The 98,757-nt window shown below is 67.2% G+C and carries 90 protein-coding genes; 43 read left to right on the forward strand and 47 right to left on the reverse strand.

Features of this window, described 5'->3' with window-relative positions:
- The first annotated feature begins 350 nt into the window (after nt 1-350).
- From AC3A3W_RS15625 to AC3A3W_RS15650, 6 genes are all read left to right on the forward strand, one after another.
- Nucleotides 351-599: an SCO4226 family nickel-binding protein gene (locus AC3A3W_RS15625; protein WP_205651466.1), complete on the forward strand. Its 249-nt coding sequence runs from the start codon at nt 351-353 to the stop codon at nt 597-599.
- A 136-nt stretch (nt 600-735) separates the two neighbouring features.
- Entirely contained in the window at nt 736-2,100 is a 1,365-nt protein-coding gene (locus AC3A3W_RS15630; protein ID WP_487443941.1) for an MBL fold metallo-hydrolase, read from the forward strand.
- Between the two features lie 33 nt (nt 2,101-2,133).
- Nucleotides 2,134-2,622, forward strand: coding sequence for a universal stress protein (locus tag AC3A3W_RS15635; protein WP_487443942.1), 489 nt, complete (start codon nt 2,134-2,136; stop codon nt 2,620-2,622).
- A 120-nt stretch (nt 2,623-2,742) separates the two neighbouring features.
- Nucleotides 2,743-4,059, forward strand: coding sequence for an ATP-binding protein (locus AC3A3W_RS15640; RefSeq protein WP_487443943.1), 1,317 nt, complete (start codon nt 2,743-2,745; stop codon nt 4,057-4,059).
- 127 nt (nt 4,060-4,186) lie between these two features.
- Complete coding sequence (locus tag AC3A3W_RS15645; RefSeq protein WP_487443944.1) at nt 4,187-4,822, forward strand: transmembrane-type terpene cyclase; 636 nt, start codon at nt 4,187-4,189, stop codon at nt 4,820-4,822.
- Nucleotides 4,823-4,876: 54 nt separating this feature from the next.
- Nucleotides 4,877-6,157, forward strand: coding sequence for a low temperature requirement protein A (locus AC3A3W_RS15650; RefSeq protein WP_487443945.1), 1,281 nt, complete (start codon nt 4,877-4,879; stop codon nt 6,155-6,157).
- Here AC3A3W_RS15650 and AC3A3W_RS15655 read toward each other — a convergent pair.
- The 3 genes from AC3A3W_RS15655 to gluQRS are packed head-to-tail and all read right to left on the reverse strand — an operon-like array spanning nt 6,132 to nt 8,736.
- Nucleotides 6,132-7,148, reverse strand: a complete 1,017-nt coding sequence (locus AC3A3W_RS15655; protein ID WP_487443946.1) for an NADP-dependent oxidoreductase — start codon at nt 7,146-7,148, stop codon at nt 6,132-6,134. The two genes, AC3A3W_RS15650 and AC3A3W_RS15655, sit on opposite strands and share 26 nt — an antisense overlap.
- A 2-nt stretch (nt 7,149-7,150) precedes the next feature.
- Nucleotides 7,151-7,828, reverse strand: a complete 678-nt coding sequence (locus tag AC3A3W_RS15660; protein ID WP_487443947.1) for an HD domain-containing protein — start codon at nt 7,826-7,828, stop codon at nt 7,151-7,153.
- A gap of 26 nt (nt 7,829-7,854) precedes the next feature.
- Entirely contained in the window at nt 7,855-8,736 is an 882-nt protein-coding gene (gluQRS, locus tag AC3A3W_RS15665; protein WP_487443948.1) for a tRNA glutamyl-Q(34) synthetase GluQRS, read from the reverse strand.
- Between the two features lie 377 nt (nt 8,737-9,113).
- On the opposite strand from gluQRS, the gene AC3A3W_RS15670 reads away from it, so the two are divergent.
- A complete protein-coding gene (locus AC3A3W_RS15670) occupies nt 9,114-9,572 on the forward strand; it encodes an Lrp/AsnC family transcriptional regulator (protein ID WP_487444022.1) in 459 nt (152 codons plus the stop codon).
- Between the two features lie 185 nt (nt 9,573-9,757).
- Complete coding sequence (locus AC3A3W_RS15675; protein WP_487443949.1) at nt 9,758-12,502, forward strand: FG-GAP-like repeat-containing protein; 2,745 nt, start codon at nt 9,758-9,760, stop codon at nt 12,500-12,502.
- A gap of 105 nt (nt 12,503-12,607) precedes the next feature.
- Here AC3A3W_RS15675 and AC3A3W_RS15680 read toward each other — a convergent pair whose 3' ends face one another.
- The gene (locus tag AC3A3W_RS15680) at nt 12,608-13,063 is read right to left on the reverse strand and encodes an Lrp/AsnC family transcriptional regulator (protein ID WP_309993944.1); all 456 of its coding nucleotides are present in this window, start codon (nt 13,061-13,063) and stop codon (nt 12,608-12,610) included.
- Nucleotides 13,064-13,167: 104 nt separating this feature from the next.
- Here AC3A3W_RS15680 and AC3A3W_RS15685 point away from each other — a divergent pair, with 104 nt between their 5' ends.
- Nucleotides 13,168-13,815 (forward strand): LysE family translocator, encoded by a 648-nt coding sequence (locus AC3A3W_RS15685; protein WP_487443950.1) that lies wholly within the window; start codon nt 13,168-13,170, stop codon nt 13,813-13,815.
- Nucleotides 13,816-13,849: 34 nt separating this feature from the next.
- On the opposite strand, the gene AC3A3W_RS15690 is transcribed toward AC3A3W_RS15685, so the two are convergent.
- The 6 genes from AC3A3W_RS15690 to AC3A3W_RS15715 all read right to left on the reverse strand — a co-directional run bounded on the left by AC3A3W_RS15690 (nt 13,850) and on the right by AC3A3W_RS15715 (nt 19,434).
- Nucleotides 13,850-14,209, reverse strand: coding sequence for a nuclear transport factor 2 family protein (locus tag AC3A3W_RS15690; RefSeq protein ID WP_487443951.1), 360 nt, complete (start codon nt 14,207-14,209; stop codon nt 13,850-13,852).
- 71 nt (nt 14,210-14,280) lie between these two features.
- Nucleotides 14,281-15,243, reverse strand: a complete 963-nt coding sequence (locus AC3A3W_RS15695; protein ID WP_487443952.1) for a tetratricopeptide repeat protein — start codon at nt 15,241-15,243, stop codon at nt 14,281-14,283.
- Nucleotides 15,244-15,269: 26 nt separating this feature from the next.
- Nucleotides 15,270-15,773, reverse strand: coding sequence for a DUF456 domain-containing protein (locus tag AC3A3W_RS15700; protein WP_487443953.1), 504 nt, complete (start codon nt 15,771-15,773; stop codon nt 15,270-15,272).
- Between the two features lie 137 nt (nt 15,774-15,910).
- Complete coding sequence (locus AC3A3W_RS15705; protein ID WP_487443954.1) at nt 15,911-17,116, reverse strand: NAD(P)-dependent malic enzyme; 1,206 nt, start codon at nt 17,114-17,116, stop codon at nt 15,911-15,913.
- Nucleotides 17,117-17,395: 279 nt separating this feature from the next.
- A complete protein-coding gene (locus tag AC3A3W_RS15710; protein ID WP_487444023.1) occupies nt 17,396-17,995 on the reverse strand; it encodes a TetR/AcrR family transcriptional regulator in 600 nt (199 codons plus the stop codon).
- A 137-nt stretch (nt 17,996-18,132) separates the two neighbouring features.
- On the reverse strand, nt 18,133-19,434 hold the full coding sequence (locus tag AC3A3W_RS15715) for an MFS transporter (RefSeq protein WP_487443955.1): 1,302 nt from the start codon (nt 19,432-19,434) through the stop codon (nt 18,133-18,135).
- A gap of 158 nt (nt 19,435-19,592) precedes the next feature.
- Between AC3A3W_RS15715 and rraA the strand changes: the two genes are divergently transcribed.
- The 5 genes from rraA to AC3A3W_RS15740 all read left to right on the forward strand — a co-directional run bounded on the left by rraA (nt 19,593) and on the right by AC3A3W_RS15740 (nt 26,275).
- Nucleotides 19,593-20,102, forward strand: coding sequence for a ribonuclease E activity regulator RraA (rraA, locus tag AC3A3W_RS15720; RefSeq protein ID WP_487443956.1), 510 nt, complete (start codon nt 19,593-19,595; stop codon nt 20,100-20,102).
- Between the two features lie 120 nt (nt 20,103-20,222).
- Nucleotides 20,223-21,887 (forward strand): MDR family MFS transporter, encoded by a 1,665-nt coding sequence (locus AC3A3W_RS15725; RefSeq protein ID WP_487443957.1) that lies wholly within the window; start codon nt 20,223-20,225, stop codon nt 21,885-21,887.
- Between the two features lie 189 nt (nt 21,888-22,076).
- Nucleotides 22,077-23,516, forward strand: coding sequence for a sugar porter family MFS transporter (locus tag AC3A3W_RS15730; RefSeq protein ID WP_205651485.1), 1,440 nt, complete (start codon nt 22,077-22,079; stop codon nt 23,514-23,516).
- A gap of 200 nt (nt 23,517-23,716) precedes the next feature.
- Complete coding sequence (locus AC3A3W_RS15735) at nt 23,717-25,177, forward strand: amino acid permease (RefSeq protein WP_487443958.1); 1,461 nt, start codon at nt 23,717-23,719, stop codon at nt 25,175-25,177.
- Nucleotides 25,178-25,282: 105 nt separating this feature from the next.
- A complete protein-coding gene (locus AC3A3W_RS15740; RefSeq protein WP_487443959.1) occupies nt 25,283-26,275 on the forward strand; it encodes a pirin family protein in 993 nt (330 codons plus the stop codon).
- A 310-nt stretch (nt 26,276-26,585) separates the two neighbouring features.
- Here the strand turns inward: AC3A3W_RS15740 and AC3A3W_RS15745 are convergent, their stop codons facing one another.
- From AC3A3W_RS15745 to AC3A3W_RS15755, 3 genes are read right to left on the reverse strand one after another with little or no spacing between them, the layout of a single operon-like run.
- A complete protein-coding gene (locus AC3A3W_RS15745) occupies nt 26,586-27,749 on the reverse strand; it encodes a mannitol-1-phosphate 5-dehydrogenase (protein WP_487443960.1) in 1,164 nt (387 codons plus the stop codon).
- Nucleotides 27,749-29,758, reverse strand: coding sequence for a PTS mannitol transporter subunit IICBA (locus AC3A3W_RS15750; RefSeq protein ID WP_487443961.1), 2,010 nt, complete (start codon nt 29,756-29,758; stop codon nt 27,749-27,751). The genes AC3A3W_RS15745 and AC3A3W_RS15750 overlap by 1 nt, the downstream gene beginning before the upstream one ends.
- A gap of 57 nt (nt 29,759-29,815) precedes the next feature.
- Entirely contained in the window at nt 29,816-30,544 is a 729-nt protein-coding gene (locus tag AC3A3W_RS15755) for a TetR/AcrR family transcriptional regulator (protein ID WP_487443962.1), read from the reverse strand.
- A 161-nt stretch (nt 30,545-30,705) separates the two neighbouring features.
- Between AC3A3W_RS15755 and ptsP the strand changes: the two genes are divergently transcribed.
- On the forward strand, nt 30,706-32,391 hold the full coding sequence (gene ptsP / locus AC3A3W_RS15760) for a phosphoenolpyruvate--protein phosphotransferase (RefSeq protein ID WP_487443963.1): 1,686 nt from the start codon (nt 30,706-30,708) through the stop codon (nt 32,389-32,391).
- 81 nt (nt 32,392-32,472) lie between these two features.
- Here the strand turns inward: ptsP and AC3A3W_RS15765 are convergent, their stop codons facing one another.
- Nucleotides 32,473-33,321: an alpha/beta fold hydrolase gene (locus AC3A3W_RS15765; RefSeq protein ID WP_487443964.1), complete on the reverse strand. Its 849-nt coding sequence runs from the start codon at nt 33,319-33,321 to the stop codon at nt 32,473-32,475.
- A 120-nt stretch (nt 33,322-33,441) separates the two neighbouring features.
- On the opposite strand from AC3A3W_RS15765, the gene AC3A3W_RS15770 reads away from it, so the two are divergent.
- Together AC3A3W_RS15770 and AC3A3W_RS15775 are read left to right on the forward strand one after the other, a co-directional pair.
- The gene (locus tag AC3A3W_RS15770) at nt 33,442-33,876 is read left to right on the forward strand and encodes a helix-turn-helix domain-containing protein (protein WP_487443965.1); all 435 of its coding nucleotides are present in this window, start codon (nt 33,442-33,444) and stop codon (nt 33,874-33,876) included.
- A gap of 94 nt (nt 33,877-33,970) precedes the next feature.
- Nucleotides 33,971-34,270, forward strand: a complete 300-nt coding sequence (locus AC3A3W_RS15775) for a hypothetical protein (RefSeq protein WP_487443966.1) — start codon at nt 33,971-33,973, stop codon at nt 34,268-34,270.
- Between the two features lie 9 nt (nt 34,271-34,279).
- Here the strand turns inward: AC3A3W_RS15775 and AC3A3W_RS15780 are convergent, their stop codons facing one another.
- The gene (locus AC3A3W_RS15780) at nt 34,280-35,497 is read right to left on the reverse strand and encodes a PucR family transcriptional regulator (RefSeq protein ID WP_487443967.1); all 1,218 of its coding nucleotides are present in this window, start codon (nt 35,495-35,497) and stop codon (nt 34,280-34,282) included.
- 235 nt (nt 35,498-35,732) lie between these two features.
- On the opposite strand from AC3A3W_RS15780, the gene ald reads away from it, so the two are divergent.
- On the forward strand, nt 35,733-36,851 hold the full coding sequence (gene ald, locus AC3A3W_RS15785) for an alanine dehydrogenase (protein ID WP_487443968.1): 1,119 nt from the start codon (nt 35,733-35,735) through the stop codon (nt 36,849-36,851).
- Nucleotides 36,852-36,927: 76 nt separating this feature from the next.
- Here the strand turns inward: ald and AC3A3W_RS15790 are convergent, their stop codons facing one another.
- Together AC3A3W_RS15790 and AC3A3W_RS15795 are read right to left on the reverse strand one after the other, a co-directional pair.
- Nucleotides 36,928-38,028: a Gfo/Idh/MocA family protein gene (locus AC3A3W_RS15790; protein ID WP_487443969.1), complete on the reverse strand. Its 1,101-nt coding sequence runs from the start codon at nt 38,026-38,028 to the stop codon at nt 36,928-36,930.
- Between the two features lie 9 nt (nt 38,029-38,037).
- Nucleotides 38,038-38,664, reverse strand: coding sequence for a TetR/AcrR family transcriptional regulator (locus AC3A3W_RS15795; RefSeq protein WP_487443970.1), 627 nt, complete (start codon nt 38,662-38,664; stop codon nt 38,038-38,040).
- Nucleotides 38,665-38,788: 124 nt separating this feature from the next.
- Between AC3A3W_RS15795 and AC3A3W_RS15800 the strand changes: the two genes are divergently transcribed.
- Nucleotides 38,789-39,355, forward strand: a complete 567-nt coding sequence (locus AC3A3W_RS15800; protein ID WP_487443971.1) for an NAD(P)H-dependent oxidoreductase — start codon at nt 38,789-38,791, stop codon at nt 39,353-39,355.
- A 207-nt stretch (nt 39,356-39,562) separates the two neighbouring features.
- Complete coding sequence (locus tag AC3A3W_RS15805; protein WP_487443972.1) at nt 39,563-40,489, forward strand: GerMN domain-containing protein; 927 nt, start codon at nt 39,563-39,565, stop codon at nt 40,487-40,489.
- A gap of 30 nt (nt 40,490-40,519) precedes the next feature.
- Here AC3A3W_RS15805 and AC3A3W_RS15810 read toward each other — a convergent pair whose 3' ends face one another.
- Nucleotides 40,520-41,389, reverse strand: a complete 870-nt coding sequence (locus tag AC3A3W_RS15810) for an isocitrate lyase/PEP mutase family protein (RefSeq protein WP_487443973.1) — start codon at nt 41,387-41,389, stop codon at nt 40,520-40,522.
- A gap of 112 nt (nt 41,390-41,501) precedes the next feature.
- On the opposite strand from AC3A3W_RS15810, the gene AC3A3W_RS15815 reads away from it, so the two are divergent.
- From AC3A3W_RS15815 to AC3A3W_RS15830, 4 genes are all read left to right on the forward strand, one after another.
- Nucleotides 41,502-42,815, forward strand: a complete 1,314-nt coding sequence (locus tag AC3A3W_RS15815) for an aminotransferase-like domain-containing protein (RefSeq protein ID WP_487443974.1) — start codon at nt 41,502-41,504, stop codon at nt 42,813-42,815.
- A 113-nt stretch (nt 42,816-42,928) separates the two neighbouring features.
- Nucleotides 42,929-43,360, forward strand: coding sequence for a universal stress protein (locus AC3A3W_RS15820; RefSeq protein WP_205651515.1), 432 nt, complete (start codon nt 42,929-42,931; stop codon nt 43,358-43,360).
- A 97-nt stretch (nt 43,361-43,457) separates the two neighbouring features.
- Nucleotides 43,458-44,102: a DNA alkylation repair protein gene (locus AC3A3W_RS15825; RefSeq protein WP_487444024.1), complete on the forward strand. Its 645-nt coding sequence runs from the start codon at nt 43,458-43,460 to the stop codon at nt 44,100-44,102.
- 154 nt (nt 44,103-44,256) lie between these two features.
- Nucleotides 44,257-44,595, forward strand: coding sequence for a hypothetical protein (locus AC3A3W_RS15830; RefSeq protein ID WP_487443975.1), 339 nt, complete (start codon nt 44,257-44,259; stop codon nt 44,593-44,595).
- Nucleotides 44,596-44,619: 24 nt separating this feature from the next.
- Here AC3A3W_RS15830 and AC3A3W_RS15835 read toward each other — a convergent pair whose 3' ends face one another.
- The 5 genes from AC3A3W_RS15835 to AC3A3W_RS15855 form a co-directional block, all read right to left on the reverse strand.
- On the reverse strand, nt 44,620-45,243 hold the full coding sequence (locus AC3A3W_RS15835) for a phosphatase PAP2 family protein (RefSeq protein ID WP_487443976.1): 624 nt from the start codon (nt 45,241-45,243) through the stop codon (nt 44,620-44,622).
- Between the two features lie 66 nt (nt 45,244-45,309).
- Nucleotides 45,310-46,872 carry a dihydrolipoamide acetyltransferase family protein gene (locus tag AC3A3W_RS15840; protein ID WP_487443977.1) on the reverse strand — a complete coding sequence of 521 codons (1,563 nt, stop codon included), beginning with the start codon at nt 46,870-46,872 and terminating at the stop codon, nt 45,310-45,312.
- A gap of 76 nt (nt 46,873-46,948) precedes the next feature.
- Nucleotides 46,949-47,929, reverse strand: coding sequence for an alpha-ketoacid dehydrogenase subunit beta (locus AC3A3W_RS15845; protein WP_487443978.1), 981 nt, complete (start codon nt 47,927-47,929; stop codon nt 46,949-46,951).
- Complete coding sequence (pdhA, locus tag AC3A3W_RS15850; protein WP_487443979.1) at nt 47,929-49,161, reverse strand: pyruvate dehydrogenase (acetyl-transferring) E1 component subunit alpha; 1,233 nt, start codon at nt 49,159-49,161, stop codon at nt 47,929-47,931. The genes AC3A3W_RS15845 and pdhA overlap by 1 nt, the downstream gene beginning before the upstream one ends.
- A gap of 148 nt (nt 49,162-49,309) precedes the next feature.
- Entirely contained in the window at nt 49,310-50,428 is a 1,119-nt protein-coding gene (locus AC3A3W_RS15855) for a histidinol-phosphate transaminase (RefSeq protein WP_487443980.1), read from the reverse strand.
- 80 nt (nt 50,429-50,508) lie between these two features.
- Here AC3A3W_RS15855 and AC3A3W_RS15860 point away from each other — a divergent pair, with 80 nt between their 5' ends.
- Complete coding sequence (locus AC3A3W_RS15860; protein ID WP_487443981.1) at nt 50,509-50,937, forward strand: phage holin family protein; 429 nt, start codon at nt 50,509-50,511, stop codon at nt 50,935-50,937.
- Nucleotides 50,938-50,960: 23 nt separating this feature from the next.
- Here AC3A3W_RS15860 and AC3A3W_RS15865 read toward each other — a convergent pair whose 3' ends face one another.
- Together AC3A3W_RS15865 and AC3A3W_RS15870 are read right to left on the reverse strand one after the other, a co-directional pair.
- On the reverse strand, nt 50,961-52,469 hold the full coding sequence (locus tag AC3A3W_RS15865; protein WP_487443982.1) for a hypothetical protein: 1,509 nt from the start codon (nt 52,467-52,469) through the stop codon (nt 50,961-50,963).
- The gene (locus AC3A3W_RS15870; protein ID WP_487443983.1) at nt 52,469-52,774 is read right to left on the reverse strand and encodes a hypothetical protein; all 306 of its coding nucleotides are present in this window, start codon (nt 52,772-52,774) and stop codon (nt 52,469-52,471) included. Before AC3A3W_RS15870 ends, AC3A3W_RS15865 begins: the two co-directional genes overlap by 1 nt.
- A 204-nt stretch (nt 52,775-52,978) precedes the next feature.
- On the opposite strand from AC3A3W_RS15870, the gene purB reads away from it, so the two are divergent.
- From purB to AC3A3W_RS15895, 5 genes are all read left to right on the forward strand, one after another.
- A complete protein-coding gene (gene purB, locus AC3A3W_RS15875) occupies nt 52,979-54,421 on the forward strand; it encodes an adenylosuccinate lyase (protein ID WP_487443984.1) in 1,443 nt (480 codons plus the stop codon).
- A gap of 102 nt (nt 54,422-54,523) precedes the next feature.
- Nucleotides 54,524-55,189, forward strand: a complete 666-nt coding sequence (locus AC3A3W_RS15880; RefSeq protein ID WP_487443985.1) for a histidine phosphatase family protein — start codon at nt 54,524-54,526, stop codon at nt 55,187-55,189.
- A gap of 132 nt (nt 55,190-55,321) precedes the next feature.
- Nucleotides 55,322-60,196: an NAD-glutamate dehydrogenase gene (locus AC3A3W_RS15885; protein WP_487443986.1), complete on the forward strand. Its 4,875-nt coding sequence runs from the start codon at nt 55,322-55,324 to the stop codon at nt 60,194-60,196.
- Nucleotides 60,197-60,327: 131 nt separating this feature from the next.
- Nucleotides 60,328-60,831: a GNAT family N-acetyltransferase gene (locus AC3A3W_RS15890; protein ID WP_205651503.1), complete on the forward strand. Its 504-nt coding sequence runs from the start codon at nt 60,328-60,330 to the stop codon at nt 60,829-60,831.
- 150 nt (nt 60,832-60,981) lie between these two features.
- Nucleotides 60,982-61,416 carry an acyl-CoA thioesterase gene (locus AC3A3W_RS15895; RefSeq protein ID WP_487443987.1) on the forward strand — a complete coding sequence of 145 codons (435 nt, stop codon included), beginning with the start codon at nt 60,982-60,984 and terminating at the stop codon, nt 61,414-61,416.
- Nucleotides 61,417-61,544: 128 nt separating this feature from the next.
- Here the strand turns inward: AC3A3W_RS15895 and AC3A3W_RS15900 are convergent, their stop codons facing one another.
- The gene (locus AC3A3W_RS15900) at nt 61,545-62,576 is read right to left on the reverse strand and encodes an FAD-dependent monooxygenase (protein WP_487443988.1); all 1,032 of its coding nucleotides are present in this window, start codon (nt 62,574-62,576) and stop codon (nt 61,545-61,547) included.
- Between the two features lie 236 nt (nt 62,577-62,812).
- Between AC3A3W_RS15900 and AC3A3W_RS15905 the strand changes: the two genes are divergently transcribed.
- From AC3A3W_RS15905 to AC3A3W_RS15915, 3 genes are read left to right on the forward strand one after another with little or no spacing between them, the layout of a single operon-like run.
- A complete protein-coding gene (locus AC3A3W_RS15905; RefSeq protein ID WP_487443989.1) occupies nt 62,813-63,901 on the forward strand; it encodes an extracellular solute-binding protein in 1,089 nt (362 codons plus the stop codon).
- A gap of 2 nt (nt 63,902-63,903) precedes the next feature.
- Nucleotides 63,904-64,971, forward strand: a complete 1,068-nt coding sequence (locus AC3A3W_RS15910) for an ABC transporter ATP-binding protein (protein WP_487443990.1) — start codon at nt 63,904-63,906, stop codon at nt 64,969-64,971.
- Nucleotides 64,968-66,758: an ABC transporter permease gene (locus AC3A3W_RS15915; RefSeq protein ID WP_487443991.1), complete on the forward strand. Its 1,791-nt coding sequence runs from the start codon at nt 64,968-64,970 to the stop codon at nt 66,756-66,758. The genes AC3A3W_RS15910 and AC3A3W_RS15915 overlap by 4 nt, the downstream gene beginning before the upstream one ends.
- Here the strand turns inward: AC3A3W_RS15915 and AC3A3W_RS15920 are convergent.
- Together AC3A3W_RS15920 and AC3A3W_RS15925 are read right to left on the reverse strand one after the other, a co-directional pair.
- On the reverse strand, nt 66,755-67,942 hold the full coding sequence (locus AC3A3W_RS15920; RefSeq protein WP_487443992.1) for a 4-hydroxybenzoate 3-monooxygenase: 1,188 nt from the start codon (nt 67,940-67,942) through the stop codon (nt 66,755-66,757). The two genes, AC3A3W_RS15915 and AC3A3W_RS15920, sit on opposite strands and share 4 nt — an antisense overlap.
- A gap of 116 nt (nt 67,943-68,058) precedes the next feature.
- Nucleotides 68,059-68,814 carry an IclR family transcriptional regulator gene (locus tag AC3A3W_RS15925; RefSeq protein ID WP_487443993.1) on the reverse strand — a complete coding sequence of 252 codons (756 nt, stop codon included), beginning with the start codon at nt 68,812-68,814 and terminating at the stop codon, nt 68,059-68,061.
- Between the two features lie 124 nt (nt 68,815-68,938).
- On the opposite strand from AC3A3W_RS15925, the gene AC3A3W_RS15930 reads away from it, so the two are divergent.
- Nucleotides 68,939-70,294: an MFS transporter gene (locus tag AC3A3W_RS15930; RefSeq protein WP_487443994.1), complete on the forward strand. Its 1,356-nt coding sequence runs from the start codon at nt 68,939-68,941 to the stop codon at nt 70,292-70,294.
- 44 nt (nt 70,295-70,338) lie between these two features.
- On the opposite strand, the gene AC3A3W_RS15935 is transcribed toward AC3A3W_RS15930, so the two are convergent.
- Both AC3A3W_RS15935 and AC3A3W_RS15940 read right to left on the reverse strand, forming a co-directional pair.
- Nucleotides 70,339-71,403, reverse strand: a complete 1,065-nt coding sequence (locus tag AC3A3W_RS15935; RefSeq protein WP_487443995.1) for an FUSC family protein — start codon at nt 71,401-71,403, stop codon at nt 70,339-70,341.
- A 211-nt stretch (nt 71,404-71,614) separates the two neighbouring features.
- Nucleotides 71,615-72,568: an SMP-30/gluconolactonase/LRE family protein gene (locus AC3A3W_RS15940; RefSeq protein WP_487443996.1), complete on the reverse strand. Its 954-nt coding sequence runs from the start codon at nt 72,566-72,568 to the stop codon at nt 71,615-71,617.
- Nucleotides 72,569-72,771: 203 nt separating this feature from the next.
- Between AC3A3W_RS15940 and AC3A3W_RS15945 the strand changes: the two genes are divergently transcribed.
- The 6 genes from AC3A3W_RS15945 (at nt 72,772) to AC3A3W_RS15970 (ending at nt 78,994) form a co-directional block, all read left to right on the forward strand.
- Nucleotides 72,772-73,653 carry an amino acid-binding protein gene (locus AC3A3W_RS15945; RefSeq protein WP_487443997.1) on the forward strand — a complete coding sequence of 294 codons (882 nt, stop codon included), beginning with the start codon at nt 72,772-72,774 and terminating at the stop codon, nt 73,651-73,653.
- 250 nt (nt 73,654-73,903) lie between these two features.
- On the forward strand, nt 73,904-75,277 hold the full coding sequence (locus AC3A3W_RS15950; protein WP_487443998.1) for an MFS transporter: 1,374 nt from the start codon (nt 73,904-73,906) through the stop codon (nt 75,275-75,277).
- Nucleotides 75,278-75,359: 82 nt separating this feature from the next.
- Complete coding sequence (locus AC3A3W_RS15955) at nt 75,360-76,043, forward strand: GntR family transcriptional regulator (protein WP_487443999.1); 684 nt, start codon at nt 75,360-75,362, stop codon at nt 76,041-76,043.
- A complete protein-coding gene (locus AC3A3W_RS15960; RefSeq protein WP_487444000.1) occupies nt 76,040-76,825 on the forward strand; it encodes an aspartate/glutamate racemase family protein in 786 nt (261 codons plus the stop codon). The genes AC3A3W_RS15955 and AC3A3W_RS15960 overlap by 4 nt, the downstream gene beginning before the upstream one ends.
- Nucleotides 76,826-76,835: 10 nt before the next feature.
- On the forward strand, nt 76,836-78,257 hold the full coding sequence (locus AC3A3W_RS15965; RefSeq protein ID WP_487444001.1) for an amidohydrolase family protein: 1,422 nt from the start codon (nt 76,836-76,838) through the stop codon (nt 78,255-78,257).
- Between the two features lie 8 nt (nt 78,258-78,265).
- Entirely contained in the window at nt 78,266-78,994 is a 729-nt protein-coding gene (locus AC3A3W_RS15970) for a maleate cis-trans isomerase family protein (RefSeq protein ID WP_487444002.1), read from the forward strand.
- Between the two features lie 74 nt (nt 78,995-79,068).
- Here the strand turns inward: AC3A3W_RS15970 and AC3A3W_RS15975 are convergent, their stop codons facing one another.
- The 16 genes from AC3A3W_RS15975 to AC3A3W_RS16050 form a co-directional block, all read right to left on the reverse strand.
- Nucleotides 79,069-79,986, reverse strand: a complete 918-nt coding sequence (locus AC3A3W_RS15975; RefSeq protein ID WP_487444003.1) for a diacylglycerol/lipid kinase family protein — start codon at nt 79,984-79,986, stop codon at nt 79,069-79,071.
- Nucleotides 79,987-80,130: 144 nt separating this feature from the next.
- On the reverse strand, nt 80,131-81,504 hold the full coding sequence (locus AC3A3W_RS15980; RefSeq protein ID WP_487444004.1) for an NAD(P)(+) transhydrogenase (Re/Si-specific) subunit beta: 1,374 nt from the start codon (nt 81,502-81,504) through the stop codon (nt 80,131-80,133).
- The gene (locus AC3A3W_RS15985; protein ID WP_487444005.1) at nt 81,501-81,863 is read right to left on the reverse strand and encodes an NAD(P) transhydrogenase subunit alpha part 2; all 363 of its coding nucleotides are present in this window, start codon (nt 81,861-81,863) and stop codon (nt 81,501-81,503) included. The genes AC3A3W_RS15980 and AC3A3W_RS15985 overlap by 4 nt, the downstream gene beginning before the upstream one ends.
- Nucleotides 81,863-83,047, reverse strand: a complete 1,185-nt coding sequence (locus AC3A3W_RS15990) for a Re/Si-specific NAD(P)(+) transhydrogenase subunit alpha (RefSeq protein ID WP_487444006.1) — start codon at nt 83,045-83,047, stop codon at nt 81,863-81,865. Before AC3A3W_RS15990 ends, AC3A3W_RS15985 begins: the two co-directional genes overlap by 1 nt.
- Nucleotides 83,048-83,210: 163 nt before the next feature.
- Nucleotides 83,211-84,014, reverse strand: coding sequence for an IclR family transcriptional regulator domain-containing protein (locus AC3A3W_RS15995; RefSeq protein ID WP_487444007.1), 804 nt, complete (start codon nt 84,012-84,014; stop codon nt 83,211-83,213).
- 139 nt (nt 84,015-84,153) lie between these two features.
- The gene (locus AC3A3W_RS16000) at nt 84,154-84,837 is read right to left on the reverse strand and encodes a 3-oxoacid CoA-transferase subunit B (protein ID WP_487444008.1); all 684 of its coding nucleotides are present in this window, start codon (nt 84,835-84,837) and stop codon (nt 84,154-84,156) included.
- Between the two features lies 1 nt (nt 84,838).
- A complete protein-coding gene (locus AC3A3W_RS16005) occupies nt 84,839-85,498 on the reverse strand; it encodes a 3-oxoacid CoA-transferase subunit A (protein WP_487444009.1) in 660 nt (219 codons plus the stop codon).
- Between the two features lie 3 nt (nt 85,499-85,501).
- Nucleotides 85,502-86,698: a thiolase family protein gene (locus AC3A3W_RS16010; protein ID WP_487444010.1), complete on the reverse strand. Its 1,197-nt coding sequence runs from the start codon at nt 86,696-86,698 to the stop codon at nt 85,502-85,504.
- Complete coding sequence (pcaC, locus tag AC3A3W_RS16015; RefSeq protein WP_487444011.1) at nt 86,695-87,144, reverse strand: 4-carboxymuconolactone decarboxylase; 450 nt, start codon at nt 87,142-87,144, stop codon at nt 86,695-86,697. The genes AC3A3W_RS16010 and pcaC overlap by 4 nt, the downstream gene beginning before the upstream one ends.
- Nucleotides 87,141-87,959, reverse strand: coding sequence for an alpha/beta fold hydrolase (locus AC3A3W_RS16020; protein WP_487444012.1), 819 nt, complete (start codon nt 87,957-87,959; stop codon nt 87,141-87,143). The genes pcaC and AC3A3W_RS16020 overlap by 4 nt, the downstream gene beginning before the upstream one ends.
- Nucleotides 87,952-89,436 (reverse strand): lyase family protein, encoded by a 1,485-nt coding sequence (locus AC3A3W_RS16025; RefSeq protein ID WP_487444013.1) that lies wholly within the window; start codon nt 89,434-89,436, stop codon nt 87,952-87,954. Before AC3A3W_RS16025 ends, AC3A3W_RS16020 begins: the two co-directional genes overlap by 8 nt.
- Nucleotides 89,433-90,014 (reverse strand): protocatechuate 3,4-dioxygenase subunit alpha, encoded by a 582-nt coding sequence (gene pcaG, locus AC3A3W_RS16030; RefSeq protein WP_487444014.1) that lies wholly within the window; start codon nt 90,012-90,014, stop codon nt 89,433-89,435. The genes AC3A3W_RS16025 and pcaG overlap by 4 nt, the downstream gene beginning before the upstream one ends.
- Nucleotides 90,007-90,846, reverse strand: coding sequence for a protocatechuate 3,4-dioxygenase subunit beta (pcaH, locus tag AC3A3W_RS16035; RefSeq protein ID WP_307869481.1), 840 nt, complete (start codon nt 90,844-90,846; stop codon nt 90,007-90,009). The genes pcaG and pcaH overlap by 8 nt, the downstream gene beginning before the upstream one ends.
- Nucleotides 90,847-90,924: 78 nt before the next feature.
- Nucleotides 90,925-92,874 carry a bifunctional sugar phosphate isomerase/epimerase/4-hydroxyphenylpyruvate dioxygenase family protein gene (locus AC3A3W_RS16040; RefSeq protein ID WP_487444015.1) on the reverse strand — a complete coding sequence of 650 codons (1,950 nt, stop codon included), beginning with the start codon at nt 92,872-92,874 and terminating at the stop codon, nt 90,925-90,927.
- Nucleotides 92,874-93,755 (reverse strand): shikimate dehydrogenase, encoded by an 882-nt coding sequence (locus tag AC3A3W_RS16045; RefSeq protein ID WP_487444016.1) that lies wholly within the window; start codon nt 93,753-93,755, stop codon nt 92,874-92,876. The genes AC3A3W_RS16040 and AC3A3W_RS16045 overlap by 1 nt, the downstream gene beginning before the upstream one ends.
- A 147-nt stretch (nt 93,756-93,902) precedes the next feature.
- Nucleotides 93,903-94,781, reverse strand: a complete 879-nt coding sequence (locus tag AC3A3W_RS16050; protein ID WP_487444017.1) for an IclR family transcriptional regulator — start codon at nt 94,779-94,781, stop codon at nt 93,903-93,905.
- A 226-nt stretch (nt 94,782-95,007) separates the two neighbouring features.
- Here AC3A3W_RS16050 and AC3A3W_RS16055 point away from each other — a divergent pair, with 226 nt between their 5' ends.
- Complete coding sequence (locus tag AC3A3W_RS16055) at nt 95,008-96,327, forward strand: MFS transporter (protein WP_487444018.1); 1,320 nt, start codon at nt 95,008-95,010, stop codon at nt 96,325-96,327.
- 129 nt (nt 96,328-96,456) lie between these two features.
- Here AC3A3W_RS16055 and AC3A3W_RS16060 read toward each other — a convergent pair whose 3' ends face one another.
- Entirely contained in the window at nt 96,457-97,524 is a 1,068-nt protein-coding gene (locus AC3A3W_RS16060) for an ATP-dependent DNA ligase (RefSeq protein ID WP_487444019.1), read from the reverse strand.
- 83 nt (nt 97,525-97,607) lie between these two features.
- Here AC3A3W_RS16060 and AC3A3W_RS16065 point away from each other — a divergent pair, with 83 nt between their 5' ends.
- Together AC3A3W_RS16065 and AC3A3W_RS16070 are read left to right on the forward strand one after the other, a co-directional pair.
- The gene (locus AC3A3W_RS16065; protein WP_487444020.1) at nt 97,608-98,579 is read left to right on the forward strand and encodes a TIGR03885 family FMN-dependent LLM class oxidoreductase; all 972 of its coding nucleotides are present in this window, start codon (nt 97,608-97,610) and stop codon (nt 98,577-98,579) included.
- On the forward strand, nt 98,576-98,757 hold a 182-nt coding region (locus AC3A3W_RS16070; RefSeq protein ID WP_487444021.1), incomplete at its 3' end, for an alpha-amylase family glycosyl hydrolase. The genes AC3A3W_RS16065 and AC3A3W_RS16070, both read left to right, overlap by 4 nt.

Here is a 98,757-nt window from a genome sequence, read left to right on the forward strand (position 1 = left end):
CTTCATCGAATCCCCCCTCACCCTGCTCGTGACCCTCGTCGCCTGTGGCTTGATGGTGGGCGGCTGGTACGCCTGCCGGAAGCAGATCCACGAGATCGCCGAAACCCGCGACGGCTTCACCGGCATGTCCCCCGTCATCGCCAACCGCCCCGGCCCCGGCGCCGCCGACCGCATCTAACCCCCACCACCCAGCTCGTTGACCACGACGGCGGCGCGTGCGGTTCTGTTTTCACGGAACCGCACGTGCCGCCGTCGTTCTGCCATTAATCCTCTTGACGGGCGCAGGGCACGGGTCTACCGTCAGCTCCATCCCGGGTATTCATCGTCGAATCAATGTAGGGAGCGTCATCATGCCGGAATTCATGGATGTCCACCACAACATGAAGGGTCTGACCAGGGAGGACCTTAAGGCTGCCCACGAGGCCGACCTTGCCATTCAGAATGAGGAAAACGTCAATTTTAAGAGTGCGTGGGCCGATCCTGACGCTGGAGTGGTCTACTGCCTGTCGGAGGCTCCTTCGGCGGACGCGGTGAGGCGCATCCACGAACGTACAGGCCATCCCGCAGACGAGGTCCATCCCGTTCCCCTGAAGGTCTGAAACCGCCGGGACGGGCATTTCTGCACCACTTTGGGCGGCCCCGAGAGGCACCGGCCCCGCCGTACCGGGCCGGTGCGTCCGCGCATGCCGGGAAAGTGGAGCAGAACTCCAAGGGGTTCGCACGAAGGACCGGCTTATGGACGTCATTGTCATCGAGACCCCGCAGCTCGGGGACCGCAGCTACCTGGTCCACGACGGCCACGTGGCCCTGGTGATCGATGCCCAGCGCGACACGGACCGCGTCGAGGAAGCCGCCCGCGCCGCCGGGGTGCGCATCACACACGTCGCCGAAACCCACATCCACAACGACTACCTCACCGGCGGCCTGATCCTTGCCCGCGCCCACGGTGCCACATACCTGGTCAACGCAGCCGACGCCGTCGGCTTCGAGCGGCAACCGATCTCGGACGGCCAGACCCTGCCGATCGGCCGCCTCACCCTGCGGGCCGTGGCCACCCCCGGGCACACGCACACCCACCTGTCCTACATCGTCACATCCGACGACGGGCAGCAGGCCGTGTTCTCGGGCGGCAGCCTGCTGTACGGCTCCGTGGGGCGGACCGATCTGCTCGGCCCCGCAGATACCGATGGCCTGACGAGGGACCAGTACGCCTCCGTCCGCCGGCTGGTTGATGAGGCGGGACCCGCGGCGGCCCTGTACCCCACACACGGCTTCGGATCGTTTTGCTCGGTGGGGCCGTCCAGCTCCGCCAAGGCATCGACCATCGGCGAGCAGCTCGCCACGAACCACGCACTCACCGATCCTGATCCCGAGCACTTCATCGCCGAACTCCTGGACAACCTTGCGGCCTACCCCTCGTACTACGCGCACATGGCCCCCATTAACCTCACCGGCCCGCAGCCAGCCGACCTGGGCTTGCCGGACCCGCCCGGCGCCGACGAGCTGGCCGCCCGGCTGGCCAACGGCGAATGGGTGGTGGATCTGCGCCGCCGCGTGGCCTTCGCCAGCAATCACCTGAAAGGCGCCGTGAGCTTCGAATACGGCTCAGGATCCAGGTTCAGCTCCTACCTGGGCTGGGTCATTCCCTGGGGCGAAAAGCTGACGCTGGTGGGCAGCCGGGATGACCTGCAAAACGCCGTCCGCGACCTCTCCCGGATCGGCATCGACCGGCCGGACGCCGCCGTCGGAACAGATCCCGCAGCCCTGGCGCCGAACGCCCCGGTGGCCTCCTACCCGCGGACCGGCTGGGCCGCCGTCGTGCATGAGAAGCCGCCCGAGGACGCGGTGCTCGACGTGCGGCGGGCGGATGAATTCGCCGAATCCCACGTGGCAGGTGCCGTGAACGTGCCGCTGCACGAACTGCTGGCCCGGCTCGGGGAGCTTCCGGAGGGCCGGATCTGGGTGCACTGCGCCTCCGGATACCGTGCGGGCGTGGCCGCCAGCCTCCTGCAGCGCGCCGGCCGGGACGTGATGCAGATCGATGCCCGGTTCCGCGAGGCCGCACCCGCAGGGGTGCTGCTGGAAGGGCCGTCAAGCTAGCGGCGCAGGAGTACCGGCATTTCGAAGGAGAACATGATGGACACGGCAGGCAAGGTAGTCGTCGGCGTCGACGGCTCGGAATCATCGGTCCAGGCGCTGCGGCTCGCGGCCCGGCTGGCGCCCGCCCTGGACGCCCGGATCCACGCCGTCGCCTGCTGGGACTTCCCGCAGATGTATGCCGGCTACGTTCCCCCGGACTTTGCGGCGTTCGAGGAGTCGGCTGCCAAGACCCTGGCCGAGGCCATCGCCAAAGCCTTTGGTCCGGATGCGCCGGAGGGCATGAGCCAGGAGCTGGTCCGCGGACCGGCGCCTGCCAAGCTCGTGGACGCCGGAGCCGGTGCGGCGATGCTGGTGGTGGGGCGCCGCGGCCATGGCGGGTTCCTCGGCATGCACCTGGGATCCGTGAGCTCGGCCTGCGTCTCGCACGCTGACTGCCCGGTCCTGGTGGTCCACACGGACGGCAGCCACCGCACGCATCATCTCTGGAAGGGCGCCAAGGGCCAGGACCCGTCCCAGCCGTAGTTCCGGGGCCTGTCCTGCGTAACGCAACGCACCTGCAACCCCGTGCGCGGGCGCGATCACCTATGCTCAGCAGAGCACCTGAGCCCAGGCTCAACGACGAACCCACACAGGAGCAACTTCATGACCAACTGGCGGATCAGGGACTTTCACTCGGCTGACATGGACGGCATCCTGCATCTGTGGGAGTCCCTCAAGGCCACTAATGTTGAGCCCGTTTACGCGCTCTCCGAAGTGCTGGCGTCGTGCGAAAAGGACCATGCAGTCGTGGCCGTGCAGGGCGATCAGGTGGTGGGGGCCGCCGTCGGCCGGGCCGCCCATGACCAGGGCTGGATCGTTTTCCTGGCCACCCTGCCCGAGTACCGGGGCCGCGGGATCGGCACGTCGCTGCTGGCCGCCGTCGAAAACCGCATGGCGCCGCACGGCCTGAACAAGCTTTCAGCGCTCATGCCGGAGGCCGAAACCCGGGTGGAGGCCTTTCTGAGCCGCGGCTTCCTGCTGAAGAAGAACCTGCGCTACTTCGAGCGAACCATTCCCGTCCAGCGCCAGGAGCTTGAGCCGCTGAGCCTGCTGGGCGGCCGCGTCCTCGCCCGCGACCTGTGGGAGAACGTGGCCGGCATGCGCCGCGAGAAGGAGCTGCTGGAGCGCCGGCTGGTCCTCCCCCTGGCCGAGGCCGACCTCGCCGATGAATACGGTGTGGTGCCGCCTCGCGCCGTCGTGCTGTTCGGTCCCCCGGGAACGGGCAAGACCACCTTCGCCAAGGCGATTGCCTCCCGCCTGGAGTGGCCGTTCGTGGTGGTGTTCCCGTCCCGGCTGGCCTCGGACCCCAAAGGCCTGGCCGGTGCGCTGCGCGAGACGTTCCTGGAGATCGCCGAGCTGGAGCACGCCGTGGTGTTCATCGACGAGGTGGAGGAGATCGCGTCACAGCGCTCGGGCGAGCCGCCGTCGCCGCTGCAGGGCGTCACCAACGAACTCCTCAAGATCATTCCGGCCTTCCGCGAGCAGCCGGGCCGCCTGCTGGTCTGTGCCACCAACTTCATCCGCGCCCTGGACTCGGCGTTCCTGCGCCACGGCCGGTTCGACTACGTCATTCCCATCGGCCTGCCCGACCGCCAGGCCCGCGAAGCCATGTGGCAGCGCTTCATCCCCGCCGCCGTGGTGGACGACGTCGACGTCGAGCTGCTCGTGGACCGCACCGAGGGCTTCTCCCCCGCCGATATCGAGTTCGCGGCGCGCAGCGCCTCCCAGCGGGCCCTGGAAAAGGCAGTGTACGACGACGGCGGGCTGGCCTCCGGGGGCTCCGTTTCCGTCCGCGAGGCAGTCCGGAAGGGCCCCGCCACGGAGGACTACCTCGACGCCATCGCCGAAACCCGGACGACGGTGAGCAAGGAGGCCCACGAGCAGTTCCTTGAGGACATCGACGCCCTGGGCCGCGTGTAGGTTTCGCGGGCCGGTTCGGCGCGTTCACGGGCCGGAGTCGCCGGAAACCTGCGGGGTCGCCGTAAGTTTCCGGCGATCCCGCTCCATTCCGGCGAGCTCGGCGGCGAATTGGGGAAGGAGGAGAGCCGTGATCCTGTTCCTGACGATTGTGAGCGGACTGGCCTGGTCCTTGGTGTACATCGAGGCCATACGGATCGGATTCAGGGACCGGAGTTATGCCATTCCGGCGGCGGCGCTGGCACTGAACTTCGCCTGGGAGGTCATCTACGCCTCACGGTCCGCCGTTACCGGGCTTTCTGCGCAGGGCGTCTTCAACATCGTGTGGGCCCTGGCTGACGTCCTGGTCCTGTATACCTTTTTCAGGTTCGGCAGGTCCGAACTCCCGGCGTGGGTCACGCGGAAGCTCTTCGTGGGCTGGGGCGTCCTGCTGGGCATTGCGGCCTTCGCGGTGCAGCTGCTGTTCGTGGTGGAGTTCGGCTGGGACGACGCCGCCCGCTATGCGGCGTTCCTGCAGAACCTGCTGATGTCCGGCCTGTTCATCGCGATGTTCGTGGCCCGCGGCGGTGCCAGGGGGCAGTCCCTTGTCATCGCCGTGGCGAAGTGGATCGGCACGCTGGCGCCCACCGTCGTCTTCGGCTGGTACGGGAACTCCCCCTTGGTCCTTGGGGTGGGTGCGCTCTGCAGCATCTTCGACTTGGCCTACATCGGCCTGCTGTGGCGGGCACGGGCTGCCTCGGCCGTTGCTGGTCCTGTCCCCTCCTGAGCGGCTCCGGGCGGCAGTGGAGCGCGCCCTGCCCCCGGCGGTACTCTTTGAGCCATGTCCAACAATCCCCTCCGGCATGCCATGGCTCGCATGGGCGGCCGCGACCCACATGAGCAACACCGGGCAGCCACGCCGCTGGAGCTATTCTTCGACCTGACGTTTGTCATTGCCTTCGGAGTGGCCGGAAGCCAGTTTGCCCACGAGATTTCCGAAGCCCACTTCGGTGCCGGGCTGCTGGGCTTCTCCTTCGCGATGTTCGCCGTGATCTGGGCCTGGATCAATTTCACCTGGTTCGCCAGCGCCTACGACACCGACGACTGGGTGTTCCGCGTGGTTACTATGGTCCAGCTTCTCGGCGTGCTGATCCTGGCCATGGGACTTGAGCCGATGTTCCACTCGCTGGTGGACGGTGACCATGTAGACAACGCCGTCATGGTGGGCGGCTACGTGATCATGCGCCTGGCCCTGGTGTTCCAGTGGCTGCGCGCGGCACGGCAGGATCCCGCGCGCCGGCAGACCTGCCAGCGCTACGCTACGTACCTTGGCGTGGTGCAGCTCGGCTGGATCGCGGTGCTCATCATTGAGGCGGACATCCTGACCACTTTCCTCATGACTGCGCCCCTGTTCATCTTGGAAATGGCCACGCCATACGTCGCCGAGCGCTCCATGCGGACCCCGTGGCACGCGCACCATATCGCCGAGCGCTACGGGCTGCTCGCCATCATTGCCCTGGGTGAATGCCTGATCGGGGCCATCGAGACCCTCCGGGCCATCGTGGCCAACCACGGTTGGACCCTGGACGCTGCACTCGTTGGCTTCGGCGGAACGGCCCTCGCGTTCGCCATGTGGTGGATCTACTTCATACTGCCCGCCGGCCCCGCCCTGCACCTCCAGCGGCACCGCTCATTCTTCTTTGGTTACGGGCACATGCCCGTCTTCGCTGCGATCGCCGCAACTGGCGCCGGACTGCACGTGGCTGCCTACTACATCGACCATCAGGCCCACATCAGTGCCGCTGTGGCCGTGGCCAGCATTGCGGTACCCGTGGCGCTGTTCAAACTCTCCCTGACGTGGCTGTTCAGCGTCATGATCTGCGTGGACCGCACCGTCATTGCCGTGGCTGTCGGCGTCGTGGTCGCGCTGGTGGCCAGCGTTGGACTTGCTGCCGCCGGGGTCTCGGTGCCCGTCTGCTTGCTTGTGATTGTGCTGGCCCTGGGGGTGTCGATTGTGATTGACGAGAAGCGCGGCACAGCGAAAATGAGCGCAGCGCTGGAGCAACTGGAACGCGGGGCTACCGGGGCCACAGGGGCTACCGGGGCGCGGCCGGCAGAGTAACCACGATTTTGCCCTTGGCATGCCCCTGCTCCAGGGCGGCGAAGGCCTCGGCGATGCTGCCGAACGGATACTCGCTGTCCACGACAGGCTGAAGCGCCCCCTCATCCACCAGCGTGGCGAGAAAGCGCAGGTCGTCAGCGCTGGGATGCATGAAAAGGTAGCGGTAGCGTGCGCCCGCCCGCCTTGCCCGCAGCCGGACCGGAAGGCTGATGGCCCAGAAGAGCGCCGCGACCCAGCCGGGGGCGGCCAGGTCCTTCCGCGCAGTCAGCGGCTCGGGGACTCCGGCGATCGACACCGCCATGCCTCCGGGCTTGAGGATCCGGAAAGACTGCTTCAGCGTTTGGCCGCCCACCAGGTCCAGCACGGCGTCATAGATCCGAGGTTCGTCGCCAATCCGCTCCCGGGTGTAGTCGATCACCCGGTCCGCGCCCAGTCTCCGCACCAGTTCGTCGCCGCGCGGAGACGCCGTGGTGGTCACCTCGGCACCAAAGTGCTTAGCCAGCTGGATCGCCAGCGTTCCCACTCCACCCGCGCCACCGGAGATAAGGAGCCTGGTGCCCTTCCGGACGGAGAGTTCGTCGCGCAGGGCCTGCAGCGCCGTCAAGCCTGCCAGCGGCAGTCCCGCCGCTTCGGCGAACCCCAGCGAGACCGGCATGGCGGCGACGTGCCCCTGCTGCACGCACACAAGCTCAGCAAAAGCGCCGAGGGTGGCCTTGTCCACGCGCGCATATACGCGGTCCCCTGTTTTGAATCCGCTCGTTCCGGCGCCCACGGCGTCCACCGTTCCGGCCACCTCGCAGCCGGCGATGATGGGAAGCCGGTGGCCGCTGATGACCCGCAGCTTTCCCTGGCGCATCTTGTAGTCGACCGGGTTGAGCCCCGCTGCAGCCACCCGGATCCGCACCTCACCGGGTCCGGGACGCGGTTCGGGGACGTCCCGGAACTCCATGGCCCCTGCGCCGCCATACCGGGTGAGGACGTAGGCGAGCATGACTAGTCCTTGGGTGCGCCGCCCGGCTCGCCCGGCTCGGCGTTCTCGACGGGCTCGACCAGCGGAGCGGTCTCGACAGGCTCGTCCTGCGGCGCTTCGTAGGAGAGATTCTCGTAGTCGGTGTCGTCCGCCTCGTCCAGGCGGTCGTCCAGTTCCTCGAGAAGCCACGGGTTCACTCTCGCCAGGATTCTCCGGACTTCCTCCTCGGGAACGGCGGCGTACAGCACGGGCCGGGCATCGGCGTACCGGGTGACCGGCGGCCTGTCCGGCCATTTCTCGGCCAAGGCCTGTACCCGCTCGGGCAGGGAGTTGTGCGCATTGTCGGCGATTTTCACCAGTGTGGCGTCATGGTCCTGGGCAATGAAGCGGATGCCGGCCTGGTAGTCGTCCGGGTTGTCGTGCAGCCGCTTCGTGACGCGCTCGATGATCCCCACGGCGCGCTCAGAGACGCCCATGTCGAGCAGCGCCTGCCTGGTCATGGGGGTGTCCTCCGCGATGTCGTGGAGGTACCCGGCGATCCGGATGTCGTCGTCGAAGTCCTCCAGGGCGTCCCCCACGGCCAGCACATGCTCGCGGTACGGGCGCTTGAGCTTGTCCTTCTGGCGGTTGTGCGCCACTTCGGCCAGCACCTTGGCCGTCTCTACGGTGAATCGTGCTTCCGGCATTCCTTGTTCTGGCATACCCTCAGCGTACCCACCGCCTCCAACTACACGCCCGGCCAGACCCAGGGCCCCCGCGGCAGGGCAGCGGGATCGAACGCGCCGAGAGCGGACTCCAGGGAATCCGACGGCAGATCCAGCGAGTCCAGGATCATGCGGCGGACCGCGTCCGCAGCGATCCCGACGGCGGCAAGGTCGCCCAGCGTGACCGCGCCGTCCCGCTTGGCCAGCCGTGCGCCGTCGGCGTTGACCACGAGCGGCACATGGGCATATTCCGGAACAGGCATATTCAGCAGCGAGGCGAGGTATGCCTGCCGAGGCGTCGAGGGCAGCAGGTCATCGCCCCTCACCACCTGATCTATGCCCTGTTCGGCATCATCGACCACCACCGCCAGGTTGTACGCGGTCACACCGTCGTTGCGGCGGAGCACAAAGTCGTCCACCACCCCGGTAAAAGTGCCGTGCATGGCATCCTGCACCGTCCACTCCGTGACGGACGAGCGCAGCCGGACGGCAGCAGGCCGCACCGACCTTCTGAACGCGGCTTCCGCCGTCGTGAGCCTCCGGCAGGTCCCCGGGTAGGCGCCCTGGGGCGCATGCGGCGCGGACGGCGCCTCCTGGATCTCCCGCCGTGTGCAGAAACACTCGTAGGTCAGGCCCGCGGCCGCCAGCCGGCCGATCGCTGCCGCGTACAGCGGTCCGCGGTCGGTTTGCCGCACGGGGTCGCCGTCCCACGAAACGCCGATGGCCGCGAGGTCGCGGAGCTGCTGCGCCTCCGCCCCGGCACGGGCCCGGTCCAGGTCCTCGACGCGCAGCAGGAACCGCCTGCCGGTTGACCGTGCGAACAGCCACGCGAGCATCGCCGTCCGCAGGTTGCCCACATGGAGTTCACCGGACGGGCTGGGGGCGAAACGGCCGGCACGTGTCATGTGGTCCAGCCTAAGCCGAACAGCACAAGAGCCCCTCAGCTACCGCGCGGTCCCGGCGTATGCGGGGCTCGGTGGCTCAGGGGCTCTTGCCGTGCCGGTTCCTGGCGGAAGTGCGGCACTGCTTTGCGGAAATCTGCGGAAATTTGCGGAAAGACGATGCGTGAACAAGTGTCAATCAGCGGCGGCTTCCTTGCGGGAAGCGTCGTCCAGGGACCGGGTGGTGTGCCGGAGGCCCTGTAAGCCTGCGGGGCTTGGCGGTGGCCGCGCCCGTTGTTGCCACTATTTGAGCAGAAGTCCTACAGTTAGCGCAAAGGGCGCATCCTAGACTGGTCAGATTGATCAATAGTTATGCGCCGAACCGGCAGGGAGTGATCAGATTGCAGCAGCTGGACGCCACCGACCGGAGGATCCTCGCGGCGCTCGACGACGATCCCCGGCTCCCCATCATGGTGCTCGCCCAGCGCCTTGGCCTGGCCCGCGGGACCGTGCAGACGCGGCTGGAACGGATGACGGAGTCGGGCGCGCTCCGTCCGAACAGCAGCCGCGTGCTTCCTGCTGCGCTGGGCCGTGGAGTGGCGGCGGCAGTCAGCGCCGAGCTGGACCAGAGCCACCTCAACGAGGCCATCGCCGCCCTCCGGAAAATCCCGGAAGTGCTCGAGTGCCATGCGCCGGCCGGGGACACCGATCTGCTGATCCGCGTGGTGGCCACCAGCCCGGACGACCTGTACCGGGTGTCTGAAGAAATCCGGCTCTGCCCGGGGATCGTCCGGACGTCCACGAGCATGTTCCTGAGAGAGGTCATTCCCTACCGGACCACGGGGCTTCTCGGCGGCTGACGGCGCGCCTCACCCGCCACGCCGGTCCTGCGCAAATCATTGCTTAAAACTGCGGATAACCTGACGGCGGTCCTGCGGTGCCGACTGTAGCCTGATTCAGCATCTGCCGCCGGGATCCTTTCCGGCGGCAGATGCGCCCTCCATCCCAAGGTCTCAGCCAGGGTTCGGTCTCACTAAGGAACTCCATGCGCTCATTTTCCCGTTCAATAGCCGCAGCGACCGGGCTGCTGGTCTTCGCCGCCGGCCTTATATCCCTGCCGGTGAGCCCCACGTTCGCGGCATCCACAGATAACGCGACTGATCACGCCGCCGATGCGCCCGCCACGCAGCTGGTGCCGGGCACCCCGCACGGGGAGCACATGTACGAATCGGCGCCGGGCGTCCCCATGGACACTCCGCCGACCGGGTCCGCCCTCCAGGCAGAGGCCGGGGTCCTGGCTTCCGCGCCGATGAAGATCAAGCTGGTGACGGCCAAGCTCGCGGACAACAAGAACGCGGTCTCCATGACGGCGGCGGACCAGGCGATCGTGGCCACCAGCAACTACTGGAAGGCGATGTCCAACGGCCGCATCTCGATGACCGTCACGAGCCGGCTCGCGGGGCACCAGTCTGCCGCCACCTCCTCGATGTCCTACTACGACCTCATCAACAAGATCACCAGTGAGCTGAAGTGGACCTACAGCACCAATACCGCGCTCGTGGTGTTCATCCCCACGTCGACGCTCTCCTACGGTGCGCTGGGCGCCGGGTTCAGCAGCAACGGCAACAGCGGCCGCGTCCTGATGCCGCAGATCAACACCACCTTCACCAAAAGCGTCCTCACGCATGAGTTCGGCCACGTGCTGGGGGCCATGCACGCGGACGCCCTGCAGTGCGGCAGCGGCGTCAACGACGTAGGGACCACCAGCACCGGCCAGTTCAAGGACTCCAGCTGCTACATCCGTGAATACGGCGACACCACCGACCTGATGGGTGCTTCGCGGTACAGCATGCCCGTCGTCAGCTCCCCCTTCTGGGACTCCCGGGGACTCGGCCGGGGCGATGAAGTCCGCGACCTGGGGATTGCGACAGGCATCAAGAGCTACACGCTGCGGCCCTGGGGCGGCACACTCGCGAACCGGGCGCTCAAGTTCACCGACCCCGTCAGCCGGGAGACCTACTACCTCGAGCTGCGCCAGCCCGTGGGCTACGACAGCTACCTGAGCAGCGACTTCGCCGGCAACCGCGGCGTGAAGATCGTGCAGCGCGGCGGCGCGACTCCCGTCTCCTCCCTGACGCTCATGCCGTCCACCATTCCCTTCAGCGGCTACTACAGCGCGAACCACGCCTGGCAGGCCGGACGCACGTTCACCACGCATGCCGGAACCACGGTGACGATCAACGCTGTCACCGCCGACTACGCCACCGTGACCATCAACGCCGATCCCGCGCTGCGGGCAAAGATCCAGTTCTCGGCCGGCGACTTCAACGGCGACGGGCGCGCGGACGTGCTCTCCCGCGAATCCGACGGTTCCCTCATGCTGCTCGCCGGCCAGGCCGGCAACAAGCTCGGGGCACCCGTCCGGTTCGCCGGCGGCTGGAACATCTTCAACACGGTGGTCGGCGACGTCGACTTCACCGGCGACGGGATCCCGGACATCTTCGGCCGCACCTCGGCGGGTGAGTTTTGGCTGTACCCCGGCAACGGCAAGGGCGGCTTCCTTCCCCGCATCCGCATCGGAGGCGGCTGGCAGATTTTCCAGCGCATCGTCACTCCCGGCGATCTGACCGGAGACGGCAAGGCAGATCTGGCCGGCATCAAATTCGACGGGACACTCTGGGTGTACCCCGGCAACGGCAAGGACGGCCTCCTGCCTCCGAGCAACGCGGGCTCCGGCTGGGCTGCCTTCAGCGCTGTCGCTCCGGCCAGCGGTTTCAGCGCCGCCTCACGCGGCGGACTGTTCGCGCGGAGCCAGGCCGGATCGCTCTACTACTATTCGGGAAACGGGGCCGGCGGATTCCTCGCACCCACGAACCTGGGTGGCGGCTGGGGTGCGTTCAAGGACCTCATCGGCGGACAGGACTTCACTGGAGACGGGCAAAAAGACCTGCTGGCCACCACCGCAACGGGTCCGGCGGCGCTGTACCCCGGAAACGAGACTGGCCGCTTCGCCACCCGCGTCGCGGTCCCGGGCACGGACTGGGACGATTTCCGCCAGGTCTGGGAAGCCGGGGACGCCACGGGCGACGGCCGCGCGGACATCTTCGCTCTCACACCGCAGGGAACGCTGTGGCTCCACCCCGGGAACGGCTCCGGCGGTTTCCAGGCCGCCCGGCAGCTCAACTCCGGATGGCAGACCTACGACCAGATCTTCAGCGCGGGCAACTTTGACGGAACCGGCGGACTGGACCTGATAGCACGGGATGCAGCTGGCGTGCTGTGGGTCTACCCGACCGACGGCAGGGGCACCATGCTGCCCAGGAAGCTCCTGGGCAGGTCCCTGACCGGCTTCAGCCGCTTCCTGTCACCGGGGGACTTCACCGGCGACGGAAAGAGTGACCTCCTCGCCCAGTCAGAGGACGGGCAGCTCTGGCTCTACCCCGGCAACGGCGTCGGCGGCCTGCAGACCCGCAAGCCGCTCGGCTACGGATGGAACGCGTTCAACCAGATTGTCAGCGCTGACGACTTCACCGGAGACGGCAGGAACGACCTGATGGCCCGTACCACGGAGGGCGCGCTGTGGCTCTACCCAGGAAACGGCGGCGGAGGGTTCCTTGCGAGGAAGCAGCTGGGCAGCGCCTGGAACATCTACAAGTCGATAGCCAACGTGGGCCGGTTCGCCGGAACCGCCAGCCCCGGCCTGATCGCGACGGCTCCGGACGGCAAACTGTGGCTTTACGCGGGCAACAGGCAGGGCGGCTTCCAGGCATCCGTCCTGAACCCCCGCTAAGCCGGGCGCGCTAAGCCGGCAGGCCGCGGAAGATCCCCTTCCGCGGCCTGCTCATTTAAGCCTGGTCACTGTTAATCCGGGCGTCGTCCGCGGGGCTGGCGGCCGCTATACCGGCGGGCCGGCGTTGGACTTGAGGTTCTTCATTACCAGCGTTGAGGTGAGCCGTTCGACGCCGGGCAGTACCGTCAGTTCGCTGTCGTAGAACCGCTGGTAGGACGGCAGGTCTTCCGCTATCACCTTGAGCAGGTAGTCCGGCGAGCCGAACAGCCGCTGCGCCTCCACGATGTTGGGGTTGTCGGCAACGCGGTTCTCGAAGATCTCCATGGTGGGCTGGTCCACCTGCCGCAGTGTCACGAAGACGATCGCCTCAAAGCCCAGCCCGACGGCGGCCGGGTCAATGTCCGCCTTGTATCCGCGGATCACCCCCGACGCCTCCAGGTCACGGAGCCGGCGGTGGCACGGCGCCACGGTGAGCCCCACCTTTGCAGCGAGTGCCGTGGCGGTCATCCGCCCGTCCTCCTTGAGGTGGCGCAAAATATTTCTATCGATGTGGTCTAGCACGCAAAGATCTTACCCCGGGGCCCGGAGTCTGCGCGAAATCAGGGAACACTTATGGCGCCAAATTTCCTAGGCTTTTCACATAGCCGTCAATGAGGAGCCCCGCCATGAATCCCGAGCTTTTCCTAGCCTTCGTGGTGGTCGCCGCCGCCTTGGCCTGCACCCCCGGCGTGGACTGGGCCTACACCATCACCGCGGGGCTCGGCCGCCGCAGCTTCGTGCCGGCGGTGGCGGGCCTGTGCAGCGGCTATGTGCTTCACACCGTGCTGATGGTGGCCGGGCTGGCGGCCCTGCTTGCGGCCCTGCCCGGGCTTCTCCGATGGATCACGGTCGCGGGCGCTGCTTACCTGCTGTGGCTGGGAGCCGCCACCATGCGGTCCTGGCGGGGAGCGAGCTTCACCGCCGCGGACGCCGCGGAGAATCCCGGCCGGAACCAGCTCCGGGCCTTCTTCCGGGGGATGGGGACCAGCGGCATCAACCCCAAAGGCCTGCTGTTCTTCGTGGCCCTTGTGCCGCAGTTCGTCAGTGCCGAGGCGCCGCTGCCCGTGCCGGTGCAGTCAGGGCTGCTGGGCCTGACCTTCGTGCTGCTGGCCGCCGTCGTGTACACGGCCGTGGCGCTGCTGTCCCGGCGGCTGCTTCAGTCCCGGCCGGGGGCTGCCCGCCGGGTAACGCTGGCCAGCGGCATCATCATGGTGTGCCTCGGCACCGCGCTGCTCGCCGAGCAGCTGCTGCCCCTCCTCCCCGGTCACAGCTAAGCGGCACGGCTAGCCGTCGCTCCCCGGGGAGGAATCAGGTCTTGCGCTCCATGAACCACTCGGTGAAGGCAGATGCACGCCCGTCCGGCGCCAACCGGATGACCCAGAGGTTCTCATAGCTGGGCCGGTCATCCAGGTAGGTGGTGCGCCCCTGCACGAACGCGAGGTCGCCGTCCGATCCCAGCACGGACCACTCGAACCTCCAGTCCTCGGGCTCGTCGGCGGAGGCAATCCACCGGTCCACGATCTGCTCGCGGCCACGCCAGGCGTCCGGATCATACGGCCGCGTGGCGTAGACGGCGTCCTCGGTAAAGAGCGCCCGGATATCGTCTGGGGCATTCGTTTCCCACGCCGCGATGTACTTTTCCATCCACTGCCTGATTGCGTCGGTCATTTGTCCGGTATACCCCTGCGGTACCCCGGCAGCAAGGGCCCGCACGGCGAAAACGGGCTGCACCACGGCCGTCAGTCGCCCTCCAGCTTCTTCCACTCCTGCTCCCACAACCTGCGCGCCTCCACATCCTTGCGGATGACCTCGAAGGTCTCGAGTTCGGCGCGCCGGCGCCGCCAGTCCCGGGGGTTCAAGGATTTCCGGCCGTTGTCCAGCACCAGCAGGGCGCGGTCAGTGATGGCGTCGTTGCGCAGGGCCATGCTGGTTTTCCGCCGCCGCAGGACCTCCCTCAGCGCCCGCTGCGCATGCTCATGGGCGCCGAGGCGGCGGAGGGAGCGCCCGCGGACCAGCAGCAGGGCGGCGGAGAGGTCGTCGGCGTTGAGCAGCCCTTCGGTCCAGACAACCACCTCCTGGTCCCGCCCGAGGGTGTAGGCCAGCGCGCACCTCGCCAGCGCCGTGGGCAGCGACGGCGGGAGCATGGTCAGCGCTTCAAGCGCGGCTTCCGTCTGGCCTGTCTCCCGCAGGGACTGCGACAGCGCGAGAAACACGGACTCCTCACTGAACAGCACCGGAACCTCGATGCGCTCGGCGACCTCCACGCGGGTGACCACGCGCGTAAGGTAGCTGGCCGCGAATTGGTTTGCTTCGTCGTCGTTCCTGATGCTGAGGCCGCGCTGCAGCAGCTCGACGGCGCGCAGGTGCCCGCCCTGCTGGTGCGCGAGCAGCCCGGCCATGACGTAGCAGAGGCCCGCCCAGCCGGGGTATTCCCGGCCCACGGCGATCAGCCGGTTCGGGTCGGTGCTGTTGAAGATGGCGTCGTAGACCGCCTTGGAGGCTTTGCCGGGGAGGAGCTTGAGCCTGGGGACGCTGCCATCCACGCTGATCAGGGCGGCGTCCCGGCCGCCCAGCACCCCGTGGATCAATCCGCCGACGCCCTCGGCGATGTCCCGCACGGGCGTCCGGACCTGGCCGGCGCCAAACGGAGTGAGGTCACGGGTGTCGCGGTAGATCGGTCCTGGAATCTGCCCGGCGCTCATTCCTCCATGCTAGTGGCCGCGCGAATCTAGCCGGACGCCGCGCCCACCCACACGCCGATCACCCACGTGCTGGCGGCCAGGCAGGCCAGGCCGAACTCCACGAGGATACCCAGGCCGGTGGCTTTGAGGGCCGCCCAGCTGGTGGTCAGGGCGGTTCCGAGGTTGCGCGTCCGGTGAAGCTCGCTGAGCAGCAGCCCGGCGGCGAAGCCCACAAAGAGGCCCACCACGGGGATGAGGAACATGCCCGCGATGCCCAGCACGATGCCGGCCGCGACGCTCCGGTTGGGAATTCTGTGCTGCTTGAGCTTGCGCCCGGCCAGCACGGCACTCGCCGCCATGCCTGCCAGCACGAAAATCATGCCGATGCCGAACACCACCCAGCCGATCGTTCCTTCGCCTCCCCAGATGGCCCAGGCCAGCAGGCTCAGGCCGATCAGGAAGCTCCCGGGCAGCACGGGGATGACGGTGCCGGCCACGCCCACGACGATGGCCAGGCCACACAGGATGGTCACTACGGTCTGGGCGTTCATGCCCCCCAGTCTAGGGTCCGGCGGCGGGCGGCTTCGGACGCGCTCCCTTTTGCCAGGCGCTCCCCCAAGAACGACGACGGCGGCGCCTCCCAGCAAGGGGAGGCACCGCCGTCGTGATTTCAGTCAGCTCCGCCGGTTCAGACGGCGCCTTCCGCTGCCGCAGCGGCGACGGCCGCCGTCACGGCCGGTGCTACGCGCGGGTCCAGCGGGCTGGGCACGATGTAGTCGGCGGACAGGTTGTCCTCGGCCAGTTCAGCGATGGCCCGGGCTGCGGCCAGCTTCATGGCCGGGGTGATGCGGCGGGCGCCGGCGTCGAGCGCACCGCGGAAGATTCCGGGGAACGCCAGGACGTTGTTGATCTGGTTCGGGAAATCGCTGCGGCCGGTGGCCACGACGGCCGCGTACCTGGCGGCCACGTCCGGCAGCACTTCGGGGTCGGGGTTGGACAGCGCGAACACGATGGAGCTGTGGTTCATCAGCTTCAGGTGCTCCTCGTCCAGCTTGGAGGACGAAACGCCGATGAAGACGTCTGCGCCGAGGAGGGCCTCGCCGGGACCGCCGGTGATGCCGCGCGGGTTGCTGCGCTGCGCCATCTGGGCCTTCTTGCTGGCGGGATCGGCGGCGATGTCGGCGCGCTCCGCGCTGATGGCTCCGCGGGAGTCCAGCAGCACAACATCCTTGATGCCGGCCGTGAGAAGGATCTCCGCGACGGCGATGCCTGCGGCTCCGGCGCCGGACACCACCACGCGCAGGCTTTCGAGTTCGCGGCCGGTGACCTTGGCGGCTCCTGTCAGCGCGGCAAGGACCACGACTGCAGTGCCGTGCTGGTCATCGTGCATCACGGGGCAGTCGAGGGCTTCAATGAGCTTTTCTTCCAGCTCGAAGCAGCGCGGGGCGGAGACGTCTTCGAGGTTGACGGCGCCGAAGCTGGGGCGCAGCCGGACGAGCGTTTCCACGATCTCGTCCACGTCCGTGGTGTTGAGGACCAGCGGGATGGAGTCCAACTCGCCGAAGGCCTTGAAGAGGGCGGACTTGCCCTCCATGACCGGCAGGGAGGCGCTGGCGCCGATGTTCCCGAGGCCCAGAACGGCGGTGCCGTCGCTGACCACAGCCACCAGGCGCTGGGCCCAGGTGTGGGTCTTGGCAAGTTCCGGATCAGCGTGGATGGCACGGCTGACCTGGGCGACGCCGGGCGTGTAGGCGATGGAAAGGTCGCGTTTGTTGGCGAGCGGGACGGTGCTGGTGATGGAGAGCTTGCCGCCCTCGTGGGAAGCAAAGATTTCCTGCTCCGTCAGCGCTTCGGCCGCGGTGTTGTCGATGGGGGCAATCGTTTCAATGGACACGACGTTGTCTCCTGGCTAGCCGTGGGCGCACGGCACAGTATGGCTCAAGCGTGGGAGGCTCAAGATGGTCAGGTGCGCGCTTCGCTGACGGGCCCACAGGGTGGCGGGGCCCGTCCGGAAGCCCGCGTGGTACGGGTTGCTAGCCACTCCGGTCCTGCAATGGTAAACAGGGCGGCGCCCCGCTATTTGCCATTTGGCGGCTGGCGGCCGGGATTAGGCGGTTCCTGTGGCCGAATTCACCGGATATGGCGGAAAAAGCGGGCCAATGGTCTAGACCGGTTACGCAGTATGGCGCATGGAGCGCGGCCGGGGGACCAGCAGAGAACACGCGTTCTTCAGGCCTTCCTCCGCCTCGAACAGCGACAGGCGCCGGCAGCGGACCGACTGGACTAGACCGGTCACGGTCAGCAGCAGCACCCGCGAGATGGCGGCGTCGCCGCTGGCAGAGGTCACGGCCCGCTCGGACAGGGCGTCAATCTCATGAAGCAGTGCCGTGGTGTCACGGTCTTTGACGTAGACGCCCTTGCTCAGGCAATGCTCCACGGCTGGCTGCATCACGCGCATGTGGAAAATTTCCATCACCACGCCGGACAGGGCGTGGATCCGCACTGTGCCGGCGCCCGGCCAGGTGCTCACCTTGAGTTCGCTCAGCTGATGCCGGTAAAGGGCAAGCATGAGGTGCGTGGCGGAGGGGAAGTAGCGGTAGAGGGTGCTGAGCGGAACATCCGCCTTGGCGGCAACCTCGGGCAGGGTCACGGACTTGATTCCCTTGCGCGCGAAGCCCGCCGCGACGTCCAGGATACGGGCATAGCGCGCCTGCTGCCGGGGCAGGGAGGGAGGTGCGGCCATGGGCGGAAGATCTGGATTAAATTCAAGCATCATCAGTCCGGAGGGTTGAGATTCCTGGCAGCCAGGAGAGTCCCCATCCCGTTCCTGCCCGCAATTCGCAGTCAACTATACGGCACTGCTTTCCGGCCGCAGGCCGCTGCCCGGCCGAGGCGGACGGGCAGCGGATCTCAGTCGACGCCCTTGATCTTCACCACGAACACTGCGCCCAGCAGGCCGATCACTGCGGCGGCGACGTAGAGCGAAACGTAGCCTCCCCAGAGAGTCACGAAGGGCCAGGCAAGGGCCGGAGCAATCACCTGCGGCAGCGAGTTGGCGATGTTGATGACGCCGAGGTCCTTGCCGCGGTCCCCGGCGCTGGGCAGGACCTGCGTGATCAGGGCGAAGTCCACGGCGAGGTAGGCGCCGAACCCGATGCCCAGGACGCTCGCGCCCACGATGCCCCCGATCCACGTCGGCGCGAACGCCAGGATCAGTGAAGCGAGGGCAATGATCACAGAGGAGGCTATGACCAGCGGCTTGCGCTTGCCCATCCGGTCGCTGAGCCGGCCGCCGATCACGCTGGTGATGATGACGAACACGGCGTACAGCCCGGTCAGCACCAGCACGCCGAACGCAGGCTCGAGCCCGGTGGTTTCCTTCAGGTGCACGGCGTCCGCGAGGAAGAAGAGCAGGTACAGCGTGACCATGTGGTTGCCGATGTTGACGAGCAGCCGGGTGATCCACGCCCATGCGAAGTCAGGGTGGCGCAGCGGCCGGATGAAGCTGAGCAGGAAGTCGGCCCAGTTCAGCGCGGGTCGTGCTGCCGCCGGGAGCGGCGCGTCGTCGCTCTTGAACAGATACATGACGACGCCGGCCACCAGGGCCGCGGCGCACGCCACGTAGCCCAGCGCGAAATTCCCGCTGACGACGGCGGCAATCACCGCACCGAGCAGGATGCCCACCGTCTGGCCCATTGCGGCCAGCCCTCCCACGGTGGCGCGCTGGGGCACGGGCACCCGGTCGGGGACGGCAGCGGTGATGGCCGCGTAGGCGCCGTTGCAGCCTGCCTGCACCAGGCACCACAGCAGTGTCATGACGGCCACGTTCGGCGCCCCGGCCAGACCAATCAGCGCGGCGGCGCCCAGGATCGCTCCCGCGAGCACCCAGGGCACGCGCCGGCCGAAGCGGGAAGTGGTCCGGTCACTGAACGCGCCGAAGAGGGGGTTCGCCACCAGCGACACCGCCGCCCCGGCACCGGTCACGAGCGCGAGGATCGCTTCCTTCTGGCCGGGGTCGAAGTGCTCTGCCTGCTGGCCAAGCAACACCTGGATGGGACCGAAGAATGCGGCGTTGATGCCGAGGTTGACCAACACCACGCCGGTGGTCCACAGCGGCCTGACGCGGGCCGTCGGCTCGACGAGCGCAGTGCTCTGCCGCGGGCCCACCAGCCCAGGCTCGGGAACTGCACCCGGAATGTCCGACAGACTCATGGCAGGCTCCCCCTGAACGGTATTAATCGTGTGAAATCAGACTATCGTGGGAGCCCAGAGCAGCGGGGGTCCCAGGGAGACCGTTTTCGTCGCAGTAACGGAGCGCTGAAGGATTCCGCTGCCTCGGAAAGAACCAGCCAACACGCCTAGGAGAACCAATGACCGCTTCCCCTGCCGACAATTCCACGGCTCGCCCGACGGCTGCCATCAGCACCGCCGACCTTTACGACGAACGGGGCGAGGAACTGGCATCCATCGCCCTGCAGTTCCAGTCCCTCGGCGGCCACTCCCATTTCAGCGGCCCGGTCCGGACCATCCGCTGCCTCGAGGACAACGCGCTGGTCAAGTCCACCCTTGGCTCACCGGGCAACGGTGCCGTGCTGGTGGTCGACGGCAACGGCTCGCTGCGCACCGCCCTGATGGGGGACTTGATCGCGGCGAGCGCCGTGGCAAACGGCTGGGCCGGCGTCGTCATTCACGGGGCCATCCGCGATCGCGAGGCGATCGCGGAGCTGCCGCTCGGCGTCAAGGCGCTGGGCAGCAACCCGCGCAAGAGCGCCAAGGCGGGCGCCGGGGAGACCGACATTGACCTCCTGATCGACGGCGTGACCATCCGCCCCGGTGCCACCATCTGGTGCGACCCGGACGGCATCCTCGTCGAGCGGTAAAACCCGGCGGGCTATAAAACTGGGGGATAAAACTCCGGCCAGCGGGAACAAAGCGGAAAGTAATATAGTTACTGAAAGCAACTATCAATTGCGCGCCCCCTTTCTTCCCTTGGAGCACCCATGTCCAAAACGACCGCCGGACCCGCACCCGGAGAGGTCCTGACCAAGCGGCAAACCATCACCGTCATGGTGGGGCTCATGCTCGGCATGTTCCTCTCGTCGCTGGACCAGACCATCGTCTCCACGTCCATCTACACCATCGCCAACGACCTGGACGGCCTCTCGCTGCAGGCCTGGGCCACCACCGCCTACCTCATCACCTCCACCGTCACCACCCCGCTGTACGGCAAGCTGAGCGACATCTTCGGCCGCCGCCCGCTGTACCTGGCCGCGATCGTGATCTTCCTAGCCGGCTCCCTGTACGCGGGCTCGGTGCACTCCATGACCGAGCTGGCCATTGCCCGCGGCATCCAGGGCATGGGCGCCGGCGGCCTGCTGGCCCTCGCCCTGACCATCATCGGTGACATCGTCTCGCTCAAGGACCGGTCCAAGTTCCAGGGCTACTTCATGTCCGTCTTCGGCATTTCCTCGGTGCTCGGCCCGGTAGTGGGCGGCGCCTTTGCCGGTTCCGCCAACATCCTGGGCTTTGACGGCTGGCGTTGGGTGTTCTTCATCAACCTGCCAATCGGCCTGGCCGCACTGGTGGTGGTGTTCCTGTACCTGCACCTTCCCGCCAAGCACGCGAAGCAGAAGATCGATTATTGGGGTGCGGCCGCCATCACCCTGGCCATCGTGCCGCTGCTGCTCGTCGCCGAACAGGGCCGCAGCTGGGGCTGGACGTCGCCGGCCTCCCTGCTCTGCATCGGCCTGGGCGTCATCGGCGTTGCGGCCTTCCTGGCGGCCGAAAAGCGCGCCGGGGACTACGCGCTCATCCCGCTGCGCCTCTTCCGGAACGTCACCTTCGGCCTGTCCTCGCTGCTGAATTTCATCATCGGCATCGGCATGTTCGGCGCCATCGCCATGCTCCCCATGTACCTGCAGCTCGTGAAGGGCCTCACCCCCACCGAGGCCGGGCTGATGATGATCACCTTCACCGTGGGCATCCTCTCGGGCTCCATCACCGCGGGCCGCACCATCTCGGCATCCGGCACCTACCGGATCTTCCCGATCCTGGGCACCTCCATCCTGACAGCGGCCGCCGTCGCCATGGGCCTGTCCCTCGGCGTGGACACCGGCCTCTGGGTCCCGGGCCTGATCGCTGTGTTCTTCGGCCTGGGCCTGGGCTTCTGCATGCAGCCTCTCACGCTCGCCATGCAGGTCTCCGTCCCGCCGAAGGACATGGGTGTGGGCACTTCGTCCGCCGCGTTCTTCCGCTCCATGGGCGGCGCCGTGGGAACGGCGGTGTTCATCTCCATGCTGTTCAGCCTCGCCGCGGACAAAATCGGCAACGGCATGAGGGACGCCATGCAGAGCGCGGAGTTCCTCAAGGTCCTCAAGGACCCCGCCGTGGCCGCCGACCCCGCGAACGCCAAGCTCTACGAGTTCTTCAAGAACGGCGCCACCAACGATTCCCTGAACGACACCAGCTGGCTCCACTCCGCCAACCCCGTGCTGACCCGGCCCATCACCGAGGGCTTCGCGCAGTCGATCGACGCGGTGATGCTCACCGCCGCGGTCCTCACCGGCGTCGCCTTCCTGATCAGCCTCGCCCTGCCGAACAAGAAGCTCACGGACCCCAAAGCCGCTGCGCAGGACGCGGGATCCGAGCCGGTCGCCACGCACTGACCACCGGGACAGCGCAGCGAAGCACGACGACGGCGGGACGTCCCGCCGTCGTCGTCTTCTGTCCCGAAGTGGAACAGCGGGCCGTGACGTGCCACACTGTTAGGCGCGTGTGCGCCGGCCGTCTGGGCCGGTACCGCAGCCGACGACGTCCGCACCGCAGAAACCAACCCCCAAATCCAAGGGAGAACCATGTCCACCGCCAACGAGCAAACTACCGCCAAGATCCCGAAACGGGTCATTTGGCTGGCGCTTGCCGGCGCCGTGGGAGGCTTCCTGTTCGGCTTTGACTCCTCCGTGGTCAACGGCGCCGTCGACGCCATGAAGGACGAATTCGCACTGAGTGAAGCCGTGACCGGCTTCGCCGTGGCCGTTGCCCTGCTGGGATGCGCTGCCGGCGCCTACATGGCCGGCAAGGTCGCCGACCGCTACGGCCGCATCCCCGCCATGAAGCTCGGCGCCCTGCTGTTCCTGGTCAGCGCTGTCGGCACCGGCTTCGCCTTCGGCGTCTGGGACCTCATCTTCTGGCGCCTCGTCGGCGGCCTGGGCATTGGCCTGGCCTCCGTGATCGCGCCCGCTTACATCTCCGAGATCTCCCCGCGGCACGTCCGCGGCCGCCTCGCCTCCCTGCAGCAGCTCGCGATCACCACGGGTATCTTCGCCGCACTGCTGTCCGATGCGCTCTTCGCCACGTCCGCCGGCGGCGCCGACCAGCCGTTCTGGCTGGGAATCGAGGCCTGGCGCTGGATGTTCCTGGGGGCCGCCCTGCCCGCCGTGGTCTACGGCTGGATCTCCTACACGCTGCCTGAATCCCCGCGCTTCCTCGTCATCCAGGGCAAGGAAGCCGAAGCACGCAAGGTCTTCGACTCCATCGCACCCCAGGAGGACACCGACCGCCACCTGCGCGAAATCCGCGAGGCCATCGAGGAGGACCAGCTCGCGGGCAAGAAGGGCTCGCTCCGCGGCAAGACCTTTGGTCTCCAGGCCGTCGTCTGGATCGGCATCACGCTCTCCGTGCTGCAGCAGTTCGTGGGCATCAACGTGATCTTCTACTACTCCACCACGCTGTGGAAGGCCGTGGGCTTCCAGGAGAAGGACTCGCTCACCATCTCCGTGGCCACCTCCGTCACCAACATCCTGGTGACACTCGTGGCCATCGCCCTCGTCGACCGGATCGGACGCCGGCCCATCCTGCTGGCCGGCTCCATCGGCATGGCCGTCTCACTGGGTGCCATGGCTGTGGCCTTCGCCTCGGCGCGGGGCACGGGGTCCGAGATCTCCCTTCCCGGCGCTTGGGGGCCCGTTGCCCTCGTTGCGGCGAACGTCTTCGTGATCAGCTTCGGCGCCTCCTGGGGCCCGCTCGTCTGGGTGCTGCTCGGTGAGATCTTCCCGTCCCGGATCCGCGCCCGCGCCCTGGGTTTGGCCGCCGCCGCGCAGTGGATCGCCAACTTCGCCATCACACTGAGCTTCCCTGTGATGGCCGCCGCGTCGCTGCCGCTGACGTACGCCATGTACGCACTCTTCGCCGCGGCCTCATTCTTCTTCGTCATGTACAAGGTGCCGGAGACGAACGGCATGTCGCTGGAACAGGCTGAAACCCTGTTTGTTCCAAAGGGGTCCGTTAAGGTCTGACCGGCTCTTAGCCCCCCGGACATGTGGAGGCGCCAGCGTTCCGATGGAATGCTGGCGCCTTCTGCCGTCTGTGGCGGGCTTCCGTGGCGGGCTTTCGCCGGCCCGCCAATACGGCCTCCTCCACGGCACCGTGTAGGTTGGAAAGGCTGATTTTGTAACCGCCGCCACCCTCGCGGCGGTCCTTTCAAAGGATTGTGCACATGTCTGAGCAGACAACCACCGGGCAGAGAACTGCCTCCAGCCAGGACAGCGAGCCCCACCTTTCACGCTCGCTGAGCAACCGGCATATCCAGCTGCTGGCCATCGGCGGCGCCATCGGCACCGGCCTCTTCATGGGCTCCGGCAAGACCATTTCGGTGGCCGGGCCGTCCGTGATCTTCGTGTACATGATCATCGGCTTCATGCTGTTCTTCGTGATGCGGGCGATGGGCCAGCTCCTGCTGTCCAACCTGAGCTACAAGTCCTTCAGCGACTTCGCCGGCGACCTCCTGGGTCCGTGGGCCGGCTTCTTCACCGGCTGGACCTACTGGTTCTGCTGGGTGGTCACGGGCGTGGCCGACGTGATCGCGATTGCCGGCTACGCCAACGAGCTGTGGCCCGGCATCCAGCTGTGGATTCCTGGGCTCGCCACCATCGTCATCCTGCTGCTGCTGAACCTGCCGACGGTCAAGGCCTTCGGTGAGACCGAGTTCTGGTTCGCGCTCATCAAGATCGTGGCCATCGTGGCACTGATCGCTGTGGGCCTGGTCATGATCCTTACCGGGTTCCAGTCCGACGCCGGCACGGCCAGCTTCACGAACCTCTGGAACCACGGGGGCTTCTTCCCCCGGGAGTTCATGGGCTTCGTGGCGGGTTTCCAGATTGCCGTCTTCGCTTTCGTGGGCATTGAACTCGTAGGTACGGCAGCGGCCGAAACCAAGAACCCGGAGCACAACCTGCCCCGCGCCATCAATGCCATTCCGCTGCGCGTCATGCTCTTCTACGTGGGCGCGCTGATCATCCTGATGTCCGTGACCCCGTGGACCGAGTTCCAGGCAGGCCACAGCCCGTTCATCGGCATGTTCTCCCTCGCGGGACTGGGCATGGCGGCCATGGTGGTGAACCTCGTCGTGCTGACCTCAGCCATGTCCTCGGCCAACTCCGGCATATATTCCACTTCGCGCATGGTCTTCGGCCTCGCGAACGACGGCGACGCCCCGAAGCTGTTCGGCCGCCTCTCCAGCCGGAAGGTCCCGCAAAACGCGCTGTTCCTTTCGTGCGTCCTGCTGCTCGCCGGCGTGGCACTCCTGTACGCGGGCAAGGATGTCGGAGTGGCGTTCGACATGGTCACCACCGTCTCCGCCGTCTGCTTCATGTTCGTCTGGTCCATCATCCTGGCCAGCTACCTGGTGTTCCGGAAGCGCCGCCCCGAACTGCACAAGTCCTCACCGTTCAAGATGCCCGGCGGCATCCCCATGGTCTGGGTGGTGTTCGCCTTCTTCGCGTTCCTCGTCTGGGCTCTCACCACCCAGCCGGACACGCTGGCGGCGCTGCTCGTCACCCCGCTCTGGTTCGCAGTCCTCGGTACCGTCTACGCGGTGGTCCGCCGCTCACCGCTGCACCAGGCACGCGTGGCTGAGTGGAAGGCCATGGCCGACGCCGAGACGGCGTCAGCACGCTAACCGGAGCCTTTTCACCCGGCTCATGCCCGGTCTTCAGGCAGACCCGGACGGCAGTGTCGCCACCTGCCGTTCGGGTCCGGGCGGAGCAGGGCTAGGCTTGTCCCCATGAGCAACACCGAAGCCGTTCCCCGGGAAATGCTTTGCGAGGCGGCGGGAGCACCTGCCGATATCGAAATCCTCGCCCCCCGCGCAGTGCCGCTGGGCGGGCCCAGAGCCATGGACGTGCGCCGCACCCTGCCCCAACGCCAGCGCAGCCTCATCGGCGCCTGGTGCTTCCTGGACCATTACGGTCCCGACCGTGTCGGGGCGACCGGCGGAATGCGGGTCCCCCGCCACCCCCACACCGGCCTTCAGACTGTCAGCTGGCTCTTCACCGGCGAGGTCGAGCACCGGGACTCCGCCGGGTTCCACGCCATGGTTCGGCCCGGCGAGATCAACCTGATGACAGCAGGCAGGGGCATCAGCCACTCGGAATTCTCCACACCGGACACGGACGTGCTGCACGGCGCCCAGCTCTGGGTGGCCCTCCCGGACACCGCCCGCCACATGGAGCCCACCTTCGAGAGCTACCGCCCGGAACCCGTCACGGGAGAGGGCTGGACCCTGCGCGTCTTCCTGGGCTCCCTCTCCGGAAGCACCTCCCCGGTCACGACGCACAGCCCGCTCCTCGGGGCGGAGATCCTGCTCGAACCCGGCGCCTCGCTGGAACTTGCCACCGACCCCGCCTTTGAGCACGGAGTGCTGCTGGACGCAGGCTCCCTGCACCTGGACGGCCATCCGGTTGCCGCGGACCATCTGGCGTTCCTGCCCGTTGGCCGGCCGTCCATGACCCTCACCGCCGGCGCCGATCCCGTGCGGGTGCTCCTCATCGGGGGCGAGCCGCTCGGCGAGAAGATCCTCATGTGGTGGAACTTCGTGGGCCGCAGCCACGAGGAGATCGTCAGCTACCGGGAGCAGTGGCAGGCAGAGATCGGTGCGGAGCAGCCGGCCGAACCAGACACAGGAGGGACGCCACGCTTCGGCACGTTCCCCGCCGGCGAGCCCCCTGCCCTCCCCGCCCCCGCGATGCCCACCACCCGCCTGCGGCCCCGGAGCTAAGCGAGCCACCCGCGCCGCCAACCCTCCCGCACCTTCCGCCGCCAAACCACCAACCCTCCCGCAGCTTCCGCCGCCAAACCACCAACCCACCCGCACCTTTTGTTGCCGGCGGCAGCCAGCCTGAACAGGAAGTGCGGGAGCGTTGGGGAAAACGTCGCAAGACGTGAGGGAGCGTCGGGAGAAAGGCTGCAGGATATGAGGGAGGGTCGGGCGGGGCGGGGGTTAAACGCGCGACGCCGGACCTCACCTTCTTGAGTTCCGGCGTCGTGCGTTTTGAGTTCCTGCCATGCGGGAAGGGTTGCGGCGGTGCCTAGACGGTGGCGGTGACGCCTTCCGCTTTGCGCTCCTCGACCAGGCCGCAGACGGCCACGAACAGCGGGTGGTCGGACGTGAGTCCGGTGATCCGTTCGGTTGCGTCGGCCGGCTCGGAGGTCGCCAGGATCTGCCCCAGCTCCACTGCTTCGGCGTCTGCGGGGTCGTTGAACCGCAGGGCCGCCGCGATCGCCCCGAGCAGCGCTTCCGGCACGATGCCCCGCTCGGCGAGCTCAGCGGCAGGCCCGATGAACCGCTCGTGCCTGCTGAGCTTGCGCAGCGGGGCCCGGCCTACGCGGTTCACGGTGTCGGGCAGGTGGGGGTTGGTGAAGCGGCCCAGGATCTTCTGGACGTAGGCTTCCTGCTCGTCGTGGTTGAACCCGTGTTTGGCCACCAGCAGCTGCTTGGTTTCGTCGAGCACGGCACGCACGTCCGCCGCCACATCCTGATCGGCCATGGCCTCGGAGATCTTCTCCAGCCCGGCTTCGAAGCCAAAATACGCTGCTGAGGCGTGCCCTGTGTTGACCGTGAACAGTTTCCGCTCGATGTAGGGCCCCAGTTCGTCCACGAACGTGGCGCCGGGGATGACGGGCGCGGCATCGCCGAAGGGCGTGCGGTCGATGACCCACTCGTAGAACGTCTCCACCGTGACATCCAGACCCTGGCCCGGTTCCTGGTTGGGCACGATTCTGTCCACTGCGGTGTTGGCAAACACTGCCGCCTCGTCCAGGGGCCCCGCGGCGTCGTCCCAGCACGACACGATCGCCTCGCGCAGGATGTCCGTGGCGTTGATGGCGTTCTCACAGGCCATCACCTGCAGCGGCGCCTTGCCTGCCTCCCGGACGGCAATGCCCTTCGCAATCGCGGGGGCCACGAACTTCAGGATGTGCGGCCCCACTGCGGTGGTGACGATGTCCGCCGTCGCGATCTCCTCGATCAGCTGCGCCTCCTGCGTGCTGGAGTTGATCGCCCGGAAGTTGTCCACGGTGCTCACGGCCGGGTTCTCCCCTACCTCGTGCACCTGATAGCTGTCCGCGGCGGCCAGCTGGGCAATCAGGGCCTCCGCAACATCAGCGAAAACCACCTCGTACCCGGCCTGATGCAGCAGCAGCCCCACAAACCCGCGGCCGATGTTTCCGGCTCCGAAATGTACTGCCTTCACTATGCGTTGACCTTTCCGAAGAGTTCCAGGACCTCGTCCACCGATGTTGCGGCCTCCAGCTGCGCCACCTGCGACTTGTTCGTGAAGACCTTCGCGATCGAGGACAGGATGTGGAGGTGCTCGTTGTTGACACCGGCCACGCCCACGACGAACTTGACCTGCTTGCCGTTCCAGTCAATGCCTTCCGGGTACCGGATCACGGACACGGCGGACTTCATGATGTGGTCCTTCGCGGCGTTGGTGCCGTGCGGGATCGCCAGGAAGCTGCCCATGTACGTGGACACGGATTCCTCGCGCTCGTGCATTGCGAGGATGTAGTCGTTGTCCACGGCTCCCCGTGCCAGCAGGAGCTGGCCCGCTTCGTCGATGGCAGCGTCACGGGTGGTGGCGGAGCCGTTGAGGACCACGCTCTCTGCCACCAGAATGTCCGACGGCGGGGTGCTGGCTTTGGCGGGAGCCTCCGCGGCAGGTGCCGCAGCAGCGGCGGGAGCGCCTGCATCAGCAGCGGGAGCGGCCGCGTTGCTTCGCTGCACCAGTTCCACGATCTCCTCATAGCGCGGGCTGTTCATGAAGTTGTCCACGGAGACGTGCACGGCGCTGGAGGTGGTGGGCTTGGCGCGTTCGGTGAGGTCCTGGTGGGTGACCACGACGTCGTAGGTGTCGCTGAGGTTCGCGATGGAGGCGTTGGTGACCTTGACGTCCGGGAAGCCGGCGGCCTTGATCTTGTTCCGCAGCACCGAGGCGCCCATGGCACTGGAGCCCATGCCGGCGTCGCAGGCGAAGACGATGTTCTTGATGGGGCCGGCCATCACGGCAACGCCGCCGGCACCCGCACCGGCACCGGCGCCGGTCAGGGCGGAGGACACGGAGCTCTTCTTGCCCTTCATGGCTTCCATCTTCGAGGTCGCGGCGCTGATGTCGCCCTCGTCGCTGTGGCGCGTGGTCTTCAGGATCACCGAGGCGACCAGGAAGGAAGCGGTGGCCGCGAGCAGCACCGCGAGGATCACGCCGAGGTAGCTGTCACGGGAGGTCTGGGCGATCACCGCGAGGATCGACCCCGGGGCCGCAGGGGCAACGAGCCCGGCACCGGTGACGGCGAGCGTCGCGATCCCCGTCATGCCGCCCGCGATGGCTGCCAGGATCAGCATCGGGCGCATCAGCACGTACGGGAAGTAGATTTCGTGGATGCCGCCGAGGAAGTGGATGATCGCGGCGCCGGGGGCCGACGCCTTTGCAGCGCCTCGGCCAAAGAACATGTAGGCGAGCAGAATGCCGAGGCCCGGGCCGGGGTTGGCTTCGAGCAGGAACAGGATGGACTTGCCCTGCTCCAGCGACTGCTGGATTCCCAACGGGGTCAGCACGCCGTGGTTGATGGCGTTGTTCAGGAAGAGCACCTTGGCCGGTTCAATGAAAATGCTGGTCAGGGGCAGGAGGCCGTTGTTGACCAGGAACTGGACCACGTTGCCCGCACCCGTGCTGAAGGCCGTGACCAGCGGCGAGATGCCGTAGAAGCCGAGCATGGCCAGCAGGGCGCCCCAGATACCGGCGGAGAAGTTGTTCACCAGCATCTCGAAGCCGGGCCGGATCTTTCCCTCCCAGATGGAGTCGATCTTCTTCATGGTCCAGCCGCCCAGCGGGCCCATGATCATGGCGCCGATGAACATCGGGATGCCGGCGCCGACGATCACGCCCATGGTGCCGATGGCCCCAACAACGCCACCGCGGACGTCGTAAACCATCCGGCCGCCGGTGTAGGCGATCAGGAGCGGCAGCAGGTAGGTGATCATGGGACCCACAAGGCCCGTGTTCGGCACGCCCTCTGCGTTGGTGCCGAAGCCGCCAAGCTGCGGTACGGGGATCCAGCCCTTTTCAATAAAGAGCGCCGTGATGAGGCCCCAGGCGATGAATGCCCCGATATTGGGCATGATCATGCCGGACAGGAACGTCCCGAACTTCTGGACGTGCACCCGCGCACTGGTCTTGGGTTTTGCAACTGTCTCTGTTGCCATGTGATTTCCTAACCGTGATTCCTGCTGCTCCGCAGGATGGTCCGATATTTTCAACGACTAGCTGTTGGGACTCGTGGAGATCCGGTGGAGCCATTCGAGAAAGAGCTTGAGTTCCGAGCTGGAGAGCTGGTCCGAGTGTGATGCCTGCAACGCCGCGTTCAGGGCGATGGCAGCCACCACCACTGAGGACTTTCCGGATTCGTCCTGCCCGGTTTTCCTTGCCTGGTCCGCGGACACCGCGAAGATCATGGCGTCCCGGGTCATGGTGGACAGTTCGAGGTTCCGGTCTGTGGCCGGTTCCGCGATCAGCATGAGCGTGACGCCCACGTTGGCCGCCAGGATGCTTCTGGCGGCTTCCCGCGGCTGGACGTTCAGCTGCCCTGCCGCGGCGGCCTTGTTCAGCATTTCCTCCATCAGCGCCTCGGCATCGGCAACGATGGCGGGGCGACTTTCCGGGCGGATGTTACCGAACATGACCAGATAGAGTTCCGGCTGATTGAGCCCGAACTGCACGTGGTTGTCCCACATTCGCCGGATGTCTTCCAGCGGCTGCCCGGACGGGGCGAAGTCCCGTTCGCCCGCCACATACTCTTCAAATCCCGCGGCAACAACGGCGTCAAACAGGCCTTCCTTGTCACCGAAGTGGTGGTACAGGGTTGGCGCAGTCACCCCCGCCAGCTGGGTGATCTGACGGGTGGAGACGGGTGCCCCCGCGGAGTTGGCCAGCAATTCGGCTGCCGCACGCAGCAGCCTCATTTTGGGCGGCAACTGGCCATCGAAACTCATAACCGCTACCCTATCACCTATAGCAACGCTATATGAACTGCATCACATACAATTTTTTCAGGCACCGCAAAACACCGTCGGACGCAGCTGTTCCGACCGGCCCGGATCCATCCGGGCAGAGACCGGCGGGCCTGGCTACCGGCAGAGAACGAGGACCTTCAGTGCAGAACTTCCCAGGAGTTGGCGTCAGCCCAGGCCGCATCATCGGCACCATCCGCCAAATGCCCAAGCCCATCAGCGAACCCCCGGCAGGCGAGCAGCTGCCGGCAGGCACCACCGCGGAGGAGGCGACGGCGGCACTCAAGGCGGCGGCCACCGCCGTCCACGATGAACTGAAGGCCCGCGCCGACCACGCCACCGGCGATGGCAAGGCCGTCCTGGAAGCGACGGCGCTCATGGCCAAGGACACCATGCTGATCAAGGGCGCGGCCAAGCTCGTCGCCCGCGGCACCTCGGCCCAGCGTGCCATCTGGGAGTCCGGCTCGTCGGTTGCCGAAATGCTGCACAACCTCGGCGGCTACATGGCGGAGCGTGCCACCGACATCCTGGACGTCCGCGCCCGCATCGTGGCTGAACTCCGGGGCGTGCCTGCCCCCGGCATTCCCACGTCCGAGACCCCCTTCATCCTCGTGGCCGAAGACCTGGCACCGGCCGACACCGCAACCCTGGACCCGAATAAGGTCCTCGCGCTGGTGACCGCTGGCGGCGGACCGCAGTCGCACACCGCCATCATCGCCCGCTCCCTCGGCCTGCCGGCAGTAGTGGCCGCCGTGGGCGTTGACGAACTGACGGACGGCACCGAGGTCTATGTCGACGGCGCCGCCGGCTCCATCACCGCAAATCCGGACGAGTCGCTGCGCGCCGCGGCCGAGGCATGGGCGGCCACGGCATCCCTCCTCGCCGAGTTCAGCGGCGAAGGCGCGACGGCGGACGGCCACCTGGTCCCGCTCCTCGCCAACGTAGGCGGGGCCAAGGACGCCGAAGCCGCAGCGAAGCTCGGGGCGCAGGGCGTGGGTCTGTTCCGCACGGAGTTCTGCTTCCTGGAGCGCGACACCGAACCTAGCGTCGAAGAGCAGGCCGCCGCGTACAAGGGCGTCTTCGATGCCTTCCCCGGCAAGAAGGTGGTCCTGCGGACCCTGGACGCGGGCGCCGACAAGCCGCTTCCCTTCCTGACAGATTCCACCGAGCCCAACCCCGCCCTCGGCGTCCGGGGCTACCGCACTGACTTCACCACGCCGGGCGTGCTGGACCGCCAGCTCGAGGCCATCGCCCTTGCCGAAAAGCAGTCCGAGGCCGATGTCTGGGTCATGGCACCGATGATTTCCACCGCCGAGGAAGCTGCGCGGTTCGCCTCGATGTGCGCCGACGCCGGCATCAAGACGCCTGGCGTGATGGTGGAGGTCCCGTCCGCCGCCCTCACCGCGGACACCATCCTCCGCGAGGTTGGCTTCGCCAGCCTGGGCACCAACGACCTGACGCAGTACGCGATGGCCGCCGACCGCCAGCTCGGCCCCCTCGCCGGCCTGAACACGCCCTGGCAGCCGGCCGTGCTGCGCCTCGTGGGACTCACGGTCGAAGGCGCAGCCGCGGAGGGCCACAACAAGCCGGTGGGCGTCTGTGGTGAGGCAGCAGCCGACCCCGCCCTCGCCGTCGTGCTCACCGGGCTCGGAGTGAACACCCTGTCCATGACGGCCCGTTCCCTGGCCGCGGTGGCCGCCGTCCTCAAGACCGTCACGCTCGCCGAAGCCCAGGAACTGGCCAAGCTGGCCCTCTCCGCACCCAGCGCCACCGAGGCGCGGGCATGGGTCCGGGAGAAGCTTCCCGTCCTCGAGGAGCTCGGCCTGTAATCAGGCTTTACACCTCTGAGGACGGCGGAGGCCGGCGCCCGGACATTCGGGTGCCGGCCCCGGCCGCCGAGGCGGCTTTGCCTAGGCCGTGACGTCGCCCGCCGTCGTGCTCGCCCAGTGCACAATGGCTTGGGCCACGGCCTCAGGGGCGGTGTCCTGGACTACGTGGCCGCGCCCCAGCACGTCCACGAAGGTGCCGTGCTGCGCCTGGGAAACGAGGAACTCGCACCACGGGCGGCGGGCGATCGGGTCCCTGCCGCCCCGGAGCACCAGCACAGGCTGGGCCACGCCGCAGACCCGCGTCTCCAGCGGATAGCCCAACATCACGGGCAATTGCGTCAGGTACCAGCGGAGCCCAGTCTTGAAATAGTCGCTGAACACCACCACGTTGGTGGCCGGACTTTCGCTGAACAGCGCGTCCTTCGTCAAAGCCAGCGAGTGCCACGCCGCGCTCCTCCGGGCAGGGTCCACCACGGGGCCCATGAGCACCACCCGGCTGACCAGCCCCGGCTGCTGAAGGGCGAGCTCCACGGCGAACTGCGCCCCCATGGAATGGCCCACCACCACGCAGGAGCGGACCCCGGCATCGGCGAGGACAGCCGCGACGAAGGCGGCATATTCGCCCACCGACACCTGGCTGCCGGGTCGCGGGGTGCCGCCGAATCCGGGCAGATCAAAGGAATAGACGACGGCGTCCCGCGCCTGCCTGCCGCTCGCCAGCTCACGGTGGAGCCGCGCAAAGTAACGGTGCGAAACCCCGATGCCGTGCAGCAGCACGAAAACCTGCTGGTCTGCTGCCGTGTGCTGCCGCGCAGCGGAAGGCCGGGCCTCGCCGGACGCACCGGCACCCTGCCCCGGGGCCGTCGCCGAGGTGTACACGCGGCCCGTCAGGCCGTTTGCCGCCACATCCACTCCGCCGCTAAGTTTCATCCGCCGAGCATACCCGCCGCACGAGCGGCCGTGCCCCGCAGGACCGGCCTTGGTCCGGGCCGGTCCTGCGGCGCCGGGCCGCTCATGGGGAAGCCGCAGCGCAGCAGCTAGGCTTCTGCCATGGCATTGATAGCTCCCAGGGTGGCGGGCGCACTTCCCGCCGAAGACGCGCAGAAGCTGCGGCAGGCGCTCGACGGCGGCACGGACATCACCGTGTTCGTGGACGGCACGGTCCACCGGCTGCCTCCCCAGGCGCGGGACGCCGTCGTCGACCTGCTCGCCCGGTTCAGTCGCGGCGAGGCCGTGACGGTGAGCAGCGTGGAGGAAATGCTGACCACTTCGCAGGCGGCAGAGCTGGCAGGGATCTCGCACACGTACTTGCGGAACATGACGGACCGGGGCGAAATCCCGGTCGAGTACCGCGGCACGCACCGCCGGATCCGGCTGGCTGCGATCATGGCCTGGCTGGATGGGCAAAAGAAGAAGCAGGCGGCGGCCGACCGCGCCGGCAATGCCGCGGAGGATGGACCGGAGCCGGGCACCGGACGAAAATGACACGGCGCCTGCCCTCAATGACGGCGGGGTAAGGATCAAGCAACGATCCCGCCAAAGAGGAGAATGCGGCGCGGACCGGGGTTACTCTTTATTCGTGTTGAGATTCCGGGGGTTGCACATTGTGGCGGGTATCGCCGCCATGGGTGTTGCTGCTGTCCTCGGAATGGTCATGGACCTGAACAATACGGCCATCTTCACGTCCAGCTGCGTGGTGTACGTGGCCGTTTCCATGTGGACGGAAAGCAGGATTGCCCGGCACCGGAACCGGGAACAGCCCCTTAGCGAACAGCCCCTCGGTGAACAGCTGGTGGGCGAACAGCGCCCGCCCGAACGCCGCGGCGGGGACCAGCCCAGCGGTGAACACCGTCCGCACCGCGAAGGCAATGCCGCCTGACGTTCGCCGCTAGATCCGCGGCCGCCCGGCCCACCGCCGGGCCTTAAGCGCGGCATGCAGCTCCAGCCGGACCATGCCCTTCAGCGGATCCACGCCCAGCAGCTGCCGGATCCGGCCCAGCCGGTTGTAGATGCTGCTGCGGTGGAGGTGCAGTTTCTCGGCGACGTCCTGGACCGAGCCGTCGTTGTCGTAAAGCAACTCCAGGACGGGCAGCAGTTCGCCGTTGCGGTCATGGTCTTCCAGGACCCGGAAGTTCACCGACCCGGCGTCCCCCCAGACGCCTGCGCCACCGTCGGCCGAGGCCAGCAGCTGGTAGACGCCCGTGGCCCGGCAATCCACGAGTTCGCCCAGTTGCGCGTCCACCGCGGCGGCCTGGGCCGCCACCCGGGACTGCCGGTACGCCTCGGCCAGCTCCTTGGTGCGGGTGAAGCCCTCGCTGATGCCGAGAATGATGCGGTCAACCGGGCGCCCCGACCGTTTGGCGAGTTCCAGCTGGTAGTGCACCAGCACCTGGGCGTGGCTGGCCCTGCCTGTCGATTCCCGAAACAGCACCACGGCGTGCGTTTCGGTGCCGGCGCTGAAGAGGGTGGCATCGACGCCGATGGTCGCCTGGAGTGCCGCAGACCGGTGGATCAGCGTCGATGCAAGGGGGTCCGGGCCGGCCGCCCAGCCGTCGGCATCGAGCACCGTGACCAGCTGCCACGGCCCGCGGTCCTGCACTTCCTTCCAGCCCGCCACGGCAGCCACCGCGTTGGCCTCACCCGCACAGGCCGCCAGGAACTCGCGTTCGCGGCTGCGGCGGAATTCGGATTCGGCGGTGTTGGAGTCCAGCAGCAGGCCGGAAAGCAGCTCAAGCTCGCCCCGGACGTCCGGCAGCTGGGCGAGAATCGCCGTCGCGCTTTCCTCCTCGAGGTCCTGCTGCACCCAGAGGTAGCCGACGCGGAAGCCGCGCACCATCAGCGGGACGCAGACACGCCCCAGCATGCCCAGTTCCTCGTTGGCTGGAACGACGACGGGCCGCACCGCGGTGGCGATCCCATGGGAGAGCTGCCACGCCTTGACGTCCACGGGTACGCGCTTGCTGAGCAGGAAGTTCACCCTGACCCGGTCGGCATGCGACTGATTGGAGCTGTAGGCGAGCAGGAGTCCGTCCAGGTCCTCGAGCGAGAGCCCCCGGCCCAGCTTCTGCGCCACCTGCTCCACGAGCTGCTCCACATCCTGCTGCATGCAGCAAGACTACGTCCCGGAGGGCATTCCGGGCGAACGGACAGCAGGCGACACTTGACGCTTCCAGCCTCGACAAATGTCTAGCTCACGCTGCCAAAAACCGCGGAATCATGCGGCTTCTGTCATGCCCTGCTGGCCCCGGTCCTGTCGCCTGCCTCACAGCCGGATCTATTCTGGAAGCACAACTCCCCCGCCCCTTCCGGCGCACACAGCCACCGAACCTGGAGCCCAAAAAATGATCATCGGTATCCCCAAAGAGATCAAGAACAACGAATTCCGCGTCGCCATCACCGCCGCCGGCGTTCACGAGTTCCGCACCCACGGCCACACGGTCCTGGTGGAGCGCGGCGCAGGCCTGGGCTCGGGCATCACCGACGAGGAGTACGCCATCGCCGGCGCCGAGATCGTCGCCGACGCCGATGACGTCTGGGCCCGCGCTGACATGGTCATGAAGGTCAAGGAACCCATCGCCGCGGAATACCACCGCTTCCGCAAGGGCCTGATCCTCTTCACCTACCTCCACCTCGCCGCCGAGCCCGAACTGACCCGCGAGCTCATCAACTCCGGCGTCACCGCGATCGCCTACGAAACCGTCCAGGAAGGCCGCACGCTGCCCCTGCTGGCCCCGATGTCCGAGGTCGCCGGCCGCCTCTCCGTCCAGGTCGGAGCCACCTCCCTCATGGCTCCAGCCGGCGGCAAGGGCGTGCTCCTCGGCGGAGTTCCCGGAGTCCGCCCCGCCAAGGTCGTGGTCCTGGGCGCCGGCGTGGCCGGCACCAACGCCGCCGCCATGGCCCTGGGCCTCGGCGCGGACGTCACCATCCTGGACATCAACATCAACCGCCTGCGCGAGCTCGACGCCCAGTACCAGGGCCGCCTCAAGACCGTGGCGTCCAACAAGTACGAGATCGAAAAGTCGGTGGTGGACGCCGACCTGGTGATCGGATCCGTGCTGATCCCGGGCGCCAAGGCCCCCAAGCTCGTCACCAACGAACTCGTGGCCCGCATGAAGCCCGGCTCGGTACTCGTCGACATCGCCGTGGACCAGGGCGGCTGCTTCGAAGACACCCACCCCACCACGCACCAGGAACCCACCTACAAGGTCCACAACACGATCTTCTACTGCGTGGCCAACATGCCCGGCGCCGTCCCGAACACCTCCACGTACGCACTGACCAACGTCACCCTGCGCTACGGTGTGGCCCTGGCCAACCTGGGCGTCAAAGCCGCATTCGAAAAGGACCCCGCCCTCGCCGCCGGCCTCAACATCGCAGCAGGCCACGTGGCACACCACTCCGTCTCCGAAGCGCACAACCTGCCCCTCGTAGCGGACTGGCACGAACTGGTCTCCGCCTAACACCGGCGAGACCGCCGCTGGTTGAGCTTGTCGAAACCGCACCTTGGTTTCGACAAGCTCAACCAGCGGTTTCTTTTTAGGCGAGCGTCCGGGCCTGCTCGATGAGTTTGAGGACTTCCACCGGGCCCGCCGGATCGACGGGGAGGGGCAGTGCGGAAGCGGCCCCGCCGCCGGAAATCTTGTCCGCGAGTATGCGGTAGAACTCCGGGTAGGCACCGCGTTCGGTGGACACCCGGTCAAGGTGGCCGTCGCGGCCCAGCTGCCCGGCCCACTCGGCGTCCTCCACACCGTACTCCTCGTCCAGCGGGCTGCCGCCCGCCACAATGTACGGTTCCTGCGGATCCACGCCGTGCTTGGTGAAGGCGCCCTCGGACCCGAGCACGCGGTAGCGCGGACCCTGCTGCGCGCACAGCATGTTCATCCAGAGGTGGCTGAGCACGCCCGACCCGTGGCGCACCACCAGGAAGCAGTCATCATCCACCTTTTCACCGGGACGCCGCGCCTCAAGTTCCGCGTGGACCACCTCGCCCGGCCCAAAGAGCTCCAGCGCCTGATCCAGCAGGTGAGTGCCCAGGTCGAACAGGACGCCCCCTCCGGTCGCCGCCGTGGCCTCCGCTTTCCAGGCTTTGGACACTTCCGGGGACCAGCGCTCGAAGCGTGACTCGAAGCGCGTCACCTGTCCGAGAGCGCCAGCCTCCAGCAGCCCCTTGACGGTCAGGAAGTCGCCGTCCCAGCGCCGGTTCTGGAACACCGTGAGGACCCTGCCCAGGCTGGCGGCCAGCCCGATCAGCTCGGCCCCCTCGGCGCTGGTCACTGCGAACGGCTTGTCCACGACGACGTCCAGGCCCGCCTCAAGCGCAGCCTTCGCCAGGGGGTAATGCGTCGCCGGCGGCGTCCCCAGGACCACAAGGTCAAGGTCCGCGGCCAGCGCCAGGACGGTGTCGCCGTCGGGAACTGTCCTGACATCCGGATAATGCCCGACGGCGGCCGCCTGGCGGCCGGCATCCGACGTCGCGATGACATCGAGCGAGTAGCGCGGATCGGCAGCGATCAGCGGGGCGTGAAAGACGCTTCCGGAGAGGCCATAGCCCACCACTGCGGTCCGGATTGCCCGGCGATCATCGGGCGTCTGGTTCCCTGGCGCGGAAAGGGGCGAGGAGGAGGATTCGGTGCTCATGGGGCAACGCTACTCCGGGATCCCGCCCTCCGCAGAGCCCACGACGCGCGTTACCAGCTGGCGCCATGACGCCTCGAGCCGCTCGGGGGAAACACCGTGCACCCGGACGGCGTGGAGCAGCCGCTCCGGATCCAGCGTGGCGCTCAGTGACATGGCCATCAGCCACGGATCCGCGTCGAACCCGGCGGCGCGGAGCAGATGCTCGATATGCCTGTGCCACAGCACAGCGGCGGGGACCTCGAACCGGTTGTACACCGAATGGTCGGCAGCCCGCGCGAGGTCGCCGTATTCCAGGACATAGCCGATGCGCCCGGCACCGAAAGCTATGAGCCGCTCCAGCGGAGGCGCCCCGGGACCCAGCGGCGGGGGGCCGAACATGAAGCGGCCCTGGAACTCTGCCTCGGAGTCGCTCAGCAGGGTCATCATGAGCCCTGCCCGGCTTCCGAAGCGGCGGAAGACCGTTCCCTTGCCCACTCCGGCCCGTTCGGCCAGCTTGTCCATGGTGAGCCCGTCCGCGCCACATTCCTCAATCAGCTGCCGGGCAGCACACAGCAGCAGTTCCCGGTTCCGGGCGGCGTCCCTGCGTTCCGGTCCGGGACCGGACGCCGATCCGGGGCGGATTGGGATGAGGCTCACAAGAAACATTCTAGTCCGGGGAATAATATCCGGACCGCAGTCCGTTTAGTATCGATGAAGGCATCACACGCCTCCACAACCAGCAGCCGGCGGACCGTTCCGCGGCCTGACACAAGGAGTTCACATGTCCAAGAGCACCGTACTGACCCTGGTCGGCAGCCTTCGCGCCGATTCCACCAACCGCAAGCTGGCAGAGGCCATCCAGCTGAACGCTCCCGCGGATCTCGACATCGTGATTTACGAGACCCTCGGCAACCTCCCGTTCTACAACGAGGACATCGACATCGAGGGCCAGGTCCCCGCGGCCGCCGCAGCCCTCCGCGCCGCAGCAAATGAGGCCGACGCCCTGCTCCTGGTCACCCCCGAGCACAACGGAACCATGCCTGCGTCACTCAAGAACGCTGTTGACTGGCTGTCCCGCCCGTACGGCGCCGGCGCCCTGACCGGCAAGCCCACCGCCGTCGTCGGCACCGCCTTCGGCCAGTTCGGCGGCGTCTGGGCCCAGGACGAGGCCCGCAAGGCCGTCGGCATCGCCGGCGCGCGCGTCCTGGAGGACGTCAAGCTCGCCGTCCCGGGCTCCATGGTCCGCTTCGCCGAGACCCACCCGAAGGACGACGCCGAGGTTGTCGAGCAGATCAAGGGCATTTTCAGCGCCCTCGCCGCAGCCGAGAAGGCAGAGGCTGCAGCCTAACCCCACGCCACCCCCCCGAACGCCCCCGGCAACTCCCCCCTGTTGCCCGGGGCGTTGGCGTTCCGGGGGCCGGCCGGCGCCGCGCGGCGCAACCATTCCGTAACTGAGCTGCGGCCGAACTGACACCGGCACTCCGTTCCGCGCCGACTTCCGCCGCACTACCGTTGATATACGGGACGCGCGAGCGGGAAGTACGGTGCAGCAGCCATGAAGACCAGCCTGGGCGGCAGGGTGCGGACGACGGCGGCCGCCGCGTTCTGCCTGCTGCTTCCGTTGTGGCTGGGGTCCTGCGTGTCCGTGCCGGAGTCCCCGGGCGGCACCGCTGCCGAAAAGGCTCCTGCCGCCGCGCCGGGCCCGGCGGCCCCGGACCCCCGGCCCGTTCCCGCCCCGACGCCGCCCGAGGGAGCCGGGGCTGCCACGCCGCCTGCAGCGACCGCGGGTGAAGGACTTGTCCAGGCATCCGGCGCAGGGCCTGGCATCGGGTCCGGCGCGGGGTCCAACCCCAACTCCGGCACGAATTCCGTCCCCCAGGCAGCTGCGACTCCTCCCCCGCCGGCACCGCCTGCGGAGTCGGAGTCCGTTGACGGAACCGCCGGCGGGCCGGCCCTGCCGGAGCAGGATGTCGCCGGAGCTCCGGCTCCTTCGGCCGCGGGCACGGGGACCGGCGGGGCTGCAGCCGGACCCGCAGCCGGTTTTGGAACGGGTGCCGCTGGCGGCTCAGGCGGGGGGTCGGGCATCGTGGCCGGCACGGCGGTGTACTACGTGGCAGTGGACGACGGCGGCAGTTCCGGCGTGCGCTTCGGCTGCAATGACAGCCTCGTCGCTGTGCGCCACGCCGACCCCGCGATCCGCGAGCCGCTTCAGGCGGCCATGGGCCATCTGCTGTCCGGGAGTGGCACGCCTGCCGGACTGTACAACGCCCTGGCATCATCCGCGCTGAAGTATGTTTCCGGATACCTGGACGGGGAGACGGTGGTGGTGAACCTGACCGGCGCGGTTCAGCCCGGCGGTGTGTGCGACATCCCCCGGATTGACGCCCAGCTCACCCACACTGCCGTGACGGCGGTCGGCGCCGTCCGTGCCGAGATCTACGTCGACGGCGTGAGGCTGGCAGACGTCCTGAGCCTGCGGTAGGCGCGGTCCGCTGGGTTCAACACGCGCGCGTCATTCGCGTGTCTGCGCCCGGGTGAAGAGGGCGTCCATCTCGGCGTGGCTGCGGGCTCCGGCCAGCTTGGACCAGTTGCCGTCGCCCAGGATTTCAGCAGCCACCCTGGACACCGTCGCATAGGCTGCCTTCGCCGTATTGCCGCCGATACTGATCCGCCGCACACCGGCGTCGTGCAGTTCCCCGACGGAGGGCGCACCCACTCCGGCGAGTGCGTTCAACGGTGCCGGAATCCGGCGGGAGAGCTCGTGAAGGATATGCAGATCCGTCACGCCCGGCACGAAGATGCCGTCCGCCCCGGCGGCCAGATATGCCGGGACCCGCAGCAGCGTTTCCTCGAAGGCCGATTCCGGAAACCGCCCCGAAAGGTAGGTGTCCGTCCGGGCGTTGATGAAAAGCCGCACCCCGGCCTCCTCCGCCAGCCTCCGGACGGTCCCGATTCTGCGTGCCTGCTCCGCAACGTCGGTCAGCGGCTCATCTCCGGAATCCTCGATGTTCACGCCCACGGCCCCCGCCGCCAGCACCGCCATGATGGTCTGCTCCAGCAAGGCGTCGTCGAAGGCACCGCCCCTGCTGGCGTACCCCGTTTCGATGTCGGCCGTCACCGGAAGGTCCGTCGCCGCCGCAATCCTGCCGAGCGCCGCCATGGCGAGGGCAACCGGCAGGTGGTTGCCGTCCGGAAAGCCCAGGCTCCAGGAGATGGCCGAGCTGGATGTGGCCAGGGCGTGCGCTCCGGCCTGCTCCACAAGCCTTGCCGACGCCGCATCCCAGACATTCACCAGCACCAGCGGGGACGGTCCTTCCGCATGGAGTTCTCGGAAGGCTGCGGCCTTGTCCGACTGGGCACGAAAGGACTGGGACGTGGTCATGGCTCCATTCCATGCCCTCGGCATGCCCGCGTAAAGGACCTGCCGCCCAAATCCCTGCACCCCGTCAACAACTGTTGCCTTCTTGGCAACACTTGGCTGTATCCTAGGGACTGTGACCCACGAGACACTTGACGCCGCTGCAGCCGTCCTGCCCGCCGAAGCCATTGACGCGATCGAACGGGCGGCAACGTCCTCGCACCGCCACGAAGGACTCTTCTCGGAGCGCGCCGCCAACATCAAACAATCGGCCGTCCGCGACGTCTTCGACATCTCGCTGCGCCCGGGGCTCGTCTCCCTTGCCGGCGGCAGCCCCTACCTCCAGTCGCTCCCCCTGGAGAAGCTGGGCCAGACCGCCGCGGGGATCATCGCCGAACAGGGCCTGACCGCCCTGCAGTACGGCGGCGGGCAGGGCACGGCGGAGCTTCGCGCCCAGATCTGCGAGGTCATGGCCGCCGAGGGCATCCTGGACGCCACGCCCGAGAACGTGGTGATCACCGCCGGCTCCCAGTCGGCCCAGGACGTGGCCACCAAGGTTTTCTGCAACCCCGGGGACGTCGTCCTCGTGGAGGAACCCACCTACGTGGGCGCCCTGAACACCTTCGAGGCGTACCAGGTCCAGGTTGAGGCGGCGGCCATGGACGACGACGGCCTGGTGCCTGAGCTTCTCGAGGCCAGGATCGCCGAGCTCCAGGGTGCCGGGAAAAACGTCAAGTTCCTCTACACGATCCCCAACTTCAACAATCCGTCCGGCATCACCCTGGCGCAGGAGCGGCGCCAGCGGATAGTGGACATCTGCCGCCGGGCCAACATCCTGGTGCTCGAGGACAACCCCTACGGCCTTCTCCGTTTTGACGGCAAGCCACTGGAACCGCTGCGGGCTGCCAACCCGGACGATGTCATCTACATGGGGTCGTTTTCCAAGATCTTCGCCCCCGGACTGCGCATCGGCTGGGCCCTCGTCCCCGCCCACCTGCAGCGCCGCTACTACCTGGCATCCGAGGCCGTAACGCTGTGCCCGCCCACGCTGAACCAGATGCTGGTCTCGGCCTACCTCCGGGACTACGACTGGAAGGGCCAGATCGAGACGTACCGGGGGCTGTACGCGGAGCGCTGCCACGCCATGCTGGCGGCACTGGAGGAGTACATGCCGGACGGGCTTACGTGGACACGGCCGGAGGGCGGCTTCTTCGTGTGGGTAACCCTTCCGGACGGCGTGGATACCTACCCTCTGCTGCGCAAGGCGATCGACGCCGGCGTCGTCTTTATCCCGGGAGCGGCCTTCAGTCCCTCGGATGAGCCGTCCAATAAGCTGCGCCTGGCCTTCAGCGCCGTACCTCCGGACAGCATCGCCGAGGGTGTGCGGCGGCTTGCTCCGGTGCTGAAGGAAGCCATCGATGCGCGGGCTGCGGGGCACGCGGGAAGCTGATCCGCGCTGCGGTCAGTGCGGCACTGTAGCCTGATGATGGCCCCGGACGGGGAGGTGCGGAATGCGACGATGCAGCCCGCACCCGGATGCGGCGAACGAAAGAGGAGCGGATCATGAGCGGAATCATTGTTGTGGGCGTGGACGGCAGCGCAACCGCACGCAAGGCCGCGGAGGCGGCCCGGGACCTCGCCGTGGCGCTGGGTGCAACGCTGCACGTCGTGTCGGCTTTCGATACGGACCGGACCGAGGTGTACGGCAGCGGCAGTGACAAGTGGATCGTCTCAGACGCCGGTGAAGCGGAGAAAGTGGCCCGGGATGTTGCCGCGGGCCTCGCCGTCGCGGGGCTCACCGTGACCTATTCCGCGGCACGCGGCAAGCCGGCCGACGCCCTCATTAAAGAAGCCGACCGCTCCAGCGCGCGGATGATCGTGGTGGGCAACCGCCGCATGCACGGCCTCGGGCGCGTGCTGGGCAGCGTCGCCAACAGCGTTGCCCACAATGCCTCCTGCGACGTGTACATCGCCAACACCTACGGCGCCGACTAGGCCTGTATCGAATCCCGCACGTGATGGACTGGAGGCCGGCGTGGCTGAGACGACACTGACTGAGGGAACACTGACCGGGGCGACGGTGGGCGAGGTGATGGCCGAGCTGGGCGAGCTCGAGGACCCGAAGGCCCGCGCGGTGAACGATAAACACGGCGACGATCACGGCGTGAACCTGAGCAAGCTGCGCGCACTCGCGAAGCGGCTCAAGACCCAGCAGGAACTCGCGTGCCGGCTCTGGGAGACGGCAGACACCGCGGCAAGACTGCTGGCGATCCTGATCTGCCGACCGAAGTCGTTCGAGCGTGACGAGTTGGACACCATGCTGCGGGAGGCGCGCACGCCCAAGGTGCACGACTGGCTCGTGAACTACGTGGTCAAGAAGAGCGCGCACTCCGAGGCGCTGCGCCTGGCCTGGTCCGCCGATCCGGATCCAGTGGTCGCCAGTGCGGGCTGGGCGCTGACCACCGAACGCGTCGCGAAGAAGCCCGAGGGCCTCGACCTTGCAGGACTGCTTGATGTCATCGAGGCGGAGATGAAGGACGCCCCGGACCGTCTGCAGTGGGCGATGAACCACTGCCTGGCCCAGATCGGGATCGAGCACTCCGGGCACCGCGCCCGTGCAATCGGCATCGGTGAGCGCCTGGAGGTGCTCAAGGACTATCCGACGCCCCCGAACTGCACGTCTCCGTTCGCGCCCATCTGGATCAACGAGATGGTGCGCCGGCAGCAAGGTCAGTAAGGGCACTCGACAGCCGGGGACTTGACGGGCGTCACCCCTCCTGGTGGGCAGTCTCACCCGGTGTTCCGGGGATTGGGGGGTGGCCCAAAGGTAAAATTGATGGTGCCCCCGATGGTGCGGACAGACCAGCACCTACCAGCGCCAGGATCCTAAAATGCTTACGCTTCAGCGACGCCACCTCGTCGGCCACGACATCCTCCTTGCCCGCCACGGCAACCACATCTGCTCGATGCGGCTGGACCGCAGCGCGGGACGGGTTATCGCCTTGCTGGACGACGGTTCCGTGGACAGCGCGCCCAACCTCATTTCCCCGAACCTGCAGCTCCCCGACACCATGCAGAGCGTGCTGCGGAACGACTGGAAGTTCCTGGCCACCGTGTCCGCCTGCGTGGCGGGCCTCGCCGCTGCCATGATCGGTGCCGCGATCAGCCTCGCCGGCCTCTCGGCCGATCCCGCGCTGGCGCAACTGATGACCACGTATCCGGCGTACTAGGCAGCCCCGCGAGACCCGCGGCGTTCAGCCGGCGCGGACCATCGCTTCCCGCAGCAGCAGCCACAAACCAGCCGCGACACCCCCGCCGACCAGCGCGCCCATCACCACCTGAGCCGCTGTGTGCGCGCGCAGCACCACGCGCGACCAGCCGACGGCGGGGATCAGCAGCATCAGCGGAATCCACGTCGCGCCCAGCATGAGGACGGCGATGGCCGTCGACAGCGCGACCGCTCCCGCGTGCCCGCTGATTTTCCAGACGACGCTGATCGCGCCAAGCACCACCACGCTCCCGACGATCGCCAGAACCATGACAATCACGCTGGCGGGGGCGTCGACCGCCGTGAGCAGGCCCAGGCCCGCGAGCAGCGAGAGCAGGGCCATGGCCATCACCGGCGCCCGCTGGCGGCTGTCACTGACGTGATGATCCGTGATCTTGCCCAGCCGCACCAGGAGCAACACGGCGGCGAAGGGCAGCACGCAGACAAACAGTACGGCCAGGGCACCGAACCAGGCAGTTCCCGGGTAACCAGGTTCAATCACCGGGCTGAGCAGCAGCAGCACTGCCACGGTGACCGGCGGCTGGAAGACCGCCGAGAGGAACAGCGCCGCCCGGTTCCGGATGACTGTGTTCCTTTGCTCTCGCGGCACGCGCGGACCCCCCGTCATCCCGCGAACTGACGCCGTGAGGCGGGCACTCCGCTGGCCGTGACTCTGTCAGTCCAGCAGGAGGGCAGGCTCCTCGAGAATGGCGGCGACGTCGGCCATGAAGCGCGCGGACAGGTCGCCGTCCACGACGCGGTGGTCGAAGGACCCGCCGAGCGTGGTGATCCAGCGCGGAATGACCTCGCCGTCCAGCACCCAGGGTTTCTGCTTGATGGTGCCGAATGCCACGATGGCCACCTCGCCCGGATTGATGATGGGGGTGCCGGTGTCGATGCCCAGGGCGCCGATGTTCGTGATGGTCAAAGTGCCGCCCTGCATCTGGGCCGGCTGGGTCTTGCCGGCCCGCGCCGTCGTGGCGAGATCGTTCAGGGCCAGCGCCAGCTCCTTGAGGGAGAGATCCTGGGCATTCTTGATATTCGGAACCATCAGACCCCGCGGGGTAGCCGCGGCAATGCCCAGGTTCATGAAGTGCTTGACCTGGATCTCGGCAGAGTCGCCGCCCGGGTTGTCCACCCAGGTGGCGTTGACGCTGGGGTTCCGGGCCGCAGCCCAGATGACAGCCTTGGCCAGGATCAGGAGCGGGGAGACCCTGATGCCCTCGAAGTCGCGCGAAGCCTTCAGCCGCTTGACGAACTCCATGGTACGGCTGGCGTCAACGTCCACGAAGATGCTGACGTGCGGCGCGGAGAAGGCGGAATCCACCATCGCCTTGGCGGTGGCCTTGCGGACGCCCTTCACCGGGATGCGTTCGATCCGCTGCTCCTGGGGCCGGTCCGACTTGCCCCAGAACGTGTCTGCCTTGTCCAGCTCCGCGTCACGCTGGGCCTGGTAGCTGACCAGGTCCTCGCGGGTCACCTCGCCACGGGCGCCGGTGGGAGTCACATCGGCCAGATCGATCCCCAGGTCCCGGGCGATCTTGCGCACCGGCGGCTTGGCCAGCACTTTGTTGACCAGCCCGGTGATGGCACCGCCCAACGTGGGCTTCTCCAGGCCGCCGATTGAGGCAGCCGAAACCCCGGGCCCGCCCTGACCGGTGATTGAGCCTGCCGGCATCCCGGCCTCGCCCCCACCAGGGATTGAGCCTGCCGACACCCCGGCCTCGCCCCCACCAGGGATTGAGCCTACCGACACCCCGGCCTCGCCCTGACCGCCCGCCGCCGTGGAGGCCTTCCGCGGACGGCGTGTGACGGGGTCGGCTTTCGGGCCGGAACCCACCAGCGGACCGCCGGCCAGCCCCCCGGCCGCTGCTCCGCCGTCGGACGCCGTTGGACCTGTGTGCTGGTGCTGGTGCAGTTTGCCGTACAACAGAGGCTCTGGCTCGCTTTCCTGCAAGGCGGGCAGCGGAACGTCGGCCGGAGTGGGGTCCCCCGAAACGGCGTCGGAAACACTGATGATGGCCGTTCCGACGTCGACCGTCACGCCTTCGGGAACCAGCAGTTCCGTGACGGTGCCGGCGAACGGAGAGGGGAGTTCCACGAGCGACTTGGCGGTCTCGATCTCGCAGAGGACATCGTTGATGGCCACCGTGTCGCCCGGTTTGACCTTCCAGGAGACGATCTCGGCCTCGGTCAGGCCTTCGCCCACGTCGGGAAGGTTGAACTTGTTAAGCGTCATGGGGTCCTCGGGTTTCGAAAGCTCAGGCTGGCCGGCGCCCGGAGGCGGCCGCAGGCGGAAACGTCAGTGGGAAGCGTCAGTAGCTAAAAGCCCGGTCCAGCGCCTCAAGGATGCGGTCAATGTCCGGAAGGTAGTCCTCTTCCACCTTGGCCACGGGGTAGGGCATGTGGAAGCCGCCCACACGAATGACGGGGGCTTCGAGGGAATGGAAGGCCCGCTCACCGATCCGGGCCGCGATTTCGCCTCCAATGCCGCCGAAGGTGGGGGCCTCATGGGAGACGATGAGCCGGCCGGTCTTCTTTACCGAGGCTTCGATGGTGTCGAAGTCGATCGGCGAGATGGAGCGGAGGTCGATGACCTCGATGCTGCGCCCGTCTTCTGCGGCGGCATTCGCCGCTGCGAGTGCCACCGGAACGAGGGGTCCGTAGACCACAACCGTGGCATCGCTGCCCTCCCGGACCACGTGGGCCTTGAAGGGGTCCTCGGCCAGTCCCGCCGTCGCGGTGTCCACCTCGCCCTTGAGCCAGTAGCGGCGCTTGGGTTCGAAGACGATGACGGGGTCCTGGCATTCGACGGCCTGTTGGATCATCCAGTAGGCATCGTGCGGATTGGACGGAGTGATGATGCGGAGACCGGCGGTGTGCGCGAACAGTGCCTCGGGCGATTCCGAGTGGTGCTCGATGGAACCGATGCCGCCGCCGTACGGGATGCGGATCACGACGGGGACGGTCAGATTCCCGTTGCTGCGCGAGTGCATTTTGGCGAGCTGGGTGGTGATCTGGTTGAACCCGGGAAACACGAAACCGTCGAACTGGATCTCACAGACCGGCAGGTAGCCCCGCAGCGCCAGGCCGATGGCGGTGCCGACGATGCCGGATTCCGCCAGCGGCGTGTCCACGACGCGGTCCGCTCCGAACTCGCCGATCAGGCCGTCCGTCACGCGGTATACGCCGCCGAGGGGTCCGATGTCCTCGCCCATCAGCAGTGTCTTGGGGTTGTTGCTGAGGGTGGCGCGCAGGCCCTCGTTGATGGCCTTGGCAATGGTCATGGTGGTCATCAGTGGCCAGCTCCTTCTGCGGTGTCCTCGCCGGCAAAACCAGCGGTGTACTCCTCGAACCAGGCCAGTTCCTCGGCCACAAGCGGGTGGGCCTCAACGTACGTGTTGGCGAAGGCCGTCCGGATGTCCGGGGTATCCGAATCGTAGGTGGACTTGCGGATATAGGCGGCAAGTTCGTCACCGTCCGCCGCGACCTGCTTGAAGAAGGCATCATCGGCCATGTCCTCGGAGCGGAGGTACTTCTCCAGCCGCTCCAGCGGGTCCTTGGCCCGCCACATCGCCTCTTCGGAGGATGCCCGGTACTTCGTGGGGTCGTCCGCGGTGGTGTGGGCGCCTACGCGGTAGGTGAAGGCCTCGATCAGCACCGGGCCGTTGCCCTGCCGGGCGTGCTCCAGCGCCCACTCAGTGACGGCATGCACGGCGATGACATCGTTGCCGTCCACCCGGATGCCCGGGAACCCGTAGCCCTTGGCCCGGTTTGAGAGCGGGACGCGGGTCTGCACGGCAGTCGGCACGGAGATGGCCCAGTGATTGTTCTGGCAGAAGAAGACCACCGGCGCCTTGTAGGACGAGGCAAACACCATGGATTCGTGGACGTCGCCCTCAGAGCTGGCGCCGTCACCGAAATAGACCATGACGGCAGCCTTCGGCTCGGCTGCTCCGGACTCCGCCATGCCGTTGGCCTCAGCGAGCCGCTGATCGCGCTGGATGCCCATGGCGTAGCCGACAGCGTGCGGCGTCTGGGCAGCGAGGACCAGTGTGTACAGATGGAAGTTGGTGTCCTTGGGGTTCCAGCCGCCGTTGGAGATGCCGCGGAACTGCCGGAGGAGCTCGGCGAGGTCAACGTTCCGGGTGAGGGCAACACCGTGTTCACGGTAGGTGGGGAAGATGTAGTCCTGGGGCTGGCTGGCCCGCCCGGAGCCAATCTGCGCAGCCTCCTGGCCGGTCAGCGGAACCCAGAGCGCCAGCTGGCCCTGGCGCTGGAGCGCAGTGGCCTCCTGGTCGAACCGCCGGATCGCGGCCATATCGGCATAAAAGCCGCGCAGCTTTTCCGCATCGAGCCGATCGGCATACTCCGAAAACATGGCGTCCGTGCCGAGCTTGCCGTCCGGGCCAAGCAGCTGGACCATCTCGACCGGCGGCTCGCCCAGGGCAGCCTCGGCCTCGGCCTCTAGCTGGTCATCCACGTCTGTTCCGTCGAACTCGGTGGAGGGCAGATGTGTGGCGCCCATACCGTCTCCTTGCTTGCCGCATCCGGATGCGTTGCAATGTCGCTGGGATATATGCCGCATACGGAATGCATTCCATCCGCGGCATATATTTCTGGCTTACTGTTCCTTACTTTATCCGGCGTAACTACCGCGGGGCATTCGTTAACCGCTAGGAACCCCGCGGGGGTTTTGTATAGACCGCACAGAGGTCGAGGAATCGCGTGTTGGCCTCCACCTCGCCGATGCTGACCCGGACGCCCTCGTTTCCGAAGGCACGCACGGACAGCGCCCGCTCCCCCGCCAGCTGTGCGAACTCGGCGCTGTCTTCGCCCAAGTTCAGCCAGACGAAGTTCCCCTGCGCCTCTGGAACGAACCAGCCGAGGTCACGGAGACCGGCCGTCACGCGGTCCCGCTCATCCACCAGGCTTTGTACCCTTTCTACAACCTGATCAAAATTCTGGAGGGACACCACGGCGGCCTGTTCCGCGATCTGGGACACCGCAAAGGGTGTGGCGGCTACGCGAAGGTGCTGTGTGAGTTCCGGCTGGGAGATGCTGTAGCCCACGCGCAACCCAGCGAGGCCGTGTGCCTTGGAGAAGGTCCGGAGCGCCACCACGTTGGGGTATTTCCGGTACATTCGAATGCCGTCGACGGCGTCTTCCGCCCGGACGAACTCCTGGTAGGCCTCGTCGATGACCACGACCACGTCGGAAGGAACGGTCTTGATAAACCGTTCGGTTTCCTCGGCCGTCAGGATGGGACCGGTGGGGTTGTTCGGCGTGCAGAGAAGAATGACCTTGGTGCGCATGGTCACGGCTGCCGCCATGGCCTCCAGATTGTGGCGGCCGTCCGGCGTGACGGGAATACGCACACTCTCGGCACCGGCCAAGCCAACACAGATGGGATAGGCCTCGAAGGAGCGCCATGCGTAGATCACTTCGTCGGCTTTGCCGTCGTCGTTCTGGCCGGCGAAGGCTGCCAGAATCTGGTTGAGCGCCCCCAGGCTGCCCGCGCCCGTGACGATGTCCTCAGCCGGCACATCCAGGAAGTCGGCGAGCGCGGTCCGGAGCTTGGTGCTCAGCGGATCCGGGTAACGGTTAAAGTCGGTCTGCGCCGCGATGGCCTCGGCAACGGCCGGAATCGGCGGGAGCGGGTTCTCGTTGGACGACAGCTTATAGCTGGCCAGGCCGTCGACGGCGACGGGCGGCTTGCCTGCGGCGTAGCGGGGCAGCCGGTCAACCACCGGTCGCGGCCTGACACCGCCCGCCATGGTCTCTGATGAACTCATGCCAACTAGCCTACTTCGCCCGCCTCCCGCGGTTGTGCCCGCGCTCCGCGGTGTCCCGCGAGATGTGACAGCATGGGCGCATGCGATCTTTCATCGTCCGCGTGCTCATCAATGGTCTGGCGCTGTGGATTGCCAGCTGGATTCTTCCCGGACTAAACATCACCACCTCGGCCGCCAAAGCGGCCGTAGAGAATACCGGCGTCAGCCAGGGGACCGATGTGGCCGGCATCGTCCTCGCCTACCTGTTCATCGGGCTGATTTTCGGGCTGGTCAATGCCTTCGTGCGTCCGATCGTCAGCTTCCTCTCGCTGCCCATCACCATCCTCACCCTGGGTCTGTTCACGATCGTCATCAACGCTGCCATGCTGTACCTGACCTCGTGGATCAGCAGCTATACACCGGTGGACTTCACGATTGACTCTTTCTTCTGGACCGCCGTACTGGCAGCCATCATCATCACCATCGTCTCCCTGGTGGCCGACAGGATCCCTGGGGCACGCCACCGGTAGGGCCACTGCCCTGCTGGACGGCCTCACCGCCGCCGGCCATTTCCTTCCGGAGCCTTGCCCGCCGCCGGCTTTCCTTCGACAGTCCGGATATCCGCTTCGAATCCGGGACTGAGGCCGGCAAAGTACTGTTGCGGCTTCGGAGTGCGGACCAGCTGGAACCGCGTGGCCATGGCTGCTCCCCCGGCACCCACGGTCCCGGCCAGCACGTCCGTTGACGCCACGAGGGACGGGTCGCTGCTCGCGGAAACTGCCCGGGCGCCGGCTTCATAGTTGGTGAGCCTGTGGCCGGGACCGAGCCCCGGAGCCTCGCCCAAGGGCGTCAGCACGCGGTTCTCGAGCGTGACGGTGACCCGGTCCCTGGTGTCCGGGTTGACCGCCCCTTCACTCCCCGGAACCCAGTCCTGCCGGTGTTCCAGGTGCAGGCTGCTGATCCCCGGTTCCGGGGTGATGCCGCCCACCGGGGATCCAGCCGTGAGCACGTATTTGAGGTCGTACTCGGCGAGGAAAGCCTTGTCCTGGCTCAGGTTCATGGCATGGATGCCGCCCTGGCTGTAGCCAACGGCCACCACCTGGGCGCCGGCCTCCGCCCCGGCCTGCTGCAGCGCTTCCCGGATGGCGGCACTCGTATGCTCAGAGCCGTATCCGAGCGCTTCGACGATTCCGGCCTCATCGAACGGGTTGGGACCGCCCGCGTCTCCGGGCTGCGTGCCGGGAACGATGACGATGAACGCCTCATGGTCCCCGCCGGATGCCCTGAGGATTTCGATCTTGCCTTTGCCGTCCTCATCCACGGACCGTGCTCTGGACAGGAGCCCGGCAGGGGAGGCATCAAGGAGGACACTCGAGCTGGGACCTCCGATCGCCTTGACCTCACGGGGCTTGAGGTGGGGCATCAGCCCGTCAACCAGCATGCGGACAACAATGGGGATGCCGGGCCCCTGCATCTCTGATGTCACCGCCAGGCTCGCCGCCTCGAGTGCACGCTCGGGATTTGCGCCCACGAGGGCCATGATGAACGGATAATGGCCTGCGAGCGCCTCTGTGCTGTCCCTGTTCAGCAGCCGGCTAAGGTCAGGGTTGTCCGGGGTAGGGAACCCGCCGAGGTGCATATCCACCAACTGCGGCAGCACCAGCCTCAGCGAGTCCGTGCCGAAGCGGAGGTGGGACAGGGTCCGCTGTTCGGCCTCCTCGTACTCCCGCCGGCAGGCCTGTATCTGGTTGCCAATGTCCTGCAGTTCCTCCCGCACCGTGGCAACGGCACGCCGCCCTTCCCCCACGGCGGTGAGCGCTTCAGTCCCACTTGACGGCGGATCGTTTTGGTACGGAACCAGCTCCGTCCAGATCCTGTGGGCGGACACTTCCACGGCGGCGAGGTCCCGGGCCAGGCCTTCCAGCCCGCGCGCACCTGCCGCCAGCTCCTCCAGCTGGAAAGCAATTCCGGCCACCCCGCCCCGGACGGAGAAGTGGCCGCCCGGCGCCGTTTCCAGAGGCCGCAGCGGGCCACCGCTCCCCGACGGCGTCACCTCGGCCATTAGTAGCCCCCTGCCGCAGTCCGCATGGACGAGACGGAAACATTCCGGGCATGCCCTCGGATGGCGTGCGCCGCCAGGTCCATGCGTTCCTTGGCCCGACGCAGGGCGGCCGCCTGCAGCCCGACGCTCATCCGGTAGGCCGCTCCGGCGGGCGACTGCCAGTCAGACAGCTGCAGTTGCGAAAGCCGGAACAGAACACCATCGAGCTGCTCCGCACAGGCCTCCGCCCTCCCTGCCAGGAGCTGCACCTCAAACTGGCGCGACGAGCACGCCGATGCATCGTCCGCGGTAAAGCTGGCGCTCATGCTGTTCCCCCCAGTCCTTCCGGCCGGCGCTGCCGGCGCCCACCGCTTTCTCCCGTCCTGCCGACAACGCTAAGGCGCCCTGCCCTGCTCCGGAACAGCCGCCGTCGGCTATGTGGATAGGCTCCCCGGACGCAGGCTGGGGAGGAGAAGTCACAAGCAACCGCGTGCTTCAGCGGCCGCCGGAGTTCATGAAAGAATCAGGTCATGCCTGAAACTGCCGCCACAGCTGATACCCGTACGCCCTCCGGACGCCTGGCCCTCGCCGCCTCGCCGGAACAGATTGCGCTCGGCCCGCTGGACGGCCGATACCAGTCCGCCGTCGCACCCCTCGTTGACTACCTGTCCGAGGCGGCCCTCAACCGCGACCGCGTCGCCGTCGAGGTGGAGTGGCTCATCCACCTGACCAGCAACAACGTCCTTCCCGGCGCTGGCCCGCTGACGGCCGACCAGCAGGAGCAGCTCCGCGCGATCGTCACCGAATTCGACGCCGCCTCCGTCGCTGAACTGGCCGAAATCGAGGCCGTCACGGTTCACGACGTGAAGGCCGTGGAGTACTACATCGGCCGCCGCCTGCCCTCCATCGGCATCGAAAACCTGACCGCCATGGTGCATTTCGGCTGCACCTCCGAGGACATCAACAACCTCTCCTACGCGCTCGGCGTGAAGGGTGCTGTGGAGGACGTGTGGCTCCCGGCCGCACGTGCCCTGGTGGCCCAGATCAGCAGGATGGCGGAGGACAACCGCGCCGTGCCCATGCTGTCCCGCACGCACGGACAGCCTGCAACGCCCACCACCCTGGGCAAGGAACTTGCCGTCATCGCGCACCGCCTCACCCGCCAGCTCGACCGCATCGCCAACACCGAATACCTCGGCAAGATCAACGGCGCCACCGGAACCTACGCCGCGCATGTGGCCTCCGTCCCGGGCGCCGACTGGCAGCACGTCTCCAAGTCATTCGTCGAGGGCCTGGGCCTTACCTGGAACCCGCTGACCACCCAGATCGAGAGCCACGACTGGCAGGCCGAGCTGTACGCCGACGTCGCCCGCTTCAACCGCATCCTGCACAACGTCTGCACGGACATCTGGAGCTACATCTCAATCGGCTACTTCGCGCAGATCCCGGTGGCAGGTGCCACGGGCTCCTCCACGATGCCGCACAAGGTCAACCCGATCCGCTTTGAAAACGCCGAGGCCAACCTGGAGATCTCGTCCGGGCTCCTGGATGTGCTGGGATCCACGCTGGTCACCTCCCGCTGGCAGCGGGACCTTACGGATTCCTCCAGCCAGCGCAACATCGGCGTGGCGTTTGGCCACTCGCTGCTGGCCATCTCCAACGTGGCCAAGGGCCTGGAACGGCTCGACGTCGCGGAAAGCGTGCTCGCCGCAGACCTGGACACCAACTGGGAAGTCCTGGGCGAGGCGATCCAGATGGTCATGCGCGCCGAGGCGATCGCCGGCGTCGAAGGCATGGAAAACCCGTACGAGCGGCTTAAGGACCTCACCCGCGGGCAGCGCGTTGACGCCGCCCGGATGCAGGAATTCGTGCAGAGCCTCGGCCTTTCTCCCGAAGCCGAAGCGCGGCTGCTGGCACTGACTCCGGGCAAGTACACCGGCATCGCGGCCCAGCTGGTGGATCATTTGAAATAAGAGAACGACGGCGGTGCCGGGCTTCACTGTCCGGCGCCGCTTCCGTTTCCCCCGCTTTTGCAGCGTGTCCCCACTTCACAACGACGACAAGGAACGAGAACCATGAGGCTCCTGCTCATCCGCCACGGGGAGACCCCCGGGAACGTGCTGGGGCAGCTGGACACCGCCCACCCCGGCCCCGGGCTGACCGAGCTCGGAGAACGCCAGGCGGAAGCGCTCCCAAGGGCGCTGGCGAATGAGCCAATCAGCGCCCTGTACGCGTCAACGTTGCTGCGCACCCAGGTCACCGCGGCGCCGCTCGGACGTGAGCTCGGGCTGGACGTGAAGGTGTTGGACGGGATCCACGAGATCGAGGCCGGCGCCCTGGAGAAGCTGACTGACCACGAGGCGCACCGGCGGTACATGACCACGGTCTTCGCCTGGAGCGATGGTGATTTCGACCGCCGGATGCCCGCCGGACCCGACGGGCACGCGTTCTTTGAACGCTACGACGCGGCCATCGCCAAGGTGGCCGCCGCGGCTGACGATGCGGGCGCCGTCGCCGTCGTGAGCCACGGCGCCGCCATCCGCGTCTGGGCGGGCCTGCGGGCGGACAACATCGACATGGAATTCGCGGCGAGGCATGTGCTCGCAAACACCGGCATCGTGGCCTTGGAAGGGGACCCCGACGGCGGGTGGACCCTCATCCACTGGGACGCCAGCCCGGTGGGCGGCCTGGCCCTGGCCGATCCCACCGCCGAGGATCCAATGGGCCGTTCCGCCGGATAGCGTCCTGCCGGCGGATGGGCTGTTTGGCACTGGACGGGATTCCGGCCGGCGGCCATGATGAAACCAGGTGCGGTGACGGAATGACCAGCCGCAGATGGCGGCAGCTGCGCCGCGCCGTGGAGGCGTAGTGGCATGTCACGCATGTCTGGGGTCCCGGAATCCGCCTCCGGGACCGGCTCTTTTGAGCCCGATCGGCACTTCCTCGCAGACTATTACGCACACGTAGCGGCTGAGGACCTCCAGGGCTACAGCGCCGAGACCCTCCGCACCAGGGCCCTGCATCATCTTGAGGTGGGGATGTACCGGCCTCCCGGCCAGGCGGCCGTGGGCATCCTGAATGAACCGGACGCCAGCATCGTCGCAGTGGTTGCCGAGGACCTGCCCTACCTGCTTCATTCCGTGACAGCAGAGCTCACCCGCGGGGACGGAACAATCCATTTGCTCGTGCATCCAACCTTTCGGGTCCTGCGGGATCCTGATTCCCACGTGCTGCTGGGCCTCAGTCCAGGTCCCTCCAGAGAAGGCCTGACCGACCTATCCGCCAGGGAGTCGGGCGACGGGCCGGGCGGCCGCGGAACCGTCGAGATCTGGGCAGCGATGGAAATCGGCAGGATGGCGGACGAGGGCGCCACCAGCGGGCTCGGGGAACGGCTGCAGCGCGTCCTGGAAGATGTGCGGACTGTCGCCGGGGACGCCGGTGCCATCGATGCCAGAGTGTCTGACGCCGTCGCCGCGTTGGACGGCTTTCCCACCGGTGCGGTTCCACCGGTGGACCAAGTGCGCGAGCTGCTCCTCTGGCTCGCCGACGGCAACTTCGTCTTCCTGGGCTGCCGCGACTACGACATCGCGAGGGTCGACGGACGGGAGCAACTCACCGAAGGCCGGGGGTCGGCGCTGGGATTGCTGAGGCGGTCCCCGGAGGACAGCGACAGTGGGCCAGACGCCGGTGATCGCGTCCCCGCGGAAAAAGTGCTGACGTTGGCCACGTCCGCTGTCCGGTCAACCGTGCTCAGACGGTCGTACCTGGACGAAGTGCGCCTGGCGGTGCTTGGCCCGGCGGGGGAAGTGGCCGGGGAAAGACGGTTTGTCGGGCTGTTCACCCCTGGTGCGGAGCATCAGTCCGTCCGCCGGATTCCCGTCATCCGCGAAAAGGTCCGCGCCGTGACGCAAGCACTTGGATTCTCGCCCAGGTCCCACCAGTGCAAGGAGCTGCTGGCCATCCTGGAGTCCATTCCGCGCGAGGAACTTTTCCACATGGACCCGGATGAGCTCGCCAGTTTCGCGGCCGAGGCCCTCCGTGCCGAGTCCCTGCGGCGCACGCGCCTTTTCCTTCGACTGGACAGCTTTGGCCGGTTCGTGTCCGTGTTGATCTTCTTTCCGCGCCGCCGGTACAGCACCGCCGTCCGGCTGCTCATGGAGCAAGAACTCCGGCTGGTGTTCAAGGCAACCTCGATCGAATTCGAGGTTCGGCTGACCGAGTCTTCCATGGCCCGGGTGTTCTTCCGGGTTCTGGTGGGGGGATCCTCCGCGGTCCGCGCCGCCGGTGGCGCGGCGGCCGACGCCGGCCCGGCCGCCGTCGACCCTTCCCAACTGGAGCGGCGCCTGATCGCCGCCACCCGGTCCTGGACCGAGGGGCTCGATGAAGTGCTCCGTGACCGCTTTCCGGCGGACGAGGCGGCCAGGCTCTCCCGGCAGTGGGCTGAGGCATTCCCGCCGAGTTACCGGGCGGATTACGAGGCAGAAGCTGCGGTCCGGGACATCACCACCTTCGAGATCTTCGACCTTGACGGCGACGGCGGCCGGTCCGACGATGATCCCCTGCTGACGGTATATGCCCCGTCAGGCATATACCGTCCTGACGGGCAGGCCCGGCTCCGCTTGTATCTGACGAGGCCCCGCAGCCTTACCCAGATTCTGCCCTTCCTGCACCACCTTGGACTGGAAGTGCTGGACCAGCGGCCGTTTGACATCCTCCGGGGCAATGGCCGGAGGCTGTACCTGTACGACCTGGGCGTGATGTATCCCGCAGGAGCGGATCCCGAGGCAACCAGCCACCTGCTGGCGGACGCGTTCGGTGCTGCCATGCGGGGGGATGTCGAGTCCGACCGGATCAACGCGCTCGTCATCAGGGAAGGCGTGGGCTGGCGGGAGGCCTCCATCCTGCGGAGTTATGCCAGGTACCTCCAGCAGCTGGGAACCACCAACTCCTACGGCTTCATCGCGGACACCCTGCTCGCCAACGTCCGGGCAACTCGTGCGCTCCTGGCGCTGTTCCGGGCGAAGTTTGACCCGGGTTTGGACGTGCCTGGCCGCTTCCGGGATATGGCCGTGGCCCGGGCAGAGCTGCTCTCGGCAATAGAGGAGGTGCCCGTCCTCGACGCCGACAGGCTGCTGCGCACCTTCATGAACCTGGTGGAAGCCACACTCCGCACCAACTTCTACCAGGAAAGGCCGCACCTGAGCTTCAAAGTGAATCCTGCGGCCATCTCAAATGCCCCGTATCCGCGGCCAAAGTACGAGATCTGGGTCTATTCCCCACGGGTGGAAGGCGTCCACCTCCGTTTCGGGCAGCTCGCCCGCGGCGGGCTCCGCTGGTCGGACCGCAGCGAGGACTTCCGGACCGAAGTACTGGGCCTGGTGAAAGCGCAAAACGTGAAGAACTCCGTCATTGTGCCCACCGGAGCCAAGGGCGGGTTCTATCCCAAGCGGCTACCGGACCCAGCCTCGGACCGGGAGGCCTGGATGGCCGAAGGCCTGGAGTGCTACAGGATCTTCATCAGCGGGCTGCTGGACCTCACGGACAACCTCGTCACTTCGGCGCAGGGCGAAGCCGTGGTTCCTCCCGACCGGGTGGTACGGCACGACGGCGATGACTACTACCTTGTCGTCGCGGCGGACAAAGGCACGGCCGCGTTTTCCGATGCCGCGAACGCTGTGGCGCAGCAGTACGGTTTCTGGCTGGGCGATGCGTTCGCGTCCGGCGGCTCCGTGGGGTACGACCACAAACAGATGGGAATCACCGCGCGCGGCGCCTGGGAGTCCGTGAAACACCACTTCCGCGATCTGGGCACCGACCCGCAGCGGGAAGACTTCACGGTGGCCGGCATTGGCGACATGAGCGGCGACGTCTTCGGAAACGGAATGCTGCTTTCGCCGCACATCAAGCTCGTGGCGGCGTTCGACCACCGCCACATCTTCCTCGACCCTGCCCCGGACGCCCTGGCATCCTTCGAAGAGCGCAGGCGCCTCTTTGGCTTGCCGCGCTCCTCGTGGGCCGACTACGATCCGTCGCTCATCAGCGAGGGCGGCGGCGTCCATTCCCGCCGGGCTAAGGCCATTGATATTACGGAGCAGGTGCGGGAAGCTTTGGGCCTGCAGCCGGGATTGCTGTCTCTGTCGCCCCACGAACTGATGCAGGCGATTCTGCGGGCGCCCGTGGACCTGCTCTACAACGGAGGCATCGGAACCTACGTCAAAGCCTCCTTCGAGCGGAACACGGAGGTGGGAGACAAGGCGAACGACCCCATCCGGATCAACGGCAATGAGCTCCGGGCGCGGGTTGTCGCCGAGGGGGGCAACCTCGGCATTACGCAGCGCGGCCGGATCGAGGCGGCGCTCGGCGGGGTTCTGCTGAACACCGATGCGATCGACAACTCGGCGGGGGTGGACTGCTCCGACCACGAGGTCAACATCAAGATCTTCGTCGACCGGATGATCGCCGCCGGACGGATGCCGGCCACGGAACGGACCTCCTTCCTGCAGTCGCTCGCCAGCGAAGTGACCCGGCTCGTGCTCGCCAACAACACGGACCAGAACGTCCTGCTGCTCAACGACCGCCACCTGGTGATGGAGTGGAGCCCGGGGTTCGAACGGACCATGGACTGGCTGGAAAACGCCACCGATCTGGACCGCGAGCTGGAGGGGCTGCCCAGCACGGAGCAACTCCACGAGCGGCTGCGGTCTGGCAAGGGGCTGACCGCGCCGGAGCTGTCCGTGCTCGCCGCCTACGCAAAGGTTGAACTGGCTACGGAACTCAACGCCAGTGACCTCGCGGACGATCCGTGGTTCAAACGGGTCCTGCGCGGGTACTTTCCGCACCAGTTGTCCGAGCGCTTTGATGCCGAACTGGATACGCACCCGCTGCGCCGGCAGATTGTCTGCATGGCGGTAGCCAACGACATGATCAACCTGGGCGGGATCACGTACGCCTTCCGCGCAATCGAGGAAACCACGGCGACAGCGGCAGCGGTGGCCAGGGCCTTCGTAGTGGCACGGGAGGCCTTTGACCTGCCCTGGGTAATGGACCGGCTGAGTGCGCTTCCGCCCGGATATCCGAGTGAGCATGCGGCGCAAGTGGCCATCCATATGCGCCGGGTCCTGGACCGGGCCACCCGCTGGTACGTCACGCATGACCATCGGGACCAGCCCATAGCCGAGGCCCTCGGCAGGATCATGCCCACGCTGGAGTTGCTGCGGACCAGAACCTCGGACTACCTGCGCGGTTCCGACCTTGACCGCGTCCAGGACCGGCTGGCTCACTGGGACAGTGTGGGGCTTCCGCATGAGCTGGGAACACGCGCCGCGGACATGCTGGAAAGCTTCGGGCTGCTCGACATCTCCCTCGTGTCCGAGGAAGTGGACGAACCCCTCACGGCCATCGCCGATCTGTACTACGCGGTCTTCCAGCGCATCGGTGCGGCGAGCCTCCTCCTGCGCATCACAGACCTGCCACGGCAGAGCCGATGGGAAACCCTGGCGCGCGCGGCCCTGCGCGACGACGTCTACTCCGCGGTGGCGGACATGACCATCTCCGTCATGCAGATGACCCCGGGGCCTTCCCCAGAACGAACCGACGTGGTGGAACGCATCGTGGCTTGGGAGCGCGGACACCAGGAGCAGCTGGGGCGCATTAAGGACACGTTTGCCGAAGTCACCAAGCCCGGGCAGGTGGACATAGCCTCGATCTCCGTTGCTCTGAAGCTCCTGAGGACGCTGGTCCGGCGGTGACCTACCCGCCGCTGGCGTGGATTGTGCCCGCCCCTCCCAATGTTCTCTGGACGCTTACGCACGGGAAACACGACGGTAACCACGCGCCTTTACCGTTGATTTGCATAACCCTTCGGCGAATCGAGGCAGAGATGCAGACCAATCCCAGGCTCAACATCCGCAAAGTCAGCTGGTCCAACCCGGTGGGTGCCGACCTGCGGGCTGCCCAGCAGGCCGAGCTCGATGCACGCTTTGGCTGCACCGATCACGAGCCAGGTCCGAAGCCCTCCGAAGTGGACACCGCGGTCTTCCTGGTGGCCTACGACAAGGGTTCTGGCCAGCCCGTAGGTTGTGGCGGGCTGCGGCTGCTGGATTCCTCCACCGCCGAAATTAAGCGCCTCTACGTCCTCCCGTACACCCGCGGCTCGGGGGTGGCCAGCTCCATCCTCGCGGCGCTCGAGGCGGAAGCCTACGCCCAGGGCATCACGCGCGTCACCGCAGAGGCAGGCTCGGCCCAGCCCGACGGCAGGAACTTCTACGAGAACTCCGGCTTCGACCAGGTACCCAATTTCGGTCCCTACATCGGCGTCGAGCACTCCTACTGCTATGCCAAGTCCATCAACGCCCGCAGCGCGGCGCACACGGCCATGGCTTAGGGATGCGGGCCGCCCTCGGCGCTTGCACAACCCTCCGCTCCCACAACCGGCCCTTGCCCGCGTGAGCGGCCCTGGCCAGGGCCGTGCTTGTGGGCCGGGGCCGTCCGTCACACTCGGAATGCCCCATCCGCCGTCGGCTAATCTCGCAGTATGGCAACCGCAGACATAACTTTCCGTACCCGCAAGTGGGTCCGTCCCGAGGACCTCAACGCCAACGGCACGCTGTTCGGTGGAAGCCTGCTGAAGTGGATTGACGAGGAAGCGGCAATCTATGCCATCCTCCAGTTGGGCAACGGCCGGGCCGTCACAAAGTACATCTCCGAGATCAACTTCGTCAGCTCGGCGGTGCAGGGCGACCTGATCGAAATGGGCCTGACAGCCACCCGGTTCGGCCGCACGTCGCTGGCCATGCGGGCCGAGGTCCGCAACATGATCACGCGCCAGAGCATCCTCACCATCGAGGAGATCGTGTTCGTGAACCTCAGCCCCAACGGCAAGCCCGAGCCGCACGGCTACACGGACATCACTTACGACCGCGACCGCATTCCCACGCACCACCTCACCGAAACGCTCGCGCAGGACTAGCAGTGCAACTAGCGCGCCGCCGTCGGCCGTTCACGCCGGAACCGGCCCTCCCCCGCTGAAGCGGCCCGGGGCACGGCCGGTTGTGCGGGGCAGAGCCGGTTGTGCCGATTCCTGCCTGGCAAGCCTCGCTACCGGGCCGCGAGCCGGATCAGCCGGTCGCGCAGCGGCTGTGCCCGCTCGGCGAGGGCGAGGCGCGTCATGGCAGAGGACGCCACCCGCAGCAACTGGGTCCGGAGCAGCCTCTGCCGGTTGTATTGCTTGAGGGCCTCGTCCAGCGGCCTGGCATTGAGCAGTTCGGCCAGTGCCGCGGCGTCAACGAGTGCTTCGCACGCCCCGCGGCCCAGATTGGGGGTCATGCCGTGCGCGGCGTCGCCGACGAGGACCGCCCCTGGGCGCACGTAGCTGGCGAGTTCCGGGGCGGTCCAGATCCGCTGGGCGAGCGTTGATTCCGGCGAAGCCTGCTCCAGCACGTTCCTGACGGCCGCCGCAGCCCCGTCGTACCGCTCCCGTGCACGCTCCAGCGCTTCGGCCGTCTCGACTCCTGCCGGACCGAGCTCCGAGCGGAAGGAGGCATACCAGTACGTCCTGCCGCCGGATGCCGGGGTGATCCCGAACAGCTGCCCGCGCCCCCAGTACTCACCGCCGGCCTCCGGTACAACGGGCACGGGAAGGACGCCGCGCAATGCCAGGTACGGCGTCAGCCTGGCATTGGCCTTCTGGCCCCAGAATGCGCGGCGGACCACGCTGTGGACACCGTCGGCGCCGACCACCAGGCCCGCGGCCAGCGGTCCGGCGGCGGGGATGTCTTCCACTTTGCGTTCCGTCCGGCGCACGCTCCGGGGCACGGCGGCGTCAAGGAGCCGGATGAGGTCTGCCCGGGACACCCCCACCACGCCCCGGACTTCCGGTGACGCCCACGAGCCACCCGCCGCATCCCGCAGGGTCATCCCGCCGAAGGTGGCGCCGACTGCTTTGATCTCCGGGAGGATCCCGAGAACGGCAAGCGCACCCTGCGCCTCTGGCCACATCGCGAGGGAAGTTTCCACCGTCGGCAGGCCAGGCCGCTGCTCGTGGACGGTCACGTCGTAGCGCTCCGGGTCGAGGCCCGCCGCGAGTGCCAGGCCGGCAATGCCGCCGCCGACGATGTTGATCGCTTCCATGGACCGATGTTAAGCCCGACGGCGGTTGGCGGCCCGTCTGTTCAGCTCCCGTCTGTTCAGCTCCCGATTGGGCGGCCCTCGCCGGCACAACCGGCCGGGGCCAAAGCCGGTCATGCGGGCCGGGGCCGGTTTAGCAAATGTTCATAAAATCGATAGGGATAATCCGCCCAAGCAGCCGCTTGCCGCTATAGGCTAACCGGATAACGCTTGGTTTCATTTCAGAAATGAGTCTCATCGTGCACAAATTGAAAACTGTTGCCGCTGCAGCCATCAGCGTCCTGTTCCTGGCCGGATGCGGCAGCGGCGCGGGGGCACCGGCCGCCTCCGAAAGCGCCTCCGGCGGAACCTCATCGGGGTCCTCCAGTGAAACACTGATCGTCTATACAAATTCGAACGGTGAAGGCCGCGGAGAATGGCTGACAAAGAAGGCAGCCGCCGCCGGCTTCACCATTGAAATCGTTGGCGCAGGCGGGGCAGACGCGACGAACAAGCTGATCGCCGAGAAAAACAATCCTATTGCCGACGTCGCCTTCGGTTTGAACAACATGTACTTCGAGCAAATCAAAGCTGCCGATGCCATCGAGGCGTTCACACCCTCATGGTCAGCCGAAGTGGACGCCGAACTCGGCGACCCCGGTGAGAGCAAGGCGTACTGGCCACTGGTCAAGCAGGCCATCCTGCTCGGGTATAACTCGGACAAGTTCCCCGCGGACAAGGCGCCCCAGGACTGGACCGACCTATGGACGAAGGACGAATTCAAGAACCGCTATGAGCGCGTCACGGGGCTCGGAACCGCTACCGCCCAGCTGGTCTTCGCCGGCATCCTCACTCGGTACAAGGACGACGCCGGCGATCTCGGGGTTTCGGACGAAGGCTGGCGCCAGATCGAACAGTATTTCCAGAACGGAAACCCCGCCGTAGCGAAGACGGACCTTTTTGCACGCATAGCGGCCGGAGACGTGGATATGGGACAAATGCCGTCCTCGATCATTCCGGAACGCGAAAAGTCATTCAAGGTAAATGTTGACGTGGCCAAACCCTCGGTGGGCGTCCCGTTCGCCGTCGAACAGGTCGCCTTGGTCAAGGGAACGGACAAAAAGGACCAGGCCCTCAAATTCATCAACTGGTTCGGCAGTGCTCAAGTCCAAGGCGAATGGGCACAGGAATTCAGCTCCATGCCGGCCAATAAAGCCGCCGCCGAAAAAGCAAAGCCGGAAGTGGTCGAATTCAGCAATTCTCTCAAGCAGCAGGAGATCGACTGGAAATTCGTCCAGGAGAATATCGGCGCCTGGGTCGAGAAAATCGAGCTGGAGTACATGAAGTAGCCATGATCCGCCTGGAGAACATAGAAGTTACCTTCGGAGATTTCACCGCGATCCCGCAACTGAACCTGGAGGTGGAGCGGGGAGAGTTTTTCACTCTGCTCGGACCCTCGGGCTGCGGCAAGACAACCGCCCTGCGCACATTGGCCGGATTCATCGATCCCGCGGCCGGAGAAGTGTTCGTCGATGGCAAGGCCGTGACAAGGCTTCCCAGTGATAAACGCCAGGTGGGCATGGTGTTCCAGAACTACGCCCTGTTCCCCAGCATGACCGTGTGGGAAAACATCGCCTTCGGCCTGCGCGTCCGCAAGGAAAAAACGGCTGAGAGTGACCGCATGGTGCGCGAAATCGCCGAGCGCGTCGACCTGTCGGCCAGCCAGCTGCGCAAGAACGTGGCTGAGCTCTCGGGCGGCCAGCAGCAGAGGGTAGCCGTGGCCCGCGCCCTGGTCCTCCAGCCGAAGATCCTGCTCCTCGACGAGCCGCTGTCCAACCTGGATGCCAAGCTCCGCCACCAGCTGCGCCAGCAGCTCAAGGAACTCCAAAGCGAGTTTGGCATCACCACCGTCTATGTAACGCACGACCAGGACGAAGCACTGGCAATGAGCGACCGGATCGCCGTCTTCAACAAGGGGGTGGTGGAGCAGGTGGGCACACCCCAGTCGATCTACGATGCCTCGGCCACGGAATTCGTCTGCACGTTCATCGGCGACAGTTCGGTTCTCACCAGCGACTTCATTGCCGAACTGAACCGACACTCGGGCGGCATCCTCGACCCCGGCGCCAACTCCTACCTCAGGGTGGAAAAGGCGTCGCTGACCCAGCCGGCCGGAAACTCCGACGCCGTTCCGGTGCAGGGCGTGGTGGTGTCGCGGAGCTATCACGGCCTGCACAGCCGGTACACCGTGCGCTGCCACGGCTCGGACGTGCGTCTGCTCGTCAGGGAGGACGGCGGGGTGCATCCCGAGCCGGGCGGCGCAGCCACGGTCTATGTCCGGCCCGTCCACGTGCTGCAGTATGACCCGCAGACCGGGGAAGCCGTGGGCAACCTGGCCCTGGCAGCCTCGCGGCCATGAAGGCCACGCCAGTCCGCAGCATGGTCAGGTCGCCGTTCGTGCTGTTCGTGGGCGTGGTTCTGACGTGGTTCATCGCTGCCTTCCTCGTCTGGCCCAACGCCAACGTCCTGATCCAAACGTTCTTTCCCGACGGACGCTTCTCCGGACGCGCCGCGGAGAAACTCCTCTCCTCAGAACGCGCCATGAAATCCCTCGGCAACAGCTTCCTGCTGGCGGCGGCGCTCTCCGTGACTGTGAACGTCGTCGGGATCTTCATCGTGCTGGTCACGCACTACTTCAGGATCCGTGGCGCCCGGATTCTGTTCCTGGGGTATGCCACCACCTTTATCTATGGCGGCATCGTCCTCGCGGCCGGCTATAAGTTCATCTACGGGGACAAAGGCATCGTCACCGCCCTCTTGGGCAACCTCTTCCCCGGCATGGACCGCAACTGGTTCTCCGGGTTTTTGGCGGTTCTGGTGGTCATGACCTTTGCCACCACCACCAACCACATGCTGTTCGTGGCGAACGCGCTCAAGGGCGTGGACCACCAGACGATCGAAGCCGCAAAGAACATGGGGGCCTCCACGTGGACCATCCTCCGGCGGATCGTCCTGCCGATGCTCAAGCCCACGTTGTTCGCCGTCACCATCCTCTCTTTCCTGACGGGACTCGGCGCGCTCAGCGCACCGCAGGTCCTCGGCGGCCGGGAGTTCCAGACCATCACACCGATGATCCTCACCTTCACGAACAGCCCCACGTCCCGTGACCTGGCCGCCCTGCTGGCGGTCATCCTCGGCGTGGCCACCATCCTGATGCTGGCCGTCATGACCCGCATGGAGAGGGGTGGCACCTACTTTTCAGTGTCGAAGGTTTCCTCGGCCCTGGAGAAGCAGAAAATCACCCATCCTGTGGGCAACGCCATCGTGCACGTGGCGGCGTACCTTCTGTTCGCCATCTACACGCTGCCGGTGGCGCTCATCGTGATTTACTCCTTCGCGGACAGCGCAGCCATCCAGACTGGGCAGATCTCCTTCGACAGCCTGACCCTGGACAACTACGTCCGGGTGCTGACCCAGCCCTCGGGGCTGCGCCCGTTCGTCATCAGCATCGTGTACAGCGCACTGGCTGCTGTGATCGCCGTGGGTGGCCTGCTGTTCGTCGCCCGCCTGTTGCAGAAGCACCGCAACTGGCTAACGGCCGTCTTCGAATACCTGCTCCACATTCCCTGGATCCTGCCCTCGGCCCTGCTCGCCCTCGGTCTGATCATCAGCTACGACCACCCGAATCCGCTCGTGGGCGGTGCCGTCCTGACCGGCACCACGGTCATCCTCCTGGTCGCGTTCGTCACAGTGAAAATCCCTTTCACGCTGAGGATGCTGAAGGCGTCCTTCGCCTCGGTGAACTCCTCCCTCGAGGAGGCCGGAGCCATCATGGGAGCGCGGACGCTGTACATCTTCCGCCGGATCCTGCTCCCGCTGGTGCTGCCAACGGCCGCGGCCATCGCCGCCCTCAATTTCAACAACTTGCTGGATGACTACGACACCGCCATCTTCCTCGCCCATCCCCTGGTCCAGCCCCTCGGCCTGGTCATCAAGGCCAACACGGACGGCGCCGAGGGCGTGGAGGGCGTCTCCAACACGTTCGTCTACACGGTCCTGCTCATGGTCATCACCGGCCTGACCATGTACCTGGTGTACGGGAGAACCCGCAAGCGTGACGCGTCCCCCGCCCAAAAGGACCCGGCACCGGAGGACCTGTCATCGAAGAACCCCGCCCAGAAGGACCCCGTGCTGTCGGAAGCCTAGACGGAGGGCCAGCCGGTGTAGGCCTCGGCCAGGTATGCGCGGCCGTGGCGGGACGACACCACGGAGTTGAGCTCGCCGAGCTGGCGTGCACGGGAGAAGTCATCGGCGTCCGCCGGCGTGTGCAGCATGGACGTCATCCAGTAGGAGAACTGCTGTGCCTTCCACACCCGGTCCAGCGCGCGGTCGCTGTACGACTCCAGGAGCGCCGAAGAGCCGCTCTTGTAATAGCTGTCCAAGCCTTCAAACAGCACCTTGACGTCGTGGATGGCCAGGTTCAGGCCCTTGGCGCCGGTGGGCGGGACGGTATGTGCGGCGTCTCCGGCCAGGAACAGCTTCCCGTGCCGCATGGGCGCATGCACGAAGCTGCGGAATTTCAGGACCATCTTGTCGATGACCGGGCCCTCCTTGAGCTCAAAGCCGTTGCCGTTGACCCGGCTGCGGAAGGCGTCCCAGATCCGTTCCTCGCTCCAGTTGTTCACGTCCTCGTTCGGGTCACACTGGAAGTACATCCGCTGCACGGTTTCGGTGCGCTGGCTGATCAGAGCGAAGCCGTTGTCCGAGTTGGCGTAAATGAGCTCATCAGAGCTGCGCGGTGCCTCCGCGAGGATGCCGAACCAGGCGAACGGGTATTCGTGGAAGTACCACTTGCGGTGTGCCTCCGGGATCTGGAAGCGACAGTGGCTGCGTGAACCGTCGGCGCCGGCGATGAAATCAGCGTGCAGTTCGTATTCCGTCCCATCGGCGTCCGTGAACCAGACCTTCGGAGATCCTTCCAGATCGTGAACGGTGGTGTCCGTGACGCTGTAGCGGACGTCCCCGCCGTCGTCCGCACGGCGTGCGGCAAGGTCCATGAAAACGTCGGTCTGCGGGTAGAGCCAGACCGACTCGCCCACCAGGTCCTTGAAGTCGATGCGGTGGCTTTCTCCGTTGAAGCGCAGTTCGATGCCGTCGTGCCGGTCCCCTTCGCGCAGGACCCGGTCGGAGACGCCGCTGTCCACGAGCATGTTGACGGTTCCGTGCTCCAGGATGCCTGCACGGACGGTCTCGGAGATCTCCCGGCGGCTGCGGATTTCAATCACGGTCGATTCAATACCGGCCTTCGCCAGCAGGTGGGACAGCATGAGTCCGGCCGGACCGGCGCCCATGATGGCGACTTGGGTTTTGATGCTTTTGCGTGCTGCCACGATGTTCCTCGCTTCGTTGCGGGGCCCTCGGCGTGAGTACTGGGGCCGGCGTGCTTCTGCCTAACAGTGTGCGCCGGGACATGTGGGGAGCGTTATAGCGATTCCGATGAACGGAATCACGCGGACGTACTGGAGTCGCCCAGGCGCCGCGCAATCCCCCTGGCTGCCGTCTGCAGAGCGGGCACCAGCGCCTGCAGGCGCACCTCCTGCAGGGGGACGACGACGCCGAGCGCCGCCACAGCGCGCTTCTTGCCGTCGAGCACCGGGACAGCAATCCCCCAGGTGTCGGGGTCGATCACGCCGGCCAGCTGTGCGTACCCCTGATGCGCAGCTTCGCTCAGCAAGGCTCGGAGATCCTCCGGCGACACCTTGCCGGCCGGATCCGAGAATTGCTCAAGGTACTCAGCCTGCACGGACCGCGGCTGGAACGACATCAGGGCCAGCCCCGCTGAGGAGACATGCACCGCCAGCCGGCCGGCGATCTGGGCACGGTTCGCCACGGAACCCCGCCGGGAAAGCCGCTCCACGAAGAGCGCCTCCCAGCCGTCCAAAACCGCCAGGTTCACGTTCTGGTTGAGCACGTGCTGGATGTCCTCCATGAAGGGCATCGCAGCCTGCCGGAGTGCCAGCGTGGGCGAATTGCGGTTGACGAGCTCCCACAGACGCAGCCCCAGCCGCACAGATCCTCCGGCACTGGTTTCAAGAAGCCCGTGCTGGGCCAGCTGGCGGACCAGCCGGTGCGCCGTGGTGAGCGGCAGCTGTGCGCGGTCTGCCAGCTCCGAGAGCTGGAGGACACTCACGCCTTCCGGAAAGGCTGCAATGACACGCACCACCCGGTCCACCACCGAGTCGCCGGAGACTGAATTGGCCACGACCCTTCGCTTCCATTCAATGGTTTGAGTTGTCCCAGATTACACCCCCGGGTGATACAACTCTCATGTCAGCCGCCGCTGCTGCCTCCACCGCCGCGGTGTCAACCCGAACAACGAGGTTCCCATGTCAACGCTCTCAGTCGCCCGCCGTTCCCAGTGGCCCGTATGGCTTTGCTGGCTCGCCATGGTGCTGGACGGATTCGATCTGGTGGTGCTCGGCACCGTCATTCCCACCTTGATCAAGACCCAGGACCTGGGATTCGACGCCGTGGGGGCCACCTACGCAGCCACCATCTCCCTGGTGGGCGTGGGCATCGGAGCCTTGTTCATCGCGCCCCTCTCCGACCGGTTCGGACGCCGCCGCCTGCTGGTGGGATGCGTCGCCTGGTTTTCCCTGTTCACCATCGCCGTGGTGTTCGCCCCGAACGTTGCCATGTTCGGCATCTTCCGCCTCCTCGCGGGCGTGGGTCTCGGGGCCTGCCTTCCGGCGGCCCTGGCGTACATGAACGACTACGCCCCGGCCGGCACCGCCGGGAAGTCCACCACGCGGACCATGACCGGCTACCACGTGGGCGCCGTGGCCACCGCGTTCCTCGCCATCCTGGTGGTGCCGGACTGGCGGATCATGTTCGTGGTGGGCGGCGTGGCCGGATTCGTGCTGGTGCCCTTCCTCTGGTTCCGGCTTCCTGAGACCCTGCCCCCGATCCACGCGGAACACGGCCATGAGCCCCTGGGCGCAGCCGCCCCGGCCACCCAGGAACACGCGGTCATCCGGGCCCACCGGCCCATCGCCGTCCCGGCGGCCGAACCCGAGGCCGCGCCGGCGTCCCTGCTGCCAGCCGGTGAGCCCGGGGACCGCGCCAGCTTCCGCGATCTCACCAAGAAGCCCTATCCGCTGGTGGCGCTGGGCATCGCCGTGGCGTCATTCATGGGGCTCCTGCTCGTGTACGGCCTGAACACCTGGCTGCCGCAGCTCATGGCCTCCGCAGGGTACACCGTGAGCACCGGCCTGGTCCTGCTGCTGGTGTTGAACGTCGGCGCCGTGGTGGGGCTGATCGTGGCCGGCATACTGGCCGACAAGCACGGCACCAAGAAGATCGTGCTCCTGTGGTTCGGCCTGTCCGCCGTCTTCCTCGCCGTTCTCAGCGTCAAGATCCAGAACGAGTTCCTGCTCAATGCCGCCGTCTTCGTTACCGGCGTCTTCGTCTTCAGTTCGCAGGTCCTGGTCTATGCCTGGGTCAGCCAGCTCTTCCCGCCCCGGCTCCGCGGGACGGCCCTCGGCTTCGCGGCGGGCGTCGGACGCATGGGCGCCATCGTGGGCCCGGCCGTGACCGGAACGCTCGTGGCGGCCGGAATCGCCTACCCGTGGGGGTTCTACGTCTTCGGCGCCGCGGCGCTCCTTGCGGTCGTTGCCCTGGTGACTGTTCCCCATGCGATCGCCCCGGCACCGGGCCAGGCGCCCGCCGTCGGGCGTTCCTGACACCCCACGACCGGGCCCAGGCCGGTTGTGGGGGCACAGGCCGGTTATGCGGGAGCGGACCGGGACCGCGACCGTGCCCAGGCTGCCGGCGCGAGCACCACGGCGATCCCGACGGCGGCGCCGATCACTGTTTCCACGATCCGGTCGCGCAGCAGCAGGTCGGGGCTGGCCGGAGCAACCAGCAGCGTCGAGACCAGCGCGAGCGGCGTCACGAAGACCTGGGCCACGACGTAGTTGCGGGCAATGAACAGCTCGGCGCCGAACTGGCAGATGGCGATCACCAGGACCGTCTGCCACGGCACGGGATGCAGCAGCAGGATCCCCGCGAGCAGTATCAGGCCCAGCACGGTGCCGATGATTCGCTGGACTCCACGGGCGATGCGGTGGCGCGTCGTCCGGCCCACCAGGGGAACCACAGCGGCCACCATGGCCCAGTAATTGTGGCCGAAGCCCAGCCACTGCCCAACGATGGTCGCGAGGGTGCCGGCGAGCCCTGCCGCTGCGAAATAACCCACGGCTTCCAGTCGCGCCGCACGCTTCTCATCGGGTGTGAGCCGGGCAGGTGCGGGCATTTCCCAAGGCGTCCGGCGGCTGCGCAGCAGGCGGGAGGACAGCCCCACCAGCAGGCAGAACACGGTGGTGAGGACGGCCGCCAGCATGCACTGCCACAGCGGCGGCTGGCCGGGAATGGAGGCGATGGCGGCAAACGCGAAGATGTGGAAGAGGGAACCGGCAGGCCGGTGACGCCACCAGGCAATGACCAGGGAACAGGCACCGGCCACCAGCGTGGTGGCCAGGACCAGCAGCCAGGTGCTCGCCGTTGCCGGGAGTTCCAGAGCGTCACTGGTCCGCGCGAACAGGCTGGCTGCGAGCATCACCACGAGCATGAGCGAGCCGGCCCGCGCCTGGATGAAGAAGCGTTTCCGGTGGAGCTCGCCGCGGCCGTAGATCCCGGTGAACGCGCCGAATGTGGCGAAGATCGCCAGATCCAGGCGGTCCAGCAGCACCAGGGTGATCAGCGGAACGAAGACTCCGACTGCGCAGCGGAGGGCGACGTGATGGTCCTTGTTTGCCGGGGCAAGGGTGAACATCTCGGCCAGCAGCTTCACAGTGGATGGGCGCCTTTCGTAGCGGTAAGGAACTGACGACGACGGCGCTGGCGTCCGGTTGCCAGTTTACTTTGCAGCGACTTCCCGGAACGGCAAAGGCAGGCTACCGCGGCGTTTGCCACGGAAGCCTGCCTAGCGGCCCTCGACCGCACGAGCGGCCCCGCCCCGGGTCGGTCGTGCGATGAACGGGCGGGTGACGAAGGCGGCGCAGCTAGCTGCGGGCCTTGACCACCACCACTTCGAACGTCTTCGCGTTCGGGACCATGAACTTGGCGTTCACGGCGGCGAGCTTATCCCCAAACAGGGCTGCCGTCGTCGGAATGTTGAAGTTCTTGTTCTTGATGACTTCCTTGACGGTTCCGGAAAGAGCGCGGAAATCGACGGAGGCGCGGCTGATCTGGTTGAGGAAGTTCTGGACGGCCCAGATGGTGCTGCCCTTCACCACGATGCCGTCGACATTCGGCAGGGTCAGGCCCTTGATCTGGGCGCTCGCTCCGGTCCTGGGGTTGACGGTGTACAGGGCCTGGTTGCCGGAGTGGGCCACCACCAAGGTGCGGTCATTCCGCGCGCTGGCGATGCCGTTCAGGTTGAACTGATCGGCCGTGTCGGCTGCGGGCCCCGTCAGTTTCAGCGTCCGGACCGTGCCGAGGCCGCCGTGGTCGCCTACGGGCACGAAGTAGAGCTCGGCCTGCCGCGAGTTGGTGAACCAGGCGCCGTGGTCTGTGAGTGCGACGTCGTTGATGAAGGCTGCCTTCCTGGTCAGCTGGATCGTCTTGACGGTCTTGCGGTCATCCGTGTCATACACGTAGGCCTTGCCGGACGCGCCCCCGGCCACGAAGAGGAGGTCGTTCTCGTTGTCAGCCTTCATGCCGACGGCTACCCGGCCGTCAGGGACGTCGATGAACTTCTTGGCGGTTCCCTTGCGGATGTCACCGCGGAAGATGTCTCCCGTGGCGAGGTCCCCCGCGTAGAACGTGTTGCCTTCGCCGGCGGTGATGCCCTCCGCGCCCTTGGCGCCGGGAAGGACGATGACCGGGAGCCGGTCCTTTGAATTGTCCTCGCCGGCCGACGCGATGGGAGCCGGGACGAGAAGAGCCGCGAGGGCCACCAGTCCGGCGGCGGCACGACGGCGTGCGGAACCTGGATTTTTTGTACTGAGGCGCATGATGCTCTCCGGAGTTGGCTGATTTTCCGTGCGAGCTGGCCGTTGTACGGAAGCTCCGCACGATGGTCCCTTCAGTGTAGATTCGGCCGATATGCCTGACCAGATGCGCAAATTAACCGGCAGCGCCGCCGCCCGGCACATCGTTCCCGAGTTCGGAACGCGGGGGCAATGAGTCCGTAACAGCAGCACGGCAGGATGCAAGCATGAAGCCTAAAGCACCGGTCCCTGCCACGGCTGACTTGAGCTGCGAAGTCTGCGGGCAGATGCCCGAGCCGCCCAAGACCCGCCTCACGGTGGCCAATGTTGCCGTGATGCTTCCCATCGAACTGCTGGTGCATGCCCTGGTGGTGCAGACGCACCTGCCCTACGTGGCCAAGGTCCTGGTCCTGACGCTCACGGCCACCGTCCTGGTGATCTGGGTGGCGGAGCCGTCCGCGGCACGGATCCTGCGCCGCTGGCTCCACGCCCCGGCGCTGCGGCACCGGCGGCGGCTCGGCACCGCGCCCTCCCTGTGGCGGGCACGCACCATCCTGCGGGACCAGCCGGGTTCCCTGAAAAAGATCACACGGTCGCTCGCGTTGCTGGACACCAACATCCTGAGCATCCACGTCCACCCGGTGCGCGGAGGCGTCATGGATGAGTTTGTGCTGTCCGCCCCCGGTGAACTCAGCGAGCGCCAGCTGCTTGACGCCCTGGAGGACGGCGGCGGCAGGCAGCCGCAGGTGTGGCCGACCACCGCCCTGGCGATGGCTGACGGCCAGACCAAAGCGCTGAGCCTGGCGGCGCGCATCGCGGCGGCTCCCGGTGAGCTTCCGCTGGCTGTGGCGGAGCTGCTGTCCGCACGGATACTTGATCCGGAGTCGGAAACCGCCCGGATTCCGGGAGAAACGAACGACGCCGGCACCCTCCTGAAGATCCCCACCGCCTGGCACGGGCCCATCACCTTCTACCGCCCCGGCGAACCGTTCACGCCCGCCGAATCCGCCCGCGCGCACAGGCTCGCGGAGCTCGCCGAGATCCTGGCCCACGTACCTGCCGCATCCGCAGCGGGGTCCGATCCGGGTCCGGCGCCGGCGGGGCTATAGCCGCTGGCGGCAGTCACAATCGGTATTTAGCCGGCATACGGCTCAAGTTCGCCGAAACCCTTGACAGTGTGCCGGGTCACTTCTATCTTTGATTTTGGGATCCCAAATAGGGATCCCAAAACAGCGCCTGGCGCTTCCGGAACCGCCGCTAGAGGCCCCGCTCACAGTTTTCCGCCGCCCAATCCGCGGCCGCTCGTCCACATCACCAAGCTCGTTCCCTGTCCGTAAACTTCCCTGTAAAGGAGAAGCTGTGTCTATCCCCAATACCGAAACAGCGACCACCGAGGCTCAAGGCACCACAGAAGCCCCGGCCGGCGGTAAACCCGGCAACCCCGGCAAAGACGGCGTGCAACGGCGCACCACCGTCCGCTGGAAGCTGTTCCTGCTCCTTCTGGTGCTTGTCGCCGTGAACTACATCGACCGCGGGTCCATTTCCGTGGCCCTCCCCATCATCCAAAAGGAATTCAACCTTGCACCGGAGCTGGTAGGCCTGCTCCTATCCGCCTTCTTCTGGACCTACGCCCTCATGCAGATTCCCGTGGGCTGGCTGATCGACAAGTTCGGACCGCGCAAGGTCATGACGGCGTCGTGCGTCGGCTGGGGCGCGGCCACTGCCGCCTCCGGCATGGCCGGCGGCTTCCTGAGCATGTTCATTGCCCGGATGGGCATCGGCGTCACCGAGGCCGGCGTCATGCCGGCAGGCGGCAAGCTCAACGCCATCTGGATGCATAAGTCCGAACGCGGCCGGGGCGCCACCATCCTGGATGCCGGTGCTCCCCTGGGCGCAGGTCTTGGCGGCATCATCATCGCCGGACTGATTGCCTCCACCGGCAGCTGGCGGATGGCCTTCGTCATCGCCGGTGCTGCGACGGTCCTCATGGGCCTGGCCGTGTGGTGGTACGTCCGCGACAATCCCCGCGAGCACCGCGGGGTCAACGATGCCGAGGCCGCCTACATCGAAGCCTCGCATGCGGCAGAGGATGCAGAAGCTGAACTGGATGGCAGCAAGGGTAAGCGCGCCCTGCTCCCCTACCTGAAGTTCCGCTCTTTCTGGGCCATGTGCTTCGGCTGGCTGGGCTTCAACGGCGTCTTCTACGGCCTCCTGACCTGGGGCCCGCTCTACCTGGCACAGGCCAAGGGCTTTGACCTTAAGACCATCGGCTGGTCCACATTCGTCATCTTCGGTGCCGGCTTCGTCGGCGAAATCCTGGGCGGCAGCATCGCCGACAAGTGGCGGGCAGCCGGCGCCTCGGCCAACCGCGTCATGCGCACCCTGCTGGGCATTTCCAGCGCCGTGGTCATCGGCGGCCTGGTCGGAGTCACGGTGGTGCCCGACCCCACCACCGCCGTCGTCCTGCTCTCCCTGGTCATGTTCTTCCTCCGCTGGGTGGGCCTGTTCTGGAGCATCCCCTCCATCCTCGGCGGCCGGACCAACGCCGGCGTGCTCGGCGGGGCGATGAACTTCAGCGGCAACATTTCCGGCTTTGTCACACCCATCGCCGTGGGCCTGATTGTCGGCGCGACCGGCTCGTACACCTGGGCGCTCCTGTACTTCGTGGGATCCGCCATCGTGATGGGAGTGTCCGTGCTGACCCTCAACTACAACAAGCGGCTTCCTGTCTAAGCTGGCAATCCTAAGCCAGCCACACAGCGCCTCCTCCCGCCGCCGGGAGTGCAAGCCCCACACGAATCCGAAAGAGAGCACCATGCTTACCGCAGAAGAGACCCAGGACAAGGAACGCCCCCTCCGCGAGGCTGTCCGGGACACCCTCCGCACCCGGATTTTTGAAGGGCACTACGCTCCCGGCACGCGGCTGGTGGAACGCGACCTCGCCGCCGAATTCAACGTGTCCCGGCTCCCCGTTCGGGAAGCCCTGCGCATGCTCCGCCAGGAGGGCCTCATCAGCGACCGCGGAGCGCGCGGCGCGGAAGTCAGCACCCTCAGCCCCAAAGACGTCGAGGACCTGTTCGACGTCCGGCAGTCCTTGGAGGTGCTGGCCTGCCGCCTCGCTGCCGTCCGTGCCACCGGGGAGGACCTGGCCCGCCTCAAAGGCCTGCTCGACGAGGCGGAGCGCTGCCTCGCCAAGGGCGCCGTGATGGAGGCGCACCGGGCCAACAGCGAATTCCACGACGCCATCACCGGCATCGCCGACAACAACTTCCTCAAATCCGCACTGGAACCCCTCCAGGGACGCATGCACTGGCTCTTCCGCCATGTCAGCGACCTGCCCGAACTGATCCAGGAACACCGCGAACTCTACGACGCGATCGCCAGCGGCGATCCGGACCGGGCGGCTGCCCAGTCGGCGTCGCACATCGGCAAGTACCGCGAGCAGTTCCCCGAGGACTTCCAGAAAACCGAACCCACGCTGCACCGGAAGAAAAAATGAAACTTCTCGTCATCAACCCCAACATCAGCGACGATGTCACAGCCCTCATCGAGTCCGAGGCCCTGCGCTCCGCAGCCCCGGGGACGGAATTGGTGGTCCGCACGGCCGGCCACGGCGTGGAGTACATCGAGACCCGCTTCGAATCCCTTATCGCGGCAGGCGCCGTCGCCGAGATCATCGCCGAATACACCGGCAAGATCGACGGCTCTCCTATCAACGGCGTCGTAGTTGCCGCCTTCGGCGATCCGGGCATGCCCGCGCTGAAGGAACTCGCGGACGTCCCGGTCATCGGCATCACCGAGGCTGCGCTCTGCGCGGCGGCCCTGCAGGGGCACCGCTTCTCCATCATCGCCATCTCGGACCGGATCCGGCCGTGGTACCTCGACTGCATCGAGCGGTTCGGCCTCGGCGGCCGGCTGGCGTCCATCCGCTCCATCAACGAATCGCTCAACGCCATCGGCTCCGTGCAGCAGGACTTCAGGGAAACCCTGCTGGCACTCAGCCGGCAGGCCGTCACGGAGGACGGGGCCGACGTCGTCATCCTGGCGGGCGCTCCCCTCGCCGGCCTTGCCCGCGAACTTCAGGGGCAGATCCCCGTTCCGGTGGTGGACGGCATTTCCGCCGGCATCCGCATGGCGGAGGCAGTGGTGGGGCTCCAGTCCGGGCCCCACCGCGCCGGCGCCTTCGCCCCGCCGCCGGTGAAGGCCCGCAGGGGACTGTCAGAGAACCTCGACGCCGCCCTTGCATCCGCCCAGACTGCACCCGCCGCTTCAACAAACTAGGAGGACAATGATGTCCCGCACACCAGAACTCGTCGTCGCCAACGGCACAGTGGTCAACAGCATCGGCCGCGAAGACGCCCACATCGTCGTCCAGGACGGCACCATCGTCCGGCTGGTCCCGGCCTCGGAGCCGGTCCCCGCGGCTGAGCGCACCATCGACGCCGCGGGACGCCTCGTGATCCCCGGCGGCGTGGACGGCCACTGCCACGTGGCGCAGGTGACCGGACGCTTCCGCACCCTGGACGACTACAGAACCACCTCCACCGCAGCACTGTGGGGCGGCACCACCACCATCATCGACTTCGGCATTCCCCGCGACGCCCAGGAAACCCCGCTGGCGGCCGTGCTGCACAAGAAGGAACTGGCGCAGGAATCCCGCTGCGACGTCGCCCTCCACGGTGCGGTGGTCAGCTGGGACGAGACCGTGCCGTGGCAGCTGGAACAGCTGGCCGCCGAGGGCGTGCGGTCGGTCAAGATGTACACGACCAACCGCGGCACCACCATGGCGGACGGGGACACCATCCTGAAAGTCATGCGCGAGATGGTGCGGCTGGACGGCCTCACCTACATCCACGCCGAGCACGACCCCATCATCGCGGACTGCACCGCACAGCATGCCGACGACGGCCGGATCGGCATCGAGCACCTGCACCGGACCCGCCCGGAACTGGCCGAGGAGATATCGGTCAAGGAAACCCTGGCCATGGCCGACTACACCGGGGCTGCCGTGTACTTTGTGCACCAGTCGACCCCCGGCGCGGTGGACCTGGTCACCGAGGCCCGCAGGGCAGGCCAGGAGGCGTATTCCGAGACCTGCCCGCACTACCTGACCCTGGATGACACGGTGTACGGCTCGGCCTTTCCCGAGTGGTACGCCTGCTGCCCGCCGATGCGGAGCGCCGAAACCGTCGCCGCCCTCAAGGAGCGCCTGGCCGACGGCGCCATCCATACAGTCTCCTCGGACCACTCCTGCTACGACCTCTCACAGAAGCGCGAGCGGACCGATGACATCCGGGCCATGCCACACGGGCTGCCCGGCGTGGAAACGCGGATGCCCGTCACGTTCACGGCCATGATGGAATCCGCCCGCAACACGGTGGAGGACTTCGTTGAGGTGTTCTCCGCCGGGCCCGCCCGGATCAACGCGGTCCCCGGCAAGGGGGCCATCGCCGAGGGCTACGACGCCGACCTCGTGATCTTCGATCCCGCCGAGGAACGCACCGTCGACGGCGGCAGCCTCCACATGGGCACGGACTTCTCCCCGTTCGACGGCGTCCGGCTCGCCGGCTGGCCCGCCGTCGTGGTCGCCGCCGGGCGCGTGGTGGTGGACGACGGCGCCTTCCACGATCCCGGCCCGGCGGGCCGCTTCGTGGCCCGCAACGGATTCCGCGAGCACACAGCAACACCGGCCGCTACCCCCGCGACAGTCTAGGAGCACGCATGCCTTCCGCAACACGCAAGACCCGCATCGGCATGATCGTGCCGTCCTCCAACACCTGCCTGGAACCGCAGAGCTACCGCATCCTGGGTGAGCGGGACGACGTCACCATCCACTTCACCCGGATCCCCGTGACCCGGATTGCCCTGGACGATTCCTCCGACAAACAGTTCGATCCGGCCGTCATGCGCGAAGCGGCCGGGCTGCTCGCGACGGCGGACGTGGACGTCATTGCCTGGAACGGCACCTCGGGGTCCTGGCTGGGGGCGGACCACGACCGGGAGCTGGTGCGGGAGATTTCCGACGCCACCGGCACACCGGCCACCACGTCGACGCTGGCCTACCTGGAGGCGTTCCGGCAGTTCGGCACGGAGCGGATCGGGCTGTTCACGCCGTACACGGAGGACGTGAACCTCGCCGTCATCGCGTCCTACGAGCGCGACGGCATCAAGACGGTGGGACACCGCGGCCTGGGCCTGAGCGACAACGAGTCCTTCGGCCGGGTCACCGACGAGGAGATGCGCCCCGGCTCGCTGGAACTGGCGGCGGCAGCGCCGGACGCGCTGGTCTACCTGTGCACCAACCTGTACGGTGCCAACATCGCAGCCGAAGTCGAAGCCGAAAGCGGTGTCCCCGTACTGGATTCGGTGGCAGTGACCCTGTGGCACTGCCTCAAGCTTGCCGGGTCCCCCTTGCTCGCACCAAGGTGGGGCAGGCTGCTCGCGGACTGACGCCAGCAGCCCAGACAAGACAGACGGCGGCGGGCCGCCCACTGGGAGCCGCCCGCCGCCGTCGACCTTTGACGCTACATGCGGATCTTGAGCCCGCCCGGCTCCAGGCGGATGACGAGGTGCTTTCCGGTGCCCACGTGGTCGCCGTCGAGCTGGAACTCCTGCTCATGCTCCAGGGTCACCTCTGCGCTCTTGCCCTGGAAGTACTCGGCCGATTGCTTCTTGTTCTTCCTGCGGCCGAAAATGCCGGCCATCACGCCCAGCCAGCCGAACCTGCCCCGCGGGGCGAGGACCAGCAGGTCAAGGAGGCCGTCGTCGATCTTCGCCTCCGGGAAAATCTCTATTCCTCCCATGATCCGGCCGCAGTTGCCGATCATCACACTGCGGATCCGGCGTTTGACCGGGTGCTTGTCGTCCACCTTGATGGTGGCCCGGATGGGTTTGCCGGGAAGCTTGCGGATGCCCGCTTCAACGTAGGCGAGCCAGCCCATGCGGTCCTTGAGGACGTCCACGGTGTCCGCCATGATCGCGGCGTCATAGCCGACGCCGGCCATCACCACGAACACGTTCTCGTCCTCCGAGCGGTCGAATCTGCTTCTGACCACGTCCACTGTGCGTTCCGTGCCGTTCAGCACGTCGTAAGCGGCCGAGACCGGGTCAGAGATGTCAACGCCCAGGTTTCGCGCCAGCAGGTTGCCCGTTCCGAGTGGCACGAGCCCCAGCGGGGTATCGGTCCCGGCGAGCACCTCGGCAACGCAGCGCACGGTCCCGTCGCCGCCGGCGGCGATGACGACGTCGACCCCCGCCTCCAGTGCCTCGCGCGCCTGCCCCACACCCGGGTCCTCAACGGTGGTCTCCAGCCACAGCGGCTCGGCCCAGCCCTGTGTGTCACACAGCCGAATCAGCGAGGCGCGGAGGTCGGCGCCAACGGCCTTGGCCGGGTTGATGACCACGGCGGCCCGTAGCGGCGGGGAGGCGTTGTTCGCTGTCATGATGTCCTTCGGCTGGTGAGGGCGGCAAAGCCAGGGAATCAAATCGTAGCCGGGTTCCACATCAATGCGCAGCAGGCTTCTTTAATTTGGCCGCTACTTCAAGCAGTCGCCTTGCTCACACGAGCGTCACCGCTCCGGGCACTCTTACAGCGCCTTGACGGCGCCCAGCACCTTCGTCAGGGATTCCTTGGCGTCGCCGAACAGCAGGGTGGTCTGCGGCTCGTACATGAGGTCGTTCTCGATCCCTGCGAAGCCAGGGCGCAGCGAACGCTTGAGGAAGACCACCTGCCGCGCATCGGCCACCTCGAGGATCGGCATGCCGTAGATCGGCGAGCCCGCGGACGTCTTGGCCGCGGGATTGACGACGTCGTTTGCGCCGACCACCAGGGCCACGTCGGCGGTGCGGAACTGGGAGTTGATTTCACCCATCTCCTTGAGCGACTCATAGGGCACATTGGCCTCGGCCAGCAGCACGTTCATGTGCCCCGGCATGCGTCCGGCCACCGGGTGGATGGCGAAGTCCACGCTGATGCCCCGGGACTCCAGGGCCAGGGCGAGCTCGGCGGCGGTGTGCTGTCCCTGCGCCACCGCGAGGCCGTATCCGGGCACGATGATCACCCGCTGCGCGTAGCCCAGGAGCACCGCCACGTCCTCCGGGCTGGAGGAGCGCACGGGGCGGTCGCTGACCGCCGTCGATCCCGCCGTCGAACCTCCCCGGAATGCCCCGAAGAGGATGCCGGCAACGCTGCGGCCCATGGCCGCCGCCATGGCCCGGGTCAGGATGGTGCCCGAGGCGCCCACCAGCGTGCCCGCCACCACCAGCAGCACGTTGCCCAGCACCAGCCCGGAAGCCGCGACGGCGAGCCCGGTGAAGGCGTTGAGCAGCGAAATGACGATCGGCACGTCCGCCCCTCCGACCGGCAGGACCAGCAGCACGCCAGCCACCAGGCCGAGCAGCAGGAGCACCAGGGCGAGTGCCAGCGAACCGCCCAGGACCACAGCGGCCGCGGCCCCCACCGCCGCCAGCAGCACGGCGCCCATCACGGCCGGCAGCCCTGGGAACACCACCGGGCGGGTGGTCATCAGCTCCTGCAGTTTCGCGAACGTGACGGCGGAACCGGAGAAGGAAACGGCACCGACCAGCAGCGTAAAGACAACAGCGAGGCGCATCCAACCGTCGTCGGCCGCCGGGAGCTCGAGGAGCGCCACTAGCGCGGCCGCACCGCCGCCCACCCCGTTGAAGAGGGCCACGAGCTGTGGCATCTGGGTCATCTTGACCCGCCGGGCCACCGGGGCGGCCACGCCGGATCCCACCGCGATGGCGCCCAGGATCCACGGGACGTTGTCCAGCCGGACGGAAAAGAAGACCGTCACGACGGCCACCAGCGCACCAAAGGCGCCGATGAGGTTGCCGCGGCGTGCCGTGCGCGGCGAGTTCAGGCCCTTGAGGGCGAGGATGAAAAAGACGGCCGCCGCGAGGTACAGCAGCGACGTCACCGTGGGGTCAAGGAGCGTCACTGGACACTCTCCTTGCCGTCGCGGGACGCGTCTTTCTGGGCCGCGACGTCACGGGACGTGCCGGGCCGTTTCTCCACCTTGCCCGGGCGTCCCCTAAACATTTCCAGCATCCGGTCCGTCACCACGAAGCCGCCGACAAGGTTGGCGGTGGCGAGCACGACGGCGAGGAGTGCGACGGCGAGCACCCACGGGTGTGCGGCCTGGCCCGCCACAATGATGGCGCCCACCAGGATGATGCCGTGGATGGCATTGGCCCCGGACATCAGCGGAGTATGCAGCGTGCTGGAGACCTTGGAAACCACTTCAAAGCCCACGAAGACCGCCAAAACGGTGATCGTGAGCAGGCTGATGCCGTCCATCAGACCACTCCCTCGTTCTCTGACGCCTTCTCGGTTTCCGCGGCGAGCACCGCGAGCGCATCCGCCGTGGGCTGATGCCGCACCACGCCGTCGTGCGTCAGGCAGGCGCCGGCAATCACATCGTCGTCGAAATCCGGCGCCACTGTGCCGTCACGCGTCATCAGGGCCAGCAGGTTTGCCACGTTCTTTGCGTACAGCCGGGAGGCGTCGGTGGGCAACGCGGACGGCGCGTCCTTCAGGCCGACGACGGTGACGGCGCCCCGGCCGTCGGCGGTGGGGAACTGGACCTCCCGGCCCGGCAGGGAGCCTTCCACGTTGCCGCCGGACTCCGCGGCAAGGTCGACGACGACTGATCCCGGGCGCATGCCCTGCACCATCTCGCGGGTCACCAGGAGCGGTGCGCGCCGCCCGGGGACGGCCGCCGTCGTGATCAGCACGTCTGCCTCGGCGACGTGCGGCGCCAGCAGCCGGCGCTGCAGGGCGCCGCGGTCGGCGCTGAGCTCACGCGCGTAACCGCCGGACGCCTCCGCCGTTTCAAGGTCCAGTTTGATGAATGTGCCGCCCATCGAAGTGACTTCTTCCGCAGAGGAGGGGCGGATATCGTTGGCCGAAACCCGCGCCCCGAGCCTCTTCGCCGTGCCGATGGCCTGCAGCCCGGCCACGCCGACGCCGAGCACCAGCACCCGTGCGGGCGGGACAGTTCCTGCGGCCGTCATGTAGAGGGGAAAGAACCGCGGCAGCCGGATGGCCGCCTCCAGAACGCAGCGGTAGCCAGCCACGAGCGCCTGCGAGGACAAGGCATCCATGGACTGGGCGCGGGAGATCCGGGGGACGAGCTCCAGGGCGAACGACGTGACGCCGCCGTCTGCGAGTTCCTTCACGGTGGCGAGTTCGGACGACGGCGAGGCCAGCCCCACAGTGACGGTCCCCCGGCGTAAGGCTGCTGCCGTCGGACTCTCAAGCGGGCGGACATGGGCATACACATCGAGTTCCCCGAGGTCCAGGTCCTGCACCACCATGGCGCCGGCCTGAAGGTAGTCGTCGTCACCGTGCCCCGCGAAGACTCCTGCCCGCGACTCCACCAGCACCTCAAGGCCCAGTCCGGTCAGCTGCTTCACGGTCTCCGGCGTCGCGGCGACCCGCCGCTCGCCCTCCCGGCGCTCACGCGCTATGCCCAGCTTCACCCGCCACTTCCTTCCAACGGGTGCAGCGGCGCTTCGGCTCCCCCGGCGTCCCGCCCGGGGCGGGATTCACGGAGCGGCGCTGCTGCACGTAGTTGGCTAGAGTCTATGGCCCCCGGGCGCCGGGCGGTACGCCAACGACGGGGGGAAATTTGAGGGCGGGCTGCTACCGGCCGGTGGAAAAGTCTGTGGAGATCTTTTCTGCCGTGGCCACGATTTCCTTCCGCACGGATTCCAGGAACGCCTCGGGATCGGGCTTGGCTGCCACGGACTGGGCCTGCAGGGAAACGTTGACCGCGGCCACCACCTTGGGACCGTGATAGACGGGCGCGGCCACGGACATCAGCCCCAGTTCGAGCTCCTGGTCCAGCAGGCACCAGCCTTGGGCCCGTACTGTGTCGAGGACGGCCAGGAGTTCCTTCACCGTGCCGATGGCACGGGGCGTGAGCGGTTTGATCTCCGCCGCCGCCAGGTATTGCTTGAGCTGCTCGGGCGGGAGGGCTGCGAGGAGCACCCTGCCCATCGATGTGGCATAGGCGGGGAACCGCGTGCCCACCGTGATGCCGATCGTCATGATCCGGCGGGTGGTGACACGGGCGATGTAGGCGATGTCGGTTCCGTCCAAAACGGCCGCCGACGTGGACTCGCCGAGCTTCAGGGACAGCTCCTCGAGGTGCGGCTGTGCCAACTGCGGAAGGGACAGCCCTGACAGGTAGGCGTAGCCGAGCTGCAGCACCTGGGCCGTCAGCGCGAAGGTCTTCCCGTCGGTTCGGACATAGCCGAGCTCCACGAGGGTGTGCAGGAAACGGCGGGCGGTGGCGCGGGTCAGGTCGGTGCGGGCGGCCACTTCGGTGAGGGTCATGACGGAGTGGTCGGTGTCGAATGCCCGGATCACGGCCAGCCCACGCGCCAGCGACTGCACGTACTGGTCGCTCGCCGCCGGTGCGGTCCCTGCTGCTGCGTCGCTCATGGTTACCCATCCTATTGGCGCGAACGGACACTTAAGCCCCACCCCGAAGCGCGAACGGACACTTAAGGCCCTGAATCTGCGGGTTCGCGGGGCCTCAAGTGTCCGTTCGCGCTGGAAGGAAGGACGGAATTGGGCGGGGTTAGTGTTCGACGGCGGGGGCTGCCGTGAGGGGGACGGGCACCAGGGCCTGGAGCTCCTCGAGGGTGCAGCCGAAGGTTTCGCGGACCTGGACGCCCTCGGGGCCGGTCAGGAACACGGCCCTGTCCGTGTAGACCCGCGTCACGCAGCCCACGCCGGTAAGCGGGTACGTGCAGGCCTCCACGATCTTCGAGGCGCCGTCGCGGGTGAGCAGCGTCATCATCACGAACACGTCCTTCGCGCCCGTGGCCAGGTCCATCGCGCCGCCCACGGCAGGAATCGCGTCCGGCGCCCCGGTGTGCCAGTTGGCGAGGTCGCCGGTGGCGGAGACCTGGAACGCGCCGAGGACGCAGATGTCCAGGTGCCCGCCGCGCATGATCGCGAACGAGTCGGCGTGGTGGAAGTAGGACGCCCCGGGCAGCTCGGTGACGGGGATCTTGCCGGCGTTGATGAGGTCGCCGTCGATCTGGTCCCCGGTCGCCTCAGGCCCCATGCCCAGCATCCCGTTCTCGGTGTGGAGCGTGATGTTCTGCTCGGGCTGGAGGTAGTTGGACACCAGCGTGGGCTGCCCGATCCCAAGGTTCACGAACGAGCCGGGCTTGATGTCGCGGGCCACCAGCCGGGCGAGGTCATCCCGGCCCAGGGGCTTGTCGCTGGTCTGGAGGGACGCGGTCTGGATGCTCATGTCAGGCCACCTTCACAATGCTGTTGACGTAAATGCCGGGGGTCACGACGTTCTCCGGATCCAGCCCGCCGGTCGGCACGATCTCCGACACCTGGGCGATGGTGTGCTCCGCGGCCGCGGCCATGATCGGGCCGAAGTTCCGGGCGGTCTTGCGGTACACGAGGTTTCCGACGCCGTCGGCCTTGAGCGCCTTGATGAGGGCGACGTCGGCGTGGATGGGGGTCTCGAAGACCTGCCCGCGGCCGTCGATGATCCGGGTTTCCTTGCCCTCGGCGAGCATGGTGCCGTAGCCGGTGGGGGTGAAGAAGCCGCCGATACCGGCGCCGGCGGCGCGGATGCGCTCAGCCAAGTTGCCCTGCGGCACGAGTTCCAGCTCGATCTGCCCGGCCTTGTACTTGGCGTCGAAGTGCCAGGAGTCGGACTGCCGGGGGAAGGAGCAGATCATCTTGCGGACGCGCCCTTCCTTGATCAGCAGCGCGAGCCCCTGGTCGCCCTGGCCGGCGTTGTTGTTCACCACGGTCAGGTCCGTGGCGCCGCCGTCCAGCAGCGCGTCGATCAGTTCGAACGGCTGCCCGGCGTTGCCGAACCCGCCGATCATCACCGTGGAGCCGTCCTTGATGCCGGCCACGGCCTCGCCGACGGTGTCAATGAAAGTCAGCATCGCTTAGCCCTTCTTAGAAGTTACGTTTTCCAGCACCACGGCCAGGCCCTGCCCGACGCCGATGCAGATCGCGGCGACGCCCCAGCGCTCCCCCGAGGCCTGGAGGCTGCGGGCCAGGGTGCCGAGGATGCGGGTGCCGGAGGCCCCGAGCGGGTGGCCCATGGCGATCGCGCCGCCGTGGCGGTTCACGATCGTGGGGTCGATGCCCCAGGCGTTGATGCAGGCCAGGGACTGCGCGGCGAACGCTTCGTTAAGTTCGACGGCGCCCACCTGGTCCCAGCCGATGCCCGCCTTCGCGAGGGCATTGTTCGCGGCCTCCACGGGGGCGTAGCCGAAGTACTGGGGGTCGTTGGCGTGCGCGCCGCGGCCCGCGATCCGGGCCAGCGGCTCCATTCCCAGCAGCCCGGCGGCGTTCTCGGATCCGATCCAGGCCGCGGAGGCGCCGTCGGACAGTGGGGACGCGTTCCCGGCGGTGACGGTGCCGTTCTCGGTCCGGAACACCGTCTTCAGCCCGGCCAGCTTCTCGGCCGAGGACCCTGCGCGGATGCCCTCGTCCCGGACGAGGTCCGTGCCCGGCACCGGGGCGACCAGGTTGTCGTAGAACCCCTCGTCCCAGGCCGCGGCGGAGAGGTTGTGCGAGTTCGCGGCGAACTCGTCCTGCTGCTCGCGGGTCACACCGTACTTCTCCCGCAGCCGCTCGGTGGCCTCGCCCAGCGAAATGGTCCACTCCGCCGGCATGGCCTTGTTCACCAGGCGCCAGCCCAGCGTGGTCGAGGCCAGGGTCATGTCCCCGGCCGGGTAGGGCTTCTCCGTCTTGGGCAGCACCCACGGGGCACGGGACATCGACTCGGCGCCGCCCACCAGCACCAGCTCGGCGTCGCCGGCGTTGATCTGCCGCGAGGCGATGATCGCGGCGTCCAGGGACGAGCCGCAGAGCCGGTTGACCGTGGTGCCGGGGATCGAGACCGGCAGTCCGGCCAGCAGGGTGCCCATGCGGGCGATGTTGCGGTTCTCTTCCCCGGCGCCGTTGGCGTTGCCGAACACCACCTCGTCGATCCGCTCCACGTCGAGCTGCGGCGCACGCTTCACGGACTCACCGATCACGTGCGCGGCGAGGTCATCCGGGCGGACGGCAGCGAGGCCGGAGCCGAACTTTCCGAAAGGCGTGCGAACGGCGTCGTACACAAAAGCCTGGTTCATGCGGTCTGGTCCATTTCTGCTGTATCGATTTCTTTGAAGACCTGCTGCGCGGTCTTGAAGGCGGTGTTGGCGGAGGGAACCCCGCAGTAGATGGCGGTCTGCAGCAGGATTTCCTTGATTTCGTCCCTGCTCAGGCCGTTGGTGATGGCCGCGCGGATGTGCATGGCCAGTTCTTCCCAGTGTCCGTGCGCCACCATGGCGGTGATGGTGACGGCGGAGCGCATCTGGCGCGGCAGGCCCGGACGGGTCCAGATGCCGCCCCACGCGATACGGGTGATCATGTCCTGGAAGTCCTCGGTGAAGGCGTCCTTGTTGGCGTTGGCGCGGTCCACGTGCGCGTCGCCGAGCACCTCGCGCCTAACCACCATGCCGCCGTCGTAAATTTCCTGGCTGGTGGCGTCCGGCTGGACGACGCCATGGCGTTCAGCGCGTTCGCTGCCGCTCACTTGGCTGCTCCTCGGGATTCGGCCCAGAAAATGAGGCTCCGCAACAGCTCGGCCACGTGGCCGGGTGCCTCGGCCGGTGCCAGGTGCGCCACGCCTTCGAGGGTGGCGGCGGAAGCCGTGCCTCCCCCGGCGGTGATGCCGTCCGCGATTTCTTGGGCAAACGACGGCGGCGCAACAGAGTCCTCCGCGCCGGCTACCGCCTGGGTGGGGACGGTGATGCTGCCGAGCTCGCCGCGGACGTCGAAGCCGGCCAGGGCCTCGCAGCAGAAGGCGTAGCTGAAGCGGTCGGTGTCGCGGAGGGAGTGCAGCAGGCGGCTGCTCAGCTCCGGTTCCCGGTCCATGAAGCCGGGTGCGAACCAGCGCCCGGCCGAGCCCTGGATCATCACGGGGGTGCCCTGGGTGCGGACGGTTTCCGCGCGTTCCTGCCAGGCTTCGGGCGTGCCGAGCTTGGCGCCGGAGCACTGCACGGAGAGGCTCTTCAGCCGGTCGCCGTGTTTGATGGCGAGCTGCAGGCCGGTGGCCCCGCCCAGCGAAACGCCGGCGTAGTGGAACGTCTCGCCGGGGGCGATCGAGTCGACGAGTTCGACGACGGCGTCCGCCAGTTCCGCGACGCTGAACGGTTCCGTAGCGGCCGGAGAGACGCCGTGGCCGGGCAGGTCCCAGGCGACGACGTCGACGTCGCTGGCCAGGAGCGAACCGGCCTGCGCCCACACCAGCGAGGAGGTGCCGAGCGACGGCCCCACGATGAGGAGGGGTTTGTCGCCCAGCGTGCGCTGGGGAGAAAGCAGCACTGCCTTCAGTGTTGGTCTAGCCACGGGAGTCTCCGTTTCCGTCTTTTTCGGTTGGGGTCGGCGCAAAGTCCGGGAAGGCGGCCAGGATCCGCCGCGAGATCCCGGCGGCCTGGCCGAGGTAGCTGGCGGGGTTAAGCAGGTCCTCCAGCCGGGCGTCCGAGAGCGTGTCCGCCGGGACTGCCTCGCGGAGCAGCCGGCGGTAGGTGTCCGCCTGCTCGGCAGCGGGAGCCTGCAGGGTCCAGTCGACGACGGCCTGCAGCTGCTGCTTGCCATCGGCGCCGGATCCGTCAGCGGAAAGGAGCGGAGCCACGGCGGCGGACACGCCCTCGCTCAGCAGAAGCGGCCCGGACAGGTCCAGGTTGCGGCGCATGCCCTCCGGGAATACCTGCAGCCCTTCGGCGAGTTCGCGCAGGTGTCCGGCCGCACCCAGTGCCAGGGCGAGCAGCTGGCGCAGGGCCGGCCATTCGCTGTGCCAGGCGCCGTCGGGGCGTTCGTCGTTGAAGGTGGCCGCCGCAAGATGCAGCTGCGCCGCCAGCGCCGGGGCCTGGAGTGCGGCGCTGCGCACCAGCACGGACAGCACCGGGTTCTGCTTTTGCGGCATGGCGGAGGAAACGCCGCGGCCCGGCGCCCGGGGTTCGGCCACCTCGGCCACCTCGGGGCGGCTCAGGAACAGCACATCGGAAGCGATCTTGCCGAGCGCGTCCACCACCCCCGCCAGGGAATCCCCCAGCGAGGTGACGGCGATCCGGTTGGTGTGCCAAGGCGCCGGGGTGGCAGCGAGTCCCAACTGGCCGGCAAGGTCATCCGACAGAAGAAACGGATCCGTGCCCGATCCGGCCGTCAGCACGGTGCCCGCGGCCAGGGTGCCCGCCGCGCCGCCGGTCTGGACGGGCAGCTCCAGGGCCTCGAGCCGGCGCGCAGCGGCGGCCAGCCCGTGGAACCACTGTGCTGCCTTGAGCCCGAACGTGAACGGCAGCGAATGCTGCGTCAGGCTCCTGCCCACGCACAGCGTCTCAGCATGCTGCTCCGCGAGGCGGGCGAGCGCCGCCGTCGTGCCTTTCACGTCCGCGAGCAGCGCCGAAACGGTGTTCCGCGCCAGCAGCATGAGGGCGGTGTCCAGCACGTCCTGGCTGGTGAGCGAGGTGTGCACGGCACGCAGTGCACCAACGCCGGGTGCACCGGCACTCCCGGTGTCCAGTGCCTTGACCTGCGCGCGGAGGTCCGCCAGCAGCGGGATGACCGGGTTGCCGCCGCCCTGCGCGCGCACGGCAATGTCGGCCGGGTCATAGCGTGACGCGTCGGCCGCGTGGGCCACGACGGCGGCGGAGCCGGCCGGAGCGAGGTCGTGCTTCTCCAGCACCGCAGCCCAGCCGGCCTCGACGGCCAGGATCGCAGCCAGGACGGCACGGTCGCCTGTCAGCGCCGCCACCAGGGGCGACGCCGAAACGGGACTGAGCAGCCCGACGTCACCGTCGCTGCCGGCAGGCTGGTACACGGTCACTGTGCGGCACCCTCGGTTCCGGTTCCCTCGAAGTCGAGGAAGACGGTTTCGCCCTCGCCCTGTAGGCGGATGTCCCAGGTGAGTCCGCCGTCGGCGTCGCGGCGGGCGATCAGGGTCTTGCGGCGCTCGGGGTCCAGCGAGGAGAGCAGCGGGTCCGCCGCCAGCGCTTCTTCGTTCTCCGGCAGGTAAATCCGTGTGAAGAGGCGGTTCATGAGGCCTCGCGCAAAGACGGCGACCGAGATGAAGGCCGCGGCGCCGGGTTTGGTGGGTCCGGGGTTCACCGTGGTGAAGGTGTACACGCCGGAATTGCCCACGGCGCTGCGGCCGAAACCGGTGAAGGTGTAGCCGTCGCGGACCAGCGAGCCGGTCCGGCGGATGATGTTGCCTTCGGAGTCCGGCTGCCAGATTTCCAGGATGGCGTCGGGGATCGGGTGCCCGGCGCCGTCATACACGGTGCCCTGCAGGCGGATGGAACCCGGGGAGCCCGGTGCCAGCAGCTCGCGGTCCTTCTCGTAGGGCAGGGCGTAGCCGTAGAAGGGGCCCACGGTCTGGCCGGGTGTTGCGGTCAGCTTACTCATGATCGTCACCTTCCGCCCCAAGGGCTTCATTTTCGGTCCAGGTCCGCTTGGAACCGGTCAGCACGATGTCCCAGTTGTAGCCGAGGGCCCATTCCGGCTCGGTGAGGTCGTGGTCGTAGGAGGCCACGAGGCGGTCGCGGGCGTCCTGGTCCACGATCGACTGGTAGATCGGGTCCAGCGGGAAGAGCTGGTCGCCCGGGAAGTACATCTGCGTGACGATGCGCTGGGTGAACTCCGTGCCGAACAGCGAGAAGTGGATGTGCGCGGGCCGCCAGGCGTTGAGGTGGTTCTTCCAGGGGTAGGCGCCGGGCTTGATCGTGGTGAAGCGGTAGGAGCCGTCGGGGCCGGTGATGCAGCGGCCCACGCCGGTGAAGTTGGGGTCCAGCGGGGCGGGGTGCTGGTCGCGCTTGTGGATGTAGCGGCCGGAGGAGTTGGCCTGCCAGATTTCCACGAGCTGGCCGGCCACGGGGCGGCCGTCGCCGTCGAGCACGCGGCCGGCAACGATGATGCGTTCACCCTGCGGCTCGCCGTTGTGCTGGATGGTCAGGTCTGACTCCAGCGCGTGCACGTCCTGGTGGCCGAACGCCGGGGAATGCAGCTCGATGGTCTCCGGGTCCGCATGGTGCAGGCTCTTGGTGGGGTGGCGCAGGATGCTGCTGCGGTACGGTGCGAAGTCCAGCCGCGGCTGGGTTTCCTTGGGCGCACCGCCCTTCAGGGCCTCGGCGTAGGCCTCGCCGAGCGCCTTGATCTCGGCGCTGAGATCCTGCTGGGTTTCGACGCGGGGCGCCGGAGCAGGGGCGGCCTGGGGGGCCGGCTTGTGCAGGTCGGTCACTGCGTCGGCGAGGTCCTCGGTGAGCGCGTCAGCGTTGTACGTCTCAAGATTCACGTCTTCAGGCACAGCAGCCTCCTTTCAGTGGGTGGTGGAATGGGTGGAACTGGTCAGTTGGTGCAGGTGGTCGTACTGGACGGCGTGGCGCACCGGCGCGTTCGGTGCCCCGTAGCCGTCATATTTGCCGCGGCGTTCCACCATTTCGAAGAACACGCTGCCCACCGTGGCGGTGTAGAAGTGCAGGAACTCACCGTCCCCGTCACGGTCGTAGAGCAGGTTCAGCTCCTGGAGCGTTGCCAGGAACGCGGGGTCCAGCCCGAAGCGGGCGTCCAGGTCCTCGTAGTAGTTCGCCGGGATCTGCAGGAAGTTCAGCCCCCGCTCCCGGGCGGAGCGTGCCGTGGCCACCAGGTCATCCACCGCGAACGCGATGTGCTCCTGGTAGGTCTTGTGCCGGGTTCCGTCCTGCTGGAGCAGCGGAGCCAGGTTCAGCACCAGCCGCACGGCGCGGTCCGAGGTCTGCATGACCTGGGAGCGGACCAGTCCGCTGGGGCTGGCCACCTCGGCGTAGGGCTGCGGTTCCAGGGCGAGGGCGCTGGTGTAAAACAGGACGGCCTCGTCGAAGTGCTGCCACGGCTGGGCAAGGTTGACGTGGTCGATCACGGCGCTCTGGCCGCCGGAGGGCACCTCAAGCCCCTCGCCGAACTCGCGGGGTTCGCCAAATTCGTTGATCCAGGCCGCGGTCCCGTCGGGGCTTCCCTGGCACAGGAAGATTTCGGTGGAGTCCGGGGCGGCGAAGCCCTGGAACACCTCCTCGTTGGCCTGGCTCTTGCGCGGCACCGCCGGAGCCTTGAGCTGCTGGGCGCGGGCCGACGCAATTACGGGCGAATCGACGTCAAATCCCAGCGCGGCGATACCGGCGGCGCTGGCCGGCGCCGCAGAGCCCGATGGGGCCTGTTCGTTGATGATCACGCGGGCGTGGCCCATGGTCCACAGCTGCACGTCCTTGGTGCGGTGCCGGCCGTTGAACTCGAAACCGAGCTGGCCCAGGACGGTTTCCAGGGCGGCCGTGTCCGCCGCCTTGACTTCGGCGAAGTTGAAGCCCGCCGGTTCGGCGACCTGCGGAAGCGTGGCCAGTTCCATGGGATAACGACGGCGGGCAGGGGCCGGAGGACCACCAGCAGCAGTGCCCGCGGCTCCGTTAGCAGCGTTTGCCTCGAGCCACTTGGCGCTTTGTTCCTCGAGCCAGATCAGCGAGCGCATGGCGTCAACGGCGGTGCGTTCGACGTCGGACTGGCGGAAGACGTCGTTGAAGACCTCCAGGGACACCGGGCCGGTGTAGCCGGCGCGGACCACGTGCCCCATGAACTTGGCCAGCTCGAACTGGCCCTCGCCCGGGAAGACGCGGTAGTGACGGCTCCAGGACAGCACGTCCATGGAGAGCTTGGGGGCGTCCGCCACCTGGACGAAGAAGATCTTCCCGGCGTTGATGTCCTCGATGGGCGCGGTGTCCCAGTCGCGGGACAGGATGTGGAACGAGTCCAGGCACGTGCCGAGGTTGGGATGGTCCACCATTTCCACGAGACGGTGCGCGTGCTCGTAGTCGTTGACGTATTTGCCCCAGGCGAGTGCCTCGTAGGCCACCCGGACGCCGTGGTCCCCGGCCAGTTCCGCCAGGGCGGCGAGCTGCCTGGCGCGCAGCCCGTCGTCGTCGATCGTGGCGGTGGCGACGTTGGAACAGACCAGCATGGTGTCCATGCCCAGCCGGGACATCAGCCTGAACTTGGCGTCGGCGCGGCGGAGGTTGGCGGCCAGCAGGTCCTCAGAAACGCTGTCAAAGTCGCGGAACGGCTGGTACAGATCCAGGGTGAGGCCCAGGTCGGCCGCCATCCTGCGGACGTCCTCCGGGCTCAGCGGGGAGGTCACGAGGTCCTGCTCGAAGATTTCAATGCCGTCGAAGCCCGCTATGGCGCAGGCCTGCATCTTTTCCTTGAGGGTGCCGGACAGGCATACGGTGGCGATGCCGGTTCGCATCAGACAGCCACCTCTTCCGCGGCGATGAGCTCCAGGAAGTGCGCGCGCATCCGCTCGGCGTCGGCGTCGAGGCCCGTGAAGATCCGGAAGGCGTCGGCGGCCTGGCCCACTGCCATGCGCCCGCCGTCGAGCACGTCGCAGCCTTTGGCGCGGGCCTCGCGGACCAGGTCGGTTTCGATGGGCCGGTACACGATGTCCGCCACCCAGTGGCGCGGCTCCACGAGTGCCATGTCCAGCGGCGTGCCGGGGTGGGCCGCCATGCCCACGGGGGTGCAGTGCACCAGGCCGTCGGCCTGGGCCATGAGCTGCGGCAGCGCCGCCGTCGGGCGCCCTGTGATGACGCGGTCCGGGAAGAAGGCGGACAGTTCGGCGGCCCGTTCTGCGCTCCGCGCCGGGTCCATGTCCACGAGGTCCAGCGTCTGGACGCCGGCGGTGAGGAGGGCGTAGGCGACGGCTGAGCCGGCACCGCCCGCTCCCAGCTGGACCACACGGTCCAGCTTCGCGTCCGGGAGGCCGGAGGCGAGCGCGGCGGCAAAGCCGGAGAAGTCGGTGTTGTGGCCGATGAAGCGGCCGTCCTGGATGACCACGGTGTTGACGGCGCCCAGCCTCGCGGCGTCGGGGGCGACCTCGTCCAGGTGCTCCAAAACCAGCTGTTTGCACGGATGCGTGATGTTCAGCCCGTTGAAGCCCATCCGGGAGGCGCTCTGCAGCAAGTCGCCGATGGACGTGGCGGGAAGGCCCAGCTCCAGGAGATCAATGGGCCGGTACAGGTACCGCAGCCCCTGTAGATCGCCTTCGCGTTCATGCATGTGGGGAGAGAGTGACGGCATCACGCCATCGCCGACCAGTCCCACGAGGTAGGACTCAGTTCGATTGCTCATGCGTGCGGCTCCTTTGACAACGGCACACGGCCTGCGGGACGCGGAAGGCGCCGTGCCGGCCAGGTGATAGGGATTACGGTACAGCAAAAGTTCATATGATGCACTCTTGTTCTCTATACGAACAATTTAGCGGAGTTGGGTGGCCGATCAGCGCTGCGGCAGCCTGGCGGCGAGCTCCGCCGCGGCGTCCTGAAGCAGCGGCACCAGCGCCACGAGCGCCTCCAGGCTGAGCCGGAACACGGGAACGGCGGTGGCGAGCGAGGCAAAGGCCACGCCCTGGGAGTTGAAGACCGGCACGGCCACGGCACGCATGCCGAGCTCGTTTTCCTCGTCCATGACGGCGTAGCCCTGGCGCCGGACCTTGTCGATTTCGGCGCGGAACTGGGCCCGGTCGGTAATGGAGACTTCCGTGAGCGGCTCCAGCGGCAGCTCCTCGAGGAGCCGTTCCCGCTCGGAATCCTCGGCGAACGCCACGAGTGCCTTGCCGACGGCGGTCGTGTGGAGGGCCCCGAGGTGGCCGGGGTCGCTGGTGACCCGGAAGGTCTGCGGGCCGTCCACCTTGTTCACGGTGAGGTGGTGGATGCCGTCCCGCACGGACAGGATGGTGGCCTCCCCCGACTGCTCGGTGACGCGGCGCAGGATGGGGAGCGCGGTGCCGGCAAACCCGTGATGGTTGGACACCCGCTGGCCCAGCTGGAAGATGCGCAGGCCCAGGTGGTACCGGCGGCCATCCGGCTCATAGTCCACGAAGCCGTCGCGGGTCAGCGAACCGAGGAGCCGGTAGGTGGTGCTGAAAGGCAGTTCAGCCCGGCGGGAGAGGTCGGAGGCACTGGCGCCGCGGGGCTCATCGCCGAGTAGCACCAGCAGGCCCAGGGCTTTGCCCACCATGTCCGTCCGGGAGTCGCCCTTCGCGGATTTTGCCGGCTTGGCCTGCGCCTCCGGCTCTGTGGCCGGCTCTTCCGCCGATGTTTCTTCTTCCGGGGACGGGATACCGGCATTGCTGCCTGTGGCTTCTTTCACACTCATGAGTCGATGTTGCCACAATGTGAGAGCTATTTCTATATCGTGAATAACTTTCTTGACAGGTGACCCCCCTCACAGCCATAGTTGCTGTATCGCGCAAGTAGCTCCCACCATGTGGCTACTTCGTCCGGGTCTTCAAGGACCTCCAGCCGCCCCTTCCCCAACCATGGACAGCGGCTGCGACCTTCCCGATACATCCGCGACAATGTCGTCACACTGAAGGAACTCCATGAGCCAGATACTCCCGTCCACGACGCCGGCCGCTGTTGCCCCGGCCGGGACCCCCAAGAAGGCAGCCCTCGCCAGCTTCCTCGGCAGCGCAGTCGAGTACTACGACTTCTTCATCTTCGGCTCCGCCGCCGCACTGATCTTCCCCACGGTCTTCTTCCCGAATGCTGACGCGAACGCCGCCATCATGTCCTTCGCCACCTTCGGCTTCGCCTATGTGGCCCGACCTGTGGGCGCCGTCATCCTGGGCCACTTCGGCGACCGGGTTGGCCGGCGGAAGGTCCTCATGTTCACCCTGCTGCTCATGGGCGCCTCGACGTTCCTGATCGGCTGCCTCCCGGACTTCAACACCGTCGGCTGGTGGGCCCCGGCCCTGCTGGTGCTGGCCCGCCTCTGCCAGGGCCTCTCCGCGGCCGGCGAACAGGCCGGCGCCTCCTCCATGACCCTGGAGCACGCCCCGGACAACCGCCGTTCCTTCTTCACCTCCTGGACCCTCACCGGCACCCAGGGCGGCCAGATCCTCGCCGCACTCGTCTTCATCCCGGTCCTCGCCCTCCCCGACGAGATCAAGTACGGCATCGGCTGGCGCGTTCCGTTCTGGCTCAGCGCCGTGGTGGTCATCGTGGCGTTCTTCATCCGCCGCACCCTGCACGAGCCGCCGGCCTTCGAGGAAGCACAGAAGACCGCCCAGATCGCCAAGCTTCCCGTTGCCGACCTGCTGAAGACCCACTGGCGCGATGTCCTCCGTGTCATCTGCTGTGCCTTCATTGCCGCCGTCTCCACCGTGTTTGGCACCCTGGCCATCAGCTACGCCAAGACCGTGGCCGGCGTGGACGGCACCACCACCCTGTGGCTCGTTGTCGGCGCCAACCTCGTGGCCCTGGGCACGCAGCCGCTGTTCGGCCGGCTCGCCGACAAGATCGGCCGCAAGCCCGTCTTCATCTACGGCGCGCTGTCCAGCGCCATCCTCACCCCGGTGTTCCTGCTCAGCCTCGAATCAGGCAGCGTTCCGCTGATGTTCCTGGCCGCCATCGGCTTCTTCTCCTGCGGCTACGCAGCCTCGAATGCCGTCTGGCCGTCCTTCTACGCCGAGATGTTCAGCACCAAGGTCCGCTTCTCCGGCCTGGCCATCGGCACCCAGCTCGGCTTCCTGATGGCCGGATTCGCACCGGCGATCGTGGCAGCCATGGGCGGCATCAAGCCCGGCGGCTGGGTCCAGATCAGCGTCTTCACCGCCGTCATCTGCACCATCGCCGCGGTCTCTGCCCTCACGGCCAAGGAAACCTTCAGGGTTCCCACGCAGCAGCTCGGCCTCAAGTAGCCCATCGGGCGCAGGTGAGTCCCGCCGTCGTGACCCCGTTTGCCCACCAAACGCCCCGCGACACGGCGAGTCCCCGCCTATTTGGCCGGTTCGGCTTCAAAGAAGGTCACGACGGCGGCCCGCCCCTTTTTAAGTGGCCAGCACCTCTGCGAGGTCGAACTTCACCGGCTCCTCCAGCTGCTCATAGGTGCATGACTCAGGCTCGCGGTCAGGGCGCCAGCGCACGAACTGGGCCGTATGGCGGAACCGCTCGCCCTCCATGTGGTCGTACTTCACTTCCAGCACCCGTTCGGGACGCAGCGGCGTGAAGGACAGGTCCTTGCCCGCGCTCCAGCGGCTGCCCTCGGCGTTGCGCGGAGTGCGGGTGCCGTCCTCCTGTTTGGCCCAGGCCCACGGGTGGTCCTCGAAGTCGGTGACCAGCGGCTGGAGTTCCTCAAACAGGTCCCGCCGCCGCTGCATCGGAAAGGCGCCCACCACACCCACGCTGGCGAGTTCACCGTCTGGCCTGTACAGACCCAGCAGCAGCGATCCGATGGCGTCCGGGCCGCTCTTGTGCACCCGGTAGCCGGCCAGGACACAGTCCGCCGTCCGCTCATGCTTGACCTTGAACATGACCCGCTTGTCCGGCTGGTACACGCCGTTGAGGGGCTTGGCGATGATCCCGTCCAGCCCGGCGCCTTCAAACTGGTGGAACCATTTCCCGGCCAGCTCCCGGTCCTGCGTGGCGGCGGTCATGTGGATCGGCGGGCCGGCACTGGCCAGGACCTGTTCCAGGGCGGCGCGGCGCTCCGCGAACGGCCTGCCGCTGAGGTCGTCATCACCGAGCGCCAGCAGGTCGAAGGCGACGAACTTCACCGGCGTCTGTTCGGCCAGCATCTTGACCCTGCTCGCTGCCGGGTGGATCCGCTGCTGCAGGGCGTCGAAGTCGAGCCGGTCCCCGGAGGCACCCACCAGCACGATCTCGCCGTCGAGCACGCATTTTGGCGGCAGGTTGGCCTTCAGCGCCTCCACGAGCTCGGGGAAGTAGCGCGTCATCGGCTTTTCGTTGCGGCTGCCGATCTCCACGTCGTCGTCGTCGCGGAAAATGATGGACCGGAACCCGTCCCACTTCGGCTCGTAGCTCATGGCCCCGTCCGGGATGGTGGCCACCGATTTGGCAAGCATCGGAGAAACGGGGGGCATGACCGGCAGCTGCATAGGCCCCATTCTTACCCGGGTCCCACAAAGGCGCCACCCCTGGAGCCCTCGACACGGTGGCCGGCCCCCGGTAGACATGAACGATGGCAGCCATCGGATTTCACGCGTCGCATGAACAGATCAGCCCGGGACAGCTCCTGAAGGATGTCCAGCACGCGGAGGAGGCCGGCTTCGACGCGGCCATGTGCTCGGACCACATCGAACCCTGGTCCGCGCGGCAGGGTCATTCCGGATTCGCCTGGTCCTGGCTGGGGGCGGCACTGGCAACCACCAGGATGCGGTTCGGAGTGGTCAATGCGCCGGGCCAGCGGTACCACCCCGCCATCATTGCGCATGCCTCCGCCACCCTGGCCTCCATGTTCCCGGAACGGTTCTGGGTAGCCCTGGGCAGCGGGGAGAACATGAACGAGCACATCACCGGAGACCCGTGGCCGCTGAAGGAGACCCGGCAGCAGCGGCTCGAGGAATGCGTGGATGTCATCCGGCGCCTGCACGCCGGCGAGGAGGTCACCCACCACGGCCTGGTTACGGTGGAGCAGGCCCGGATCTGGGACGTTCCGGAGCCCCCGCCGCCGCTCATTGCGCCGGCCATCAGCGTGGAGACGGCCGGACGCTCCGCCGCCTGGGCGGACGGGCTGGTCACCGTGAACCAGCCCCATGACAAGCTCCGCGAGATGCTCAGCGCCTACCGCGACAACGGCGGCCGCGGCAAGGCGATCCTGCAGATCCACCTGTCCTGGGCGCCGGACGAGAACGATGCCGTGGCCATTGCCATGGACCAGTGGAGATCCAACATCTTTGCCCCGCCCATACCCTGGGACCTGCCCACCGCCGCCCATTTCGACGGGGTCAGCGCGGACGTCGGCGAGGAACAGCTCCGCAAATCGGTGAACATCTCCGCCAGCCTGGACCAGCACGCCGAGTGGCTCGGGGAATATGCAGGCCTCGGCTTCGACGAGCTGTATCTCCACTTTGTGGGCCAGGAGCAGGCCCCGTTCATCGACGCGTTCGCGGACAAGGTGCTGCCCCAGCTCCGGGAGGTGCGCGCCGCATGAGAATCGCTGAGACCTCGGACCTGTGGTGGAAGAACGCCGTGATCTACTGCCTCGACGTCGAGACCTTTTTCGACGACGACGGCGACGGCACCGGCGACTTTGCCGGGCTCACCCAGCGCGTGGATTACCTTGCCGCGCTGGGTGTCAGCTGCATCTGGCTGATGCCGTTCTATCCGTC

This window comes from Arthrobacter sp. Soil_N43, from assembly GCF_057655195.1.

Excerpts from the sequence above, each read along its gene's own strand:
- AC3A3W_RS15635 (WP_487443942.1), top strand. The coding sequence starts at position 2,134 with ATGATGGACACGGCAGGCAAGGTAGTCGTCGGCGTCGACGGCTCGGAA.
- AC3A3W_RS15970 (WP_487444002.1), top strand. The coding sequence starts at position 78,266 with ATGCCTTCCGCAACACGCAAGACCCGCATCGGCATGATCGTGCCGTCC.
- AC3A3W_RS15730 (WP_205651485.1), top strand. The coding sequence starts at position 22,077 with ATGTCCACCGCCAACGAGCAAACTACCGCCAAGATCCCGAAACGGGTC.
- AC3A3W_RS15770 (WP_487443965.1), top strand. The coding sequence starts at position 33,442 with ATGGCATTGATAGCTCCCAGGGTGGCGGGCGCACTTCCCGCCGAAGAC.
- AC3A3W_RS16050 (WP_487444017.1), bottom strand. The coding sequence starts at position 94,781 with ATGAGTGTGAAAGAAGCCACAGGCAGCAATGCCGGTATCCCGTCCCCG.
- AC3A3W_RS15725 (WP_487443957.1), top strand. The coding sequence starts at position 20,223 with ATGTCCAAAACGACCGCCGGACCCGCACCCGGAGAGGTCCTGACCAAG.
- AC3A3W_RS15820 (WP_205651515.1), top strand. The coding sequence starts at position 42,929 with ATGAGCGGAATCATTGTTGTGGGCGTGGACGGCAGCGCAACCGCACGC.
- AC3A3W_RS16010 (WP_487444010.1), bottom strand. The coding sequence starts at position 86,698 with ATGAACCAGGCTTTTGTGTACGACGCCGTTCGCACGCCTTTCGGAAAG.
- AC3A3W_RS15940 (WP_487443996.1), bottom strand. The coding sequence starts at position 72,568 with ATGCGCCTCAGTACAAAAAATCCAGGTTCCGCACGCCGTCGTGCCGCC.
- AC3A3W_RS15930 (WP_487443994.1), top strand. The coding sequence starts at position 68,939 with ATGTCAACGCTCTCAGTCGCCCGCCGTTCCCAGTGGCCCGTATGGCTT.
- AC3A3W_RS15710 (WP_487444023.1), bottom strand. The coding sequence starts at position 17,995 with ATGCTTGAATTTAATCCAGATCTTCCGCCCATGGCCGCACCTCCCTCC.
- AC3A3W_RS15840 (WP_487443977.1), bottom strand. The coding sequence starts at position 46,872 with ATGACGCTTAACAAGTTCAACCTTCCCGACGTGGGCGAAGGCCTGACC.
- AC3A3W_RS15650 (WP_487443945.1), top strand. The coding sequence starts at position 4,877 with ATGTCCAACAATCCCCTCCGGCATGCCATGGCTCGCATGGGCGGCCGC.
- AC3A3W_RS15885 (WP_487443986.1), top strand. The coding sequence starts at position 55,322 with ATGTCACGCATGTCTGGGGTCCCGGAATCCGCCTCCGGGACCGGCTCT.
- AC3A3W_RS15625 (WP_205651466.1), top strand. The coding sequence starts at position 351 with ATGCCGGAATTCATGGATGTCCACCACAACATGAAGGGTCTGACCAGG.
- AC3A3W_RS16065 (WP_487444020.1), top strand. The coding sequence starts at position 97,608 with ATGGCAGCCATCGGATTTCACGCGTCGCATGAACAGATCAGCCCGGGA.
- AC3A3W_RS15780 (WP_487443967.1), bottom strand. The coding sequence starts at position 35,497 with ATGCAGCAGGATGTGGAGCAGCTCGTGGAGCAGGTGGCGCAGAAGCTG.
- AC3A3W_RS15765 (WP_487443964.1), bottom strand. The coding sequence starts at position 33,321 with ATGAAACTTAGCGGCGGAGTGGATGTGGCGGCAAACGGCCTGACGGGC.
- AC3A3W_RS15890 (WP_205651503.1), top strand. The coding sequence starts at position 60,328 with ATGCAGACCAATCCCAGGCTCAACATCCGCAAAGTCAGCTGGTCCAAC.
- AC3A3W_RS15915 (WP_487443991.1), top strand. The coding sequence starts at position 64,968 with ATGAAGGCCACGCCAGTCCGCAGCATGGTCAGGTCGCCGTTCGTGCTG.
- AC3A3W_RS15960 (WP_487444000.1), top strand. The coding sequence starts at position 76,040 with ATGAAACTTCTCGTCATCAACCCCAACATCAGCGACGATGTCACAGCC.
- AC3A3W_RS15675 (WP_487443949.1), top strand. The coding sequence starts at position 9,758 with ATGCGCTCATTTTCCCGTTCAATAGCCGCAGCGACCGGGCTGCTGGTC.
- AC3A3W_RS15825 (WP_487444024.1), top strand. The coding sequence starts at position 43,458 with ATGGCCGAGCTGGGCGAGCTCGAGGACCCGAAGGCCCGCGCGGTGAAC.
- AC3A3W_RS15810 (WP_487443973.1), bottom strand. The coding sequence starts at position 41,389 with ATGACCACGTCCCAGTCCTTTCGTGCCCAGTCGGACAAGGCCGCAGCC.
- AC3A3W_RS15995 (WP_487444007.1), bottom strand. The coding sequence starts at position 84,014 with ATGAGCGACGCAGCAGCAGGGACCGCACCGGCGGCGAGCGACCAGTAC.
- AC3A3W_RS15910 (WP_487443990.1), top strand. The coding sequence starts at position 63,904 with ATGATCCGCCTGGAGAACATAGAAGTTACCTTCGGAGATTTCACCGCG.
- AC3A3W_RS16005 (WP_487444009.1), bottom strand. The coding sequence starts at position 85,498 with ATGCTGACTTTCATTGACACCGTCGGCGAGGCCGTGGCCGGCATCAAG.
- AC3A3W_RS15655 (WP_487443946.1), bottom strand. The coding sequence starts at position 7,148 with ATGCTCGCCTACGTCCTCACCCGGTATGGCGGCGCAGGGGCCATGGAG.
- AC3A3W_RS15900 (WP_487443988.1), bottom strand. The coding sequence starts at position 62,576 with ATGGAAGCGATCAACATCGTCGGCGGCGGCATTGCCGGCCTGGCACTC.
- AC3A3W_RS15985 (WP_487444005.1), bottom strand. The coding sequence starts at position 81,863 with ATGGACGGCATCAGCCTGCTCACGATCACCGTTTTGGCGGTCTTCGTG.
- purB (WP_487443984.1), top strand. The coding sequence starts at position 52,979 with ATGCCTGAAACTGCCGCCACAGCTGATACCCGTACGCCCTCCGGACGC.
- AC3A3W_RS15955 (WP_487443999.1), top strand. The coding sequence starts at position 75,360 with ATGCTTACCGCAGAAGAGACCCAGGACAAGGAACGCCCCCTCCGCGAG.
- AC3A3W_RS15735 (WP_487443958.1), top strand. The coding sequence starts at position 23,717 with ATGTCTGAGCAGACAACCACCGGGCAGAGAACTGCCTCCAGCCAGGAC.
- AC3A3W_RS15965 (WP_487444001.1), top strand. The coding sequence starts at position 76,836 with ATGTCCCGCACACCAGAACTCGTCGTCGCCAACGGCACAGTGGTCAAC.
- AC3A3W_RS16055 (WP_487444018.1), top strand. The coding sequence starts at position 95,008 with ATGAGCCAGATACTCCCGTCCACGACGCCGGCCGCTGTTGCCCCGGCC.
- AC3A3W_RS15860 (WP_487443981.1), top strand. The coding sequence starts at position 50,509 with ATGCGATCTTTCATCGTCCGCGTGCTCATCAATGGTCTGGCGCTGTGG.
- AC3A3W_RS15750 (WP_487443961.1), bottom strand. The coding sequence starts at position 29,758 with ATGGCAACAGAGACAGTTGCAAAACCCAAGACCAGTGCGCGGGTGCAC.
- AC3A3W_RS15845 (WP_487443978.1), bottom strand. The coding sequence starts at position 47,929 with ATGACCACCATGACCATTGCCAAGGCCATCAACGAGGGCCTGCGCGCC.
- AC3A3W_RS15660 (WP_487443947.1), bottom strand. The coding sequence starts at position 7,828 with ATGCCAGAACAAGGAATGCCGGAAGCACGATTCACCGTAGAGACGGCC.
- AC3A3W_RS15685 (WP_487443950.1), top strand. The coding sequence starts at position 13,168 with ATGAATCCCGAGCTTTTCCTAGCCTTCGTGGTGGTCGCCGCCGCCTTG.
- AC3A3W_RS15740 (WP_487443959.1), top strand. The coding sequence starts at position 25,283 with ATGAGCAACACCGAAGCCGTTCCCCGGGAAATGCTTTGCGAGGCGGCG.
- AC3A3W_RS15790 (WP_487443969.1), bottom strand. The coding sequence starts at position 38,028 with ATGAGCACCGAATCCTCCTCCTCGCCCCTTTCCGCGCCAGGGAACCAG.
- AC3A3W_RS15700 (WP_487443953.1), bottom strand. The coding sequence starts at position 15,773 with ATGAACGCCCAGACCGTAGTGACCATCCTGTGTGGCCTGGCCATCGTC.
- AC3A3W_RS15830 (WP_487443975.1), top strand. The coding sequence starts at position 44,257 with ATGCTTACGCTTCAGCGACGCCACCTCGTCGGCCACGACATCCTCCTT.
- AC3A3W_RS15690 (WP_487443951.1), bottom strand. The coding sequence starts at position 14,209 with ATGACCGACGCAATCAGGCAGTGGATGGAAAAGTACATCGCGGCGTGG.
- AC3A3W_RS15865 (WP_487443982.1), bottom strand. The coding sequence starts at position 52,469 with ATGGCCGAGGTGACGCCGTCGGGGAGCGGTGGCCCGCTGCGGCCTCTG.
- AC3A3W_RS15945 (WP_487443997.1), top strand. The coding sequence starts at position 72,772 with ATGAAGCCTAAAGCACCGGTCCCTGCCACGGCTGACTTGAGCTGCGAA.
- AC3A3W_RS15870 (WP_487443983.1), bottom strand. The coding sequence starts at position 52,774 with ATGAGCGCCAGCTTTACCGCGGACGATGCATCGGCGTGCTCGTCGCGC.
- AC3A3W_RS16000 (WP_487444008.1), bottom strand. The coding sequence starts at position 84,837 with ATGAGCATCCAGACCGCGTCCCTCCAGACCAGCGACAAGCCCCTGGGC.
- pcaG (WP_487444014.1), bottom strand. The coding sequence starts at position 90,014 with ATGAGTAAGCTGACCGCAACACCCGGCCAGACCGTGGGCCCCTTCTAC.
- AC3A3W_RS15640 (WP_487443943.1), top strand. The coding sequence starts at position 2,743 with ATGACCAACTGGCGGATCAGGGACTTTCACTCGGCTGACATGGACGGC.
- AC3A3W_RS15855 (WP_487443980.1), bottom strand. The coding sequence starts at position 50,428 with ATGAGTTCATCAGAGACCATGGCGGGCGGTGTCAGGCCGCGACCGGTG.
- gluQRS (WP_487443948.1), bottom strand. The coding sequence starts at position 8,736 with ATGACACGTGCCGGCCGTTTCGCCCCCAGCCCGTCCGGTGAACTCCAT.
- ald (WP_487443968.1), top strand. The coding sequence starts at position 35,733 with ATGATCATCGGTATCCCCAAAGAGATCAAGAACAACGAATTCCGCGTC.
- AC3A3W_RS15695 (WP_487443952.1), bottom strand. The coding sequence starts at position 15,243 with ATGAGCGCCGGGCAGATTCCAGGACCGATCTACCGCGACACCCGTGAC.
- AC3A3W_RS15755 (WP_487443962.1), bottom strand. The coding sequence starts at position 30,544 with ATGAGTTTCGATGGCCAGTTGCCGCCCAAAATGAGGCTGCTGCGTGCG.
- AC3A3W_RS15895 (WP_487443987.1), top strand. The coding sequence starts at position 60,982 with ATGGCAACCGCAGACATAACTTTCCGTACCCGCAAGTGGGTCCGTCCC.
- AC3A3W_RS16060 (WP_487444019.1), bottom strand. The coding sequence starts at position 97,524 with ATGCAGCTGCCGGTCATGCCCCCCGTTTCTCCGATGCTTGCCAAATCG.
- AC3A3W_RS15715 (WP_487443955.1), bottom strand. The coding sequence starts at position 19,434 with ATGAGTCTGTCGGACATTCCGGGTGCAGTTCCCGAGCCTGGGCTGGTG.
- AC3A3W_RS15805 (WP_487443972.1), top strand. The coding sequence starts at position 39,563 with ATGAAGACCAGCCTGGGCGGCAGGGTGCGGACGACGGCGGCCGCCGCG.
- AC3A3W_RS15800 (WP_487443971.1), top strand. The coding sequence starts at position 38,789 with ATGTCCAAGAGCACCGTACTGACCCTGGTCGGCAGCCTTCGCGCCGAT.
- pdhA (WP_487443979.1), bottom strand. The coding sequence starts at position 49,161 with ATGGGCGCCACACATCTGCCCTCCACCGAGTTCGACGGAACAGACGTG.
- rraA (WP_487443956.1), top strand. The coding sequence starts at position 19,593 with ATGACCGCTTCCCCTGCCGACAATTCCACGGCTCGCCCGACGGCTGCC.
- AC3A3W_RS15880 (WP_487443985.1), top strand. The coding sequence starts at position 54,524 with ATGAGGCTCCTGCTCATCCGCCACGGGGAGACCCCCGGGAACGTGCTG.
- AC3A3W_RS16045 (WP_487444016.1), bottom strand. The coding sequence starts at position 93,755 with ATGAGCAATCGAACTGAGTCCTACCTCGTGGGACTGGTCGGCGATGGC.
- AC3A3W_RS15630 (WP_487443941.1), top strand. The coding sequence starts at position 736 with ATGGACGTCATTGTCATCGAGACCCCGCAGCTCGGGGACCGCAGCTAC.
- AC3A3W_RS15975 (WP_487444003.1), bottom strand. The coding sequence starts at position 79,986 with ATGACAGCGAACAACGCCTCCCCGCCGCTACGGGCCGCCGTGGTCATC.
- AC3A3W_RS16040 (WP_487444015.1), bottom strand. The coding sequence starts at position 92,874 with ATGCGAACCGGCATCGCCACCGTATGCCTGTCCGGCACCCTCAAGGAA.